General features: G+C 67.0%; 111 protein-coding genes and 1 pseudogene (1 of these 112 only partly in view). 36 read left to right on the top strand and 76 right to left on the bottom strand.

The features are described from left to right. From NTY77_20675 to NTY77_20660, 4 genes are all read left to right on the top strand, one after another. Window positions 1-862, top strand: partial view of an alpha-amylase family glycosyl hydrolase gene (locus NTY77_20675; GenBank protein MCX5797913.1) — the final stretch only. It extends 1,301 nt beyond the left edge of the window; only the last 862 of its 2,163 coding nucleotides appear in the window; the start codon falls outside the window, past its left edge; its stop codon occupies window positions 860-862. Between the two features lie 123 nt (window positions 863-985). After that, entirely contained in the window at window positions 986-3,418 is a 2,433-nt protein-coding gene (locus tag NTY77_20670; protein ID MCX5797912.1) for an alpha-amylase family glycosyl hydrolase, read from the top strand. A gap of 18 nt (window positions 3,419-3,436) precedes the next feature. Continuing rightward, a complete protein-coding gene (locus tag NTY77_20665) occupies window positions 3,437-4,669 on the top strand; it encodes a hypothetical protein (GenBank protein MCX5797911.1) in 1,233 nt (410 codons plus the stop codon). A 172-nt stretch (window positions 4,670-4,841) separates the two neighbouring features. Beyond that, window positions 4,842-6,689, top strand: coding sequence for a hypothetical protein (locus tag NTY77_20660; GenBank protein ID MCX5797910.1), 1,848 nt, complete (start codon window positions 4,842-4,844; stop codon window positions 6,687-6,689). On the opposite strand, the gene dinB is transcribed toward NTY77_20660, so the two are convergent. Further along, the gene (gene dinB, locus NTY77_20655) at window positions 6,686-7,765 is read right to left on the bottom strand and encodes a DNA polymerase IV (protein MCX5797909.1); all 1,080 of its coding nucleotides are present in this window, start codon (window positions 7,763-7,765) and stop codon (window positions 6,686-6,688) included. The two genes, NTY77_20660 and dinB, sit on opposite strands and share 4 nt — an antisense overlap. Before the next feature lie 8 nt (window positions 7,766-7,773). Continuing rightward, entirely contained in the window at window positions 7,774-8,250 is a 477-nt protein-coding gene (locus tag NTY77_20650) for a hypothetical protein (protein ID MCX5797908.1), read from the bottom strand. Window positions 8,251-8,345: 95 nt separating this feature from the next. Here NTY77_20650 and NTY77_20645 point away from each other — a divergent pair, with 95 nt between their 5' ends. Beyond that, window positions 8,346-8,675 carry a pyrimidine dimer DNA glycosylase/endonuclease V gene (locus tag NTY77_20645; protein ID MCX5797907.1) on the top strand — a complete coding sequence of 110 codons (330 nt, stop codon included), beginning with the start codon at window positions 8,346-8,348 and terminating at the stop codon, window positions 8,673-8,675. Between the two features lies 1 nt (window position 8,676). Here NTY77_20645 and NTY77_20640 read toward each other — a convergent pair whose 3' ends face one another. Beyond that, a complete protein-coding gene (locus tag NTY77_20640) occupies window positions 8,677-9,606 on the bottom strand; it encodes a phosphate acyltransferase (GenBank protein ID MCX5797906.1) in 930 nt (309 codons plus the stop codon). A 98-nt stretch (window positions 9,607-9,704) separates the two neighbouring features. Between NTY77_20640 and NTY77_20635 the strand changes: the two genes are divergently transcribed. Beyond that, a complete protein-coding gene (locus NTY77_20635; protein ID MCX5797905.1) occupies window positions 9,705-11,144 on the top strand; it encodes a phosphotransferase in 1,440 nt (479 codons plus the stop codon). A gap of 5 nt (window positions 11,145-11,149) precedes the next feature. Next, window positions 11,150-11,881 (top strand): sugar phosphate nucleotidyltransferase, encoded by a 732-nt coding sequence (locus tag NTY77_20630; protein MCX5797904.1) that lies wholly within the window; start codon window positions 11,150-11,152, stop codon window positions 11,879-11,881. On the opposite strand, the gene metE is transcribed toward NTY77_20630, so the two are convergent. Continuing rightward, a complete protein-coding gene (gene metE / locus NTY77_20625; protein MCX5797903.1) occupies window positions 11,878-14,157 on the bottom strand; it encodes a 5-methyltetrahydropteroyltriglutamate--homocysteine S-methyltransferase in 2,280 nt (759 codons plus the stop codon). The two genes, NTY77_20630 and metE, sit on opposite strands and share 4 nt — an antisense overlap. A 289-nt stretch (window positions 14,158-14,446) precedes the next feature. Here metE and amrB point away from each other — a divergent pair, with 289 nt between their 5' ends. Together amrB and amrS are read left to right on the top strand one after the other, a co-directional pair. Further along, complete coding sequence (gene amrB, locus NTY77_20620; protein ID MCX5797902.1) at window positions 14,447-15,865, top strand: AmmeMemoRadiSam system protein B; 1,419 nt, start codon at window positions 14,447-14,449, stop codon at window positions 15,863-15,865. After that, the gene (gene amrS, locus NTY77_20615; GenBank protein ID MCX5797901.1) at window positions 15,862-16,917 is read left to right on the top strand and encodes an AmmeMemoRadiSam system radical SAM enzyme; all 1,056 of its coding nucleotides are present in this window, start codon (window positions 15,862-15,864) and stop codon (window positions 16,915-16,917) included. Before amrB ends, amrS begins: the two co-directional genes overlap by 4 nt. Here amrS and NTY77_20610 read toward each other — a convergent pair. Further along, the gene (locus tag NTY77_20610) at window positions 16,895-17,779 is read right to left on the bottom strand and encodes an alpha/beta hydrolase (GenBank protein MCX5797900.1); all 885 of its coding nucleotides are present in this window, start codon (window positions 17,777-17,779) and stop codon (window positions 16,895-16,897) included. The genes amrS and NTY77_20610 overlap by 23 nt on opposite strands. Window positions 17,780-17,882: 103 nt before the next feature. Here NTY77_20610 and NTY77_20605 point away from each other — a divergent pair, with 103 nt between their 5' ends. Then, on the top strand, window positions 17,883-18,695 hold the full coding sequence (locus tag NTY77_20605) for a hypothetical protein (GenBank protein ID MCX5797899.1): 813 nt from the start codon (window positions 17,883-17,885) through the stop codon (window positions 18,693-18,695). A gap of 64 nt (window positions 18,696-18,759) precedes the next feature. After that, window positions 18,760-19,218 carry a hypothetical protein gene (locus tag NTY77_20600; protein ID MCX5797898.1) on the top strand — a complete coding sequence of 153 codons (459 nt, stop codon included), beginning with the start codon at window positions 18,760-18,762 and terminating at the stop codon, window positions 19,216-19,218. Here the strand turns inward: NTY77_20600 and NTY77_20595 are convergent. From NTY77_20595 to ftcD, 3 genes are read right to left on the bottom strand one after another with little or no spacing between them, the layout of a single operon-like run. Beyond that, window positions 19,210-20,916: an O-antigen ligase family protein gene (locus tag NTY77_20595; GenBank protein ID MCX5797897.1), complete on the bottom strand. Its 1,707-nt coding sequence runs from the start codon at window positions 20,914-20,916 to the stop codon at window positions 19,210-19,212. The two genes, NTY77_20600 and NTY77_20595, sit on opposite strands and share 9 nt — an antisense overlap. Window positions 20,917-20,939: 23 nt before the next feature. Further along, a complete protein-coding gene (locus NTY77_20590) occupies window positions 20,940-22,061 on the bottom strand; it encodes an Ldh family oxidoreductase (GenBank protein ID MCX5797896.1) in 1,122 nt (373 codons plus the stop codon). 8 nt (window positions 22,062-22,069) lie between these two features. Next, window positions 22,070-23,752 (bottom strand): glutamate formimidoyltransferase, encoded by a 1,683-nt coding sequence (ftcD, locus tag NTY77_20585; protein MCX5797895.1) that lies wholly within the window; start codon window positions 23,750-23,752, stop codon window positions 22,070-22,072. A 95-nt stretch (window positions 23,753-23,847) separates the two neighbouring features. Between ftcD and NTY77_20580 the strand changes: the two genes are divergently transcribed. Together NTY77_20580 and NTY77_20575 are read left to right on the top strand one after the other, a co-directional pair. Then, window positions 23,848-24,252: a hypothetical protein gene (locus NTY77_20580; GenBank protein ID MCX5797894.1), complete on the top strand. Its 405-nt coding sequence runs from the start codon at window positions 23,848-23,850 to the stop codon at window positions 24,250-24,252. A gap of 45 nt (window positions 24,253-24,297) precedes the next feature. Further along, window positions 24,298-24,711: a hypothetical protein gene (locus tag NTY77_20575; protein ID MCX5797893.1), complete on the top strand. Its 414-nt coding sequence runs from the start codon at window positions 24,298-24,300 to the stop codon at window positions 24,709-24,711. 18 nt (window positions 24,712-24,729) lie between these two features. Here NTY77_20575 and proS read toward each other — a convergent pair whose 3' ends face one another. From proS to hutI, 7 genes are all read right to left on the bottom strand, one after another. Continuing rightward, window positions 24,730-26,292 carry a proline--tRNA ligase gene (proS, locus tag NTY77_20570; GenBank protein MCX5797892.1) on the bottom strand — a complete coding sequence of 521 codons (1,563 nt, stop codon included), beginning with the start codon at window positions 26,290-26,292 and terminating at the stop codon, window positions 24,730-24,732. A gap of 70 nt (window positions 26,293-26,362) precedes the next feature. After that, window positions 26,363-26,869: a hypothetical protein gene (locus NTY77_20565; GenBank protein MCX5797891.1), complete on the bottom strand. Its 507-nt coding sequence runs from the start codon at window positions 26,867-26,869 to the stop codon at window positions 26,363-26,365. Between the two features lie 10 nt (window positions 26,870-26,879). Further along, on the bottom strand, window positions 26,880-28,220 hold the full coding sequence (locus NTY77_20560; protein MCX5797890.1) for an aldehyde dehydrogenase family protein: 1,341 nt from the start codon (window positions 28,218-28,220) through the stop codon (window positions 26,880-26,882). After that, on the bottom strand, window positions 28,154-28,894 hold the full coding sequence (locus tag NTY77_20555; GenBank protein ID MCX5797889.1) for a haloacid dehalogenase-like hydrolase: 741 nt from the start codon (window positions 28,892-28,894) through the stop codon (window positions 28,154-28,156). The genes NTY77_20560 and NTY77_20555 overlap by 67 nt, the downstream gene beginning before the upstream one ends. Window positions 28,895-28,903: 9 nt before the next feature. Continuing rightward, window positions 28,904-29,491 (bottom strand): hypothetical protein, encoded by a 588-nt coding sequence (locus tag NTY77_20550; protein ID MCX5797888.1) that lies wholly within the window; start codon window positions 29,489-29,491, stop codon window positions 28,904-28,906. Continuing rightward, complete coding sequence (locus NTY77_20545; protein MCX5797887.1) at window positions 29,475-29,852, bottom strand: response regulator; 378 nt, start codon at window positions 29,850-29,852, stop codon at window positions 29,475-29,477. The genes NTY77_20550 and NTY77_20545 overlap by 17 nt, the downstream gene beginning before the upstream one ends. A gap of 11 nt (window positions 29,853-29,863) precedes the next feature. Continuing rightward, on the bottom strand, window positions 29,864-31,126 hold the full coding sequence (gene hutI / locus NTY77_20540; GenBank protein ID MCX5797886.1) for an imidazolonepropionase: 1,263 nt from the start codon (window positions 31,124-31,126) through the stop codon (window positions 29,864-29,866). A gap of 78 nt (window positions 31,127-31,204) precedes the next feature. On the opposite strand from hutI, the gene NTY77_20535 reads away from it, so the two are divergent. Next, a complete protein-coding gene (locus NTY77_20535; GenBank protein ID MCX5797885.1) occupies window positions 31,205-31,657 on the top strand; it encodes a hypothetical protein in 453 nt (150 codons plus the stop codon). 78 nt (window positions 31,658-31,735) lie between these two features. Here the strand turns inward: NTY77_20535 and NTY77_20530 are convergent, their stop codons facing one another. The 16 genes from NTY77_20530 to NTY77_20455 form a co-directional block, all read right to left on the bottom strand. Next, complete coding sequence (locus NTY77_20530; protein ID MCX5797884.1) at window positions 31,736-32,233, bottom strand: YajQ family cyclic di-GMP-binding protein; 498 nt, start codon at window positions 32,231-32,233, stop codon at window positions 31,736-31,738. 28 nt (window positions 32,234-32,261) lie between these two features. Beyond that, window positions 32,262-32,594 (bottom strand): DUF86 domain-containing protein, encoded by a 333-nt coding sequence (locus NTY77_20525; protein ID MCX5797883.1) that lies wholly within the window; start codon window positions 32,592-32,594, stop codon window positions 32,262-32,264. Continuing rightward, window positions 32,578-32,871: a nucleotidyltransferase family protein gene (locus tag NTY77_20520; protein ID MCX5797882.1), complete on the bottom strand. Its 294-nt coding sequence runs from the start codon at window positions 32,869-32,871 to the stop codon at window positions 32,578-32,580. The genes NTY77_20525 and NTY77_20520 overlap by 17 nt, the downstream gene beginning before the upstream one ends. Window positions 32,872-32,951: 80 nt before the next feature. Further along, complete coding sequence (hutU, locus tag NTY77_20515) at window positions 32,952-34,625, bottom strand: urocanate hydratase (protein MCX5797881.1); 1,674 nt, start codon at window positions 34,623-34,625, stop codon at window positions 32,952-32,954. A 27-nt stretch (window positions 34,626-34,652) separates the two neighbouring features. Then, a complete protein-coding gene (locus tag NTY77_20510; protein MCX5797880.1) occupies window positions 34,653-35,360 on the bottom strand; it encodes a DUF3307 domain-containing protein in 708 nt (235 codons plus the stop codon). A gap of 7 nt (window positions 35,361-35,367) precedes the next feature. Beyond that, window positions 35,368-37,500 carry a CHASE2 domain-containing protein gene (locus NTY77_20505; GenBank protein ID MCX5797879.1) on the bottom strand — a complete coding sequence of 711 codons (2,133 nt, stop codon included), beginning with the start codon at window positions 37,498-37,500 and terminating at the stop codon, window positions 35,368-35,370. Next, window positions 37,497-38,222 carry a HEAT repeat domain-containing protein gene (locus NTY77_20500; protein MCX5797878.1) on the bottom strand — a complete coding sequence of 242 codons (726 nt, stop codon included), beginning with the start codon at window positions 38,220-38,222 and terminating at the stop codon, window positions 37,497-37,499. The genes NTY77_20505 and NTY77_20500 overlap by 4 nt, the downstream gene beginning before the upstream one ends. Window positions 38,223-38,467: 245 nt before the next feature. Then, window positions 38,468-39,751, bottom strand: coding sequence for an adenylosuccinate synthase (locus tag NTY77_20495; GenBank protein ID MCX5797877.1), 1,284 nt, complete (start codon window positions 39,749-39,751; stop codon window positions 38,468-38,470). A gap of 78 nt (window positions 39,752-39,829) precedes the next feature. Then, the gene (locus tag NTY77_20490) at window positions 39,830-40,852 is read right to left on the bottom strand and encodes a hypothetical protein (protein MCX5797876.1); all 1,023 of its coding nucleotides are present in this window, start codon (window positions 40,850-40,852) and stop codon (window positions 39,830-39,832) included. Next, the gene (locus NTY77_20485; protein ID MCX5797875.1) at window positions 40,849-41,775 is read right to left on the bottom strand and encodes a tyrosine recombinase; all 927 of its coding nucleotides are present in this window, start codon (window positions 41,773-41,775) and stop codon (window positions 40,849-40,851) included. The genes NTY77_20490 and NTY77_20485 overlap by 4 nt, the downstream gene beginning before the upstream one ends. A 64-nt stretch (window positions 41,776-41,839) precedes the next feature. Continuing rightward, complete coding sequence (topA, locus tag NTY77_20480; protein MCX5797874.1) at window positions 41,840-44,194, bottom strand: type I DNA topoisomerase; 2,355 nt, start codon at window positions 44,192-44,194, stop codon at window positions 41,840-41,842. Beyond that, complete coding sequence (gene dprA / locus NTY77_20475) at window positions 44,175-45,146, bottom strand: DNA-processing protein DprA (protein MCX5797873.1); 972 nt, start codon at window positions 45,144-45,146, stop codon at window positions 44,175-44,177. The genes topA and dprA overlap by 20 nt, the downstream gene beginning before the upstream one ends. Then, window positions 45,143-45,598 carry a helix-turn-helix domain-containing protein gene (locus NTY77_20470; GenBank protein ID MCX5797872.1) on the bottom strand — a complete coding sequence of 152 codons (456 nt, stop codon included), beginning with the start codon at window positions 45,596-45,598 and terminating at the stop codon, window positions 45,143-45,145. The genes dprA and NTY77_20470 overlap by 4 nt, the downstream gene beginning before the upstream one ends. Beyond that, entirely contained in the window at window positions 45,588-45,980 is a 393-nt protein-coding gene (locus tag NTY77_20465) for a tetratricopeptide repeat protein (GenBank protein ID MCX5797871.1), read from the bottom strand. The genes NTY77_20470 and NTY77_20465 overlap by 11 nt, the downstream gene beginning before the upstream one ends. Further along, window positions 45,977-46,588 (bottom strand): hypothetical protein, encoded by a 612-nt coding sequence (locus NTY77_20460; GenBank protein MCX5797870.1) that lies wholly within the window; start codon window positions 46,586-46,588, stop codon window positions 45,977-45,979. Before NTY77_20460 ends, NTY77_20465 begins: the two co-directional genes overlap by 4 nt. Window positions 46,589-46,649: 61 nt before the next feature. Continuing rightward, window positions 46,650-48,182 (bottom strand): YifB family Mg chelatase-like AAA ATPase, encoded by a 1,533-nt coding sequence (locus tag NTY77_20455; protein ID MCX5797869.1) that lies wholly within the window; start codon window positions 48,180-48,182, stop codon window positions 46,650-46,652. 422 nt (window positions 48,183-48,604) lie between these two features. On the opposite strand from NTY77_20455, the gene NTY77_20450 reads away from it, so the two are divergent. Further along, window positions 48,605-48,961 (top strand): hypothetical protein, encoded by a 357-nt coding sequence (locus tag NTY77_20450; GenBank protein ID MCX5797868.1) that lies wholly within the window; start codon window positions 48,605-48,607, stop codon window positions 48,959-48,961. Between the two features lie 212 nt (window positions 48,962-49,173). Here the strand turns inward: NTY77_20450 and NTY77_20445 are convergent, their stop codons facing one another. Together NTY77_20445 and NTY77_20440 are read right to left on the bottom strand one after the other, a co-directional pair. After that, window positions 49,174-50,262, bottom strand: coding sequence for a glycosyltransferase family 2 protein (locus tag NTY77_20445; GenBank protein ID MCX5797867.1), 1,089 nt, complete (start codon window positions 50,260-50,262; stop codon window positions 49,174-49,176). Further along, window positions 50,259-51,410, bottom strand: a complete 1,152-nt coding sequence (locus NTY77_20440; protein MCX5797866.1) for a glycosyltransferase — start codon at window positions 51,408-51,410, stop codon at window positions 50,259-50,261. Before NTY77_20440 ends, NTY77_20445 begins: the two co-directional genes overlap by 4 nt. A 43-nt stretch (window positions 51,411-51,453) precedes the next feature. Here NTY77_20440 and NTY77_20435 point away from each other — a divergent pair, with 43 nt between their 5' ends. From NTY77_20435 to NTY77_20420, 4 genes are read left to right on the top strand one after another with little or no spacing between them, the layout of a single operon-like run. Continuing rightward, window positions 51,454-52,734, top strand: a complete 1,281-nt coding sequence (locus NTY77_20435; GenBank protein MCX5797865.1) for an oligosaccharide flippase family protein — start codon at window positions 51,454-51,456, stop codon at window positions 52,732-52,734. Continuing rightward, on the top strand, window positions 52,718-54,469 hold the full coding sequence (locus NTY77_20430; protein MCX5797864.1) for a tetratricopeptide repeat protein: 1,752 nt from the start codon (window positions 52,718-52,720) through the stop codon (window positions 54,467-54,469). The genes NTY77_20435 and NTY77_20430 overlap by 17 nt, the downstream gene beginning before the upstream one ends. Then, on the top strand, window positions 54,466-55,419 hold the full coding sequence (locus tag NTY77_20425; protein MCX5797863.1) for a glycosyltransferase family 2 protein: 954 nt from the start codon (window positions 54,466-54,468) through the stop codon (window positions 55,417-55,419). The genes NTY77_20430 and NTY77_20425 overlap by 4 nt, the downstream gene beginning before the upstream one ends. Further along, window positions 55,394-56,197 (top strand): class I SAM-dependent methyltransferase, encoded by an 804-nt coding sequence (locus NTY77_20420; protein ID MCX5797862.1) that lies wholly within the window; start codon window positions 55,394-55,396, stop codon window positions 56,195-56,197. Before NTY77_20425 ends, NTY77_20420 begins: the two co-directional genes overlap by 26 nt. Before the next feature lie 266 nt (window positions 56,198-56,463). Here the strand turns inward: NTY77_20420 and NTY77_20415 are convergent, their stop codons facing one another. After that, window positions 56,464-59,592: a hypothetical protein gene (locus NTY77_20415; protein ID MCX5797861.1), complete on the bottom strand. Its 3,129-nt coding sequence runs from the start codon at window positions 59,590-59,592 to the stop codon at window positions 56,464-56,466. 39 nt (window positions 59,593-59,631) lie between these two features. On the opposite strand from NTY77_20415, the gene NTY77_20410 reads away from it, so the two are divergent. From NTY77_20410 to NTY77_20390, 5 genes are all read left to right on the top strand, one after another. Beyond that, the gene (locus NTY77_20410) at window positions 59,632-60,036 is read left to right on the top strand and encodes a type II toxin-antitoxin system VapC family toxin (protein ID MCX5797860.1); all 405 of its coding nucleotides are present in this window, start codon (window positions 59,632-59,634) and stop codon (window positions 60,034-60,036) included. Between the two features lie 171 nt (window positions 60,037-60,207). After that, window positions 60,208-60,474: a ribbon-helix-helix domain-containing protein gene (locus tag NTY77_20405; protein ID MCX5797859.1), complete on the top strand. Its 267-nt coding sequence runs from the start codon at window positions 60,208-60,210 to the stop codon at window positions 60,472-60,474. Further along, window positions 60,467-60,862, top strand: a complete 396-nt coding sequence (locus NTY77_20400) for a PIN domain-containing protein (protein ID MCX5797858.1) — start codon at window positions 60,467-60,469, stop codon at window positions 60,860-60,862. The genes NTY77_20405 and NTY77_20400 overlap by 8 nt, the downstream gene beginning before the upstream one ends. 105 nt (window positions 60,863-60,967) lie before the next feature. Next, window positions 60,968-61,237, top strand: a complete 270-nt coding sequence (locus NTY77_20395; GenBank protein ID MCX5797857.1) for a hypothetical protein — start codon at window positions 60,968-60,970, stop codon at window positions 61,235-61,237. 3 nt (window positions 61,238-61,240) lie between these two features. Then, entirely contained in the window at window positions 61,241-61,660 is a 420-nt protein-coding gene (locus NTY77_20390) for a PIN domain-containing protein (protein MCX5797856.1), read from the top strand. Window positions 61,661-61,671: 11 nt separating this feature from the next. Here NTY77_20390 and NTY77_20385 read toward each other — a convergent pair whose 3' ends face one another. The 21 genes from NTY77_20385 to NTY77_20285 all read right to left on the bottom strand — a co-directional run bounded on the left by NTY77_20385 (window position 61,672) and on the right by NTY77_20285 (window position 78,352). Further along, complete coding sequence (locus tag NTY77_20385; GenBank protein MCX5797855.1) at window positions 61,672-62,475, bottom strand: hypothetical protein; 804 nt, start codon at window positions 62,473-62,475, stop codon at window positions 61,672-61,674. A gap of 18 nt (window positions 62,476-62,493) precedes the next feature. Further along, window positions 62,494-62,700, bottom strand: a complete 207-nt coding sequence (locus NTY77_20380; protein MCX5797854.1) for a hypothetical protein — start codon at window positions 62,698-62,700, stop codon at window positions 62,494-62,496. 283 nt (window positions 62,701-62,983) lie between these two features. After that, window positions 62,984-65,002, bottom strand: coding sequence for a GAF domain-containing sensor histidine kinase (locus NTY77_20375; GenBank protein ID MCX5797853.1), 2,019 nt, complete (start codon window positions 65,000-65,002; stop codon window positions 62,984-62,986). Beyond that, the gene (locus tag NTY77_20370; GenBank protein MCX5797852.1) at window positions 64,999-66,801 is read right to left on the bottom strand and encodes a DnaA/Hda family protein; all 1,803 of its coding nucleotides are present in this window, start codon (window positions 66,799-66,801) and stop codon (window positions 64,999-65,001) included. Before NTY77_20370 ends, NTY77_20375 begins: the two co-directional genes overlap by 4 nt. Beyond that, window positions 66,798-67,961: a hypothetical protein gene (locus tag NTY77_20365; protein ID MCX5797851.1), complete on the bottom strand. Its 1,164-nt coding sequence runs from the start codon at window positions 67,959-67,961 to the stop codon at window positions 66,798-66,800. Before NTY77_20365 ends, NTY77_20370 begins: the two co-directional genes overlap by 4 nt. 16 nt (window positions 67,962-67,977) lie before the next feature. Further along, window positions 67,978-69,066 carry a PilT/PilU family type 4a pilus ATPase gene (locus NTY77_20360; GenBank protein MCX5797850.1) on the bottom strand — a complete coding sequence of 363 codons (1,089 nt, stop codon included), beginning with the start codon at window positions 69,064-69,066 and terminating at the stop codon, window positions 67,978-67,980. Window positions 69,067-69,077: 11 nt separating this feature from the next. Then, a complete protein-coding gene (locus NTY77_20355; protein ID MCX5797849.1) occupies window positions 69,078-69,353 on the bottom strand; it encodes a hypothetical protein in 276 nt (91 codons plus the stop codon). A 32-nt stretch (window positions 69,354-69,385) separates the two neighbouring features. Next, a complete protein-coding gene (locus tag NTY77_20350) occupies window positions 69,386-69,676 on the bottom strand; it encodes a BMC domain-containing protein (protein MCX5797848.1) in 291 nt (96 codons plus the stop codon). 93 nt (window positions 69,677-69,769) lie between these two features. Next, window positions 69,770-70,057: a hypothetical protein gene (locus tag NTY77_20345; protein MCX5797847.1), complete on the bottom strand. Its 288-nt coding sequence runs from the start codon at window positions 70,055-70,057 to the stop codon at window positions 69,770-69,772. 2 nt (window positions 70,058-70,059) lie between these two features. Next, window positions 70,060-70,710, bottom strand: a complete 651-nt coding sequence (deoC, locus tag NTY77_20340) for a deoxyribose-phosphate aldolase (protein MCX5797846.1) — start codon at window positions 70,708-70,710, stop codon at window positions 70,060-70,062. Between the two features lie 361 nt (window positions 70,711-71,071). Continuing rightward, window positions 71,072-71,368, bottom strand: coding sequence for a EutN/CcmL family microcompartment protein (locus tag NTY77_20335; protein MCX5797845.1), 297 nt, complete (start codon window positions 71,366-71,368; stop codon window positions 71,072-71,074). A 24-nt stretch (window positions 71,369-71,392) separates the two neighbouring features. After that, a complete protein-coding gene (locus tag NTY77_20330) occupies window positions 71,393-71,683 on the bottom strand; it encodes an ethanolamine utilization protein EutN (GenBank protein ID MCX5797844.1) in 291 nt (96 codons plus the stop codon). After that, entirely contained in the window at window positions 71,680-72,129 is a 450-nt protein-coding gene (locus tag NTY77_20325) for an RpiB/LacA/LacB family sugar-phosphate isomerase (protein ID MCX5797843.1), read from the bottom strand. Before NTY77_20325 ends, NTY77_20330 begins: the two co-directional genes overlap by 4 nt. Before the next feature lies 1 nt (window position 72,130). Continuing rightward, on the bottom strand, window positions 72,131-72,682 hold the full coding sequence (locus tag NTY77_20320) for a BMC domain-containing protein (protein MCX5797842.1): 552 nt from the start codon (window positions 72,680-72,682) through the stop codon (window positions 72,131-72,133). Between the two features lie 7 nt (window positions 72,683-72,689). Then, window positions 72,690-74,126, bottom strand: a complete 1,437-nt coding sequence (locus NTY77_20315) for an aldehyde dehydrogenase EutE (protein ID MCX5797841.1) — start codon at window positions 74,124-74,126, stop codon at window positions 72,690-72,692. Beyond that, window positions 74,116-74,424, bottom strand: coding sequence for a EutN/CcmL family microcompartment protein (locus NTY77_20310; protein MCX5797840.1), 309 nt, complete (start codon window positions 74,422-74,424; stop codon window positions 74,116-74,118). Before NTY77_20310 ends, NTY77_20315 begins: the two co-directional genes overlap by 11 nt. 14 nt (window positions 74,425-74,438) lie before the next feature. Continuing rightward, a complete protein-coding gene (locus tag NTY77_20305; protein ID MCX5797839.1) occupies window positions 74,439-74,735 on the bottom strand; it encodes a BMC domain-containing protein in 297 nt (98 codons plus the stop codon). Window positions 74,736-74,746: 11 nt separating this feature from the next. After that, window positions 74,747-75,382 carry a phosphate propanoyltransferase gene (locus tag NTY77_20300; protein ID MCX5797838.1) on the bottom strand — a complete coding sequence of 212 codons (636 nt, stop codon included), beginning with the start codon at window positions 75,380-75,382 and terminating at the stop codon, window positions 74,747-74,749. Window positions 75,383-75,388: 6 nt separating this feature from the next. Then, complete coding sequence (tpiA, locus tag NTY77_20295; protein ID MCX5797837.1) at window positions 75,389-76,165, bottom strand: triose-phosphate isomerase; 777 nt, start codon at window positions 76,163-76,165, stop codon at window positions 75,389-75,391. 77 nt (window positions 76,166-76,242) lie between these two features. After that, window positions 76,243-76,839: a hypothetical protein gene (locus NTY77_20290; GenBank protein ID MCX5797836.1), complete on the bottom strand. Its 597-nt coding sequence runs from the start codon at window positions 76,837-76,839 to the stop codon at window positions 76,243-76,245. Window position 76,840: 1 nt separating this feature from the next. Beyond that, window positions 76,841-78,352: a bifunctional UDP-sugar hydrolase/5'-nucleotidase gene (locus NTY77_20285; protein MCX5797835.1), complete on the bottom strand. Its 1,512-nt coding sequence runs from the start codon at window positions 78,350-78,352 to the stop codon at window positions 76,841-76,843. 981 nt (window positions 78,353-79,333) lie between these two features. On the opposite strand from NTY77_20285, the gene NTY77_20280 reads away from it, so the two are divergent. The 5 genes from NTY77_20280 to NTY77_20260 all read left to right on the top strand — a co-directional run bounded on the left by NTY77_20280 (window position 79,334) and on the right by NTY77_20260 (window position 84,581). Continuing rightward, window positions 79,334-80,740, top strand: a complete 1,407-nt coding sequence (locus NTY77_20280; GenBank protein ID MCX5797834.1) for a TldD/PmbA family protein — start codon at window positions 79,334-79,336, stop codon at window positions 80,738-80,740. Next, window positions 80,737-81,165, top strand: a complete 429-nt coding sequence (locus tag NTY77_20275; protein MCX5797833.1) for a protease complex subunit PrcB family protein — start codon at window positions 80,737-80,739, stop codon at window positions 81,163-81,165. Before NTY77_20280 ends, NTY77_20275 begins: the two co-directional genes overlap by 4 nt. A gap of 32 nt (window positions 81,166-81,197) precedes the next feature. Further along, the gene (locus NTY77_20270; GenBank protein MCX5797832.1) at window positions 81,198-81,932 is read left to right on the top strand and encodes a hypothetical protein; all 735 of its coding nucleotides are present in this window, start codon (window positions 81,198-81,200) and stop codon (window positions 81,930-81,932) included. Then, a complete protein-coding gene (locus tag NTY77_20265) occupies window positions 81,929-83,524 on the top strand; it encodes a hypothetical protein (GenBank protein MCX5797831.1) in 1,596 nt (531 codons plus the stop codon). The genes NTY77_20270 and NTY77_20265 overlap by 4 nt, the downstream gene beginning before the upstream one ends. Window positions 83,525-83,618: 94 nt before the next feature. Beyond that, window positions 83,619-84,581, top strand: coding sequence for an FkbM family methyltransferase (locus tag NTY77_20260; protein MCX5797830.1), 963 nt, complete (start codon window positions 83,619-83,621; stop codon window positions 84,579-84,581). A gap of 13 nt (window positions 84,582-84,594) precedes the next feature. Here NTY77_20260 and dapA read toward each other — a convergent pair whose 3' ends face one another. The 14 genes and pseudogenes from dapA to NTY77_20190 form a co-directional block, all read right to left on the bottom strand. After that, window positions 84,595-85,476: a 4-hydroxy-tetrahydrodipicolinate synthase gene (gene dapA, locus NTY77_20255; protein MCX5797829.1), complete on the bottom strand. Its 882-nt coding sequence runs from the start codon at window positions 85,474-85,476 to the stop codon at window positions 84,595-84,597. Then, window positions 85,473-86,255: a diaminopimelate epimerase gene (gene dapF / locus NTY77_20250; GenBank protein MCX5797828.1), complete on the bottom strand. Its 783-nt coding sequence runs from the start codon at window positions 86,253-86,255 to the stop codon at window positions 85,473-85,475. Before dapF ends, dapA begins: the two co-directional genes overlap by 4 nt. Further along, window positions 86,252-87,202 carry a tetratricopeptide repeat protein gene (locus tag NTY77_20245; GenBank protein MCX5797827.1) on the bottom strand — a complete coding sequence of 317 codons (951 nt, stop codon included), beginning with the start codon at window positions 87,200-87,202 and terminating at the stop codon, window positions 86,252-86,254. Before NTY77_20245 ends, dapF begins: the two co-directional genes overlap by 4 nt. Next, window positions 87,199-88,044 (bottom strand): annotated as a pseudogene (locus NTY77_20240) (patatin-like phospholipase family protein). The gene NTY77_20245 and the pseudogene NTY77_20240 overlap by 4 nt, the downstream one beginning before the upstream one ends. A gap of 134 nt (window positions 88,045-88,178) precedes the next feature. Continuing rightward, window positions 88,179-89,531 (bottom strand): TolC family protein, encoded by a 1,353-nt coding sequence (locus NTY77_20235; GenBank protein MCX5797826.1) that lies wholly within the window; start codon window positions 89,529-89,531, stop codon window positions 88,179-88,181. Next, on the bottom strand, window positions 89,531-90,091 hold the full coding sequence (locus NTY77_20230; protein MCX5797825.1) for a methyl-accepting chemotaxis protein: 561 nt from the start codon (window positions 90,089-90,091) through the stop codon (window positions 89,531-89,533). The genes NTY77_20235 and NTY77_20230 overlap by 1 nt, the downstream gene beginning before the upstream one ends. A 3-nt stretch (window positions 90,092-90,094) precedes the next feature. Further along, a complete protein-coding gene (locus NTY77_20225; protein MCX5797824.1) occupies window positions 90,095-91,165 on the bottom strand; it encodes an ATP-dependent 6-phosphofructokinase in 1,071 nt (356 codons plus the stop codon). Window positions 91,166-91,182: 17 nt separating this feature from the next. Then, the gene (locus NTY77_20220) at window positions 91,183-92,007 is read right to left on the bottom strand and encodes a hypothetical protein (GenBank protein MCX5797823.1); all 825 of its coding nucleotides are present in this window, start codon (window positions 92,005-92,007) and stop codon (window positions 91,183-91,185) included. 13 nt (window positions 92,008-92,020) lie between these two features. Further along, on the bottom strand, window positions 92,021-92,401 hold the full coding sequence (locus NTY77_20215) for a response regulator (protein ID MCX5797822.1): 381 nt from the start codon (window positions 92,399-92,401) through the stop codon (window positions 92,021-92,023). 64 nt (window positions 92,402-92,465) lie between these two features. After that, window positions 92,466-93,851, bottom strand: a complete 1,386-nt coding sequence (locus NTY77_20210; protein MCX5797821.1) for a GspE/PulE family protein — start codon at window positions 93,849-93,851, stop codon at window positions 92,466-92,468. Then, window positions 93,841-96,369 (bottom strand): ATPase, T2SS/T4P/T4SS family, encoded by a 2,529-nt coding sequence (locus tag NTY77_20205; protein ID MCX5797820.1) that lies wholly within the window; start codon window positions 96,367-96,369, stop codon window positions 93,841-93,843. Before NTY77_20205 ends, NTY77_20210 begins: the two co-directional genes overlap by 11 nt. An 11-nt stretch (window positions 96,370-96,380) precedes the next feature. Then, window positions 96,381-96,767, bottom strand: coding sequence for a response regulator (locus NTY77_20200; GenBank protein MCX5797819.1), 387 nt, complete (start codon window positions 96,765-96,767; stop codon window positions 96,381-96,383). Then, entirely contained in the window at window positions 96,743-100,258 is a 3,516-nt protein-coding gene (gene dnaE, locus NTY77_20195; GenBank protein ID MCX5797818.1) for a DNA polymerase III subunit alpha, read from the bottom strand. The genes NTY77_20200 and dnaE overlap by 25 nt, the downstream gene beginning before the upstream one ends. Before the next feature lie 65 nt (window positions 100,259-100,323). Then, window positions 100,324-100,887: a hypothetical protein gene (locus NTY77_20190; protein ID MCX5797817.1), complete on the bottom strand. Its 564-nt coding sequence runs from the start codon at window positions 100,885-100,887 to the stop codon at window positions 100,324-100,326. A 147-nt stretch (window positions 100,888-101,034) separates the two neighbouring features. Between NTY77_20190 and NTY77_20185 the strand changes: the two genes are divergently transcribed. Beyond that, window positions 101,035-101,376, top strand: coding sequence for a putative addiction module antidote protein (locus NTY77_20185; protein ID MCX5797816.1), 342 nt, complete (start codon window positions 101,035-101,037; stop codon window positions 101,374-101,376). On the opposite strand, the gene NTY77_20180 is transcribed toward NTY77_20185, so the two are convergent. The 4 genes from NTY77_20180 to NTY77_20165 all read right to left on the bottom strand — a co-directional run bounded on the left by NTY77_20180 (window position 101,365) and on the right by NTY77_20165 (window position 103,227). Then, window positions 101,365-101,772 carry a class IV adenylate cyclase gene (locus NTY77_20180; GenBank protein ID MCX5797815.1) on the bottom strand — a complete coding sequence of 136 codons (408 nt, stop codon included), beginning with the start codon at window positions 101,770-101,772 and terminating at the stop codon, window positions 101,365-101,367. The two genes, NTY77_20185 and NTY77_20180, sit on opposite strands and share 12 nt — an antisense overlap. Window positions 101,773-101,849: 77 nt before the next feature. Continuing rightward, window positions 101,850-102,140 (bottom strand): putative addiction module antidote protein, encoded by a 291-nt coding sequence (locus NTY77_20175; protein MCX5797814.1) that lies wholly within the window; start codon window positions 102,138-102,140, stop codon window positions 101,850-101,852. Window positions 102,141-102,142: 2 nt separating this feature from the next. Then, complete coding sequence (locus NTY77_20170) at window positions 102,143-102,481, bottom strand: type II toxin-antitoxin system RelE/ParE family toxin (GenBank protein ID MCX5797813.1); 339 nt, start codon at window positions 102,479-102,481, stop codon at window positions 102,143-102,145. A gap of 161 nt (window positions 102,482-102,642) precedes the next feature. Beyond that, window positions 102,643-103,227, bottom strand: coding sequence for a hypothetical protein (locus NTY77_20165; GenBank protein MCX5797812.1), 585 nt, complete (start codon window positions 103,225-103,227; stop codon window positions 102,643-102,645). A gap of 129 nt (window positions 103,228-103,356) precedes the next feature. On the opposite strand from NTY77_20165, the gene NTY77_20160 reads away from it, so the two are divergent. From NTY77_20160 to NTY77_20135, 6 genes are read left to right on the top strand one after another with little or no spacing between them, the layout of a single operon-like run. Then, on the top strand, window positions 103,357-103,926 hold the full coding sequence (locus tag NTY77_20160) for an NUDIX hydrolase (GenBank protein ID MCX5797811.1): 570 nt from the start codon (window positions 103,357-103,359) through the stop codon (window positions 103,924-103,926). A 15-nt stretch (window positions 103,927-103,941) separates the two neighbouring features. Further along, a complete protein-coding gene (locus NTY77_20155; protein ID MCX5797810.1) occupies window positions 103,942-105,996 on the top strand; it encodes a patatin-like phospholipase family protein in 2,055 nt (684 codons plus the stop codon). 23 nt (window positions 105,997-106,019) lie between these two features. Further along, a complete protein-coding gene (gene fumC, locus NTY77_20150) occupies window positions 106,020-107,402 on the top strand; it encodes a class II fumarate hydratase (GenBank protein ID MCX5797809.1) in 1,383 nt (460 codons plus the stop codon). Window positions 107,403-107,405: 3 nt separating this feature from the next. Next, window positions 107,406-108,074 carry a HAMP domain-containing sensor histidine kinase gene (locus tag NTY77_20145; protein ID MCX5797808.1) on the top strand — a complete coding sequence of 223 codons (669 nt, stop codon included), beginning with the start codon at window positions 107,406-107,408 and terminating at the stop codon, window positions 108,072-108,074. Further along, on the top strand, window positions 108,071-109,084 hold the full coding sequence (gene trpD, locus NTY77_20140) for an anthranilate phosphoribosyltransferase (GenBank protein ID MCX5797807.1): 1,014 nt from the start codon (window positions 108,071-108,073) through the stop codon (window positions 109,082-109,084). The genes NTY77_20145 and trpD overlap by 4 nt, the downstream gene beginning before the upstream one ends. After that, window positions 109,084-109,677: a phosphoribosylanthranilate isomerase gene (locus NTY77_20135; GenBank protein MCX5797806.1), complete on the top strand. Its 594-nt coding sequence runs from the start codon at window positions 109,084-109,086 to the stop codon at window positions 109,675-109,677. The genes trpD and NTY77_20135 overlap by 1 nt, the downstream gene beginning before the upstream one ends. Here NTY77_20135 and NTY77_20130 read toward each other — a convergent pair. From NTY77_20130 to NTY77_20120, 3 genes are all read right to left on the bottom strand, one after another. Continuing rightward, a complete protein-coding gene (locus tag NTY77_20130; protein MCX5797805.1) occupies window positions 109,664-111,325 on the bottom strand; it encodes a glycosyltransferase family 39 protein in 1,662 nt (553 codons plus the stop codon). The genes NTY77_20135 and NTY77_20130 overlap by 14 nt on opposite strands. A gap of 9 nt (window positions 111,326-111,334) precedes the next feature. After that, a complete protein-coding gene (locus NTY77_20125) occupies window positions 111,335-111,859 on the bottom strand; it encodes a hypothetical protein (GenBank protein MCX5797804.1) in 525 nt (174 codons plus the stop codon). After that, a partial coding sequence (locus tag NTY77_20120) for a class A beta-lactamase-related serine hydrolase (protein MCX5797803.1) occupies window positions 111,856-112,491 on the bottom strand: 636 nt, incomplete at its 5' end. The genes NTY77_20120 and NTY77_20125, both read right to left, overlap by 4 nt.

The following is a 112,491-nucleotide window of genomic DNA, read 5'->3' as shown; positions in this document are numbered from 1 at the left end:
GGAGGTCCGCGAGTACGCGGCCAAGCTCGGCAAGAAGAACCTCTTCATCCTGGGCGAGAACTCCACGGGCGTGGACGGGGACGTGGCCCGGGACCTCAACGAGGCGGGAATCGACAGCGCCTACGCCTATCCCGAGTACCGCCGCCTCAACTGGGCCTTGCACGGCAAGGCCCCGGCGCGGGCCATCGAAGACAGCCTCAAGCAGGCGATGTCGGTGCTGGGCTCCTCGGTGAGCCGCCTGCTGCGCTTCATCGACCTGCACGACACCTACCGCTTCCTAAGAAACGGCGAGCCGGTGAGCGTCCTCAAGATGGCCATGGCTTTCCTGCTCTTCAGCACGGGCATCCCGCTGATCTACTACGGCACGGAGCAGGCGTTCCGGCAGACCACGGACCGGCTCGACCCCGAGGGCCCGTGGCTCCCCGCGGACCCGGAGAACCGGCCGGACATGTTCGCCGATGGGCAGTACAAGTTCCCCAGCTCCGCGGGCGACAAGTTCGACACCCACGCTCCCACCTATCTCTGGCTCAAGCAGCTGGCCGACCTGCGCAAGGCGCACCCGGCCCTGTCGCGCGGCGAGCAGTACGTGCGCTGGTCGGACCAGAACGGCGCGGGCATCTACGCTTTCAGCCGCATCTACAAGGGCGAAGAAGTCTTAGTCGTGCTCAACACCGCCACCGAGGCCCGGTCCGCGGACATGTACGTGGACGGCAGCCTGACCCCGGCGGGCACGGTGCTCGAAGACGCCGTGGACCCGGCCAACAAGGCCAAGGCCTACGCCCCGCAGGAAGGCGGCGCCAAGGTCTGGGTGCAGGTCCCGCCCCACGGCGTGAGAGTCTTTGTCAAATCCAAGGCCAAATAGGGCCGTTGCCGTTCTTGTAGCCCGGGCCCCTACGAGGGGCCCGGGCCATTCTTCGGTTCGTTTGTTCCTTTAGAGGTGGCCGGTGGCCATGCCGTTAAAATTTGTACATTCTGACCACACCCCATGAGCCTCAAAGCCTGGCAGGACAAGGTCATCTACTTCATCCTCATCGACCGCTTCTGCAACGGCGACGCCACCATCGACGATTTCGGCAAAGGCGAGTTCGACCCGGACAACGACGACTGCTTCCAGGGCGGCGACCTCAAAGGCGTCATCTCCAGGCTCCCGCACATAAAGGCCCTGGGCTTCGACGCGGTCTGGCTCACCCCTCCCGTGCACAACCAGTGGATCAACCCCTACATCAAGACCCGCGGCTTCCACGGCTACTGGGCCTACGACTTCACCAAGATCGACCCCCACTTCGGCACGCTGGAGGACTACCAGCAGCTCGTATCCGAAGCCCACAAGCTCGGCCTCAAGGTCATCCAGGACATCGTGGTCAACCACACCGGCAACTACTTCACCGTGGACGCCAAGGACTACGACCCCGCCCATCCGGAGAAGAACTGGCGCAGCCTGGACGGCTCCTACCCCCCCGACCTGCCGCCCAAGGCCCCCAACGACCCCGTCTTCCGCCTCAACAACCCGAACATCCCGGGACAGAAGGCCGCGGCCGTCTACAATTTCACGCCCAATATCACGGACTTCAACAGCCGCGAGCAGACCTTGACCTACGCCATGGGCGACCTCGACGACATCAATCTCAACAACCCCGAGGTCGTCAGGCGCTTCAAGGAGATCTACCGCTACTGGATCGAGGCCGTCGGCGTGGACGGCTTCCGCGTGGACACCGTCTACTACACCCCCGAATCCTTCTACGAGCGCTTCCTGCATGACGAGGCGCCTGGCGAGCTCGGCGTCAAGCGCTTCGCGGAGCAGCAGGGCAAGGACGACTTCCTCGTCTTCGGCGAAGTCTGGTCCTATGACTACAAGGCCATCAACCGCTACGTCAAGGAGGGGCGGACCTGCCGCCTCGACTCGGCCATAGACCTGCCTCTCAACGAAGCCCTCACCCAGGTCTTCTTCCGCAAGCTCCCCACCGAGCGCCTGGGCAAGGCCTTGCGCGCCAAGCGCCACAACCGCCACCTCTGGGTCAATTTCCTGGACAACCACGACGTGGAGCGCATCTGCAGCCGGGGCTCGGCCGCGGCGGTGCAGCAGTCTTTGCTGGCCCTCTTCACCCTGCCCGGCATCCCGTGCCTCACCTACGGCACCGAGGCCGGCTTCACGCTCTCGCGGCAGAAGATGTTCGACGACAAGTTCTACGACCGGGCCTCTCCTCAGGCCGCGTTCCTGGGCAAACTCATCGAGCTGCGCAAAGCCAATCCCGTTTTCTCGCGGGGCGACCTCGTAGTCGAGCGGACCTCGCCGGGCTGCGGGCTCTTCGCCTATTCCATGAGCCTCCGGGAGGAGACCTGTGTGGCGGTCTTCAACACGGCGGCGGACTCCATGTTCTACGAATTGCCCGGCGGCTTCGAGGCGCATGAGGTCCTGCTCTCTTCCGAGGGCCGCACCGCCGCTACGGGTTCTTTGGCCTTGGCGCCGGAGTCGTTCCTCCTCATCAAGGGGGCGCGGAAAGCCGAGCCGGACCGGACAGCGCCGGAGATGGAGCTCAAGGGCTGTCCGACCGGCGCGGTCAAAGGGACCTTGGACCTGGGCCTGTGCCTGAAAAAGCCGCAGGAGATCTCCGAGATCTTCCTTCTGGCCGACGACAACTACGGCCGCCGCATCCCGCTGCCGGCCGGTTCCGGGACCGTCTCTCTCGACACCGCGGCCTTGGACAACGGCCCGCACACGGTCGCCTTGCTGGCCGCGACCAAGGCCGGCGGGCACATCCTGTCCCCTGCCGTGCCCCTGAAGGTCCGCAATCCCTACGAGATCCTGGCCAAAGCCAAGGTTCCCAGGGACCAGAAGGGAGGGTTGCACCGCAAGGTCCACGCCCCGGCGGATCCGAGCTACGACGGCCAATTGTCTTTGGAGAGCGTCGGCGCCTACACCAGCGGCCGGGACCTCCAGCTGCGCCTGCGCATGGAGCGGGTCACCAACGCGTGGAACCCGCCGCACGGCTACGACCACGTCTATTTCAACGTGTTCTTCGATTTCCCGGGCCAGCCGGGCCGCAAGTTCCTCCCCAAGCTGGGCCATGCGCGCGACGACTTCGAGTTCAACCAGGGCTTCCTGCTCTACGGCTGGGGCATCCGCTCCTTCGGCGCCGAGGACTCCACGCCCGACTCCTTCGGCGCGCCTCTTCTGGGAGACGTGACGGACAAGGTGGAGCTCAAGAAGCGCCTCGTCACCTTCACCTTCTCCAACCGGTTCTTCGACTCGATCGAGACCTTCTCCGGGATGAAGGTCTTCATCTCCACCTGGGACGGCTACCTGGGCGAGCCCCGTCTCGTCGCGGACGCCAAGGAAGACTGGAACTTCTTCGCGCTCGACGGCCAGGCGGCCGCGGGCGTGCCCAAGATATTCGACCACGTTCTCTTCGAACTATAGCTATAATGTAGAGGCCCCATGCATAAGCCCAGCGGCCCGCAGATCGACCCGAGGAGCGCCGTGATCCTGGCCGTGGACACCGCGGTCAAAGGTGAGACCGCGACTCATTTCGAGCGGGCCTACTACCTCTGCCAAGGCGCGGACCTCGACCATCAGGGCAACGGGAACCTGCGCAGGGTCTGCCACTCAGACCTCTTCTTGGAAGACAACCACAAAGTCCTTGCCGGCGCGGACCGGGTCTTCATGGTGGTCTATCCCACGCGCACCTATTCCGAGGGCATGGGCAGCAACCTGCTCACCGAGATATCCCCCGAGGACCGCAACTTCATCCGCACGCTGCGCAGCCGCTTCCACGACGCGGTCTGCTGCAAGGTGTCCTTGCATGAGACCGCCTTCTTCGAGGACCTGAAGGGCTATTTCCTCGACGACCACGAGAAGAAGCAGTATCGGAAAGAGAAGCTTGCCAAGGCCGAGGCGCACGACAAGCCGGTGCCGAAGAAGAAGGGCCTCGTCGAGTTCGACATGGACTTCTTCCGCAACATGAAGGCCATCTTCAGGTCTTGCATGACCAAGCCGAACCAGCAGGACTTCCGCTATCTTTACTACAAGACCTTCGGCTTGAACCTGGTGGTGCGCCTGGGCTTCATGATCACGAGCGTGCAGAAAGGCGAGCTGCCCGTGATGCGGGCGATCCTCTCCACGTCCTGGTACCAGTTCCAGGACGCGATCTTCACGGTGTTCGGCCAGACCTACATGAAGTTCCTGGGCAGGATGACCGGCCTCCTGCGCATATACAAAGCCTACTTCGGGGACCTCTTCTTCGTGTACTTCCAGCTCTGCGGCTTCGAGTTCCTCAACCGTCTGGTTCTGGGGCCTCTGGGCGAGAACCCCTTGGTTTACACCTGGTCCGGCATCGGCCTCATATTCCTGAACATACTCCAAGGCATGCTCTCGGGCGGGCCGCTGATCCCGGCCATCAACAAGATGCGCAAGGTGGGATTCATCGGTCACAACACCATGATGCACCTCTACCAGCTTTCGAGCCTGACCATGCAGTTCGGCCTGTTCGCGAGCTTCGGCTATCAGAGGTTCTACACCATCCTGACCACGTCGGTGCTGGTGGTGGCCTGGGGCTCCTACGCGGTGTTCACGACCTTCTTCCGCGACCCCGAGTTCGTGCGCTTCGGCGACAAGGGCGCCATGGCGCGGCTGGATAGCTTGGCCGCGCGGTGTTTCTCCCGCGCCGCCTAGACGCACCCCAGAAAAAAACCTTGCCAATCCCGGCTTTTGGGGCTAAGCTAGCATTGGAGAGTCCGGCAAAGGTCCCAAGCTGCACAGGGCCCTAAAATCAAGGCCCCCTGCCCCTTGGGCCCAGCCATTCTTTCTCTCGCGGACCCATACTATCGCGAGGATGGGCAATAAGATGGACAAGACCCGAAGACTCATCAAGGCCTCGACGAGCGTGGCGCTCAGCTTCGCGCTCGTTTTCATCTCCCCCGGCCTCGAGTGCTACGCCGGCGCCAACGCCAGCGTCAACACCCCCGTCTCCGACACCGGTTCCCCCGCCACCGGCAAGACCGGCAGCTCCGGCGTCTCCCTCATCCAGGTCAACCCAGGCAGCATCCAGCTCTCCCCGGCCAGCCTCTCCGGCTCCATCAAGGTCATGCCCGCCGCCCCCTCGGTGGTCGAGGCCGGCAAGACCGCCCCAGTCGTCATCCCCCAAAACGCTCCCACCCAAGCCATCCAGCTCACGCAGGCCGCAGTCCCGGTCTCAGTCTCCGCCCCCCTCCGCCTGGCCGCCCCGCAGACCTCGAAGACCGAGACCCCTGCCGAGATCGTCTCCGCGCAGCTCGTCCTGCAGGCCGGCGTAGAGCGGATCTCCCAAGCCAACGACTCGGCGGGCAAGGCCCAGGTCCTCGACACCGTTTTCACCGGCTCCAAAGCCAAGGCCGACTCCGCGGAGATCTCGGCCGCGGTCACGCCGGACCAAGCCTTCGCCTCCGGCCTCAAGCCTGCCGCTCCCGAGCAGACCCAGTCCATCGCCGTCCCCCAGGCCGAGACCTCCGCGGCCCTGGCCAAGACCAAGATCTACATCACCCGCGCCAACCTGGCCCCGGTGGTCACCACCTTGGCCGAGCTCCCCCAGACCTTGGCCGCGAACCCCGAGCTCAAGGACAGCCTCAACAAGCTCGGCCGCGTGCGCCTCATCCTGGCCAAGAACGCGCCCGCAGGCAGCATCACGGACGCGGACGCCAAGCAGGTCAATGAGTCCTTGCGCGGCATGGGCGTCACCGCCAAGTTCGAAGTCGAGAAGATATCCGTCGACTGGAAGCCCGCTCCCAAGCCGGCTGAGACCGGTCCGGCCGCCACGGCGCAGCAGCAGAAGACGGCGGTCGTCAACAGCCGCCTGTGGCGCTACGTCATCGAGCCCGTCACCTGGCCCTTCCGCCAGCTCGCCTATCTCGGCAAGACCATCTACAACGCCTACACCGCCCCCACCACATCCGAGCTCGTAGGCGGCGTGGTCTCCAAGGCCGTGCCCACGGTCATGACCATCGGGGTCTGGGGGAGCATGTACACCGGCCACCCCCTGGCCCTGATCGCGGCTTTGGTCGTGTCCATCGGCCTCAACGTGTTCCACGGCCTCTGGATCAACACCTGGTCCAACTTCCAGAACAAGCTCGGCAAGGAGAAAGGCCTCAACTACCAGTCCATATTCAACCTCATCTACGGCCAGTTCTGGGGCGCCCTCTTCCGCTTCATCGCCTGGACCGCTTTGCCCAAGACCGTGCCGCCGTGGTCCCTGGATTACTGGAAGGCCATGGGCCTCTCCACGGTGGTCGGCTCGTTCTTCGGCTCTTTGGGCTACCAGGGCCTCAACGCCCTCTACGACAACGGCCGCATCTCGCGCTGGCAGCGCTCCGCCATCCAGCAGATCCGCGACCTTTTCTTCTGCCTGACCGGCGTGTTCTTCGGATCCGGCGGCATGCCCATGTTCTGGGCCACCTTCGCCATCCAGCAGACCCTCGATCTCATGATCTACCTCGTCAGCCTCAAGGCCAATCGCCGGCCTATCATGTACATGGCCGACGATGCCGTGGCCGCGACCCCCGAATTCCAAGGCGGCTATCCCGTGAGCCCGACTCCCGTGGTGGCGCAGTCCCCGCTCAAGCAGGCCCTGAACAACCTGCTGGACTGCCCCTTCGTCAAGCCCTTCGCCTGGGCGGCCAAGAAGATCCACGGCCTGATCAAGAACCGGAAGAAGGCTTAGGTCAGAGGCAGCAGGTCCTCGGGCGGGACCAGGTTCGAGACGGAGAAACCGATGAGGCGGAAGCGCTTGCCCTGCCTTTGGAAGGGTTCGAGCAAGGCCAAAGCCCCGCTGTCCAGCTGAGCCAGGCTTCCCGTGGAAAGCTTCAAGGTCGTCTGCCGGGAATGAGTCTCATAGCCCTCGAAGCGCACCTTGACGCACAAGGTCAGGCACCAGTGGCCGTCCGCGATCATCTCCTGGTGAACCTCGCGCACGCAGTCACGCAGGCGCGCGTGGACCCGCTCGAGGTCCGCGGTGTCGGTCTCGAAGGTGTGCTCCCGCCCGATTGATTTCTGCACCCAGTCCGGGTCTACGGGACGGTCGTCGAGGCCCCGGGCCTCGCGCCACAAGAAGCCGCCGAACTTGCCGAACTCCTGGATGAGCCTCGACTCAGGGGCGCCCAGGAGCTGGGCGATGGTCCGCAAGCCCAGGCCTTCGAGATGCTCCTTGGTCTTGGGGCCCACGCCCCGCAGAGCGCCTACGCCCTTGGGCCCCAGGAACTCGGCCACGCGCCGCGGGATGACCACGGTCAAGCCCCCCGGCTTGCGGTGGTCGCTGGCGATCTTGGCGATGAGCTTGTTGGGGCCCGCGCCGACCGAGGCGGAGAGCCCGGCTTCGGCGCGTATCCGCTCCTGGATCTCCCGTCCCAGCTCCCCGGCGGCCTTGAAGCTGCCCCGACTGGAGACGTCGAGGTAGGCCTCGTCTATGCCAGCGGGCTCCAGCACGTCGGCGCTGCGGCGGAGGATGTCCATCACCTTTCGGCTGGCCTCGCTGTAGAGGGAGAAGCGCGGCCGCAGGTAGACCCCGTTGGGGCATCTGCGATAAGCTGTGGAGATAGGCATGGCGCTGTGCAGGCCGTAGCGCCGGGCTTCGTAGTTGCAGGTGGCCACGATCCCCCGGCCCTGCCCGCCCTTGGGATCGGCGCCCACGATCACCGGCTTGCCCTTGAGGCTGGGGTCGGCGCGCTCCTCCACCGCGGCGAAGAAGCAGTCCATGTCCACGTGCATGACGAGCCGTTCGGTGGACTGGGAGTCGGGCACGGCGGCCGCTATTTCTTCGCGAGTCCGAAGTAGTAGCGCAGGCCCACGCCGCCGTCGAGGTTGCTGCCCAGGCTGGGGGCCATGCGCAGGACCGGGGCGATCTCGGCGAAGACCTCCAAGGGAGTCTTCTCGATGATGTAGGCGACGCCGCCCAGGAAGCGCATGCCGATGAGAGTCTCATCCTCGTCTTTGATCTTAAGACCCAAGCCCAGATAGGGGGCCAGCTTGCCCTTCGGAGGCTGCTTGGGAAGATCCCGGAAATGGGTCAGCACATCGAAGTGGAAATCCAGGCTGCCGCCCTGCTCGCCGAGAGCCAAGTCCACGGCGTTGCGCTTGTCGATGAGATACTTCGCGGAGAAACCGAAGGGGGTGCCAATGTAGGCGCCGACTCCGATCTGATTCGCTTCTTCCTGAGCCCGGCAGACGGCAGGCGCCAGCAGGGCCGCTCCCAGAACGGCGGCGATGGACCAAGTCCTTCTAGTCATTGGTTTCTCCTTTGGGATCATCAAGCGTGACTAAAACAATTTTACCCCACGGCTGTCAAAAGAACCTCAAAACATCCGATATGATATGCTGAGCCATGCGCATCTGGGACATCCCGCCGCGGCTCCTGTGCCGGGGCCACCTCCTGGGCGAGCATCGGGAACTGCATGCGATCTGGAGCGTCATCACCCGGAACAAGAAAGGCTACTCCCGCCACCCCGAGACATTGCGCTGGCAGGGCCGGCTCAAGGCCCTGTTTGCGCGGCACACAATGGAGGTCGCGGAAATGTTGCGCCGGGGCTATAGACATCATAGCCCCCTGCCCCGGCACCTAGCCAAAGGGCTAGGCCGCCAGGGCCGCTTCGTGGACTCCCCGCGCACGCAGAGAGAACTCCTGCGGCGGAAGGGCTGCGACTGCCGGGTATGACCTAGGCCGCGACCTTCTTCTGGTCCTTCATGAAGGAAGCCAGCGCGATCGAGAGCGCCTTAGTGAGCGGCGGGTCCGTGCGCGAGGGCAAGATCACCGGCACCGTAGCCCCGACGACCAGCGCGGCCGATTTCATGCCTTCGGCAAAATAGGTAATGCACTTGTAGACCGGGTTGGCCGCGTCGAGGTCCGGCAGGAGCATGACGTCCACTTGGCCCGGAACCTCGCCGCCCTTGACGCCCTTCTCGTCGGCCAGCTTGCGGTCAACCGAGATGTAGATGTCGTAGGGCCCCTCCACTACGCAGTTCTGGATGCGCCCGTCGCGGCTCATCTTGGAGAGCTCGTCTGCGTCCACGGTGCTGGGCACCTTAGGATTGACCTTCTCGACCGGACACACCACGGAGACCTTGGGCCGGTCCACGCCCAAGACGCGCATGAGGCCGACCGCGTTCTCGATGATCTTCTTCTTCTGCTCCAAGGTCGGGGAGATGAGCAGAGCCGCATCGGTAACGAGGAAGAGCTTGTGATAGTGGGAGGTCTGGAAGAGCACGACGTGGCTCAAAGTCCCACCCTCGGGCACCAGCTTGGCCTCTTTGTCCAAGATGGCCTTGGCGTAGAGCGCGGTGTCCACGCCGCCCTTGACCAGGAAATCGCCCTTGCCCTGCTTGATGAAGGCCACGGCCAGCTTGCACATCTCGGCCTTGTCCTGGCAGTCCACCAGCTCGAACTTCTTGAGATCCAGCTTGGCCCCGGCGGCCAAAGACTCGATCTGGGCCTTGTCGCCGATGAGCACGCCGCCGGAGATGAGGCCGTAGCCGTCCGCGATCTTGATGGCCTCGATGACCTCCGCGTTGTTGGCGCCGGGGGAGACGATGCGGTTGGATTTGCCTTTCACCATCCTGACGAGCTCGTCGAAATCCTTGAATTTCATATTAGTTCTCCTTATAGAATGTGGCGGTTCACCTATGATACATTTTCAGGCCTCCGGCTTTCAGGGTCCGACCCGCGGTATGGTACAATGGCCTCAGAATGGAAGAGGCACTCAAGCAGCTGTTCGAGAAGAAGTACGGCCGGCCGCCCGAGTCCTCCGCCCCGCTCAAGGGCGACGGCTCCAGCCGCAGGCTCTACCGAATCCAAGGCGGAGACCGCGGCGTCATCGGCGCGGTCAACTCCGACCGCCTGGAGAACCAGGCCTTCCTCGCCTTCTCCCGGCACTTCCGCTCAGCCGGCCTGCCGGTCCCGGAGATATACGCCGAGGAACTCGAGAAGGGCATCTACCTCGAAGAGGACCTGGGCGACACCAACCTCTTCCAATACCTGAGCGCCAACCGAGTCCAGGCCGTCCTCGCCCCTGGCGTGCTCGCGGTCTATCGCAAGGTCGTCAAGGCTCTGCCCAGCATCCAGATCTCGGCCGGAAAGACCCTCGACTACAAGGACTGCTACCCGCGCAAGAGCTTCGACAAGCAGTCCATGATGTGGGACCTCAACCACTTCAAGTACTACTTCCTCCAACTGGCCGACGTCCCCTTCCACGAGCAGGCCCTGGAGAACGATTTCAAGCGCTTCACCGAGCTCCTGCTCGAAGCGGACCGGGACTACTTCCTCTACCGCGACTTCCAGTCGCGCAACATCATGGTGAGGGAGAGTTCTCCCTGGTTCATCGACTACCAGGGCGGCCGCAAGGGCGCCCTGCAGTACGACATCGCGTCCTTGCTCTTCGACGCCAAGGCCGACCTTCCCTTCGCCCTGCGCGAGGAGCTCCTGGAGCTCTACCTGGACAGCGCCTGCGAGCTGGCGCCCATCGACCGGGCCAAATTCCTCAAGCTTTATCCCGCCTTCGTCTACATCCGCATCATGCAGGCCATGGGCGCCTACGGCCTGCGCGGCTTCTACGAGCGCAAGACTCATTTCCTGCAGAGCATCCCCTACGCCATCCGCAACCTGGAGTACCTCCTGCGCTCCACGGAGCTTCCGGTCAAGCTGCCCGCGCTCATGGGCGTCTTCCGCAGCATGGTGGGTTCCTCCACCCTGCGCCAGTACGGCAGCGCATCCCTGCGCCTCATCGTGCGCATCCAGAGCTTCTCCTACCGCGGGGGCGTGCCTACCGACGAAAAAGGCCACGGCGGAGGCTTCGTATTCGACTGCCGGGCCCTGCCCAACCCCGGCAAGCACAGCCAGTACGCCAAGCTCAACGGCAGGGACGCCGAGGTCATCGCTTTCCTGGAGAAGGAGACCGAGGTGGGGCGCTTCCTGGAGCACGCCTGCGCCCTCATCGGGCAGTCCGTGGAGAACTACCGCAGCCGCAATTTCACGGACCTCATGGTCGCATTCGGCTGCACCGGCGGCCAGCACCGTTCGGTCTACTGTGCCGAGGCTTTGGCCCGCCATCTGCGCGAGAAGTACGACGCCCAGGTCGAACTGCGGCACCGGGAGCTGGAGAAGGAAGAGACCTCGGTCCCGGTCACGTGAAGGCCATGGTGCTGGCGGCCGGCGAGGGCCGCCGGCTGCGTCCCCTGACGGACAACATCCCTAAGGTCCTGGTGGAAGTCGCCGGGGCCCCCATGCTCGAACTCGTCATCCGGCGACTGGTCCAGGCCGGGGCGGACGGGGTCATCGTCAACACCTTCCATCTGGCCGAGCAGGTCGAAGTCTTCCTCAAGAGCCGCGACCTGGGAGTGCCGGTCGAGGTCTCGCACGAGACCGAACTGCTCGACACCGGGGGAGGCCTTAAGAAGGCCTCCGCTTTCTTCTCAGACGGCCAGCCGTTCTTCTTGCACAACGGCGACGTGTACAGCGAGATCGACCTGGCCGAGATGTATCGCAGCCATCAAGCCAGCGGCGCCCTGGCCACTGTGGCCGTCTCGGACCGGGCGACCCAGCGCTACCTGCTCTTCGACGAGTCCGGCCGGCTCTGCGGCCGGGAGAACCTGAAGGACGGCAGCCGGCAGTGGGCCGCCGCCGAGGCGCCCGCGGCCCGCCGCATGGCTTTCAACGGCATCCACGTGATCTCCCCCGAGTTGCTCTCCCGCATCAGCGAGAGCGGGGTATTCCCCATCACCCGCACCTACCTGCGCCTGGCCGGCGAGGGCGCCGCCATCATGGCCTGGCGCAGCGATGGAGCCTACTACAACGACATCGGCGACGCGGCCAAGCTCGCCGAGGTCCGGCGGCGGGCGGCGTCGCTCAAAGAGGACACTCTCCGCTAGGCGGCCCTCTTTTCCCGCTCGCGCATCACCTGGGCGGCCCGCACCATGTTCGGCAGGGCGGCCTTGACCTCCGGCCAGGCTCGCGTCTTGAGCCCGCAATCGGGATTGACCCAGATCTGCTCGGGCGAGAGCACCCGGCGCGCCTTTTCCAGCAAAGCCACCATCTCCTCGATGGGAGGCACCCGCGGGGAGTGGATGTCGTAGACGCCCGGGCCGATCTCATTGGGATACCGGAAGGCCGAGAAGGCGTCGAGCAGCTCCATCTGCGAGCGCGAGGTCTCGATGGAGATCACGTCCGCGTCCAGCGCCGCCACCGCCGCGATGATGTCGTTGAACTCCGCGTAGCACATGTGGGTGTGTATCTGGGTGCGGTCAGCCACCGCGCTGGAAGCCAGGCGGAAGGCCTGCACCGCCCAGTCCAGATACTCCTTCCACTCGGATCGGCGCAGGGGCAGGCCTTCGCGCACCGCGGGCTCGTCGATCTGGATGATGCGGATGCCGGCGCGCTCCAGGTCCGCCGCCTCGTCGCGCATGGCGAGCGCGAGCTGCCGGCAGGTCTGCGCGCGCGGCTGGTCATCGCGCACGAACGACCATTGCAGCATGGTCACCGGCCCGGTCAGCATGCCCTTCACGATCTTGGGCGTGAGCGACTGGGCGAAGCTCGCCCAGGCCACGGTCATGGGCTTGGGGCGGGAGACGTCGCCGAAGATGATGGGCGGCTTGACGCAGCGCGAGCCGTAGCTCTGCACCCAGCCGTTCTTGGAAAAGGCATAGCCCTTCAGCTGCTCGCCGAAATATTCCACCATGTCGTTGCGCTCGGCCTCGCCGTGCACCAGCACGTCCATGCCGATGCTTTCCTGATAGCGCACCACGGACTCGATCTCAGCTTTCATGGCCGCCTCATAGGCGGCGTCGGAGAGCGTGCCGCGCTTATGGGCCGCGCGCGCCTCGCGGATCCCGCCGGTCTGCGGAAAAGAGCCGATGGAGGTCGTGGGATACAAGGGCAAGCGGAATCCGGCGCGCTGCACCTGGGCGCGCTCGGAGAAAGGCGAGCGGCGCCGGCACATGTCCTGGCTCAGCGACGCGAGGAGCTGCTGGACCACGGGGTCATGGATGCGGGCCGACGTGCGGCGAGACTCTTGGGCCGCGTCGGAAGCTCGCAAGGCGTCGGTGCTGGAAGCCCGGCCTTTGGCCAAGGCCGCGATCTCGACCAGCTTCTGCTTGGCGAAGGCCAGCCAGCCCTTGAGCTCGGCGTCGAGCGTATCTTCCAGGTCCAGGTCGATCGGCACGTGCAGCAGGGAACAGCTCGGCCCCACGGCGACCCGATCCGGCCCAAGCTTGGCCGCCGCGCGCTCCAGGACCGCCAGCGAGGCGCTCAGGTCGTTGCGCCACACGTTGCGCCCGTCCACCAGGCCCAAGGACAGCGACTTGCCCGTGGCCGCTGCCGACTCCAGGGCGGGCCCCAACTGCTGCGGCGCGCGGCGCAGGTCGACATGGATGCCCGCGACCGGCAGGCAGAAGGCCAGCTCGCAGTTGTCGCCGAGATCGCCGAAGTAGGTGTTGAGCCAAAGCCTCAGGCCGGGCGAAGCCTTCGCCAGCTCGGCATAAGCGCTCTTATAGACAGCGCGCGCCTGGGCGCTCAGATCCGTGACCAGGCAGGGCTCGTCGAGCCGGACCTCATCGGCGCCCTGCTCGCGCAGCTTCCTCAATGTCTCGACGTAGACCGGCGCCAGCCTGGCCACGGTGTCCGGCAGCGAGAAGCCCTGATACTTTGGCTTGCCCAGCAAGGCAAAGGTGACAGGGCCGACCAGGACCGGAAAGGTCGCGAACCCCTGCGCGCGGCTTTCCTTGAATTCGTCGAAGACCTTGGTCCCGCCAATCTTGAAGGTTTGGCCCGCCTCGAACTCAGGGACGATGTAGTGGTAGTTGGTGTCGAACCACTTGGTCATCTCCATGGCCGCGGCGTCCTTGCTGCCGCGCGCCATCGAGAAATAGACCTCCAGGCTGCCGGGGGCGCCGACCTCCGCATGCCGCTGGGGCACGCAGCCCAGCAGCACGGCCATGTCGAGCATGTGGTCGTAGAGCGAGGAGTCGTTGCAGGGGCTGACGTGGATGCCCGCGTCCTTCTGCACCTGCCAGTGGCGCCGGCGCAGGCCTGCGGCGGTCTGCAAGAGCGCTTCGTAAGAGCTCTTGCCCTGCCAGGCGCTCTCCAGCGCCTTTTTCAGCTCGCGGCCGGCGCCGATGCGAGGGAAACCCAGATTGACCGCCGTGACCATGACCTCTCCTTTCCTGATTGTAGTCGGGATAAGCAGGTCTTCGGGTAACATATCCCGGAATTGTCGAGAACAATCATCCCTCACAGCCCCCCATGGGGGGCTGGCGAACGCTATAATAGCAAACCGCCGCCGGAGTGAACGCCAGGATCGGAAAGGGAACTTCAGGCGGGCGGCGGCCAGGCAGAGCCGTGGCTAGGCGGAGCGGATATCATCAGCCATGGATGTACCCCGGCTAGTCACAAAGCGCCGGGCGCTGGAGAAAGGCCTCCCCGTTTAATAGAATCGGGCCATGTCTTCCCGCGTGCGCCCCCCGGCCGCGGCCGGCCGCTTCTATCCCGCGGACCCCGGCGTCCTGCGCGAAACGGTCGACCGGCTGCTGGCCCAAGCGCCCAAGACCGCGGTCGAAGGCCGCGTCGTAGGCGCCCTGTGCCCCCATGCCGGCTACGACTACTCCGGACCTCCGACGGCCCAGGTCTTCCGGGCCCTGGCCGGGCTGGCGCCCGAGGTCGTGGCCGTGGTGGGCACCGCGCACTTCGCCGACCGGCCGGGCTTCTTCCTTCCCGAACACGCGGCCCTGCGCACCCCTCTGGGCGAAGTGCCGGTGGCCCAAGAGGAGGCGGCGCAACTGCTCAAGTCCGGCGACGGGGTCACGGTCTCGGCCATTGCGCACGCTTCGGAGCACTCCGTGGAAGTGGTGCTGCCCTTCCTGCAGAGGACTTTCCAGGACTTCAAGCTCCTGCCGGTGGTGAGCAACAGCCAGAGCCTCACCGAAACGGTGCGCTTCGGCCGCGCCTTGGCCGGGGCGCTCAAAGGCAAGAAGGCCTTGGTCATCGCGGCCAGCGACCTCTCCCATTATCCGGCCTGGGAAGTCGCGCGGCAGGTCGACCCGGCCTCCCTGGAGAGCTTCCTGACTTTGGAGCCGGATTATCTCTGGCGCACCGAAGCGGCGCTGATGACCCTCGGCGGGGCCGAGCTGCACTGCACCTGGTGCGGCAAGGCGGCCGCGGCCGCGGTCCAGGCCGCGGCCGGGAGCCTGGGCGCGGATTGGGGCGAGGCTTTGGCCTGCACCAACTCCGCCGACCGCGGCGGAGACGAAGGCCGCACGGTGGGCTACGGCGCGGCCCTGCTGCTCTGCCGCGGCCAGCGCCGCTCCTGGCCCATGGAGCAGGTCACCGCTGAGGAAAAGACCGAGCTCCTGGGCCTGGCGCGCGCCAGCGTCCGAGGCAGCCTCGGGGGCCAGCGGCACAGGCCCCGGCTCTTCGACCGGCCGCGCTTCAACCTGCCCGCCGCGGTCTTCGTCACCTGGACCAAAAGAGACGGGAACCTGCGCGGCTGCATCGGCACCACCGCGGCCCGCGATACCTTGGGCAACGCGGTGGCCCGCTACGCGGTGTGCAGCGCGGCCGACGACCCGCGCTTCCCGGCCGTTAGCGTCGAGGAGCTCTCCGGCCTGCGCGCCGAGATCTCCATCCTCTCCGCGCCTCGTCCCGCGCGGCCCGAGGACATCCGGCCCGGCCTGGGAGTCGTCGTGGGCCGCGGCGCCAGGCAGGGGCTGTTCCTGCCCCAGGTCTGGGAGAAGCTGCCGGACCGAGACGAGTTCATGGCCTATCTCTGCGAGCACAAGGCCGGCCTGCCCGTAGACGCCTGGAAGCAGCCCGGCGCGGAGCTCGCGACCTTCACGGTCACCGCCTTCTCAGAGCCGCGATGAGCCCCGCCGAGAACCTGGACGCCGCTTTGCGGCGCTTGACCCGCGAGGGAGAGCTCTACGAGAAGCGCGGCGACGGCTCCGTGCGCTGCTCCGCCTGCGGCCACGAGTGCCTCATCGCCGAGGGCAGGGCCGGCGTGTGCCGCATGCGCTTCAACCGCGGCGGCAGGCTCATGGTCCCCTACGGCTACGTCTCCGGCCTGCGCGTGGACCCCATCGAGAAGAAACCCTTCTTCCACGTCCTGCCCGGCGCGGCCACATTGTCCTTCGGCATGCTAGGCTGCAACTTCTCCTGCAAGTTCTGCCAGAACTGGCTCTCCAGCCAGGTCCTGCGCGACCCGCAGGCCGAGTCCGCGGTGCGGCGCTGCACCCCTCGTTCCGTGGCGGCCCAGGCCAAGGCCAGCGGGGCCAAAGTGGTGGTCTCGACTTACAACGAGCCGCTCATCACCTCGGAATGGGCCGCGGCGGTCTTCGACGAAGCCCTGGGCCAGGGGCTGCGCTGCGCCTACGTGTCCAACGGTCACGCCACGCGCCGAGTCCTCGAGTACCTCAAGCCCCGCATGAGCCTCTACAAGGTGGACCTCAAGTGCTTCGACCAGGCCAAGTACCGCGACATGACCGGCGGGGACATGCGCGCCGTCCTGCGCAGCATCACGGACCTCAAGGTCCTGGGCTTCTGGGTCGAGGTGGTGACCCTGGTCATCCCGGGCTGGAACGATTCGGATCCCGAGTTGCGCGCGCTCGCCGCCTTCGTGGCCGGCGTGTCCAAGGACATCCCCTGGCACGTCACCGCCTACCACCAGGACTACCAGCTCGCGGAGCGCGACACCCCGTCCGAGTCCTTGCTGCGCGCCTGCGAGATCGGCCGCGCCGAAGGCCTGCGCTTCGTCTATGCGGGCAACATCCCCGGCCGGCTGGAGGGGCTGGAGGACACCCTCTGTCCCTCCTGCGCCACCCGCGTCATCGAGCGGCGCGGCTTCATGGTCCTGGCTGACCGGCTCGTCGAGGGCAAGTGCCCCGAATGCTCCGCCGTCATCCCGGGCGTCTGGACCTAGCGGAGCGGGGCTTGCCGTCTCGACGGCAGACGCGTTCCAGGAATGCCGTCATCTCCTTCCGCACAGGCGCCTGCCCCTGATCCTGCAGGTGCAGGAGATGGCCGACTCCCGCGATCTCGACGCAGGCCGCATTGGCGGCATTCCTTTTGAGCCAATGGAGCTCCTCATCGGTCATCACCGCGCCGAGCTTGGTCTCGCCGCGAAGGAAGAGGATAGGACAGCGGATCCGACCGATGACCCTCTTGTAGTCGTAGCTTCTAATGAACCCGGCGAAGTCATGAAGCAGAGGGTCGAAGAAGGTCGGATCGAGCTGCCAGAGGCAGCCGGAGAAGAACAGGATCCAGGAACTCGTCACCCCCGGACAATCCCGATATTCGCGGGCCAGGGCCAAGGACAGCTCCGCTCTCGACCGCGCCGATCCCTTCAGCCTCAGCCAGTTCTCGAACATCCCGCGAGACGATTCGATGAGGTCCCTGTAATTGCCCGCGGTCAACGGGGCATCCTCGATGATGAGCGCTCTGACCCGATCAGGACAGCGCGCGGCGACCATGAGGGCGACCACTCCTCCGATCGAATGCCCCACCAGCACGGCCGGCCCCGGAAATCGGCTCAGAAAAGCCGCCCCGTCATCGCGAAAATCCTCGAGGCGGTATCGTCCGGGAGTCCACCCCGAACCCCCGTTGCCCCTCAGATCGAGAGCGTAGACACGCCAGCGCTTGGCAAGGGCCGGGATCAGAGAGAGGTATTCCTGCCAGCGCCAGGCGCCGCCATGGAACATGACCACTGGCGCGCCGGTCGGCGAACCGGTCTCCAGATAGTTGATCCTGACCCCGCCGGCAGCAAAGGCCTTCTCTGATCTCATATTCGGCTCCAGCGAGCGTCTCCTCAGCATTCTATGAAAAACGCCCCTGGTCCAGCCGGCGCATATTGACAGTCCGGGCCGGCCATGCTACCTTAGGTCCATCATGATCGCCTTGCTTGCCGCCCTCCTCGCGTCGCCCGTTTCGATAGCATCCGCCGCGCTTGCCCACTCGGTCTCCGTCGAGTTGACCGACGGCCGCAAGACCTTCCAGAGGACCATCCGCCTCTACGAAGACGCGGACCGTTCCGGTCTAGGGAGCTTCGCTCAGGCGCCTGATCCTAAGCAGGAGCTGGAACTCGACGCCGTGGTCTGGCCGGCCGGCGGCCGCGCCCTGGGTCTGAGATATCGGATCGGTCTCTTCGTCCCCAGGCGCGGCATGCAGGAGCCGATCAAGATGGACGATTCCGGAACGGTCGAGCTTCCTCTGGCCTCGCGCGTCACCGTCGCCGAATGCGGATCCTGGAAAGTGACCCTGTCGCTGGACGGCGGCGCGGCCGAGGCCGCCTGGGACGCGCCGGGGACGCGCAACTACCGGCTGACCGCGGAAGCCTCGGGCCACAAATGGCGGCAGACCTGCCGGCACGTGGGGACGCCCGACGACGGGATCCACCTCACCGAGGGCCACTACGTGAACGGACGGCAGGACGTCTTCGGCATGATCGTAAACCCTTTGGAGAGGCGGGCCGGAGGCTTCCAGGTGGGCTATGTCGTCACGGACGACACTCCCTTGCGCCCTCCACTCGACGCCCGCAAATCCGCGACCCTTGCGCCGGGCCGGAAGACCAGCGTGGATGCGAACGGCTACGCCGTCGGCTTGCTGCTCGAGACCTCGGCCGGGGTCGCCGCGCCCGCGCCTGCCGCCGTCGCGCCCCAGCCGGCTCCGCAGGAGTCCAAGGCCGTTCCTCTGCTGCGCTGAACCCGCCGGACCGCGGCGGAAGCCGTTTCCCGGCGTTTTCGATAACTGCTATACTAAGTTCAACATGGCAAGATATTTCAAGAAAAGACGCAAGAACGCCGGACCCAACAAGAACGAGGAGAAGGTCCAGCGCGCCGCCGACGCCCACAACCGCGAGTCCTCCGGGGGAGTCCTGGGAGTCCGTTATCCCTTCGTCAAGCACCTCAAGGTCACTTTGCAGTTCCTCTCCGCCCAGCAGCAGCTCCTGGAAGAGAAGGTGATGGACCTCAAGCCCAACGACCAGTACCGGTTCGACGCTCCTTGCCCGGGCCGCTGCGGTTCGGGCCACTTCGACTTCTCGGAAGCCATCGCCAACGCCGTGGCCAAGCACCGGACCCTCAGCGAGAGCGGCGGCGTCTGCCCGGAGCCGATCTTCGCCGGCTCCACCCAGACCTGCGGCTGCCAAGCCAAATGCCGCATCGAGTTGGATTACCTGCCCGAGCCCGCGCAGTCCACGGAACCGGGCCCGGCCGCCTCAGTCTGAGCCGGCCTGCAGGATCAGTCTTTCGTAGGCAGCCCGGTCGAATCCCCGGATGAAGGCGACATAGCCCGGCTCTTTGTTGGGCTGAGCCCCCAGGGCCAAGCTCCTCCGGCCGATCTCGGACAACTCGCCGCGGGCCTCTGAACTGCGCCCCAGACGGATCAGCGCTTCGGTGCGCGACAACCGCGCCGCCAGATAATCCGGCTCCAGCGCAACGGCCCGGTCCGCGGCAGCGAGGACCTGCGGCCAGGCCCCCCTGCTCCCGAGGAGCTGGGCGCTCTCCTCGGGGTAGACCGCGTTGAAAGGACTCAGCGCCTCGGCCTGGGCCAGCTGGACCAAAGCCTCATCGACCTGCGGAGGGCGCTGCGAGAGCCAAGCCTGGTAAAGGCCCTCCCGCAGGTATGGGTCCGCCGGAGCCAGCCGCACGGCCCGCATGAGCGCCCCGGGCCGGCCCGAGGCCTGCCAGCGCTCGACGAGCCGGCCGGGTATCCAGAAGACAGAGGCCATGAGCAGACACGCCCAGGCCAGACTTTTCCAGGAGGACCTCCCCACAGGCTCCGGCTGCGCCCGCGGTAAGGAAGTCCGTCCCGCCGGTGCCTGCGGAACTTCCGATACCGCAGACGCCACGGCGAGGGCCGAGACATAGAGCAGGCCCAGAGCGGGCAGTTGGAGTATGTTGTCGAAGAGGCACTGGACTGACATGCTGGCGAAAGCGGCCAAACCCGCTTCCCGGGTCCAGGTCGACCTCTCCGGAGGCGGGGGCTTGAGAGAAGCCCAGAGCGCGGCCAATAGGAGCAATAGTCCGGGGACGCCGAACTCAGCCAGGGACTCCAGGACCTCGCTATGCGCGTGGTCGGCGCGAGCGCGGAAGTTGCCCACCCCGTAGCCGACGGGGAAGTTGTGCCGGAGGAAGGCGTCGGCGAACCGCCCCGGGCCGGCCCCCAGGATGGGATGGTCCCAGGCGCACTGGAGGGCCGCCTTCCAGATCTGCGGCCTCTTGAAGGCCCTGGCCACCTGGATCTTGGCCACGGTCGTCAGAGCGAGCAAGGCTGCCAGGGCCACGGCCAAAGGCAGCAGCCGGCGCCGAGGCGCGTGCCTCCAGACGAACACGCCCGTGCCCGCGGCTGCGGCCACCAAAGCTCCGCGCGAATGCGCCAAACATATCTCCAAGAGGGCCGCAGCCGCGATCGCGACGAGGGCCCAGCGCGGGGCTCCCTGCGGCCCATCCCGCCGCAGCAGCGCGGCGAAGGCGGCGCAGAGCAGAGCCGCTTGCACGAAGCAGGTGTAGTTGTAGTAGGGCGGAAGGACGCCGACATACGGATAGCTTGGGATTTGGATCACGACGGCGCAGACGGCCAGGACCGCGGCGCAGACGGCCAAGGCCCAGAACCATCGGCGCCGCTCCGCCTCCCCCCAAAAGGAGGCGGCCAAGCAGAAATAGAGCGCCGTAGTGCCCCAACGGGAGACGGCGGCCAAGCCGGTGAAGGGCTGTGGGCTGGCGCAGATGGAGAGGGCCAGCCAGCCCAGGAAATAGAGCCACGGCCTGAGGATCGCACCGACCGGCGTGGGGCCCAGGAGCGCGGTCAGCGCGACGCAGGCCAGGACCGGAGCTGCGACCAGGGGGGCGCGCAAGCCGCCCGCCAGGAACCCGCAGAACAGCACGCAGAGCAGGAGGAGATTCGAACTCTGGGCGGAGAGCACCGGCGCGTCGTTGGATATGTTGTTCAGAACGGGAACTTGTACTGCGTGAGGCCCAGCTCCGCCTGCACGGCCTTGACCTCTTTCTGCAGCTCCGCGTTGACCGGCACGCCCTTGTCCTTGCGCTCCAGCCAGGCCAGGTGCTCCTTCTCCCCGGCCGTGTAGATGCGCTCGGCTCCGGGCATCTTCTTGGAGGCGCGCAGCTGACGGCAGATCTCGCCCGCGGTCTTCTTGAACTCGGCGAGCGGGCAGAAGGCCTCGATGTCCACGGCCATGAAGAAGTGCCCCAGATGATAAGGCACCTTCTTGCCCTTCTCGAAGCCCAAGAGAGCCTTCATGAAGCTCCCGCCCTGCAGGGCCGCTGAGAGTATCTCCACCACGGCGCAGTAGCTGTAGCCCTTGTAGCCCGCGGTCTCCTCTCCGATGCCGCCCAGCGGCACCAAGGCGGCCGTGCCCTTGATGAGCTCCTGCAGGACCGCCCGGCTGTCCGTCTTGGTCCCCCCCTGGGAATCGATGACCCAACTCTCGGGCATGGGCTTGCCGGCGCGGGCATAGACCTCGATCTTTCCGCGCTGGGTGATGGAGGTCGCGCAGTCGATGACGAACGGGAAATCCTCGTCCGTGGGCAGGCCGATGGTCAACGGGTTGGTCCCCAGCATGTTCTCCACTCCGAAGGTCGGGGCCACCGAGGGCCGCGCGTTGGTGCCCGTGATGCCGATCATGCCGGCCGAGCAGGCCATCAAGGGATAGTACCCGGCTATGCCGTAGTGCGTCGAGTTGCGCACGGCCACCATGCCCATGCCGTACTTCTTGGCCTTGTCTATGCACATCCGCATGGCCTTCTGGCCGATGACGTGGCCCATGCCGTCATGGCCGTCCACCACGGCGGTCGTGGGGCCTTCCCGCACGATATCGAACTTGGTGACCGGCTCCTGGATCCTGTCCTTGATGCGGTCGTAATAGATGGTCTTGAAGCGCGCCACGCCGTGCGAGTCGATGCCCCGCTTGTCGGAGGTGATGAGCACCTCGGCGCAGACCTTGGCGTCAGCCTCCGGCACGCCCAGGCCCTGGAAAGCGTCAGCCATGAAGCGCTCCATGATGTGGAAAGGCACCCAGACCACATCCTCGCCGATCACCTTGTCTCCCATATCCCCTCTTACTTCAGCGGCAGGAGCAGCTTCTTGCGCATGGACTTTTCGAGCGCCTTGGCCCTCTTTTCGACCTGCGCCAGCGCGGCGTCGGCGCGCTGCAAGGTCTTGGTCCGCCATGCCTTCTCCTTGATGCCGGCCAGATTGATGAGCACGTTGTAGTAGGCGCCCAAAGCCGCGGCCCGCGCCATCAAGCCCGCCACACCCGCGTCGGAGGCCGCGTTGGGGTTGCCGTGCGTTTCCGCGAGCTTGGCGCAGTCCAGGACCGCCACCTGTTTCTCCAAGACGCCCAGAGGCTCCCGGGTGGCTTGCTTGGTCGCGGCCGTGATCGCGGCCTTGCGCGCCGTAGCCTGAGCCTCGTCGGCCTTGGGCAGCCCCAGCGCGGCCATGAGCTTGTTGAAGGCCTCGGTGTCCTCGTCCACGGCTTGGATCATGGACTTAAGCAGGCCCTGGGCTTTGACGGCCATGGCCTCCATCTCGTCCCGGGACGCTTCGTAGCCCTTCTTCTCGTGCGTGAGCGCCGAGACCATGGAGCACAAGGCCGCGGCCAAGGCGCCGGAAAGGGCGGCCACGGAGCCGCCGCCCGGAGCCGGGGCGCGGGAGGCGAGCTCCGTCAAGAATCTCCTCAGAGAAGCGTCGGCCAGGGGCGTGGCCTTGCGGAAGCGCTCCTCGATGATCTTGGCGGCCGGGTCGAAGGGCGCGACATCGGAAAGCCCCAAGGACTGGACCGCGGTCTCCACGAGCTCAGCATCGGACACGCCCGCGCTCTGCCCCTGCTTCTTGAGGAAGTACCGCCCGGCTTCGAGCAGGACCCGGCGCGGCACCAGGCCGACCACCTCGCTGCCCGTCACGCGCAGGCCCTTCTGCGCGGCCAGCTCGCCGCAGGCATCGTAGACCTTGTGCACCGGAGCGGAGTCCAGGTCCAGTATGTTGATGGTGACCTGGGCGCGGCGGTACTCGGGGATGAACCAGCCCGTGGCCTGCACGCCCTTGAACAGCCCCGGCTCGCGCAGGTCCTTGCCATCCGGGCCCTGGACCTTGTTGCCCGCCGCGTCGCGCTTGAGGCGGCCGGACTCGCGGATGGCGAAGGCGATGTCCTTGGCCAAGGCCACGCTCGCGGTGTTGAGGTTGACGTTGTAGGCGATCAGGAAGTTCCGCGCGCCCACGGCGGTCGCCCCGGCCTTGGCGTTGAACTTGGCCGGGCCGAAATCGGGCTTCCACTCGGGCTTCTTGAGCTTCTCCTCCAGGGCCTCGTACTCACCGGTGCGGATGTCGGGCAGGCGCTTGCGCTCGGGCCGGGCCGCGGCCTCGGCGTAGAGATAGACCGGGACTTCGAGCTCCCTGCCCACGCGCTCGGCGAGCCTGCGGGAAAGCTCCACGCAATCCTTCATGCCGACGCCGTCGATGGGGATGAAGGGGCAGACGTCGCAGGCGCCCTGGCGCGCGTGCTCGCCCTTCTGCCGGCGCATGTCGATGAGTTCGACGCCCTTGCGGATGGCCTGGAACGCGGCCTCCAGCACGTCATCGGGGGCTCCGGCGAAGGTGTAGACCGTGCGGTTGGTAGCCGCGCCGGGGTCCACGTCCAAGAGGGCCACGCCGGGCACGGCTCTGACCGCGTCGGCGATGGCGTCTATGACCTTGCGGTCGCGGCCTTCGCTGAAATTGGGGACGCACTCCACCAAAGCGCTCATAAAGCCTCCTTGCCGGTCCTTCGCATCGGTATGATACCAAACTGGGTTTGACTCCTCTTTGACTTTCTGGAGCTATAATGAAGAGAGAGGCGGTCATGGTACCCATCCTGCTTATCCTGGCCTTGGTGCCCTTTCTGAGCTTGGTGCCCATCCACTGGTTCGTATCCACCGGGGAGCGCAACTGCCTGCGCAAGGCCTTCTGGTTCGCCTTCTCGGGGAGCGTGTTCTGGGCCCTGCTGGGCGCCTATCTGAGCACTCTGCTGCCGGCCTGGACCTGGTTCTCCTATCTCCTCCTGCTGGGAGGCTCCAGCCTGTCCGCGGCCTGCATGTTCCTGGTCACCCGTGACCATTTCCGCAAGCTCAAGGCGGAGTTGGCCCTGCTGACCTTCGCCGCGGTCTTCCTGCTCACCCAATGGCTGGTGCCGGGTTCGACTTGGAGCGACATCAACGGGAAGGCCGTCGGGTCCCGTGGATTCTCCTTGCTCCGCAGCCTGCACTGATTTTTTCCCCAGGCGCTCCCCAGCCGTTGTATAATTGAGCGAGCCATGATCATATTGCTGTTTCTGGTGCCGCTGGCCTGCGTGCCCTTGCTGGGCATAGAATGCGTACGCTGGCATCATCGCCACGGCAATCACGGCGTCCTGCGCAAGGCCTTCTGGCTGGCCTTCAGCTCGAGCTTGCTCTGGTCTCTGCTCGGCGACTATGTCTCGGTGACCTATGCCGGCTGGTCCCGGCTCTCCTATCTCCTGTTGCCCGCAGGCGCCGTTTACACCGGCGTCTGCGCCTGGAAGCTCTACCGGAAGAACCAGCACAAGCGCCGCACGGCCCTGGCGGTGCTCGCCTACGTCCTCATCTTCAACCTGACCGGCCGGCTCATCCAGGCTTCGACCTGGGTCGAGTTCAGGGAGCAAGTGCAGTCCATGGGGTCGCTCTCGCGGCTGCGCGGGCCGCTGCACTGAAAGGCTAACAACGGAACTTCAGTAGGCCTTCGCCATCACGACGCGCTGGGCCGAGGGCTGCCCCGTGAGGATGCACTGGCCCGAGCCCCGGGCCGCGGCCGGGATGTCCTCGGCCAGCGGGATGCAGCGGATCGAGGTCTCGAAGCGCTTGGCCATCTCATCCTCGTGCACGGCCTCTCCGGCCCAGTGCACCCAAGCGAAGCCCCCGCCCTCGTCCTTGAAGAACTTCTCGAACTCCGCGAGGGTGTCGATGACGCGGGTGCGGCTGTCCCGGAAGGAGCGGGCGCGCTCCAGGAGTTCCTTTTGCATGCCGTCCAGGGTGGGCTTGACCGAAGCGATGGCCTCGGCGCGGGGCAGGAAGCTCTTGGCGCGCTTGCGCCGGGCCCCGTCGGCCTCGCCGGGCAGGTCCTTGATGAAGCGCCGCACCAGGCACAAGGTCCCTTTCTCCAGGTCCTTGGGTCCGATCTCGATGCGCAGGGGAACGCCCTTGCGCTCCCACTCGTAGAACTTGTCCCCGGGAGAGAAGCCCTCGCGCTCGTCGAGCCTGACCGAAAGTCCCTGGGTCTTGAGCTCGGCCAGGGTCTGGCGCGCTTCGGCCATGACCTTGACCTTCTCCTCGTCGCTTTTGAAGATGGGAACGATGACCACGTGGATGGGGGCCAGCTTGGGCGGCAGGACCAGTCCCGTGTCGTCGCTGTGCGCCATGATCAGCGCCCCGATGAGGCGCGTGGACACGCCCCAGGAGGAGGCGTAGACGTACTCGAGCTTGCCGGCCGCGTTTAAAAACTGCACATCCGCGGACTTGGCGAAGTTCTGGCCCAGGTAGTGGCTGGTGCCCATCTGCAGGGCCCGGCCGTCCTGCATCATACCCTCGATGCAATAGGTGTCGAGAGCCCCGGCGAAGCGCTCCCCCGCGGTCTTGCGGCCGCGGATGACCGGCACGGCCAGGACGTTCTCGGCCACGTCGGCGTAGACGCCGAGCATGCGCTCGGTCTCCTCGATGGCCTCCGCCGCGGTGGCGTGGGCGGTGTGGCCCTCCTGCCAGAGGAACTCCGCGGTGCGCAAAAACAGCCGCGTGCGCATCTCCCAGCGCACGATGTTGCACCACTGGTTGATGAGCAAGGGCAGGTCGCGGTAGCTCTGGATCCAGCCCTTGAAGGTCTCCCAGATGATGGTCTCGCTGGTGGGCCGGACGATCAAGGGTTCGTCGAGTTGGGACTCGGGGTCCGGAACTACCTTCCCATTGACGGATTTTAGGCGGTAGTGGGTGACCACCGCGCATTCCTTGGCGAAGCCCGCCGCATGCGCCTCCTCCTTGGCCATCAAGGAAAGGGGGATGAACATGGGAAAGTAGGCGTTCTGGTGGCCCGTGAACTTGAAGCGGTCGTCGAGCTCGCGCTGGAGCTTCTCCCAGATGGCGTAGCCATGGGGCCGGATGACCATGCAGCCGCGCACGGCCGAGTGCTCGGCGAGTTGGGCGCGCTTGATGACGTCGAGGTACCACTGCCCGTAGTCCTGGGCGCGGGTGGTGATGCCAGCCTCCGCCGCGGCCGGCTTCTGCTTCTCGGTCTGTTGTGCCATTGGGGCCTCCGTCAGAACTCTATGAGAGGAGATAGGATATCGAATTCAAAGATAGGGTGCCAGGGGAAGCCTAGCGCCGGCCGCCCGGCCCCATGCGCCGGCCCTGCTGACCACCAGGGCCGCCCTGCTGTCCGCCGCCTTGGCCGGACATGCCGCCCATCCCCTGTCCGCCCTGCATCCCGCCCCCCTGCCCGCCCTGGCCGCCCCCTTGTCCCTGCATCTGCTGCTGCAGGGGCCGGAAATTCCCGCGTCCGCCCATGGAAGCCGGGGCCACTTCCGTGTCGGACTTGACCTCGTCGAACTGCACCTGCCGCTCCTGGTCAAGGAGCGCGCGGATCTTGTCGTCTCCGCCTTTGACCGCGGCCCGCACCGTCGCGTCCACCCGCCTCAAGACGCGCAGGGCCGCAGCCCTCTGCGCCAGGCTCATGTGGAGGACTCCATCGAGCCTAGCCAGCCTCTCCTCCGGGGTCCGCAGATAGAGCATTCCCCCGCCCGGCCCCTCCTGCGCCCATCCAGCGGCCAGCCAGCCCAGGAGGACCAACGCCCCGCCGAGCAGCCCGATCGATGCTTTCTTCATGATATCCCCCTTAAGGCCTCAGCACCAAGGTCCGCAGCTCGGAGAACTCCTCGATGGAGAAGCGCAGTCCCTCGCGGCCGATGCCGGAGTCCTTGGTCCCTCCGTAGGGCATGGCGTCGGAGCGGAAAGTCGGGACATCGTTGACGATGATGCCGCCCACGGGCAGCCGCTCCCAGAAGCGCATGATCGTGCCCAGGTCCTTGGTGAAAAGCCCGGCTTGCAGGCCGTAGCGGGTCTCGGCCATGCGCCGTAGTCCCTCGTCCGCCGAGGGCACCGCGGCCACGCTGGTCACGGGGCCGAAGACCTCCTCGCAGCTCACCCGGCAGTGCTCAGGCACGCCTTCCAGGACGGTCGGCTCGAACCAGTCGGCATTCCTCTTGCCGCCGCAGAGCACCGCGGCCCCGGCCGAGACCGCTTCCTTGACCCAGGACTCCACGCGCTTGGCCTCGGCCTCCGTGATGAGCGGCCCCACGTCGGTCTTCTCGTCCGCCGGAGCTCCCAGCTTGAGCTCCGAGACTTTATCGAGCAAGCGCGCCTTGAACTCGGCGTAGACCTTGTCCAGCACGAAGATGCGCTGGACCTTGATGCAGACTTGGCCCGCGTAGACGTTGCCGCCCCAGGCGCAGCGCGCCGCGGCCAGCTCCAGGTCCGCGTCCCCGCCCACGAACACGCCCGCGTTGCCGCCCAGCTCCAGCAGGACCGCCTTCCTTCCGGCCAAGGACTTGAGCCTCCAGCCCACGGCTCCGCTGCCCGTGAAGGACAGCACGCCGAAACGATCGTCCTTGACCAAAGCCTCGGCCGCCTCGCCGCCGACCTTGACCACGGCCATGGCCTCGGCCGGCCAGCCGGATGCGACGACCAGGCGGCCCAGCGCTTCGGCCACGCGCCGGGCGCAGGAGGCCGGCTTGTGCACGTAGGGCGCCCCCAACGCTATGGCGGGCGCCACCTTGTGCGCCACCAGGTTCAAGGGGAAGTTGAAAGGCGATATGAGCAGCGCCGGCCCGCGCGCGAAACGGCGGGTCAAGGCCAGGCGGCCCTCCGAGCCGGGCTCCAGGTCCAGGGGCATGACCTCCCCGCCCAGGCGCAGCGCTTCCTGCCCGGCCCAGCGGAAGGTGAAGACCGCGCGCGCCACCTCTCGCCGCGAGTCCTTGATGGGCTTCTTGACCTCTTCGGTGATGAGCCGGGCGAATTCCTCGGCGCGTTCGGCCAGACCCTCGGAGATGCGCGTGAGGATTCTCGCGCGCTCATGCGCGGGCAGGGCCGCGGTCTTGGCCGAGGCCGCGGCTATGCGGCCCGCGAGTTCCGCCGCCTGGCCTGCCGTGAGCTGCTCATCCCGAACCATTTCAGCCATTTGTCCACCCCCCGGAAATCGCGCGCCAGATGGTCCGGCCGCGAGCGCTTGAGCTCCGCCCAGGACGAGAATCCCGTGCCCACGGCCACGGTCTTGTAGCCGGCCTTGCGGCCGGCGGCCACGTCGAAAGGGGTGTCCCCGATCACGAACACGTCCTGACGCTGGACGCGTCCCCCCGCGTGACAAGCCGCCCGGCGCACGGCCTTCTTCAAGATGAGGTCGCGATGGAAGGAGTCCGAGCCGAAGCCGCCGAAACGGAAGTAGCCGTTGAAGCCGGAAGGGCCGAGCTTGATGCGCGCTCCCTGTTCGAGATTCCCGGTGCCCAGGCCCAGAAGCACGCCCGGCTCTCGCCGAAGGCGTTTGAGGAGGGTCTTGATGCCGGGGGGCAGTATGTAGGTCTTCTCCCGCGTCGCCCGGCGCACGTAGCGGGGCAGGAGGCGCAGGTACTCGCGGTAGAGCCGGGCCACGGCGGCCTTGGTGGGCCGGCGGCCGGTGGCTAGGCGATAGGCGGTGGCGAAGTTCCAGAGGTCCGTGCGTCCAGCCAAGGAGAACTCGCTGCACACACGCTCCTTGCCGTAGAGCGTGGAGGTCGCCTCGTTGAGGGCCTTGCGGCCCGCGCCCCCGGCCCGGACCAGGGTGCCGTCGATGTCGAAGAGCAGGATCTTGGGAGCCATCCGCCCCTCTTACCTGCCCAGGGCGTTCAGGATGAAGTTGACGATGAGGTCGTCGAGCATCATCATCAAGGTGCAGTCGGCCGCGATGTCCTGGGAGGTGAGGCTGATGGTGACGCTGAAGATCTTGCCCACGGGCTGCAACGCTCCGAAAGCGGCCTTGATGATCTCCGCGCGCGTGCCGCGCACGCTCGTGGGCGCGGAGAGGATGAAGGCCATGCCGCAGCGGTCGGCCAAGGCGGCGGCGATGGCGTTGATGACGATGTTGGAGACTTCGGCGACCGCGACATCCTGCATCTGGGGGGTCGCCTCCACGCCGCGGCGGCGGCTGGCCAGAAAAGCCTGGGTCATCAGGCCGGAGGAGAGCGAGGTGAAATAGGACAGGAACACGCGGCCGGGCGAGGAGCAGTAGGCGCCGTAGTAGTGCTGGCTGGGCTGGCCCAATTCCGCGAAGTCCTCGGCCGTGGCGTAGGCCTTGAGCGCGGTGGCCTTGATGGCCCACTGGGTCCGGGATATGGCGGCAAGCTTGGACGTGCTGGCCCCGATGCCGCTTTCCAGAAGCCCGAGGATGGCCTTCTGATCTTCAGGCGTTATCTGCATTGGGGGCCACCTGGCCCAGGACCTTGCGCAAGGAATCGAGCTCGATGGGCTTGGGGAGGAGGTCCACGGCGCCGGCCTTGATCACTTCCTCCCTGATGCGGGCTTGGCTGTTGCCTGAGACGATGATGGCGCGCACCTTGGGATCGGCCTTGCGCAGGGCCTTCAAGATGGTGAGGCCGTCTTCCTTGGGCAAGGAGAGGTCGATGGTGAGGCCGTCGGGCTTATGCTGTCGATAGGCCGCCAAGGTGCCGGCCAAGTCGTCGGTCTCGGCCACGACCTGGTGGCCGAGGAGATCGAGCATGTCCTTGATCATCTCGCGCGTGAGGAGGTTGTCCTCGACGATTATGAAGCGCAGGGCCATAAGCGCTCCTATTATAGCCTATACTCGCGCCGGGAATGGACCATGACGCCGCGCTTCATGGTCCAGGCGACCTGAGGGGCGCCGAAATAATAAGGCAGCTCCCTGTAGTCCTCGGCTTCGCAGCAGACGAGGTCCGCGACCTTTCCGGGCTCGACGCTGCCGTGGCTCTTCTCCAGGCCGAGGGCCGCGGCGCCGTTGATGGTGGCGGCGACCAAGGACTCTTCCGGGGTCATCCTCATCTGTGTGCAGGCGATGGACATGATCATGCGCATGTCCCAGCAGGGGCAGGAGCCGGGGTTGAAGTCGGTGGCCAGGGCCACGGCCGCGCCCGCGTCTATGAGGCGGCGGGCCGGGGGATAGGGCTTGTTGAGGAAGTAGTTGGAGCCCGGGACGAGGGCAGCCACGGTGCCGGCTTTGCAGAGCAGGGGGAGGTCCGAGTCGTCGATGCAGTCCAGGTGGTCGGCGGAGACCGCCCCGGCTTTGAGCGCCATGGGGAGGCTGGCGCTGCGGCTGAGCTGCTCAGAGTGGATCTTGGGTTTGAGACCCGCCTTGGCCGCCGCTGCGAATATGCGCCGGGTCTCCTCGACGCTGAAGTAGCCTTGCTCACAGAAGGCGTCCACGAAGGTCGCCAGCTTCTCCTGGGCGACAGCGGGCAGCATCTCCTCGCACACGCGCCTGATGTAGCCTTCGCGGTCGTGCTTCATCTCGCCGGGGATGGCGTGGGCGCCGAGGAAGGTGGCGACGAGCTCAAGGGGGCCGGCTGAGTGGACCGCCTTGATGGCCCGGAGCATCTTGAGTTCGTTGGCGAGGTCGAGGCCGTAGCCGGATTTGGCCTCTATGGTGGTGGTCCCGCACTCCAGGAAGTGCGCGGCCCGGCGGCGGAGGCCCTCTATGAGGGAGTTCAAGCTGGCGCCGCGCACGCCATTGACCGTGGACAGGATGCCGCCGCCGTCCGCCGCGATGTCCGCGTAGGTCTTGCCTTTGAGGCGCGATTCGAAGTCTTTCAGACGAGGTCCGGCGAAGACGGGGTGGGTGTGGCTGTCCACGAAGCCGGGGAGGACGACTTTGCCGCCGGCGTCGAGGAGGCGGGCCGTGGAAGCGAGCTCATGGGCCTGGACGAGGTCGCGCAGGCCGGCGGCGAGTATCTTGCCGTCTTCGATGAGGACGGCGCCTTCCCGCACGAGGCCGACGGATCGCATCTCCTGGCCGTGGCGCGCGCGGTCCGGGCCGGCCATGGTGAGGAGCTGTGAGGAGTTGACTATGAGGTAGCGCATGGGTTGGCAACGGGGATTATAGTCAATTTCCCGCCGCGGTGCCCCGCTTTGACTTTTTACGAGGTATAATTGGAACCGATGCAAAAAACCGCGGCCCTCTGCCTCGCTTTATTCCCATTCCTGCTGACCGGCTGCATGACCATGCGCAGCAGCAAAGCGTTGACCATTACCCCCGAGCCCGGAGCCGCCAAAGTCACCGTCGCCGCCGATGCCGTGGCCAAGTGCTATAACCTCATATTGGTGGAGTGGTGCTCGCTGGACCTCCGCATGCGACAGGTCGGCGGAAGATCGGCGAACAGCCCGCAGGCGAAGCAGGTCCGGGCTTTCATCTCAGTGAACTACGACAACATCATCAGCGACCTATCTTCCGGGAGCGGGCCGAGTCTTGCGATGCTGTTGGACCTTCTGCAGATACCCGCGAATCTCAGGGTGGAAGCCATCCTCCAGATGAAGGCCTTGAACCTCCAGGCGGGGCAAAACGCCCCGTACTTCACCACTTTGGTGATCGATAACCTGCTGAAGTTCCAGTAGAGCCGCAGAGCCGCGGCGCGCCGGCCGTAAGGAATTCCGTCCCGCCGGCACCGGCGGAACCTCCGATACCGCAGGCGCCTATCGGAAGTTCTTGAACTGCAGCTCCACCCCGAAGGTCCCTTGGCGCAGCAGAGCCATCACCGCCTGCAGCTCGTCTTTCGACTTGCTGGTCACCCGGAGCTGCTCCGCCTGGATGGTCGCGTTCACCTTGCGCTTGGCCGCCTTGATGGCCGCCACCATCTCTTTCGCTTTCTCCGTCGGGATGCCGGACTGGATGCCCACTTCCAGGCGCGCGGTCTGTCCCAAAGCCGTTTCGATCTTGCCCTTGGTGAAGTTCTTCAGCGGGATGCCCCGCTTGGCCATGCGCGTGTAGATGATGTCCAAGGCGTTTTCGATCTTCATCTCGTCCGAGGCGCGCACGATCAGCATCTTGGCCTTGGCGTCGAGCTCGATCGAGGCGTTGGCGTTCTTGAAGTCGAACCGGTTGACGATCTCCTTCATCGCCACCTGGATGGACTCTGCCACCAGGTTCAAGTCCACTTCACTGACAGCGTCGAACGAGAAGTCCTGTGCCATAGAGCCTCCTAGCGGCGCCGGGCGGCGATCATCGCAACATCTGCCGCACCTCTTTGCCGAGCTGCGGCAGTTTGTTGCGCACCACGTCCCACACGATCGCCACATCGACCCCGAAGTACTGGTGGATCAATATATCGCGCAGCCCGGCCATCTTCTTCCATTCCACCTCGGGATGCTTCTGCCGCACGCCGGAAGGAATGTTCTTGGCCGCCTCGCCGATCACTTCCAGATTGCGGACCACCGCATCCAAGGTCTTCCGGTCCCGGGACAGACGCTGCAGCGAGTAGCCCTTGGTGTAGCGCCGGATGCTGCCGACGGCTTCCAGGATATCCGCCAGATAGACCTTATAGTCCCTGGGCATAGACGACCTCGCGCAGGATGGCGGGGCGCAGCCTGGGCTTGATGGCGTCCCTGAGGACCAAGTCCACTCGGCGATGGAAAAGCTTCTCCAGATAATCCTTCAGGTCCATGTATGCGTCGAAGGACTTCTCCTCGAACTCGACCAAGAAATCCATATCGCTCGACCGGGAGGCTTGGCCGCGGGCATAAGAGCCGAACAAGCCCAGCCGCCGGACACCCAGAAGACGCAAGTGCCCGCCATGCGCCTGGATGGTCTTCAGTATTTCTTCGCGGCCCATGCTGTCTCCCTTGCCGGACTCACTGCGACTTTCGCTGGGATCTCCCGTCTCAGAACAGTATAGAAAATACCCGAGCCCACCTACCTCGGGATGTTGAGCTTGTGCTTCTGCGCGGCCTTGACCGCCTCGGGGTACCCGGCGTCCAAGTGCCGCGCCACGCCGATGCCCGGATCGTTGGTCAGGACCCGCTCCAGGCGCCCCTCCATCATCTTGGTGCCGTCAGCCACCGTCACCTGGCCCGCGTGCAAGGAATACCCGATCCCCACGCCGCCGCCGTGGTGGAAACTCACCCAGGAAGCGCCCGAGGCCGTGTTGAGCAGAGCGTTGAGGATGGGCCAATCCGCGATCGCGTCCGAGCCGTCCTTCATGGCCTCGGTCTCCCGATAGGGGCTGGCCACCGAGCCGCAGTCCAAGTGGTCGCGGCCGATGACAATCGGAGCCTTGAGCTTGCCCTTGGCCACCATATGATTGATGCGCAGGCCCATCTCGGCGCGCTCGCCCAAGCCCAGCCAGCAGATGCGCGCCGGCAAGCCCTGGAAAGCCACCCGCTCCTGCGCCATCTTGATCCAGCGCGCCAGGGCCTTATCCTTGGGGAAAAGGTCCAGCACCGCCTGGTCCGTGGCATGGATGTCCGACGCCTCGCCCGAGAGCGCGGCCCAGCGGAACGGACCCTTGCCCTCGCAGAAGAGCGGCCGGATGAAGGCCGGCACGAAGCCCGGGAAATCGTAGGCGTCCTTGACCCCGGCTTGGAAAGCCATGGTGCGGATGTTGTTTCCATAATCGAAGGTCACCGCGCCCTGGGCCTTCAAGTCCAGCATGGCGCGCACATGCACGGCCATGGACTCCATAGCCCGCCGGATGTGCTCCTGCGGGTTGGATACGCGCAGTTTGGCCGCCTCTTCCAGGGAAAGCCCCTGCGGGATATAGCCGGTCAGCGGGTCATGCGCCGAAGTCTGGTCCGTTAGCACATCCACTGCGATGCGTCGGCGCGCCAACTCCGGGATGATGTCGGCCGCGTTGCCCAAGAGCCCGACCGACAGAGCCTCGCCCTTCTCCTTGGCCTGGAGGACCTTCTCCAAGGCCGCGTCGAGGTCCGTCTCCATCACGTCGAGGTAGCGGGTCTTGAGGCGCATGGCGATGCGCTTCGGGTCCACCTCCACCGCCAGGAAAGCCGCCCCGTTCATGGTCGCGGCCAAGGGCTGGGCCCCGCCCATGCCCCCCAGGCCCGCGGTCACCACCAGCCGGCCCTTGAGGCTGCCCTGAAAATGCTGGCGCGCCGCCTCGGCGAAGGTCTCGTAGGTGCCTTGGAGTATGCCCTGCGTGCCGATGTATATCCAAGAGCCGGCCGTCATCTGACCGTACATCATCAAGCCCTTCTGCTCCAGCTCATTGAACACCTCCCAGGTGGCCCAGCGGCCCACCAGGTTGGAGTTGGCGATGAGCACTCGCGGCGCATAATCGTGCGTGCGGAACACCGCCACCGGCTTGCCCGACTGGACCAAGAGCGTCTCATCGTTCTCCAGGCCCCTCAGGGCCCGCACGATGGCGTGAAAGCAGGCCCAGTTGCGCGCCGCCTTGCCCCGGCCGCCGTAGACCACCAGGTCGGCCGGCCGCTCCGCCACCTCCGGGTCGAGGTTGTTCATGAGCATGCGCAAAGCCGCCTCCTGCTGCCAACCCTTGCAGGAAAGCAAGGGGCCGCGCGGAGCGCGCACAATGGCGGGGACGTCGGACGAATGCTTGACCGCAGTTTTCATGGGAAAGACCCCCCCACAGACCGGGACTCAGGAATAGTAGACGGCGCGGGCGCAGACCCCGCAGACGATGCTCATCACCGCCCCGAAGCCGAAGCTGAACCACGACATATCCAGCAACCGGCGTGAACGCAGCACGCCCATGCCCGCCAGCCAGGCCGGCGCTACCAGGAGCCAGCCGTGATGCGGCAGGAGGAAACTCAGGCCCAGCACCAACCGCTCCGCTATGCCCAGGCATTTCTCGTCGAAGCCGGGGTATTCGTTGCCGTAGAGGTCCTTCTCCAGGAAGTAGGTCGCCACCGTGGTCGTGTGCGTCAGGAGCACGGCCAGACAGCCGAGCACGGGCCACTTCTCCGGGATCCCGAACTCGCCGCTGCCCAGGTTCAGCGGCGAGACCGCGAAGATGAGCGCCGCATGGATGACCTGGTCCCAAAAGAAGTACAGGGTATTGTCCGGGGTCTTGAACCTGGAGATGGTCGTGACCCGCCACTCGTCCTCCAGGTAATGGGCCGCGAAGAGGATCAGGAGGCAGACCCAGCCCTTGAGCGGCAGGGGTCCTACAGCCACCCAGTCCTGCCCCAGGGAGTGGAAGGTCAGCGCGGCGTAGCAGAGCGGATGGAGCGAGCAATGGGCCAGCATGCCCCAGGCGCTGTGGCGTTTCCAGCGGTTGATGAAGTTGGTCTGGAGCGTGAAGTCGGCCAGCAGATGCCCGAAGAGCAGTCTCCAGAAGATATCCATGGCTTCTCTATTTGGCGGTCAGCTTGATGACCCCGTCCCAACCCGGGTCCGGCGGGATGGCGACGTAGTCTCGGGCCGTGCTGATGTAGTGCGCCGTCGGCCCATCCTTCGGGAAGACCTTGACGACCTCCTCGAATGACACCAACGCCTGGTCGTACTCCCTCTTGTAGTAATGCGCGAGACCGGCATTGTAGAAAGGGAGGGCCTTCTGCCATTGCTCAGACAACTGCCCCTTCTTGGCCAGCAGTTCATAGACCCGGATCGGGATGGCCTTGCCTACGACGAGAACGCGCCCCAACTCCCTGGCCTCGACCGCATCCTTGGCGCCTGAATAGACGGCCTCGCTGGCCATGATGCGCGAGCCGAAGAACTTGTTGGCGCCCTCCAGGCGCGAGGCCAGGTTGACCTCGTCGCCGATGACCGTGTAGGCCAGCTTCCTCTCCGACCCGGTCAGGCCCACGTTCATGTCCCCGGCGTTGAGGCCGATGCGGGCCGCGGGGATCTCGGGCAGGCCGGGGTCGAGGTCCTTGTTGAGCTCCGCCATGGTCTCCTGGCACTTCACCGCGGCCAGGCAGGCATTGATGCGGTGGTCGGGGTCGTCCAGGGGCGCGTTCCAGAAGGCCATGATGCAGTCCCCGATGTACTTGTCCACGGTGCCCTTGTGGTCCTGGATGACCTGGCTCAGGGCCGAGAGGTACCTGTTGAGGAATTGGATCAGGGCTTCGGCCGTCATCTTCTCCGAGATGGTGGTGAAATGCGCGATGTCCAGGAAGAACACGGTCATCTCGCGCTTCTCCCCGCCCAGCTTGACCAAGCCGGGGTCGGCCACCAGCTTCTCCACCACCTCGGGCGCGACGAACTGGCCGAAGGTGTGCTGGATGAACTTCTTCTGCGCGCTCTCGGTCAGGACCCGGCGCACGGTCTGCACCAGGAAGGAGAGCACCAACCCCACGACCGGAGCCACGAAATCGGTGCGCACGCCGCGGCAGAGCTGCCAGTAAGTGAATCCCATCCAGGCCAGGAACACGCCGGCCACGACGGAGTTCCCCATCGCGGGCGTAAAGCGCAGCAGCACCAGCGGCAGCCAGATCATGACCAGCAGGATCACCAGGACGGTGCTGCGCGGCGTGACGCGCAGGTAATCCCCGTGCAGCGCGTTGTCGATGCTGTTGGCGTGGAACTCCATGCCCGCGGCCCGAGGGCTGAAGGGGCTGGGATACTGGTCGTAGTAGCCCACGGCGGTGGAGCCGATGATCACCAAGGAGCCCTTGAGCACCTCCCTCTGCGCGGGCGTGAGTTCTCCGTCGAGCAGGTCCAGCACCGAGATGCCGCGGTAGGCGCAGTAGACCGTCTGCAGGTTGGTGGTCTTGCCCTCCCGCTGCACGGCCTCGTCCCTCTTCTCATGGCGCAGCCATTCCACCGGCCGGCGGAAATTCAAGAACAAAGTGCGCGGCTGCGGCTCGGCGAACCGGGCGCGCACCTCGGAGACCGGCATATCCAGCAGGCTGGCCATGCTCACCGCGTCCATATTGGGGGCCATCTCGTTCATGTCGCGCAGGTCCTGGGTGCGCTGGTCGAAGAGCCGGGCCTTGCGCAGGTGGCCGTCCGGGTCGAGCACGTTCTGGACGCTGGAGTAGCCCACGTACTGCGCCGCATTCTTGAGCCCCGGGATCGGCTCGCTGACCGTAAGGACCTGCATGCGCTCCCGACCGGGGACCTCCACATCCTTCTCCGAGAAAGCGAAGAGGTGGATCACGTGCCCGAAGCGCCGGGTGGAAGCCTCGAGTTGGGCGTCTCCGGGCCGCGGCTCGAAGAACATCACGTCGAAGGCCGCGGTCTTGACCCCGTAGGTCTTGAGCTTGTCCAGCAGGCGCGCGTGCACCTCGCGCGGCAGAGGGAAGCCGTACTTCTGGCCCGTCTCTTCGTCGATGGCCGCCAGGATGATGCGCGGGTCTCCCGTCGGGAGCTTGTCCGCGCGCCAGCGGAACATGATGTCGGTCCAGACATCCTCGGAGTGGGCGAAGACTCCCCGTATCGACATGCCCAAGATCCCCGGCCAGTACAGGGCTAGGAAGATCAGCGTGAAGGCGATGCAGAAATTGCGCGGGAACCGGTCCTTCTTCTTGGCCGCGATCTTCATTTCGGCTGCGCCGGCTGGGCCGCGGCCCGCGGAGCCGCGGCCGGCTTCTTCTTAGCCCCGGCCCTCTGCTTGCGGGTCACCTTGCCGCTCTTGCCCGCGGCTGCCGGGGCCGGAGCGGGGCTCGCGGCCTGCGCCGCAGGCGCAGGTGCGGGCGCCGCCTTTAGGCCCAGCCGAGCCCGCAGCTGGCCGCGCGCGAAATCGATGATCTTCTTGGTGTTGGGGTCGGTCTCCAATGTGAAGGCCTTGTCCAAGGCCGGTAGGCCGGTCAAGGCGTCTGCGACCATGCCCACGGCCTCGGCGGCGAGCCCGCGGGCGTTGGTGTCATTGGACTCCAGGGCGGCATAGGCCGCCGGCAGCCCGGAGACGTCGCCGAACTTGGCCAAAGTCTGGACGGCGCTCATGCGGGCGCCGAGGTCCGTGTCCTGGAGGGTCTCGCGCAGGGCGGGCACGCAGGCCGGGTCGCCCAGACTGCCCAGGGCCCGGGCCGCAGCCGAGCGCACGGAAGCATCCTGGTCCTTGAGGATCCCGACCAGGGCGGGGGCGGCCTCGGCACGCCGCAGCCGGCCCAGTTCGCTGACGCCTTGGCGGCGCGTCCCGGGCGACTGATCCTTGAGTTTGGCCGAAGCGGCCTGGAAGGGGTCGGTCTCCGGCGTCTGCGGCGCCTGCGCCTGGGTGGATGCGCCGGAGAGGAAAATCGTCATGAGGACAGAAGACGCATTCATGGTGGGATTCTAGCAAAAGCGGGCGGGGATACGACACGACCGGATTCCGCCACCAAAAAAGAGGCCCGGCCTTACCAACTATCTTACCCCTCTATCCCGAAGATAGCTAGTTAAGGCCGGGCGGAATCATAGGCGCGACTGACGCCTAAATCCAGTATAACAGACCCCGCGATTTTGTCAAGACCCAAGCCCTTGACACGGCGTGCGTCGTCGAGGAATCGCGTTGGGCCCAGGCCTGATACGGCTCAGCCCCAGAGGCTTCCCTCCGAGTGGAGGAAGGTCTGCTCGTGGCTCGCGCCGACCGAGACGATGGCCGCTGGGCAGCGCAGCTCCCGCTCCAGCCAGCGCACGTAGCGCCGCGCCGCGGCGGGCAGATCCGCGAGCCTGCGGCAGGAGCTCAGGTCCCCCGAGAAACCCGGCATGGCGCGATAGACCGGCCTGGCCCCCTTTTGGGCCAGGCGCGAAGCCGGGAACTCATCGAGGAGCCTTCCCTTCCAGCGGTAGGCGGTGCAGACCTTGATGGGGTCGGTGCCGCTCAAGGTGTCGAGCTTGGTCAAGGCCAAGCGGCCGATGCCGCTGATGCGGATTGCCGAGCGCAATTGAGGCAGGTCGAGCCAGCCGATGCGCCGCGGCCGGCCCGTGGTGGCCCCGTACTCGCGCCCCTTCTCCCGGATGCGGCCTGCCAGAGGCTCGGGCATCTCCGTCGGGAAAGGCCCCAGGCCGACCCGCGTGGTGTAGGCCTTGGCCACTCCCAGCACCGCGTCAATCGCGGTCGGAGGCAGGCCCGCGCCTACGCAGGCCCCGCCGGAGACGGGGTTGGACGAGGTCACGAAAGGGTAGGTCCCATGGTCCAGGTCGAGCATGGCCCCTTGCGCGCTCTCCATGAGCACCCGGCGCTTGGCAGAAAGCGCCTTGGCGATGATCCGGCCCGTATCCTCGCAGAAGGGCTCCAGGAAGCGCCGCAGTCCCGGATAAGCGGCCGAGGTCTCGCGCTTGAGGCGCTCGGTTTCCTTTCGGCCGAGTTCCCCCCGATGCGCGTCAAGCGCCGCGCCCAGAAGCTCACGGAAGGTCTCAGGCTCCAGATAGTCCGCCACGCGCACGCCCCGGCGCGCGACCTTGTCCTCGTAGCAGGGGCCGATGCCCTTTAAGGTCGTGCCGATGGCGCCGCTGCCGCCCTCGCGCACGCGGTCCAAGGCGATATGGTAGGGCAGGATGACGTGGGCCTGGAGGCTCACGAAGAGCCGGCCGCTCACGCGGATGCCCCGCCCCTCGAGCGTGCGGACCTCTTTCTGCAGTGCCGCGGGATTGACCACCACCCCGTTTCCGATGGCGTTGCGCGGACGGGAGAACAGGATGCCTGAGGGCACCAGGTGAAGAGCGAAGCTCTGGCCGCCGATGACCACGGTATGGCCCGCGTTGTCGCCGCCCTGATAGCGCACCACCCAGTCCGCGCCCTGGCTGAGATAGTGGACGATCTTGCCCTTGCCTTCGTCCCCCCACTGCGCGCCGATGACAGTCAGAACTGGCATGTAGCCTCCCTAGCGCGCGGTAGCGCGCTGGCACTGACCGTCCTCAGGGAATGCGTTGACGGTCATGTGCTGGTCGTGTTATCCCTTGTTCGTCCCGAAAAAGCGCTGCCACCAAGAGACTTTCTCCGGCATCCCGGGCGCCTTGCGCACAGCGCGCAGCCGGACCTGGGAAGCGACCTCCGCATCCCCGCAGACCCCGGCCGAAAAGCGCACCCGCACCAGCAGCGCCTGCGGATCGCCCGCGGCAGGAGCCGGCGCGGCTTCGATGGCTTCGACTGGCGCGGGGATGGGCACCGGCCCCTGGTCTGAATGCCCGCCGAAGAATTTGGCCAGGTATTTGGCGATGTCGCGGTTATCCGCGATGGTGGCCGCCACCAGGTCCCCGGCGCGCAGCTCAGCCGCGGGCATCCCGGCCGGATCGGACTCCAACGTGACCTTCAAGACCAGCAGTTCGTCCGGCTGGGGACCGCCGGCAGCGCGCCAGGGGGCGGCGGCGGCGCGCCTGGGCGCGCCGCCCCCGGAGGGCTGCCGTTCTCCTCTACCGGATGGGGCCGGTCTCAAAGACTGGTATTGACCCAAGTCCAGGACATCCTTCTTGAGCCGGAGTTCGAGCCTTCCCGAGCGCAGCAGCTGCTTGAGCACGCCGGCGACCTCGGCTTGGACCTTATCCGCGCCGGTGGGCTGGGCATCGAAGAGCCCGGCCTCCGCGCCGGAGCGCAGGCGGCCGGCCACGGCCTGCTCGATCTCCAGGCTCTCCGTGGGGAGGCTGCCTTCCCAAAGCCGGCAGCCATAGAGATACTTCTCGAACTCGAACCAGTCCTTCTCCAGGCTCACCGCGCAGACCGCCGGGTTGTAGGAGACCACCGCCCGGGTGCGCAGGACCGCGCGGGACTTCACGTCGAGGATGACCAGCAGAAGGCCGAAGAGATTCTGCTCCGGCTGCACGATCTTGCCTTTGAAGACCACGATATTCTTGTGCAGCCGCGGGATAGCCTTGACCGCTTCCTCGACCACGTAGCCGCACATCTCCAGGGCCAGCTCCGCCTCGCCCTGGTCGCAGCCGGTCTCCTCCATGAGGAGGGCGATCTTGTCGGGGATCAAGGCCGTTGTCCTTTTTCTGAGTTCGGCGCCTGCGGCGCCGAACTCCGAGGGTGAGAGCGGCTGTAGACCTCTTTGAGCTTCTCCAAAGAGACATGGGTGTATATCTGCGTGGTGGCCAGACTCTTGTGGCCCAGCATCTCCTGCACCGAGCGCAGGTCGCAGCCGGAGTTGAGCAGGTGCGTGGCGAAGCTGTGGCGCAGAGCGTGCGGGGTGACGGTCTTGAGCCAGCCCGCGCGGCGCAGCCAGCCCTTGAGCAGAAACGCCACCCCGGCGTCGCTCAGACGCAGCCCGCGGGAGTTCAGGAAGAGGGGGCTCTCGCCCTTAGCGGAGCTCGGACCGCGCTGGCGCAGGTACTCACGCAGGCAGGACAGGGCCGCGTGCCCCACCGGCACGAGCCTTTCCCGGGAGCCCTTGCCCATGACCCGCACGAAACCCGACACGAAATCCACGTCCCCCACGTTGAGGGATGCCAGTTCCGAGCGACGCAGGCCGCTGGAGTAGAGCAGTTCCAGGATGGCGCGGTCCCTCTCCCGGCAAGACGGCTGCTGCGGCCCGGTCTGAGCCAGCAGTTCGGAGATCTCGCTCTCCGTCAGGAACTTGGGCAGCCGCGACGCCTTGCGGGGCAGGGGCAGGGCGCAGAAGGGGTCCTGGTCCATGACCCCTTCCCGGCGCAGGAAACGGAAGAAAGCCCGCAGGGCCGAGACCTTGCGCAGCACGGTGTTGCGGCCGAGGTTGCCCCGAGCCTGCAACTGGGCCAGATACGCCCGGACCTCGTTGCGGTCTATGGCGGCGGGCTCCGGGTCGCCCAGGCTCCGGCGGAACTGCTCCAGGTCGGCCCCGTAGGCGCGCAATGTGTGGGGCGAATAATTGCGGAAGCCCCGCAGGTGCATGAGGAACCTCTGCACCCAGTTGCGCAGCGGCATGTGCTAGAGCGCGGCAGCGCTCTGGTACTGACCGTCCTCAGGGAATGCGTTGATGGTCATGTGCTCAGGCCTGAGGAGTCCGCTGGGCCCGCAGGGCCTCGGCCTCGAGGCGCAGAGTCTCCCCGTCCTCCTTGGACACGGGCTTGATGTTGCGGCACTTCGGGAAGCCCGAACAGGCCAGGAAATGGCCCCGCTTGCCCAAGCGCAGCCACATGAAGTTGCCGCACTTCTGGCACTTCCGGCTGGTCGCCAGAGGGCGGGAGCCCTCGATCTTCTTGCCGTCGGCGTCGAGGGAGAAGGTGTTCTTGCAGGCCGGGTAGCCCGAACAGGCCAAGAAGCGGCCTTTGCGCCCCGTGCGGATGACCATGGGTTTGCCGCAGACGTCGCAGACTTCCTCGGTCTTCTCGGGCACGATCTTCTGCCCGTCCGGCCCGAGTTGGATCTTGCCCTTGCACTTGGGAAAGGCGGAACAGGAGAGATACTTGCCGAAGCGGCTTTCGCGGATGAGCATGGGCTGGGTGCAGACGGGGCACTTCTCGTCCGACTGCTTGGGCGCCACCTTGGACACCGTCATCTCGACGGAGGCGGCCTGCACGGCACGGTTGAAAGGCTGGTAGAAGTCGCCGACCACCCGGGTCCAGGTCTCGTGGCCCTCGGCGATCTGGTCCAGGCGCTCCTCGACCTCGGCCGTGTAGCTCAGGCTGACCACGTCCGGGAAATGCTGTTTGAGCTTCTCCGTCACCAGCAAGCCCAGGTCCGTGGGCAGGAGCCTACGGTCCTTCAAGCCGCGCCGGACGTAGCCGCGGTCGACGATGGTCTTGATGGTGGGGGCGTAGGTGGAGGGCCGGCCGATGCCGTGCTTCTCCATGGCCTTGATCAGGCTCGCCTCGTTGTAGCAAGGGGGCGGGCTGCTCTTATGCTCCTCCGGCTTGAGCTCGCGCAGCTGAAGAAGGTCGCCCTCCGCGAGTTGGGGCAGGCGGGAGCCTTCCTCCTCACCTTCTTCGGCTTCGTCGGCGGCATCCGCCTCCGCGGGAGTGGGCACCTGGTGGACCTTGAGGAAGCCCTCGAATTTGAGGGTGCGGCCGCTGGACCGAAACAGCGCCGGGCCGCTCTCGATGTCCGCAGCCACCGTGTCGTAGAGTGCCTCGGTCATCTGGCTGGACAGGAAGCGCTTCCAGATGAGCTCATAGAGCCGGGCCTGGTCCGAATTGAGGTGCGCTTTGAGGTCCTCGGGCCGGCGGGCCACGCCGGTCGGCCGGATGGCCTCGTGCGCCTCCTGGGCGCCGCGCGCCTTGGTCTGGTAGGTCGGCGGCTGAGCCGGGACGAACTCCGGCCCATAATGCTCCCGCGCGAAAGCGGCGGCTTCCGCCGCCGCCACCTTGGAGATGAAGAACGAATCCGTGCGCATGTAGGTGATAAGGCCCACGGATTCACCGCCGCCGAGGTCGACGCCCTCGTAGAGGGTCTGGGCCACGCGCATGGTGCGCTCGGCCGCGAAGCCCAGCTTCTGGGAGGCGGCCTGCTGCAGAGTGCTCGTGGAGAAAGGCGCCGGCGGCCGGCGCCGCAGCTCCCGGCGCTCCACCTTGACCACCTTGAAGGGGGCGCCCCGGAGGGCCGCCTCGAGGTCCCGGACCTGCTCGGGGGTCTTGAGCGTGGTGGTCTTGACCCGATACTGCTCGGCGAACAGGTCCGTGGTCTTCACGGTCTCCACCTTTTCGCCCTGCCAAGTAGATAGCCGGGCCTCGAACGGGGGCGGGCTGCCGGGCAGCTCCAGAGCAGCCCCGAGCGTCCAGAAGGTCTCGGAGGCGAAGGCATTGATCTCGCGGTCGCGCTCCGCGATGAGCCGGACCGCCACGGACTGCACCCGGCCGGCCGAGAGCCCGCTCTGGACCTTGGCCCACAGCAGCGGCGAGAGCAGGTAGCCTACCAGCCGGTCGATGACGCGCCGAGCCTGCTGGGCGTTGACCAGGTGATTGTCGATGGACCGCGGAGCGGCCAGGGCCTCGGTGATGGCGGAAGGGGTGATCTCGTGGAAAGTGATGCGCCGGACCTTGTCGGCTTCCAGGCCCAGGAGCTCGACTAGGTGCCAGGCGATGGACTCGCCCTCGCGGTCATGGTCGGTGGCCAGATAGACGGCGGGGGATCTCTCGGCCAGCTCCCGGAGCTCGGGGAGCAGCTTCTTGGCCCGGGGCAGGACGACATACTGCGGGGCGAAGTCCTTCTCCGGATCGACTCCCAGTTTCTTGACCGGGAGGTCCCGCACGTGGCCGAAGGAGCTGCGCACGACGTAGGAGCCCTTGAGCAGACGCGCGATGGTCCGCTCCTTGGCCGGCGACTCCACGATCACCAGGCAGGGCTGCGTGGTCCCTTTCTTGGCCGTCTTCTCCGTCTTAGGTGTCTTAGCTGCTTTTTTTGGCATAGCGCTGTCCAGGCACGGCTTCGACCAAGTCTTGGAGCTCCAGTTCAAAAAGCGTCTGGGTCAGGCTGGAGATGTCCAGGCCGGATTCCGCACCGAGCTCCGCGACGGAGCGCGTTTCGGAGCCCAGCAATTGTAGGATTTTTTCATGCGCCGGGGCCACAAGCGGCCGGACGGGAGCCTCCTGGCACGACGGGGGAAGCTCCGGCCAGATGTCCGCCATGCACCTGACCATGTTGGCGCCCTGGCTGATGAGCCGCAGCGGCGCCTCGCTGAGCGGCGAGTCGGCCGGCCCGGGCACGGCGAAGACCTCCCGGCCCTGCTGCGCCGCCAGGCGCGCGGTGATCAGCGAACCGGACTTGTCGCGCCCCTCGACGACCACGGTCCCCCAGCACAAGCCCGCCACGATGCGGTTGCGGCGCGGGAAATGCCCCGGCAGCGGCTCGGCGTCCATGGGGAACTCGCTGAGCACGCAGCCGCGGCCGGCGACGATCTCCCGGGCCAAGGCCTCGTTCTCCGGCGGATAGATGCGCCCCAGCCCGCTGCCCAGCACCGCCCAAGTCGTCCCTTGGGACTCGAGCGCGGCCCGATGGGCTTCCGTGTCGATGCCGCGCGCCAGACCGCTGGTGATGACGAAGCGCGCGGACGCGTCGCGGACCAGTTGTCGCGTCATGCGGCGGCCGTAAGGCGTGGGCTGGCGCGAGCCCACGAAAGCCAGGGCGTCGCGCCCGGCGTCGAGCCGGCCCCAGACGTACAGGACCAGCGGGGCGTCCGTTATCGAACGCAGCAGCTCCGGGTAGCCGGGCTCGTCCCGGAACAGAAGGCTCACCCCCATCTCCTGGGCGCGCCGCCATTCGCCGAGGGCGTCGAAGCCGCGCGAGCGGTCCGCCCCCATGGTCGCGGCGGCGTTGAGCCGCAGCAGATGCTCCTGCGCCGCGGTGAGCCCCTGGTTCACAAGAGCTCCTCCGAGAGACCCTCCCGCGGCGGAAGCTCCGGCAGCGGCTCCGCGTCGGATTCCGGCGGCCGGGTCCTGCCGCCGATGGGGCCCATCGCCTGCGGGCGGCTGCGCCGTCCTCGGCGATCCGACCCATCGGCGTCACCCGGCCGCTGGCCCCCCCCCGCAGCGCGAGCGTGGACCTCCCGGAAGAGTTCAGCATCCTCCCAGAGGGCGCCCCACTCGGCCGGGATGCGGCCGGCGGCCACGATGAGCTCCACGGCGTCGAGGCCCAGGGCCTGGGCGATGCGCCGCAGCAGCGCCTCGTCGGAGGGCGGGCTGCGCTTGCCGGCGAGGACCTTGGAGAAGAAGGAGGCGTCCAGTCCGGCCTCGCGGCACAGGCCGCGGAGGGTCAGGCCCCGGGCGCGCAGGCCGGCCGCCACGCGCGCGGCGAAAGGGCCTTTAGAGGCCATGATGATAGTGCAGCATCTCCCGCCGTTCGCGCATGAGCTTGATCTCGGCGCCGTCGGGATGCTCCTCGATGTAGCGGTCCAAAGCCGCCTTGGCCGCGTCCCAATCTTTGACTGACTCCGCCGAGTCCTCAAGGTAGACCAGAGCCGGGGCGGCGAACTGGCCGGTCGGGTAATCCGTCAGCAGTTGCGTGAAGGCCGCCTCGGCCTTGCCGTACTCCTCGCGCTGGTGATAGATCCACCCGATGGTGTAGTTGGCGCGCGGGGCCCAGGAGGCGCCCTTGTGCTGCGTGACGTACTGCAGGCTGGCCTCCAGGCTGGCGTGCCGGCTGAGGTAGTAGTATCCGCCGGCCAAGGCCAGGACGCATAGGACGTACTTCATCATAGCGGCGTCCGGGACAGGAGGTCGGCCGGCGACACTTCGGTCGCGGACTTGAGCACGCGCAGGCTCACCCGCCCCTTGGGCAGGACGGACTCCACCCGCACCACGCCGATGCGCTCCAGATAGAGGGCGTCGGGATCCGCGTCGGCCTCGGTCGGGACATCGCGCCGCAGCACATAGAGCAGGTCTCCGACCCGTACCGGCGCCGCCTTCTTCATCTGGCCATAGGCCAGGTCGCCCGGTCCAGGCACGATTTTCGAGGCATGGGCCTCCGCGACCTGCCCGTCTTCCTTCCAGCCCTTGGGCGCCCGTCGGCGCGGCGCGGACGTTTCGAATAGGCTGGCCTCCCGCGGCATGCTGCGCGAAATAGCGTCCCGGCCGCTTCCCCGGAAAGCGTCGGTCGAGATGATATCCTCGGGCATCGAGTCGGGGATTCGGGCTTCCTCTGGCGCCGAAGTCGTCTCCGGCCACTCGGCCGCGTCGCTATCGAAGGGCGCCGGCGCAGCCGACGCGGGCGCCGCGAGGGCAGTCCGGCCGCCCAAGGCGCAGAGCATGACCGCAGGCAGGCACAGCCTCGCCGCGCTCGCCATCCGCTCCAGGATACTCTTCATGGAACCTCCTTATAAAGCTGCAACATTATCACAAAAAATCCGTCTCCGGAGCGAATCATCCTCATGGCCGCAGCCGTTCCAGACTCCGGTATTGCATGGCCTCGCCCAGATGCCGGATGGAGACGCCCGGGCTGTCATCCAGATCCGCGATAGTCCGGGCCACCCTCAGGACGCGGTCCAAGCTGCGGGCGGAAAGACCGAGCTTGCGGGCCGCTTCCTCAAGGAGACCGAGCCCGGCCGCGTCCAGGGCGCAGTGACGGCGCAAGTCCCGGGGCGGGATGTGGGCGTTGACCCTGAGACCCGAAGACGCGAGGCGTTCGACCTGGACCTGCCGTGCCCTCCGGACTCGGTCCAGGATGCGGCGGGAAGTCTCCTCCGGGCTGATCTGGCCGCTGGCTGCCCACTGCTCGAAAGCCACGGGCGAGACCTCGATCTGCATATCGATGCGGTCCAGGAGCGGGCCGGAAAGCCTGGACAGATACCGGGCCATGGCCAAGGGCGTGCATGCGCACGGCCGCACCGGGTGCCCCCGCCAGCCGCAAGGGCACAGGTTGCACGCGGCGACCAAGGAGAACCTAGCGGGGTACTCCACCGTCTCCCGAGCCCGGGCCACCACCACCTTCCCATCTTCCAAGGGCTGACGCAGGGATTCCAGAGCCAGCCGGCTGAACTCCGCCAATTCGTCCAGGAAAAGGACTCCGCCATGGGCCAAGGAAACCTCGCCAGGCCGAGCCAGATGTCCGCCGCCGATCAAGGCCACGTGCGAAGCGCCGTGATGAGGCGCGCGGAAAGGGCGCCGGCTGATGAGGCCGGCTTTGTGCCGGTCCTGGCAGACGCCATGGATGCGCGTGACTTCCAGGGCTTCTTCAGGAGTCAGTTCCGGCAGGATCGTCGGCAGCCGTCGGGCCAGCATGGACTTGCCTGCGCCCGGCGGCCCGACCAGGAGGATGTGATGCCCGCCGGCGGCCGCGATCTCCAACGCCCGTTTGGCCAAGGGCTGGCCCCGCACGTCGCTGAAATCCAAGTCCGTCTCTGCGGCTTCCTCAGCTGCGGCCCTTGAGGACGCGCTCAGAGAAGCCTGCGGCGCCCCGGCCAGGAAATCAGCCACTTCGCGCAAGGTCACGGCGCCGTATGCGGTCAGGCCCGTGGCCGCGGCTTCGGTAGCATTGTCCCGAGGCGCGATGATGCCGCTGAAGCCCTGGCTCTTGGCTTTGGCCGCCATGGCCAGGACCCCGCGCACGGGTCGCAGGCCGCCGTCGAGGGCCAGCTCGCCCACGAAGCAGAAGCTCCGCATCCAGTCCCCGGCGGGGAGTTGGCCGGAGGCGGCCAGCACGGCCAAGGCGATGGGCAGGTCGAAATGGGAACCTTGCTTGCGGGACTGGGCCGGAGCCAGGTTGACCGTGATCCGGCGTTGCGGGAATTGGTAGCCTGAGTTGCGCACCGCCGCGCACACCCGGTCGCGCGATTCGCGCACCGCGGCGTCGGGCAGGCCCACCGTGGTGAAGCCCGGCAGGCCGTTGGCCAGATCCAACTCCACCATCACCGGATAACCCTCCACCCCGCGCAGACCGAACGACGATATCCTGGATAACATGGCCCTCCCTATATATACGAGCGAGGACGCGATTTGTTCCCTGGCCGCCGCGGGCATTCAATTCCCGGCCAAAATTGAATACGGGGCAAACTGGAGGCCCACGAAGGCCGCATCCAGCGGCTGGAGTCCTCCAAGCCCCCCGTCTGAGCACGAGGAATCGCCGTTCCCGAACCCCGCAGCCAGGTCCAAGCCGAACGTCAGGACTGGCACCTCTGGTTCTCCATTGGGCCGCCTTCTGCAATGACGGCGACTTGGAGAACAAATCGTGCTTGCAGTAGCGGCTCTTTTCACGCTCTTACCGCGCGCCGCGAGGTAGAACATTAAAAAGAGGTTATGGGAATTACATTTTCAAGCTCAAGAGTCGCCGCCCTCAGAGGAGGCGGACTTCCACTCGGACTTTCGAAATGTTGTAACATTGCGCCATGAAAAAAATCAGCGCTGCCCCCACATTCAAGATCGGAGTGCGCGAGCTTACCGTCGCCGTCTCGGACCTCCACCGCAGGATCGACGATATGAACCAGAAGTTGGACTACAAACTGCATCAGGCCGTCGAGCGTCTGGACCGCAGGATCGACGCGGCCGTCGCGCGCCTCGACGAGGAGATCGAGGCCATGGACCCCAAATGGGCGGCGATCGACAGGCGCTTCGTGACCGACCTCGTCAGGCGCAACGCGGATTTCAACAAGATCGCCGAGGCGACCGAGGACCGGGCCTTGAACCGGTTCAGCGTCCGCAACAACCGGCGCTTGTCCAGGGGGTTGTTTGAACGCAAGAAATAGACGCCCCGCTTCGACGGAGATAACCGATAGCAGCGCGGCTGGTCTGCAAAGCATGAAAATGGCTATTCCGGTATAACAAACACCAATACGGAAGGTTAGCCCCGGCTGCTATGTTTGTCAATGACATTTTTGTCACATTCGCGAGTATTTTATAGATAGGACTATAAATAGTTTCGCGAGCGTTGACGCTCGCGACAGTGACGGGTAGGGAGCTAACGGCAGGCGGCCAAAACCAGCAGCTTGTACACGCCGCCGTAGAGGCGCAGGAAGCCTGAGACCAACAGGGTCCCGGCCTTGGCCCAGAGCGGATAACCCGGGTCGGCAAGGATGCGGCGCGCGCCCACGCCGGAGCCGTGGGCGAGGTAGAAATCCCGTCGGAACGCGGAGACTCGCAGAAGCTCCCGGCCCGCCCGGCGCAGGGCCATGATCCGGTCCCAGTCCAAGGCCGTCTCTTTCCAGCCGCGCGATTTTCCGGCCAGATTCCCGCACAGCCCGAACCAGGCCAGCATGGCCGCTTCCTGAACGAGCAAAGCGGGCAAGAGCGCCAGCAAAAGCGGCCAGCTGAAGTAGCTCAGCAGGTAGCGGTAGCGGTTGCGCTCCATCAGATACTGCGCGAAAAAATTCTTCCGGAACCGCTCGGGAAGCTGGTCGTGGAAGGCCCGCGCAGACGGCACGCACCACGACCTCACCCCGTGCAGTCTGGCGCGCAGAGAATATTCCACGTCCTCATGGTAGGCGAAATACGAGTCCTCCAAAAATCCGACTTTGTCCAGCGCCCTGCGGCTGATGAGCAGGACCACCGCGTGAACGGCCGCGATCTCCACGGGCGCGCTGCCGCCGCTTTGCACCGGCTCCAAAGTCGGGGCCGCGGCCCCGGTGTAGGCCAGCTCCAGGCCGGCCGAGACCGGCCGGCCCGAGAGGTCGAGCACCAAGGGCTGGATCAAGGCCTCATCGCCCAGTTTCCGCGCCGCTTCAACGAGGCGGGCCAGGCAGTCCTCGCCCTCAAGGCGCGCGTCCTGGTTGACGAGCAGGAAATAGTCATAGCGTTGGGCGTTCTCTTTGAGCACCGCGTTGTGCCCGGGAGCAAAGCCCATGTTGGCCGGGCTCGACTTCACGATGAGCCGGGGCCAGCGCTTCTGCAGCTTGCGCAGAAACGCCCCGGAGCCGTCCTCTGAGCCGTTGTCCAGCGCCACGATCTCGACGCTGCCGCCCGGAAGCTTCTGCCGGAGGAGGCTCTCCAGGCACGGCTCCACCACGTCGCGCCCGTTGCGGACCAGCACGCTGGCGCAGACCCGGCTCACGGGGCCATGACCTCGGAAAAGACGCGCTCGTAGCCGGCCATGTGCGCGGACATGCTGAAATCCTCGGCCCGGCGCATCCCCCCCTCGGATAGTCGTTGGCGCAGGTCCGGCTCGCGCAGCACGCGCAGGATGGCGTCGGCCATGGCCCGCTCGTCGCGCACCGGCACCAGCAGCCCGCTGCTGCCGTCTTCGATGATCTCATCCGGCCCCGACGGGCAGCGCGTGGCCACCACCGGGACCCCGGCGGCCATGGCCTCGAGCAGGACGATGCCGAAGCCCTCGTAGATCGAGGGCAAGGCGAAGACCGAGGCCTCGGCCAGAAAGGGCAGAGGGTTCTTCTGGTAGCCGGTGAAGCGCACCACGCCGCCCAGGCCCATGCGCGCGGCCTGCGCCTCGAGCTCCGCGCGCAAGGGGCCGTCTCCGACCAAGGTGAGCCGGGCGTCGACCTCGCGGCGCACCAAAGCCAAAGCCGCGATGAGGTGGCGGAACCCCTTCTGCTTGAACATCCGGCCCAGGCCCAGTATCGTCGGGGCGCGGCCCGGCGCGAGGTCGGGCCGGGCGTGGCGCCGCACCTCCTCGGTGTCCACGGGATTGTAGACCACGCTGACCCGTGCCGGGTCCAGGCCGAAGCTCTCGACCAGGTCCGACTTGACGCCCTGGGACACGGCCACCACGCGGCGCGCCGAGGGATAGAGCCGCCGGATCAGCGCCCTCAGCAAAGGATGGGCCCACGGGAAGAAATCCCGGATGTTGGTGCTCAGATGCGTGTGCTCGCAGATCACGACCGGGGTGGAAGGCCGGAAAAGCCGGGCGGCCAGCAAAGCCATGATGTTGGCGTGCGCGATGAGGCTGACCACCAGGTCGGGCTTGAGGCGGTGGTAGATGCGGGACAGGGACCAAGCCGCGGCCAGGATGTCCGCGGGCAGGGCGGACTCCGGGTTCTGGCCCAGCTCATAAGTCGGTATGGCCGGGTCCAGGTCCTCCACATAGGGGCCCGCCTTGCCGATGGAGAAGACCACCACGGGCTCCATGCCCTTCCGGAGCGGATGGGCCTTCCAATGGTCCAGCCAGCGGATCAAGATCTGCTCGGCCCCCCCGCCGCCCAAGGTCGGGATCACGAAGAGGATCCGTCTGCACGCTCTCTGCACTATTCTCCCGTCTATATAGAACTTGGTAACATCAATAACATATTTGAATAACATATTTGTTGATTCCATAGAACAGCCTCCTTCGCGGCATGGGCTGCTCCTCGGCGGCCTGGCCTGGACCGCGGCCGGCTTCTCCGCGGCGCGCCTGGCCAGCCTGGCCCTGCATGTGGCGGCGGGCCGCGGGCTGGGCCCCGCCCAGTACGGCAATGTGCACCTGGCCATAGCGGTCTCGGACATCCTGGCCCTCATCGCCACATTGGGCATCCCCGCCACTTTGGTCAAGCGCCTGGCCGACTCCCCGGAGCCGGAGAAGCAAGGCGAGGCCGTGTCCGCCGCGTTCACCCTCTTCGGCTTGCTCTCGGCCGCGCTCTGGCTGCTGGTCTGCCTGCTGGGCCATTTCGCGGCCGCCGGCCTGCGCATGCCTGCCGGCCTCGTCTTCTGGGCCATGCTCCGCAGCTCGACTCTGGGGCTCTTCATCCTGTGCGGCAGCGTGCTCGTGGGGCACTCGGACTTCAAGAACCGGGGCTTGGCCGAAGCCCTCTACCAGGTCGCGGCTTTGGCTTTGGCCCTGGCCTTTCTGGCGGCCCGGCCGAGCTACGGCTCGGTCATGCTGGCTCTGAGCCTGGCCTTCATCCTGGGCGCCCTGTTCTGCATCCGGGCTTGGCCGCGCCTCGCGCTGGCGCCGCCCTCCGCCGCCTCCTGTCGGCCTCTGCTCGAGTACGGCCAGTTGGCCACATTGTGGACGGTCTCCTCGGTCCTCATACTCGCGACCGGAAGACTGCTCCTCAACTACTTCCACACCGGCGATGAGGTAGGCCTCTTCGGCGCCTATTACACCGGCACGGTCATGGTGGCCATGGCCCTCTGCGGGATACTGTCCACGGTGCTGTTCCCGGCGGCCTGCGGAGACGAGGCGCAGGCTTGGGCCTGGGCCATGCTGCGCCGCGCCGCGCCGTGGGCCTTGGCGCTCTGCCTGCCCGCTTTCCTGGCCTCGGGCGCGCTGTTCCTCGCGCTCTTCGGGCCCGCCTATCCCGTGCGCTGGGACTGGCTGGCGCTGTTTTCGGCCGGCGCCGCGCTGTTCGCGGCCAAGGAGCTCCTCGGGCAGGTCCTGGCCGCCCGGGATTCGGACGGAGTCCGGATCGCGATGCAAGGCGGCTTCCTGACCGCCGCGGTCCAGCTCGTCGTTGGGCTGCTGGCCATCCCGCGCTGGGGGCTGGCCGGAGCGGGCGCGGCCTTGGGCGCCGGCCTGCTCTGCGGCGTCCTCTATTACGGCCGCGGCATAGCCCGCCTCGGCCTCTGGAGCGGGCATGCGCCGCTGGCTTGAGCCCGCCTTGCTCGCGGCCGCGGTGGCGGCGGGCTTCGCCAACTCCTTGCCCAACGGCTTCTCCTTCGACGACCGCCGCGTGATTGTGGAGAACCCCAAGGTGACCGCCCAGCAGTGGGCCGCCATCTGGACCGGCCCGTGCTGGTTCCCGGACAAGGACGACCGCGGCTGGCGGCCGCTGACCGCGGCCAGCTTCGCCTTGGATTGGCGCTGGCACGGCCCCCGCGCCGCGCCCTTCCGGGTCAACGACCTGCTTCTGCACGCGGCAAACTCCGCCTTGGTCGTGCGCGTCGCGGCCGCGGCGGGTTGGACCGCAGGCGCGCCTCTGGCCGCGGGACTGCTCTTCGCCTTGCACCCCATACACACCGAGGTCCTCAACCCCATCGTGGGCCGCGCGGACCTGCTGGCCGCGCTCTTCATGCTGCTGTGCTGCTGGGCCTACGGCGCGGGCGCTCTGCCCTGGGCGCTGGCCTGCTTCGGCCTGGGCCTGCTGGCCAAGGAGAGCGCGGTCTCCTTCCTGTTCTTGCTCCCGGTCTATGCTCTGCGCCAGGGCTGGCGGAAGATCGACTGGCGGCGCCTGGTGCGCGACGCCTTGCTATTCGCCGCGGTCCTGGCCGGCTACATGCTCCTGCGCGACCAGCTCATCGGCAAATGGCTGCCCGGCGCCGGGGGCGTCAATCCCCTGGACAACCCCTTGGGCAACTCCCCCTTGTTCACGCGCGTGTCCAACGCCCTCTACGTGACGTGGCGCTACGTCCTTCTGCTCGTCGTGCCCTGGCCGCTCTCCGCGGACTACGCCTTCGACAGCATCCCGGTGCTCGGGCCCCTGGCCCCGCGCAACCTGGCCGCCATCCTGCTCCTGGCCGCGGCCGGCTGGGGGCTGTGGCGCTGGTCCCGGCGCCAGCCGCAGGCGGGCTTCGCGGCCGGCTTCTTCCTGGCCGCATTCCTGCTGGTCTCCAACATCCCCATCCCCATCGGCGCGATCATGGCCGAGCGCTTCGCCTACCTGCCCTCGGTCGGCTTCTGCCTGCTGGCCGCCCTCGCGCTCCAGAACCTCGGCCGCCGCGCCGGAACGGTCCTGCTCGTCCTCCTGTTGGCCGTATGGGCGGGCCTCTGCATCCGCCGCAACCGGGCTTGGCGGAGCGACGAGACCTTGTTCGTGAGCATCCTGGAGACCTCCCCGCGCTCGGTGCGCGGCATGGTCAACGCGGGCCAGGTCAGGCTGGAGCAGGGGCGCTTCGCTGAGGCGCGAGACCTCAACCTCGCGGCCTTGAGCCTCAAGCCCCTCCTCGGCGGCGAGAACCCCGCGGTCCGGGCGCCCCTGCCTTACAGCAACCTGGGCATAGCCTACATGCGCCTGGGCGACCTGCCCGCGGCCGAGGCGGCGCTGCAGGAGGCGCTCAAGCGCGACCCGCAGAGCCTCGACGCCTGGGTCAACCTCGGCATCGTGTTCGCCAAGCAGAGGCGCCTCGACGGCGCCATAAACGCCTTCGAGAAGGCTCTGGCCCTCGCGCCGGAGCCGGCGGCGGAGCCCCACCTCTACAAGCTCTATTACAACCTGGCCTTGGCCATGAAGCAGAAAGGCGAGTTCATCTACGCGGAAGGCGACCGGGCCGGGGCGCTGGCCTTGTTCCGCCAGTCTTCGGCCAACTACGAGAAGGCCCTGGAGCTCAAGGGCGACTACGCGGAAGCCCGGGCCGGCCTCCAGGCTCTGCGCCTGCGGCTGCAGAGATGAACCCGGCACTCTCCGTCCTCATCGCCACCCGCGACCGCAAGGAGCTCCTGGCGCGCTGCCTGTCGGCCTTGGCCGAGCAGAGGGTCCCGGCCGCCTCCGGCGCCTTCGGCGGCTGCGAGGTCCTGGTCAGCGACGACGGCTCCAGCGACGGGACCGCGGAGCTCATCGCGGGCCTGCGGCCCGGCTACCCCTGGCCGCTGAGGTACCACGCCCAGCCCAACCGCGGCCCGGCCGCGGCGCGGAACTGGGGGCTGGGCGAGGCAACGGGCCGGATCATACTCATGCTGGGAGACGACATCATCCCCGCTTCCCGGGACTTCCTGCAGGAGCATCTGCGCTGGCACGACGAGCGCTTCCCCGAGCCGGAAACCGCGGTGCTGGGCCGCACCGCCTGGTCTACGGAGTTGGAGATCACGCCTTTCATGCGCTGGCTGGAGGACAGCGGCATCCAATTCGATTATCGCGGCTTACGGCAGGGGGATATGGCCGGCCACAAGCGCTTCTACACCAGCAACATCTCCGTCAAGAAGGCGTTCCTCCGCGACGACAGGTTCGACGAGCGCTTCCCCTATCCGGTCCTGGAGGACCTCGAGTTCGGCTATCGCCTCGAGCGGCGCGGCCTGCGCATCGCCTTCAACCCGCGGGCCCGGGCGCTGCACCTTCACCCGGTGACGCTGGACGGCTACTGCCGGCGCGCCGAGCTGACCGGCGCCTCGGCCGCGACCTACTACCGCCTGCACCCGGAACTGGAGGACAGGTCCTGGCTGCGCCGGCTGCAGGGCCTGGCGCTTCGCGTCCTTTTCAACGACGCCGCCATGCCGTTCTGGCTGCGGGCCGCCAAGTTCTTCGAGAAGCGGCTGGCTTTCCACTATCTCTTCCTTGCGGTCTACGCCCGCTACTTCTGCAAAGGCTTGGCCGCCGCCCGTGAGAGCGCTCAGAGAAGCCCTTAAGCGGCTCCTCCCCAAGAGGGCCGTCTTCGTCCTGGGCCTGGCCTGGACCAAGCTGACCTGGCCGCTCTATCGCGGCGCCGGCCGCGAGTGCCTGCTGTGCGGCAGGCAGGCGCGCCGTTTCCGGCCGGCGCGCCGCGACTTGCCGGTCTTGCGCGAGCTGCACGTGGTCGGCGGCATGCGTCGCGACGAGGCCGGCTGCCCTTATTGCGCCTGCGAGGACCGCGAGCGGCTCGTGTTCTGGTTCCTGCGCGAGAAGACCGGCGCCTTCTCGCAGCGCCTGCGCCTGCTGCACCTGGCCCCGGAGAGGATGCTCCGCAAGATATTGCGGGCCCGGCCCAACCTCGATTATGTGGGCGCGGACCTGGACCCGGCCCCAGGCGACCTGGCCGCAGACGTGGCGCGCCTGCCTTTCCCCGACGCGGATTTCGACGCGCTCATCTGCGACCACGTCCTGGAGCACGTGCCCGACGACCGCAAGGCCATGGCCGAACTCCTGCGCGTGCTCAAGCCCGGCGGCTGGGCCATCCTCCAGGTCCCCGTCTCCAAGGTCTTGAAGGAGACTCGGGAAGACCCCGCGATCTCCTCCCCGCGGGAGCGGGAAAGGCTCTTCGGTCAGGACGACCACGCGCGCATCTACGCCTCGGACTACGCGCAGCGCCTGGGGGCGGCGGGCTTCTCGGTCTCGGCCCGTACCGCGCTGGAGCTCTGCGGGCCGCAGGCGTGCTCCCGCTACGGTCTCAACGAGGAGGAGACGCTCTTCTTCTGCCGCCGGCCGTGACCGCTCGGGGGGAAGACCGCGGCCTGCGCTGCGCTCCGGCCGGTGGCGCCCGGCTGACGACCGCTAGGCGCTCGTTCATATCCCGACAGTTTTCCGCGAAGGGTGGGATAAGAGGAATCGAGCGGTCAATAATGAGTCGGTCTCCCTCCGTTTTTGAAAAAATTATCCTGTATCTATAAGCGCTATTCGCATCGCGCGCGCGATGTTGATAACGCTTATTTTTTCAGCGTTATTTTTTCAAAAACGCAGGATTTTGCCGAGCGGCGCTACTCCACGGAGCAGGCCCCGAGCATGGGGTTGCCGTGGATGGATTGCAGCCAGGACTTGAGCCCTGGGTCGTAGACGACGCAGCGCAGCTTGGGGATGCCGTTGAGATAGTCGGGGATGGTCTTCTTGGAGATGCGCAGGGTCTCGAAGCGGTACTTGTCCCCGGCGACCTCGAGGAGCTTGACGAAGGTGATCTCGCCCACGTCCATGGGCTCGGGCTTCATCGCGCCTGGAGCGAGGCCCTTGAGGTTGTCCGTGATGAACTGCGCCTCGAAAGGCGACCAGCGCGAGCCGGGCGGCCCCCCGGGAGACCCGGAGGACGAGGCCTCCTTGGGCTCGGTCAGGCTGTAGGTCCGGGTCGCGTACTCGACCTGGAATTCCTTGGCCAGGTCCGCGAACGCCGCGCCCTGCCGGGCTCGCGCGAGGATGGCGTCGCGCTTGCGGTAGGCCTCGCCCTGCACCTTGCGGTCGAAGGTCACGAACTTATGGAAGGGCGGGGGCACCAGGCTCTTGCGCAGGAATATCCGCTCGTAGCGCCGGCGGCCCGCGTCCCCCGGCCAGCCGGAGCCCGGATCCCAACCGAAGTGCTTCTTGATGCAGGCGAGGATGTCCGGCGCGCGGGTGCCTTCGTCAACGCGCTGGACCTCCCGGGAATAGTCCTCGGCCGAGAGCTCGACGCGCGCCTCCCGCCGCAGCACATCCTCCATGATGTCGGACTCGAGGCTGCGCATGAGGCCCGCCTTGCGGCTGCTCAAGGCGTCCGGGCCGTAGCAGTTCTCCGTCGCGGTGAAGTCCGTCAGGTCCTGCTCGGTGATGAGGCCCTTCTCGCCGATCCGGGCGATGACGCCGGCTTCCGTCGGCGGGGCAGGCGGTGGAGCAGGGGGGGCTGGCTTTGCTGCCGCGACAGGAGCAGCGGGCTTGGCCGGTTCCTTGGCCGGCGGAGCGAACGCGGGCTTCGCGGCTGCGACGGGCGGAGGCGACGGCGCGCTGGGAAGCGCCGTCCCCGAAGGCGCAGGCCGTTCTCCTCTCGCCGGAGGGGGAGCGGGGTGCGCGGGCTTCGCTGCGGGAAGGGACGCGGGCTTCGAAGCCGCGGGCAGCGGGACCGAGGGCTCGGCCGCCGCAGCCGCCTTGCCTAGCGGGGCGGACCTTGCGTCCGTGAACTCGAACCAGACGCTCTGGCCTTCCGGGGACCGGTAGACCGGCGTGAACCTCCAGTCCGGCTTGCCTTTCAGCCCCGGCCCAGGCAGGCCGGCCAAGCGCCGCATCTGGAAGAGCTCCTCCATGCGGCCCTGCCTGAGGGGATGATCCGGGGGCAGCCCGAGATAGTCGGAGTAGACCTGCCGGATGCCCTCTCCGCTCACGTCCTGGCCCAGCACGTAGCGTACGCGGTTCTTGCGCAGGACGGCCAGAGCCTCGTCCGCGGTCCGGGCCGAGTAGAACGCCGCCTCTTGCTCCACGCCGTGGCCGAAGGGGTCGGCCACGACCGGCCGGCGGGCGAGATAGACCAAGGCATGGCCCAGGCTCCAGGGCGCCAGCACCCCGTACTCGGGCTTCTGGCCCGCCTCCAGGTAGCCGGAGGTGGGCGGGGTCTCGCGGCCCAGGGCCTCCATCGCGGTGTACTCATCGTCCGTCAACGAGAGGTAGCGGTACGGACTGGCTTGGGACAGAGACCACAGCCAGCGGCCGGACGGGATGAAGGCCAAGGCCAGGACCAAGAGCGCGGCGGCCCGGAACTTGGGGAACTCGGCCTTGGCCTTGAGCCAGGCCGCGGCCAGGACCAAGGCCATTGCATATGAGAAGACATAGATGTAGCGCAGCTGCACCATGGCCAATAGGTAGAGGACGGACGGCCAGACCCAGAGAAAGGCGTCCTTTTTGCGCCAGCAGACCCAGGCCCACAGCACGGGGAAGACGGCCAGCAGGTAGGTGCAACTCTGGAACGCGTACTTGGGACGGAAACCGCCCTCCAGCCCGGGGAAGAAGAGGGGCTGGTACTCGGAGATGTACTTGAGCCAGGGCTGGCCCTTGAACAGCACCCGCGCGGCTCCGGCGCAGACGGGCCAAGCCAGGAGCGCGGCCAGAGCCCCGGATACCAAGGCCAGAGCGCAGAGCTTGGCCGCGGACGGCAGTCCCATGGAGGCGCCTTCAGCGGCGCCGGCCCCGCCGGACTTGGCTGCGCGCATTTGCTCGGCGAGCTTCAGGGCCGCGGCGAAGAAAGCCATCAGGAGCGGCTGGAAGAAGGAGTACTGCTCGAACATGAGCCAGCGCGGGACCGCGGCCATGCGCTGGACCTCTCCCTCAGCCCCCAGGCTGGAGCCGGCGCTGGCCAGAAGCAGGACCGCGGGCAGAGCGAAGACCGGCCAGAGGGCGGCTCCGCCGAGGACGACATGGACCGCGCACACCAGCCAGAGGATGCCGGCATAGACGGGGGTCAGGCCGGGCGTGACCAAGGTCAGAAGCCACAGCGCGGCTCCGGCGGCGAGGAGCAGCGACGGGTGGCGGCCCGGAGGGCTTCCCGCCGGCGCCAGCAGCCCCGCGGAGCGGGGCGATGCCGCCGGCGGGATACCGGGCCGACAGGACCCGTCGCCGGCTCGCAGAAGGGCCAGCACGAGCAGGCTGGCCAGACCGAAGAGCAAGGACTCCAGCACGTGCTGGTCGAAATTGCCCAGCATCGTGTAGTTGACGTGCCCGGGCAGGACGGCCAGGATGGCCGCGCACCAGACCGCCCCCTCGGCGCCCAGCAGGGACCAGCCCAGGCCCAGGGCCGCCAGGACGCAGAGCGCGCCCAGCACCGCCGCCAGCCAGGCGCAGTACCGCTCCAAAGAGGCCCGGTCCCGGGCGTCCACGCCCAGGACCATCGCGGAGAGGGCCGCGCCCTTGGCCAACAGCGGCCCCCAGTGGCCGCGGCCGCCCTCCGGGAAAGCCAGATAGGGATCAGGCTCCGGCAGGGCCAAGCCGTTGCGCATGGCGAACTCGGTGCGCCGCAGCTCGCACCAGGAGTCGTTGGCGAAGAGGAAGACGCGCCCGTCGTGGAAGACCCGGGAATAAGGCAGGGCCCGGACCGCGAGGGCGGCCAAGAACAAGCCCGCGGCCAGTAGCCATCGCCCCCGGGCATCGCCGCCGGTCATGGGAGAATCTTACCTCTTTCCGAACGCCAGGCAGAAGGTATCCACGTCCTCGACGCATCCGTCGCGCTCAAGTGGTTCGTCGAGGAAAGCGGAACCGCGCAGGCTGTCGCCCTGAGCGACGAATTCCTGGCCGGCAAGATCGTGCTGGCGGCCCCGGACCTGCTGCTCTATGAAGTGGCCAATGCCCTGAGATTCAAGAGGGAATTCGGGGAGGCCGCCGTCCAAGAAGCCGTCCGTTCCTTGCTGGACACGGGAGTGGAGATTTTCACGCCGACCGAGGAGTCGCTCCACAGAACCATCCAGCTCACCTTCCGCACCGGTCTCTCGTTCTACGATTGCCTTTATGTCGCCCTGGCCGAGCAACTGGGCGCCTACCTTATCACGGCCGATCGCGCGATTCATAAGAAGACGGAGTCTTTGCTGCGCGTCTCCATGGTCGAGTAAAAGATCTCCGAACCCGTTCATCGCCCCGCCCCCGCCCCCCGCCTCGATCCTCTAGGGAACTTTTTCCGGCCCGGCTCGTATAGATTGCATGGACTGGTCATGGCTCGGGCTCCGATTCCGCCGCCGCAGTCGCCCTTGCCAAAACCAAGGAGGCGATGTATGCTATACATCATGATGAAGCGCTCCCAGATCTATCTCCCCATGGAGCAGTGGCGCCTGCTGGGCGCCTTGAGCCGCCAGGAGCGCCTGTCCGTCTCCGAGCTGATCCGCCGGGCCATCGCCCGGATCTACAAAGGCCAAGAGGCGGATTTCGAGAAGGCTCTGCGCCAAGCCGCCGGCCTCTGGAAGGACCGCGAGGACCTCCCCCCCGCGCAAGCCTATGTCCGCGGCTTGCGCCGCGGCGGCCGGATTTCCAGGCTCTACCGCGGACATGCCTGAGCTCCTGCTCGACTCCGACGTCATCATCGAGGTCCTGCGCGGCAATGCCGTCCTGGTCGAGCAGCTCCGCGCCCAGCGCGGGGCGGGCCGGCTGCTGGCCTACACCCCCGTGGCCAAGGCCGAGATCTATCACGGCCTGAGGCCCGGCGAGGAGAAGGCGGCGGAGGGCTTCTTCGCCGCGTGCCTCGGCCTTCCCATCAACGACGAGGTCGCGGAACAGGCCGGCCGCTATCTGGCGGCGTATCACCGCAGCCACGGCATCGAGCTCGGCGACGCGCTGGTGGCGGCGGCGGCGCGCGTACATCGCGCGGTCCTTTTTACGCTGAACCGCCGACACTATCCGATGCAGGACATCCGATTCCATGACATGCCCGGCCGCGTCCATTAGCCGCGGCGCGCCGGCCACGCAACGCCGGTCCAGAGCGAGGGCCCGCCATGGCTGGCAAGACCCGCCCTTGAGGAGACGATGAACATCTTGTACAATATGTACAGAATGAACGAATCCACCCCGCCCCACTCCCGCCTGAGCCTCACCCAGGCCCGGCGCCTCCTGCCCGGACTCATCCACGAGCTGGAGCTCCACCCCGACCGCGTGTTCCACATCTTCCGGCGCGACCGCCCCGTCGCGGAGCTCCAGGCCCCGCCCCAGGTGGCCCGCAAAGGCCTGGCCGCGCAGCGCCTGCTCAAGCTCGCCCAGGCCGCCCCCCGCAGAGGCCCGGCCTCCGGCCGCGTCTCCGAGGACACCGACCGGCACGTCTACTGAAGCATGAACTCGTGGCCCCGCCGCGTCTTCTGCGACACCTCCTTCTTCTTCGCCTGCCTCGAAGCCCGTGACGCCCACCACGCGCAGGCCGTGGCGTGGCTGGAGCAATCCGAGCGCCGGCAGACCGCTTTCTGGACCACCTGGGAGGTCATTGGCGAGACCGTCACCTTGCTGCGCCGGAGATCGGGCTACGACCGGGCCCAGGAATTCATCCGGCAGGTGGTGCCGGCCCTGCACACGGCGGAGCTTGACGGCTCCGCCCGGCAGGAGTCCCTCGAGGTCTTCCTGCGTTTCGCCCAGGACAAGGAGCTCTCGCTGTGCGACTGCATCTCCTTCGTCGTGCTGACCACCCGGTTGGCCCATACCTCCACGGCGACCTTCGACAAGCATTTCCAGATGCTCGGCCTGCCCATCCTGCGGTAGAGCCCCGCCGCTCATCGCGCCGCCCCCTGCGCCGCCTTGGTTCCCCCGAACGCCAGGCAGAAGGAGATCCGGTGCGCCTCCCCCAGCTCGCCGTAGGGCACCAAGGCGTAGTCCAGGTTGCCGAAGCGCGAGCGCACCCCCAGACCAATGAAGAACCCGTAGAGCTCGCTCAAGCCCGACGACGTGCTCCCCAGATCCTTGCCCATCACCGCCTGCCTCTGCTCATGCGTCGTCGTGCGCAAACCCGCGCGCAGGGCGAACGGCCCGAAGCCCAGGTACTCCCCCCCCAGGCGCAGCACCGGCTCCGAGTCCCGGGCGAAGGCGAGCTGCAGGCTCACCGCGTGCGGGAAGCGCTTCGTCATGCCCAAGGCCGCGCCCAGCCTGAAGATCAGAGGCAGCGGGTAGGACTCGCTCAAGTAGCGCAGCTTCGTGCCCGCGTTGGCCAGGCTCGCGCCCACGGACACCGGGTAGGCCTCGAAGCGCTTGAGCGCCCCCAGGTCCGCGGCGAAAGCCATAGCCGAGGTGCCGCCGATCTCGGAGCGGATCAAGCGCCCCGTCGCCCCCAGAGCCACCCCGCCGACCACCCGGCCGTAGCTCGCGGCCAAGGCCAGGTCCGAGGCGCTATAGGTTCCCTCCGGGTTGTCGGTCTCGGAGGTGCGCCGCTCCATGCCGCCCACGTTGAGGCTGGTCACGCTCAAGCCGAAGGGCCGCCTGACGAAGCCGACCTGGCTCAAGGACACGCCCTGGACCTGCATGGCCTGGGAGAAGAGCAGCTCGTTCTTGCCGCCGGTGGACAAGGCGGCCGAGGCGGGCAAGGCCAGGCCCGCCGGGTTTTAGTGCAGGGCGGCCACGTCGTCGGCCACGGCCGCGAAGGCCTCGCCCAGGCCGAAGGGCCTGGCCCCGTAGCCCAGCTCCAGGAAGGTCGCCGCGCTGGTGCCCGCGCCCGCGGCTGCGGCAGAGCAGGGCAGCAGCGTTAGGAAGACGACAATAAGTATCGAGTGTAACTCTCGAAAAAAATTTCTCGGCGTATGGCTGGGCATTGCTCAGGCCGTCCAGTTACGGCCAAGGCAGGTCCCCTTACCGGAATCCCTGAGCTTCGGAATTCCGGTTCCTTCTTCCCGAATTTCGAGACTCTCCTATCTGACCAATTAGGAGTCCATAAGACTAATATAGGGGTTAGGGTAACCCCCTTTATCAAATCTGTCAATGTGATTTTTGTTACACTCGGCGGCTGCTCAAGACCAATGCAGTCGGCGCGGCGGAGGGGAGAAAGTGAGGTTCCGGGCAGGCTCTCAGCGGGACGGCGGGCGCCTCAGGGGCGCCTCAATCCCCGGCCCCTGCGGCCGCCGGCTGCAGCGGCAAGGCGAAGCAGAAGCGCGTCCCCTTGCCCGGCTCCGACTGGAACCAGATGCGCCCGCCGTGCCGGGAGACCACCTCCTTGGCGATGGTCAGCCCCAGCCCCGTGCCGGGAGTCGATATCTCGGAGCGGTTGCGGGCCCGGAAGAACTTCTCGAAGATCCGGCTTTGGTCGTCCGGGTGGATGCCGATGCCGTCGTCGGCCACGCAGACCTCCACGGTCTCGCCCTGGCGCGAGAGGCTCACGGCCACGCGCCCCCCCGGCCGGGTGAATTTGACCGCGTTGGAGATCAGGTTGTCCACGGCCAGGCCCAGCCATTTGGCGTCGCCCACGACCTCGGGGACCGGCGCGGAGGCCTCCACCGTGATGGTCTTGCCCGCTTCCCCCGCCCGGAGGCTGTGGTTGGCGACGCTGGCGCGGACCACGGCCTCCAAGGCCACCGCGGCCTTCGCCATCTCCATGTTGGCTTCCAGGCGCGAGCAGTCCAGCAGGTCCGAGACGAGGCTGGCCAGGCGCTTGACCTGCGCCTCGGAGATCCTCAGGAACTCCTGCTGCTGCGCGCTCAGGGGCCCGGCCTCCCCGCTGAGCAGCACGTCCAGGAAGCCCGACAGCGAGGTCAGCGGCGTCTTGAACTCATGGCTGACCGTGGAGACGAAATCGCTCTTCATGCGGTTGAGATTGGCCAATTGCTCCGCCACCTGGGAGAGCTTGCGGTTCAGGATGGCCGTTTCCACGATGACCGCGGCCTCTTCGGCGATGATGGTCATCATCTCGACCTGCTCGCCGCTGAAATAGTCCTTCTGGAAGCTGCCCACGCGCATGACCCCGATGCAGCGCTCCTCCACCAGCAGGGGGATGACCATCAGGGAATGCACCTTCCAGAGCTTGGCGTAGTGGGCGATGACGTTGGGGTCGCTCTGCGCGTCGCCGGTCAGGAAGGGCCGGCGGGTCCGGTAGACCCGCACCGAGGAGGCGTCGTCGCGGGACAGCGGCATGCGGTAGAACTGCTCTTCCCCCTCCAGGCCGTAGGCCCCCGCCTGGGTGACCAGCTCCTGGGTCTCCTCGTCGAAGAGCAGGAAGGCCACCAGGTCCGCCTGCAGGTACTTGGCCACGATGGAGACGATGGCGCCGAGGGACTCCGTCTTGGCCCCCCGCGAGATCAAAGCCTCGGCCACGTCATGGAGGGTGCGCACCTCGCGGGCCTTCTCGATGAGCCTGGTGTGGGTATGAGTGAGCTCCTCGATGGCCGAGGTCAGTCCGCCCTGGAGGCGCTCGCTGGCCTGGGAGAGCCGCACCAGGCCGTCGACGATCTCGGCCAAGGACGTGGCCAGGCGCCGCACGATGTCGAGGAACGGCTCGGCCGCCTGCAGCCCCGCGCCCCGGGGGTCGCGGTCCGCGGCGACCAGCAGGCCTTCGGAGCTCCCCGACCGCCCCCAGGGGATCAGGCGCAGGACGCAGAAGCCGTGGTCCGCCAGCAGGCGCAGCAGGGGGTCGGTCTCGGAGCCCCGGGCGCCTGCGGTATCGGAGGTTCCGCAGGTGCCGGCGGGACGGAATTCCTTACCGCCGGCGCCGGCGCCGGTGATGGGCTTGGTCAGCCCCCCCTCCTCCGAAGCTTGGCGCAAGAGGGCGGAGCCGAAGTCCCAAGCGTCCTGGCCCAGTTCGGACCAGACCCGGCCCCGCGCCGCGACCATGATCCCTTCGTCGGTGCCGCCGGCGCGGCGGACCCAGCACAAGGCGAGCTCCGGCAGGCGCTGATGCAGGCAGACCACGCAGCGCTGCCCCATCTCGTTGAGCGCATGCGGCGCGGTACCGGTGGAAAGATGCAGCTCCAGCACCTCCAGGGCGAAGCGCCGCAGGTCCCCGGCCCGCTCCCGGACCGCGCGCAGTTCCCGGTCCAGAGGCAGCAGCCGCCGGAACACGAAGAACCAGTACGTCGCGAAGCCGGCCACCAACGCGGCGAGGGCCAGCGTCAGGCCGGGGTTCATCTCTTGAGGAACACCTTGAAGTCCAGATGCGCGGCCAGGAAGGGCCTGGTGGTGGTGGTCTCGGTGAACGGGATCCAGCCCGCGGCCAGGCCGAAACTGTCGAGGATATGCCGCACGGCGTGCGCGAACTCGCCCTCCCGCGCGGCCAGCCGGGCTTCGCGCGGCGGACCGAGGACCAAGGCGGCCTGGGCGTTGGACCTCTGGCAGGACTCGCCAATCTGGAAAGGCACCCCCAAAGGCTGCTCCGCGTCGTAGGATTCGCAGAGCACATGATTATAGGTCTGCGTCGCGCCGAACTCCGCGCCGATCTTGTAGAAGCGGGCCACCAGCCAGGTCACCATGGCGTCCTGGCCACGGGGGCAGAACAGGGCCAGGTTGACCGCGTCCGCCGCGGGAGCCGGCGGCGCGAAGTGCCGGCTGGCCTCCAGCTCGGTCGAGTTGGGCAAGTCCGCCTGGCTGCCCCTGGCGCCCGCGCTGAAGAGGTCTCCCAGCATGTCGTCGTTGGCGGGCGTGGAGCCCTTGCCGCGGTAAAGCTCGCCGAGCGCCTTCCAGCGCATCACATAACGCGGGAACTCGCTGTAGGTGGAGCCCAGCCGCTCATGGAGCTTCTTGATCTCGGCGCCCGCCAGCTGGGCACCCGTGCGGTCCACGAAGGCGGTGATCATGTCCTCTTGGACGGTCAGACTGGCCGGTTTCATATCCACGGCCCAGCCCTTGGCCAAGGAGATCTTGAGCGCCTCCTCCACCGCCCCCAAGGTCCGGGGCGGGTAGACGGAAGTGAGGACCACCTGGAGGTTGCGCGAGAAGAACTCCCCGAACAGCCGGGCCAGCGTCGCCTGGTTCTTGTCCGTGATGGCCAGAAGATGCACGTCGTCGACCAGCAGGGCCTTGGCCCCCTCGACGAGCTTGGCGATCTCGGGGAGGCGGTTCTCGGCCAGAGCGCAGCTCACCGCGTTGGCCAGGGCCGCGCCCGTGGTGACGAGGACCGACTGCTCGTCCCAGTTCTTCTTGAGGGCCGAGGCGATGGCATGCAGCATATGCGTCTTGCCCACTCCGGGCGCGCCGTAGACGAACAAGGGATTGTACATGGTCCCGGGCGAGCCGACCACGGAAGTGGCGGCCGCGTGCGCGAAGCGGTTGTAGGCGCCGACCAGCAGGCTGTCGAAAGTGAGCTTGGGCTGAGGGCTGGACTTCAGGCCCCACAGCGGCCTGGCTGCGCCAGCGGCCGCGGTGCCGGGGGACAGGACCGACGGTACCGGTGCCGGCTCCGGTGCCGGTGTCGGTTCGGGTGCCGGTGTCGGTTCCGGTGCAGGTGTCGGCTGGGGAGGCGTCACCGCCGTCTCCGCCGCAGAAGGGCCCGTCGCTGGCGACGGCTCCGGGAGGATCGGAGCGGACAGCGTAGGCGGGGTGAGCACGGGCCCGGCGTCCGTGGGTCCGGCGGCGGACGCCGCCTGCGCCCCGCTGAGGTCCGCCACGCCCGGGACACCAGGGGCCTCCCGCACCAGGGGCGGGATATCCGGCAGCGCTGGGGCCGGAGAGGATGCCTCCATGTGACCTAGCGCGTTGGGAGCGATCTCCTTGAGATATTGGGCGACCTTGTCCAACCCGTCCTTGGTGATCGCATGCAGATAGATGGTGAAATTGAAACCCTCGTCATGCTCGATACTCATCGGCCGGCCGCACATCGCCCCGAACCTCTTGACGAGCTGGCTGACGTGCGTCATATTGCCCTGGATCAGCAGGACATAGCGGGCCGCGTCATGGGGGCTGGGATCGGGACGCAGGGACCACTTAGTCATGAACCCTCGCAGGGCAGCAGCATGACGTCCACCACGATGTCGATGGCCACCGACCTTTTCCCGACGTCGCTCGGCGCCACCGGCCGGAACATGACGCCCCCGCCCGCGATAGCCTCGCTCCATTCGCGCAGCTTCGCCTCGGAGATCCCTTGGACGATGCCCAAAGCGGCAACGGCCTTGGCCTGGCGGAGCCGCGTCAGGATGCTCTTGCCGTCGCAGCCTTCCATGATCGGCTGATAGAGGGCCCGCCGCAAGAAAAGCGGCTTCTTGGGCACGGTCTGGGCGGTCTGGTCGAGCAACTTGGCCAAAGATTCGCGCTCGGCTTCGAACTGGCTCAGGTAGAGGAACGCCACGCGCCGTGTCTGGTCCTTGCCGATATTCCCCGGAGCCGGGATATCGGGCAGCGCATCCGCCGGCGGCAAGCCGCGCAGGGGCGGGAACGCCGGCGCCGCCGTCTGCGCAGGTTTGGCCGCAGGCGCCGGGACGGCCGCTGGCGCAGGGGGGATCACCGGCGCGGGCTTGGCCGCGGGCGCCGGGATGGCCACCGGGGCAGGGGGAATCGCCGGTGCCGGCTTGGCCGCAGGCGCCGGGACGGCCACCGGGGCAGGGGGAATCACCAATGCAGGCTTGGCCGCAGGCGGCGGGACGGCCGCTGGCGCAGGGGGACTCACCGGCGCAGGCTTGGCCGCAGGCGCCGGGACGGCCGAAGGCGTGGAAGCACGGGACGCAGGCTGAGCGGCGCCTGTCTGCGCTCCGCCTCCAAGACCGAACTCCAAAGGCGGCTTGTCGGAGAAGGCGGGCGGGGCCGCAGGTTTGGGCGGCGACATCGGCGCCTTCGCCGGCGGGAGCGACCGTGCTCCCAGCTCGACCGGCTGGTCCCGAAGCGCGGGGGGCGGCGGCGGCGCAGGCGGTTTGGGCGCGGCCTGGGCCGGAGGCGCCTCGACGACGGGCTTGGGCGCCGGCGCAGGAGGCTTGGGGGGAGGAGGCGTCCCTTCCGGGACCCGACGCACATCAGGAAGTGCTTTGGGCGTCAGGGACGGCGGCTCTGCGGGAGCGGAGGGCGGCGGCGCACCGCCCAGATCGGAGAGGATGGCCTCGAGATCGCTGAGGATGTTCTTGACCTCTTGGTCGGGCGGGCCCTCCCGTTTCTCGTCAGCCATAAGCCTGGTCCTGTGCTCAGCCCTCCGCGCCGCCGGACAGGCCTTGGAGCCGGATCGTCACGTCTTGAGGGCTGGTCGAATTATCAACGACCGACTTCTGGTCGATCTTGCCTTCTTGGTAGAGGCGGACGAGGTCCTGGTCGAAGGAGTGCATGCCGTAGTAGGCGCCGCCCTCCATGACCTTGTAGATCTCGGAAGACTTGCCCTCCGTGATCTGGCCGCGGACCATATTGCTCCCGATGAGGATCTCCGTGGCCGGGAAGCGGGCCTTGCCATCCTTGGATGGGACCAGGCGCTGGGCCACGATTCCCCTGAGGGTGTTGGCCAGCTGCTGGCGGACCTGGTTGTGCTGGTGCGCGGGGTAGGTGTCGACGATGCGGTCCATGGTCTGGACCGCGTCCATGGTGTGGACCGTGGAGAGCACGAGGTGCCCGGTCTCCGCCGCGTTGAGGGCGGCCTGCATGGTCTCCAGGTCGCGCATCTCCCCCACGACGACCACGTCCGGGTCCTGGCGCAGGACGTGCCTCAGGGCGCTGGCGAAGGACTTGGTGTCGCGCCCGACCTCGCGCTGGACGACGGAGCTCTTGATGTCCGGATGGTAGAACTCGATGGGGTCCTCGATGGTGATGACGCGGTAGGGGCAGGTCTCGTTGATGTAGTTGAGGAAGCAGTTCATGGTCGTGGTCTTCCCCGCGCCCGTGATGCCGGCGAAGAGGATGAGCCCGCGGCCCTGTTCAGCCAGCTTCTTCATGGTCTCGGCCGGGAGGTTGAGATCCTCGAAGGAGCGCAGCTTCATGGGGATGACGCGCAGGGTCAGGCAGACGGAGCCGCGCTGCATGCAGACGTTGACCCGGAAGCGCGAGACCCCCTCGAGGCTGTAGGCGAGGTCGAGCTCCTGCTCGGCCTTGAAGACCTTCCTCTGCTCCTCGTTCATGAGCTGGTCCGCCATGGTCTGGATGTCCTGGGGAGCGGTCTTCTGGAGGTTGGCCGCCATGACCATGGCGCCGTGCAGCCGGAAGGCCGGGAAGGAATCCGCCTTGAAATGGATGTCGGAGATGTCCTTCTGGACCATCAATTTCAAAAGTCCCTTGATCTCGATCGCCATTATCGGTCAGTTCACTCCCGGATGATCTTGATGCGCCCCAGCGCAAGCCAATCGACAGCCAGGGGGCTGAGGATCGAATCCCTAGGTATTCTAAGCTCTTGCGAGTTTCCAGTCAATTGTTTCTTTATTTCGTATTCGGAAAGGAACTTTCGTCCCCGCATCTCATCATCCAGTCTGCTCCGAGCCGGCGGACAGACAGGAGCCGCCGCGACCTTGGGCGCCCGGGGTCCGACGTCCGTCCCCAGCCGCTCCAGGATGATATCGATGAGGTCGTCTCGCGTCAGCATGGACTCACAAGGCCCGCCAAGCGGCCGCGCCGCTATTTGTGGATCTTGATCGAGATCTGCTCGAGATACTTCTCGATGTCGTCATGCGGCCGCGGGATGACGTGGATGGCGACCATCTCGCCCACTTTCTGAGCCGCCGCCGCGCCGGCGTCCACGGCCGCGCGCACCGCCCCGACCTCGCCGCGGCACAGGGTCGTGACCAGGCCCGAGCCGATCTTCTCGTAGCCGAGCATGTGCACCTTGGCCGCCTTGGCCATGGCGTCGGAGGCCTCGATCATGCCCACGAAACCCTTCGTCTCCACCATCCCAAGAGCTTCCTTCATCTCCGCCATTGCTCCTCCTTTGGGGTCAGGTCTTGACATTTGACAAATCCAGGGATTAGACCTGAATGTCAAATGTCAAGACCTGACCCTCTATCATTGGACGTCGCCCGGCATCTCCGGCGGCTGCTCCAGCATCGCGTTGCATCGGCTGCAGCGCTTGGCCGGCCCGTAGGTGCGCACGCACTCGTCTTTCTCCGGCCACCACTCCTCGAAGAACATATCAGCCTTCTTCCGGCAGTGCAGGCAGTAGCGCTCCATGCCCGCCCCGCAGCAGGGACAGAACTTAGGAAAGAGATCTCCCTGCAGGTGCGAAAGCGTCCCGCAGGAGCCGCATTGCACGTCGATCTTGAGCTGATACTTGACCGGCTTGTTCTTGGCCATCCTCAGTACCCCTTGCCCTCGGAGGCCTGCCCCGACACGATGGCGACCGAAGCCGAGGTGCCCAAGCGCGTAGCGCCGGCCTGGATCATGGCCTCGGCAATCTTGGCGTCGCGGATGCCGCCCGAGGCCTTGACGCCCATCAGCGGCCCCACGGTCTGGCGCATGAGCTTGACGTCCTCCACCGTGGCCCCGCCGCCGCCGAAGCCCGTGGAGGTCTTGACGAAATCCGCGCCCGCCTTCTTGGACATGATGCAGGCGCGCACCTTCTCCTCGTCGGAGAGGAGCGAGGTCTCGAAGATGACCTTCAGGCACTTGCCGCGGGTCGCCTCGCGCACGGCCTTGATGTCCTCGTAGACCAGGGCATCGTTGCCGGACTTGAGGGCCCCGATGTTGATGACCATGTCGATCTCATCGGCGCCGTTGGCGATGGCATCGCGGGCCTCGATGGCCTTGACCGTGGAGGTCGTCGAGCCCAGGGGGAAGCCGATCACGGTGCAGACCTTCACGCCCGAGCCCTGCAGGAGCTGCGCGCTGTAAGCCACGTAGGAAGGATTGACGCAGACCGAGGCGAAGCAGAACTTGCGGGCTTCCTCGCAGAGCTTGGCGATCTCGGCCTGGGTGGCGTTGGGCTTGAGCAAGGTATGGTCGACCATGCGCGCCACGGACGAGGCGTGGGCCGTGGGCTGGCAGACCGCGATGCGGTCGGCGCCCAAGGCCTTCAAGGTGCTGGCGGTCGCGCCGGCGAAGGAGGCGCAGCGGCCGCAGGCGTTGCCCTCGCATTCCGCGCAAGCCTCGCCCATCTTGGGCGCGCCGCCCGGCCGCTGGGGCGTCCATTCCGAAGACGAGAAGACCTTCCCGGCCGAGCCGACCGTGGTGAGGGCGGGGCTCTCGGGCCTCTTGGGAGCGGGCTCGCAGGCGGAAGAGCCGCCGGCCTTGAGGTAGCCCTTGGCCGCCAGAGTCCTGACGACCTCCTCGACGATCTTGCGCAGGTCCTGTTCGTTCATGATAGTGTCCTCAGGTGTACTTCTTGGCCTTGCCGCCGGACGAGACGCTGTCCACGACCGCGCACACCACCGTGCGCACGGGAGCGGCCTCGTCCTTTATGATGCTGCGCGCGGACCCGCCCTCGTCGACCACCAGCACGATGTTTCCGGGGCCCGACTGCACGCCGCCGTCTACGGCCATGACCGCGTCTCCGATGCGCTCGCCCGTCATGGGGTCGATGGGCCTGACCAGCAGCAGACGGCGGTCCTTGAGGGACGGATGCTTCCTCGTCCCCCAGACATTGCCCACGACTTCTCCAATAAACATGATGGGGTCAGACCCTCACAAAGTTCACGAACCTTCCTTTTGTCTGAAATCCTTGACCTGGTGGCCGTCCACGATGGCCACGACCGCGGCGTCCACGGGTGGCACGTCCTTGAACGCGACCGCGGCCTCGCGGGAGGCGACCCAGTATACCTTCTCGGAGGCGCCGGCGCCGACCGCGTCGGCCGCCACCAGCGGGTCGCCGACCGGAGACTCGTCCTCCCAGCGCAGGGGCTGGATGAGCAGGAGCGTCTTGTTGTCGATGCCCGGGTCCTGCCGCGCGCAGAAGACCCGCCCGACCACTCGTGCCAGCTTCACTTGGAGTATTTCTTCTCTATGCCCGCGATCTTGGCCAGGCGTCCCTCGTGCCGGCCGCCCTCGAACTTGGTGGTGAAAAAAACGTTGAGGATCTCCGCCAGGACGAGCTCGCCGTGCGTCTTGCCGCCCAGGCAGAGCACGTTGGCGTCGTCGTGCGCCGCGGCGAAACGGGCCGAGACCGTGTCGTAGGCCGCGACCGCGCGCACTCCCGGGACCTTGTTGGCGGCCAAGGCCACGGCCCCGCCGAAGCCGTCGATGAGCACGCCCTTCTGGAAGTCCCCGCGCGTCACCGCCTCGGCCACGAGCTGGGCCACGTCCGGGTAGTCCACGCTCTCGGGCGAGTGGCAGCCGAAGTCGGACACCTCGTGGCCGAGCTTCTGGATGGTCTTCTTGACGAACTCCTTGGCGGCAAATCCCCCGTGATCCGACCCGATGACGATCTTCATCTTATTTCCCCACCGATTCCAAGAGCTGCCCATCGGCCTGGGCGATGACCACGTGCGAGACGACGCCCGCCTCGGGCACCACGCCGATGCCGGCCGCCACGGCGGAGCGGACGGCCCCGACCTCGCCGACCATGGTCACGTAGCCCTTGCCGCCCCCGACCGAGGTCTTGGTCTCGATGAGGGTCACGGACGCCGCCTTGGCCGCCGCGTCGGCCGCGCGCACGGTGGCGATGGCGTCCTTGGTCTCGATGATGCCCAGGGCGCCCAATTCCTTGACCGGGACGCGCTTGTCCAAGGTCGCCAGGACCTGGGAGTGGATGTTGCGGATGAGGACCTCGTCGATGAGCGACGGGCCCAGCATCTGGCGGCCGGCGCGCAGGGAACTCTCCACCTCTCCCACCGGGCCGGTGATGATGATCATGTACTTGCCCCGGGCGATGACCCCGGCGCGCGCGAGCTTCACCGAGGCCATCTTGCACATGGCATCCGACGCCTCGATGCCCTTGGCGATGGAGGACGACTCCAGGAGTCCTACGGCGATGTTGGCCAGCATGGTCACCTCACGCGATCCTAAAATAACCCACGACACAGCAGTGCAGCGGCCTGACGAAATGCGACGGTTTGGTGATCCCGTCCCCGGTGGGCGTGCCGATGGACATGGAGGCGTAGCCCTCGCCCAGGCCCAGGCCGTAGAGGGTCGGGGCGTTCTTGACGTAGATGGAGCACTGCATGCGCCGAGCCATGCGGGTCAGGTTCCCGATGTGGGTCGAGTACATGGCCGCGGAATGGTGATTTCTTCCTTCGGCCTGATACGCCAACTCGATGGCCGAGTCCACATCCGGCGCCGAGGTCACGGGCAGGACCGGCATGAGCTGCTCGGTCCAAACGAAAGGATGGTCGTTGGGCACGTCCGCCCACAAGAGGCGCGTGGCCGGCGGCACGTCCAGCCCGATGCCCTTGGCGATGACCGCCGCGTCGCGGCCCACATAGTCGCGGTTCAGGACCGGGTCCTTGCAGCCCCTGCCCCCTTCTTTGATGACGAGCTTGGTGACGGCGTCCATCTGGGAGGAATCGAGCTCGAAGGCCCGCGGGTCGCGCCGCATGCACTCCAGGAACCTGGCCTTGGCCGCCTCGACCACGATGACTTCCTTCTCCGCGATGCACAGCACGTTGTTGTCGAAACTCGCGCCGAAGATGATGTCCTCGGCGCACTTCGGGAACAGCGCCGTCTCATCGACCACCACCGGCGGGTTGCCCGGGCCGGCCGCGATGGTCTTGCAGGTCTTGCCCGTGGTCATGGCCACCTTCACGATGGCCGGCCCCCCGGTGACCATGTTGAGATGGACTCCGGGATGGGCCAGGAGGGCCTTGGTGGTCTCTTGCGAGGCGGGCGCGACCGTGCTGATGAGCCCCCGCGGCGCGCCGACCGAGACCGCCGCGGCGGCCAGGGCCCGCATGGCTTCGGCGCAGACCTTGGCCGAGGCCGGATGCGGGGCGAACACCACGGAATTGCCCGCCGCGATTATGCCGATGGCGTTGGAGATGACGGTCGCGGCCGGATTGGTCGAGGGCGTGATGGCGGCCACGACGCCGAAAGGGGCGTACTCCACCAGGGTCAGGCCTTTGTCGCCGGTGTAAGCCCGGGACTGCAGGTCCTCCACCCCGGGAGTCCGAGTCGCGCATAGGAGGTTCTTCTGCGTCTTGTCCTCGGCGCGGCCCATCTTCGTCTCTTCCTGGGCCATCCGGCCCCAGCGCTCGGCGTTGGCGATGGAGGTCTTGCGCATGGCCTTGATGACGGCCCGGCGCACTTCGAGCCCCTGCTCCTGGAACGTCTTCTGGGCCCGGGACGCCGCGGACACAGCCGCGTCCACCGTCGCAAAGACGACCTCATCGCCCCCCGCTGGCCCGGGCGCGGGGCTCGACAGGTCGAGCCCTTCCTGAGACTCCAGGCGCTTCAAGACCTCGCCGACTATCTTGGCTATCTCTTCAGCCTGCATTCCCATCCTCGGACTTCTTGAACACCGCCTTGCCGCCCTGCTCCACCGTGTCCACGATCGCGAAGATGACCGCGTCCACGGGATTGCCCTGGGTGCGCGAGGTCTGGCGGGCGCTGGAGCCCTGCACCAGCAGGACCAGCTCGCCCTCGCCGGACCCCACCGAGTCCACGGCCACGATGGGGTTGCCCTTGGGGGCGCCGGCGAGGTCCACGGGCTGCACCAGCAGGAGCTTGCACCCGACGAGCTTCTCGTCTTTCTGGGTGCAGACGACGTTTCCCGTCACGCGCGCGAAGATCAAGCTGGGATCCTCGCTTACTTGCGGCGGGCGAGGTTCTCAGGCAAAGAGATCGGCATCTTGCCCTCGAGGTCCGGATGCGGCTGCGGGATGACGTGGCAGGCCAGGAGCTCCCCGACCTTCTGGGCCGCAGCGGCGCCCGAGTCGCAGGCCGCCTTGCAGGCCGCGACCTCGCCCCGGAACAGGACGGTGACCAGGCCGGTCCCGACCTTCTCGTAGCCGACGAGCCTGACGTCAGCGGCCTTGACCGCGGCGTCCGCGGCCTCGATGCAGGCGACCAGCCCCCGAGTCTCGATCATTCCCAGTGCGTTCATTGTGTATCCCCCTATACGATATAGGCCAGATCCCCGTTCTTGACGCCGGCGGCGTTGGCCTCGTCCGTGTCCAGATGCAGCTCCAGGCTGAACTTGTCCGACACCCGCACGACCGTACCTTCAAAAACCGTCTCCCGCTGACCGCCCCGCCCCGCCCGGACCCGCACGGTCTCGCCGTTGGCCAGGCCGATGGCGGCCGCGTCAGCCGGGGTGCAGTGCAGGTGCCGGCGGGCCAAGATGAGCCCTTCCCGGACTTCGACCGACCCCTGCGGCCCGACCAACTTCAAGGGCGCCGAGCCCCCCAGGTCCCCGGACTCGCGCACCGGCGGCTTGACGCCCAAAGTGATGGCCTCGGTCCAGGACACCTCGATCTGGGTCTTGGGCCGGAAAGGACCGAGCAGGCGCACGCCCTTGATGCTCCCCTTGGCTCCCACGATGTCCATCTTCTCGTTGGACGCGAACTGGCCGGGCTGGGAGAGGTCGCGGAACTTGGTCAGGCCAGCGCCGTTCCCGAAAAGGGCCGCGAAATGCGACTGCGTGATGTGGGCGTGCCGGTTGGAAACGCCGATGGGAACGGGGGTCTGCGAGCGCCGCAGACGCTTCTCGATCTCCGCGGCCAGCCCCCGCACCAGCTCGGCGTTCTCCATCAGGATCTAGGCTTTGGCCGCGACCTGGAACCGGGCGATGCGCGCGAAGGCGGGCGCCTTGAGGCTGGCTCCGCCCACCAAGGCGCCGTCCAGGTCCGGCTGGGCCATGAGGTTGTCCACGGTCTCGGGAGTGACCGAGCCGCCGTAGAGGATGCGCAGGCCCGCGGCGAAGCCTTCTCCATAGAGCTTGGCCGCCTGCGCGCGCAGGAAATTGTGCGCCTCCTGGGCCTGGGCCGGGGTCGCGGTGACTCCGGTGCCGATGGCCCACACCGGCTCGTAGGCGACCACGACCGAGGAAACGTCCGCGGGGGCGAATCCCTTCAGGCCGCCGGTCATCTGGGTCTCCAGCACCCGGAAAGTCCGGTTGGACTGGCGCTCGTCGAGGGTCTCGCCCACGCAGACGATGGGGACCAGCTTGGCGGCCAGAGCCGCCTTGAGCTTCTTGTTGACCGCCTCGTCCGTGTCGCCGAAGAGCCGGCGCCGCTCGGAATGGCCGATGATGACGCAGGAGGCGCCCGCGTCGGCCAGCTGCGCCGCGGAGACCTCTCCGGTGAAGGCGCCCTGCGCCTCCCAGTAGAGATCCTGCCCGCCCAGCCGGACATGGCTGCCCTTGAGGACCTCGGCCACGACCGTCAGAGCGGTGAACGGGACGCAGACCGCCACCTCGGCCGGCGACTCCTTGGTGGCGTCGCGCACCGCCTTGGCCAGCTCCACGGATTGGGCCAAGGTCAGATGCATCTTCCAGTTGCCAGCGATGAAAGGCCGTCTGATGGGAGAGGTCATAAGAAGAATCCCCTTTGTGTGGCCATTTTGGCCACACACCACGACTTAGTTGATTCTATTAGAATCAATCTCGTAAGTCAATACTGGGAGAGCGGAAGGACCAACTCCCCCAGCGTGCCCGGGTGATAGTCCTCCTTCTGGTAGGACTTGGGGCTTCTCCGGATGCGGACGGCATAAACGCCCGCTTTCCGCGCATCCATTATGCCGGAGTCGCTGTCCGCCAAGAAAAGGATGAAGTTGCTCTTCTCCAGGAAACCCTTCTTGTCCCCGCGGTCCGCGGCGAAGAAGAACAGCGTCTTGGGCGTGAGCCGCCGCCACTCCTTACGCAAGGCCTCCCCATCCGTGGAGGGCCGGTCGGCGATGATGGCGACCTTGAAGCCGAACAACCGGAACGCCCAGGCCAGACCCTGGGGTATGAGCTTGGGCTGCTCGATGTCGTAGCTGAGGTTGACCACGGACCAGAATTGGGGCGTGAAGGGCTGCTGGACGTTCGCAAAGGCCTTCTGGTAGGCGGGCGTCGAGAAGACCAAGCCGTCGTCGTATTCGAAGGCCACGGCGAGCTTGGTGATGGTCGCCAGGCTGAAGACCAGGCCCCAGCAGCTCATCAGGGCCAGGATCTTCTTGGTGGTGGTCCAGGCGGCTTCGGTTTTGGCGCGGACGGTTTTCAGGACCATGTCAGTCTCCCAGAGGGACCAGGCGGTCGGCGGGCGGAGGCAGTATGCGGGGCTTCTGCAACGCGCAGGCCTGCATCACGTCCCGCAACGTCGTCTTGGTGAAGTCTGTGGCCTCGGCGGCGGCGAAGGCGGAGTAGTCGTCGCCGCCCTTGACCAGGAAATCGATGGTCGCGACCGTGTAGGTGGACTCGTCCACCAGCTCCCGGCCCCCGACTTTGACCTCGGCCAGGCGCCGGCCTTCGGGAGCCCGGCGATGGAAAGAGACCGTAGCCCCGGATATCTGGGCGATGCGGGGCAGGCCGACGCCGTGATCGAGCATGCTCTTGACGTCCTTGCCCTTCATGACCAGCTTGACCACCCGGTTGTCGAAGGGCATGACCTCGAAGAGGCGGCGCAAAGTCACGGGGCCGGCCGGGATGTCCGCGCGGATGCCGCCGCCGTTCTGCAGGGACAGGTCGGCCCCGGCCCAGTCGCGCTCGCAGTCCGTCATCCAGTCGCCCAAGGCCGATTCCCCGCTCTTATTGCGCAGCAGGGGCGCGCCGGCCGTGGCCACGACCACGTCGTATATGGCGGAGACCTCGCGGCCGAGCTTGCCCACGAGCTTGGCCACGGCCGGGTCGGTCCCGGTCTCATCGGGCCAGAGCTCCACGAGCCGGGCGGAGGACTGGACGACCTTGCCGGTGCGGGAATCGACATCCAGGCCGACCTCGCCCACCCGGATGAGCTCCGAGCCCGCCTGCACGATGAGGGTCCCGTGGACGGGATCGCGCTCGCCTTCGCTGAGCACCGCATGGGTGTGCCCGCCTACGATGAGGTCGATGCCCTCGACCTGCCGGGCCAGGAACCGGTCGGCTTCGAAGGTGGTGACGCCGGGCGGCTCCAGGCCCTGGTGCGAGAGCGCGATGATGACCGTGGCGCCCTTCTTGCGCAGGGCCGCGACCGCGTCCTTGGCCTCGTCCACGCCGCGGCGGAAGGACAGGCCCGCGATGCTCTCCGGGAAGGCGAGGTCCTTCATGTTGGTGGTCAGCAGGGCGAAGATCCCGACCCTGACCCCGCCGACCTCCTTGACCAGCCAGGGCTTGCACTGAGGGACGTGCCCGCCGTCGGAACGGTAGATGTTGGCGCAGAGCACCGGAGCCTGGACGGCCTTGATGATGCCTTCCAGATTGCGCCAGCCATTGTCGAAGTCGTGGTTGCCCACGGTGAGGGCGTCGTAGCCCACGGCGTTGAAGACTTCGGCCATGGACTTGCCGCCGCGGAGCGTCCCTTCGGGGGTGCCTTGGAACCAGTCGCCGGCGTCGAGCAGGAGCTTGGGGCCCTTGACTGTCTTGGCGTAGGCGGCAAGAGCCGCCGCGCCGCCGAGGGGGCGTTGGGGGTCGGTCCCGTAGGACTCGGCCGGCCTGGGCATGATCCAGCCGTGGATGTCGTTGGTGTGCAGGACGGTGATGTGGACGTTGCCGGCTCGGGCCGGCAGCGCCGCCGCCAGCAAGATGAGACACGCCGTTGCCTTCATTCCGGTCCTCAACCCACGACCGATGTTCCGTCGCCTTGGCATCGGGTGGGATTGTACCTAAAATCGACGGAATGTGGGAAACTCGAGTCTCGTCCGACACAAGACGAGCCAGAAAACACTGGCCGGCCCGATCCGAGATGAGCCCCGATGAGGCTATGGCCGGTGAATGTACGCGCCAGCATAATCAGGGCGGCATGCCCATCGCCAGGGAGGGCTCGGGTCTCACGGATGCTGCGGGGATAGAGCGCTTGCCCATCGGACAAGGCTTCTCTTCTTGATTGTTCCCGATGATGCGCCGGCCATGGGGCCTTTCGATTTACTCGACGGCCGTCCGTCTTTTTCTGCACCGTCCGCGCTCTGCGGCGGACTTCCGTTTTCCTCCGTTTTGGAAAAAATTGTCCTTATTTTCGCAGTGCTATTCACATCGCGCGCGCGATATGAATAGCATCGATATTTCCAGCGTAATTTTTTCAAAAACGTAGGGAGATCCGGCCAGGAATGAAGCTCGATGAAACCTCTTGCCGTGATCTGCCGAAAAGAAATGGCCATGGATCGGCTTGCCCGTCGTCGTTCTACGGGTTCGGCGCCCGGAAGGCGCCGCTCCCGGCCCGCTATCTCTTCCGGGCGCAGCGCCTTCGGCTCTGCGCGATTCCGTCCCGACCGATAAAGCTGGTCGGGACGGAATTCGAGGGAACAGCAGCGGCGTCCTACACTGCCTACACCTGCCCATAAGATTCCACAGAGAAGAAAAATCCGAAACCGAAAAGAGGGCCGAACGGCAACGGCCCATTCCTCTGCTCGACGGGACGGACTCGCGCTATTCGAGGCGCTTGGATCATATATGCCGCGCGCCGCGGCCCTCCCGCTAGGGCGCCGGCGGTATCGGAAGTTCCGCCGGTGCCGGCCGGACGGATGTCCTCACGGCCAGCGCTCTGGCCGGCGCCCTTCCTCCCGAAGAGCAGAAATGATACCTTTGACCTGATGCTCGGCGACGGCCTGGACACGGTCTCCTTGGACGAACTGGCGCGCTGCGTGCGCGGCGCCGACTACGGAGAAGTCTTCCTGGAGCAATCCGAGAGCGCGTCCGTGAGATTCGAGGACTCCCGCGTCGAGGACCTCGCCGCCGGCACCGAGCGCGGCGCGGGCTTGCGCTTCCTGCGCCGGCATGACCCCTCCTCCAAGACGCCCCAGGTCGAGACCTTGCAGGGCAGCGCCAACTCCTTGGCCCGCGGAGAGGCCCTGCGCCTGCGCGCGGCCCTGCTCGGCCCCGGCCCCGCCCCAGCGCCGGTCCCCCTGGGCCCGGCGCTGTCCTGGCGCGTCCCCGTGCGCACCGATCCGCGCACCGTCCCCCTCGACGACAAGATCGCCCTGCTCAAGAGCGTGGACCAAGCCGTGCGCTCGGGCTTCCCCCACATCCGCCAGGTGACCCTCGCCTACGGGGAAGGCCGTAAAGAGGTGCTCCTGGTCAACAGCGAAGGCGCCCATTGCCGCGCCTCGCGCGCAGCGGTCCTGCTCTCCGTCAACGTCGTGGCCGAGAAGGATGGCAACCTGCAGACCGGGCAGGCCGTGGTGGGCGGACTCAAAGGCTACGAGCTGCTCGCGGATTTCCGGCCGCTGGCCGCGGCCAAGGCCGCCGCGGAGCGGGCCCTGGCCAAGCTCGCCGCCCCCAAGGCCAAGGCCGGCGAGATGCCGGTCGTCATCTCCGCCCGGGCCGGCGGCACCCTCATCCACGAGGCCGTCGGCCATTCCCTCGAGGCGGACCTGGTCCAGGAAGGCACCTCTCCCGCCTACCAGGGCAAGATCGGCTCGCGCGTGGCGCCCGCGAACATCACGATCATCGATGACCCGACCATCCCCTGCTGCCGGGGCAGCTTCGGCTTCGACGACGAGGGCGTGCCGGCCCGGCCCACCGTCCTGGTCCGCGACGGCGTCCTGGTCGACTACCTTTACGACCGCGTCAGCGCCTTGAAGGAGGGGCGCCCCTCCAACGGCCACGGCCGGCGCGAGTCCTTCCAATGCCGTCCCATCCCCCGCATGTCCAACCTCTACATCGCCCCGGGTCAAGACGACCCCAAGGATATCCTGCGCAGCCTCAAGGCCGGCATCTTCGTGACCCGCATGGGCGGCGGCCAGGTCAACACGGCCACGGGCGAGTTCGTCTTCGAGGTGGACGAAGGCTACTGGGTGGAAGACGGGGTCATACGCCACCTCGTGCGCGACGCCAACCTCATGGGCGTGGGCTCCGAGGCCCTGGCCGCCATCGACCGCGTGGGCTGGGACATCGGCTGGGGCATCGGCACCTGCGGCAAGGACGGACAGGGAGTTCCGGTCTCGGATGGGATGCCCACCATCCGCATCCCGACCATGCTCATCGGAGGCCAGAATTGAGGACGAGCGCGGCGCTGGCTTTGGCCCTGGCTCTGGGCGCCTGCCGCGGGGCCCCGCAGGCCCAGGTGAAGGAGGCGGCCATGACAGAGTGGAAAGGGCAGTTCTCCGGCGCGGTCCAAGGCGCCCGGCGTGCCCTGCAGTCCGAGACGCAGTGGCGGGAGGCCTGGGCCGAGATCGGCCAGACGGCTCCGCCCGCCCCGGACTTCAAGACCCACTTCGCGGTCGCCGTACTCTTGGGGCAGCGCAGCACCGGCGGCTACCGCGTGCAGTGGCTGGAGCCCGACTCCTCGGGCGCCGCCACCGTGGTACGATATAGGGAGATGAAGCCAGACGGCATGGCGCTGCAGGCCCTGACCCAGCCCTACGCGGTCAAGGTCTTCCTGCGGGAGAAGGCCGACATCCGGGTGGAGGCGGCTGCGGATTGAACGCGGCGGCCTGGGGCGGTGTCCTATTATTGATGACCGCGGCCTGCGGGCCGGCCCGCGCCGCCGAGTCGCTGGGCGCCGGGACGGCGGGTCCCAAGCCGGGGTGGCAGCGCATGTCCAAGTCCCTCCTCTATTACGACGCCGAAGGCAACCTCTCCAATGAGATCGGTCTCGGCCGCTGGGAGGACGCTTCCTTGGCCCGGGTCAAGGTCAAGGTCATCGACGGCGGGACGTCGTCGGACGGAAGCTTCGCCTGGACGCTCGACAAGCGCACGACCTGGAACAGCCTCAAGACCAAGGTCCTGGAATCCCAGCACAGCCTGCGCTTCTTCGATCCCGGCGGCAAGGAGCTCTGGAGCGAGGAGGGGGCCGACTCCCTTCCGGGCAGCGCCCCCCTGGTCTTCTCGGACGACGGCAAGACCTGCCTGCTCGCGCTGCGGCGTGGCGCGGGCTGGTACGCGCTGGTGAAGACCTACCTGGGCAACACCCTGTGGGAGCTCGGCCCCTTCCCCAAGCTCGAGGCCCTGCAGATCTCCCCCAACGGCCGCTACGGCATGGTCAGTTGGAACGACCCGGACAAGACCGCCTCGCGCAGCTTCCTCGACCTGCAGGGGAAGGTCCGCCAGGACGTGGCCTCGGACCTCTTCCTGCTCGGCAAGACCGCTGTGGACGACCAGGGCCGGGCCTTTTCCGGGTCCAGGCAGGTATTCTCCTTCTCCGCTGCGTCCACAGCCCCCGTCGCCGGCCAGGGGAGGTCATCGCCATGACCGTCCTGCCTTGGCTCCTCGTCGCCGTCCTGGGCCTGGCCCGGGCCGATGACGAGGTCGCGGGAACCGCGTCGGACTCCGCGACGCAATCCGACGTCTCCCGCGCCATGCAGGAGACCCTGCGCCGGGACCCGGCCGTGGCGGCCTCTTTGGCCGCGCGCATCCTGCGCTCCAGCATCGCCGACCGCATCTCGACCTCGGCCGACCCCGCGCAGCGCCTCGGGGAGATCCGCAAATGGGTCGACGCCAATCCCGACGCGGCCGCCCATCTGGCCGTCGGCCTGGCCCAGGACGACCAGGAAGGCGCCCACCGCTTCGAGCAGACCGTCCTGCGCAACACCGACCGCAGCTTCCAGATCGACGCCGCGCGCGTGCGCGACAGCACCTACGGCCAGCTCAAGAAGAGCAGCCTCGATTCCAAGCTCATGCGCGCCGACGGCGCGATGAGCGAGGAGGAGAAGCGCGAGATCCTCAAGACCATGTTCGAAGGCCAGGGCGGCATGTCGAACCAGATCATCACCGAGGCCAAGGACGACAAGCGCCCCGGCGGCGCGGCCGGAGCCCCCGGCGCCGCGGGCCTGGCGGCCGGCTACTACGACCGCTTGAGCCGCCTCAACCTGCGGGGCTACTCGCCCCAGCTCATGGCCATCCAGAGCGCCCTGAACCAGCGGCGCGCTCCCGGCGCGCCCAAGCTATTGGAGACCGGGAAACTCGACTACGAGACCCTGAGCTACCCCGCCTACGGCATGCGCTATGACCTGCGCAACCTCGAGACCCGCCTGCGCCTCCAAGAGAACCTCGAGCTGGCCCGGCTGGCCGGCCTGGAGGGCCGGTACCGGCCGGAGCAGCTCCTCGACCCCCAGGTGGAGGCCCTGCTCAAACAGAAGACCTCGGCCCTCAAGACCTCCCCCCGCTTCGCCGCCCGCCGGATCGCCCTGGAACGCGCGGCCGCGGCGCTGCGCGACTTCGAGGCCGCGGCCCTGCGCGCCCGGGACCCCAACGGCATCACCCGCGGCCTGCTCGCGGACCTCGGCTCCAAGCAGAAGGAAGCGGCGCGCTGGATCACGGTGGCGTCTTTGGAGGAGGAGCTCCAGCGCATCGAGAGCGAGGCGGGCTTCCTCTCGCCCGAGCTCAAGGCGCTAATCGCCGGCTGTCCGGTCGCGGAGGCGAGCCGCGGCGCCTACCAGCGCCGGGGCGAGGGATTCGAGCAGGCCCTGCTCAAGATGAAGGCCAATGCCGAGGACTCCATCCGCAGGCTCGAGGCCGATGACTGGCAGGCGACGGTCGCCGCGGTCGAAGCCGCCCTGGCGGAGAACGCGGTCCTGCGCAAGGACCTCAGCCGCAACATCCGGGACTTCGTCAAGACCCCATTCCAACTGCGCTCCCTCTATGCGCCGCAGCCCCGCTGGCGGGGGCTCCTCGAAGGCGCCCTGGAGCGCTACCTGCCCGGCACCAGCTGGGGCCGGCGCCTGCGCGAGCGGTCCCGCCAGCGCGCGACCCTCGCGGACGTCTTCGCCAAGATCGCGACCGGCGACCTGGAGGCCGCCCACACCATACTCGCCTCCACCGAACCCGGGCCCGTCCGGAAGTGATGCTCCGGGAGAACCTGGGCCGGGGCAGCATCCTGGCGGGGACATCCCGCCCCGCGTTGTTGCGGGCCCTGCGGCGCAGGGCCCAGGAGAGAGCATGACCGACAACGCCGAACAGCTGCCTCCCGGACGGTCAGACCTGCTTGATGGTCTCGACCGGCTGCTGAAAGTCCGAAGGCTGTCCAAACTGGGCCGGCTGCGGAACTTTCCGCTCGCGACTGCGCGCAACTCTTTGAAGATGCGTTTGGTCTCCCTCTATGCCTCGTGGTTCGGGGGACACATGACCCCGACGGTGGACACGTTCTTCGGTGAGCGTATGACCCTCGTCGTTCCGCCGCTTGGCGACATCTGGCTATACGGAGCCGACATCGACATCGACGCGGAAGCTCGCTTGACCAAGTTCCTGATCCGAGACTTGAGGGAAGGAGAGGTCTTCTTCGACCTGGGGGCGAATCTAGGCTACTATAGTCTCCTGGCCGCGAAGCTGGTGGGGGCCACGGGCTGCGTCCATGCGTTCGAGCCCTCGCCGTTCCTACTGCCCCTGCTGCGCGCCAATCTGAAACGCAAACCGAATGCGCAGGCCGTCGACAAAGCCCTCAGCGACAAGACGGAAGTCACCCGCTTCTTCATCGCCCCTCTCCCTTTTATCGGAACCTCTTCCCTGAGGCCGGATTGGCAGCGACGGACCACGCCCACCGAGGTCGAGACCATATCCCTGGACGAGTATTGCCGTTCCCGGGATGTCTCTCCTTCGTTCCTGAAGATCGACGTGGAGGGGCTGGAGGACAAGGTCATCAGCGGAGGAGCCGAGCTCCTGAAGCGAAGCTCGCCTCGGATAGCCCTGGAGGTCCTCTTCAATCCCATTCAGGATGTCTACAGGAATTCATTCCGGCTCCTGCGGGATCTCGGCTATAGGCCTTCCGCGATCAATGCGGAAGGACGTCTCGACGCCCTAGGTTTTGAGGATCTGGATGACTATTTCCAGGAGCTTGGGCGGCGGTATCAAGTCGTGCACGACGTGCCTAACGACTTCGACAATCTGATCTTCAAAAAGCCTTAGCGCGGCCGGAGAGCTAGATCAGGCCGCAGGCGGCCAGTTCCCGCCGCAGCAGGACCCGGTTCGCCGCGGTAAGAGCGGTCAAGGGCAGGCGGGGAGTCCCGCCGCAGAGCCCCATCATCTCCAAGGCCGCCTTGACCGGGATGGGGTTGGTCTCCACGAAAAGGGCCTTGATCAAGCCGAAGAGCTTGAGGTGCAGGCCGCGCGCCTTCCTGAAGTCCCCGGCCAGAGCGGCCGCGCACAACGCCGCGGTCTGCTTGGGCGCCACGTTGGCCACGACCGAGATGACTCCGGCCGCGCCCACGGCCATCATGGGCACGGTCAGGCTGTCATCGCCGGAAAGGACCGCGAAGCCCTTGGCCGCTCCGGCCACGATCTCGCTGGCCTGGTCGATGTTCCCGGAGGCCTCCTTGACCGCGGACACGTTCGGGCAGTCCGCCGCGATGCGCAGCAGGGTCTTGGGGCTGATGTTGACCGCGGTGCGCCCCGGGATGTTGTAGACGACGACGGGCAGCCGCGTGTTGCGGGCCACGGCGCGGAAGTGCTGGTAGAGCCCCTCTTGGGTGGGCTTGTTGTAGTAGGGCGACAGGACCAGAAGGGCGTCGGCTCCCAGGCTCTCGGCCTCGCGCGCCAGCTCCACCGCTCTGGCCGTGGCGTTGGTGCCCACCCCGGCGATGACCGGCAGCAGCCCACGGGATTCCTCCAACGTCAGCGTCAGGACGCGGCGGTACTCCTCATGGGTCAAGGTCGCGGCCTCGCCGGTCGAGCCGCAGGGCACCAGGCCCGCGGTCCCGGCGCGAAGGTGGCCGCGCACCAAGCGCCGCAACGCGGCCTCGTCGAGTCCGCCCCCCTTCGTGAACGGCGTGGCCAGCGCCACATAAGAACCCGCGAACCTCATGGTCTTACCTCCCCCTCGAAAACGATCCGGACCGGGCCCGAGAGCCGGACATCCCGGACCGCGCCGTCCTGGGTACGGAAAGACACGGCCAAGGCCTGCCCGCCGCGCACGAGCACCTTGACTGGCGGGCGCACCCAGCCCAGCCGCCAAGCGACCACGGCCGCGGCCGCGGCGCCCGTGCCGCAGGCCCAGGTCTCACCCTCTACGCCGCGCTCATAGGTGCGCATGCGCAGGGCCGGGCCGCGGCGCGAGATGAAATCCACGTTGGCGCCGCCGCGCCCGAAGGCCGGGTGCCGGCGGATGGCCCGGCCGAAGTCGACGACCGGGAATCCCTCCAGGCCCCGCACCGGCACCACCGCGTGCGGCACCCCCATGTTCACGGCGTGGGCCCGGAGACTGCGGCCCTTGACCCGGAGCGTCAGGCCCAAGCGCAGCCCCTTGGGCCCGGGCATGGACAAGGCGACCAGCCCGCGGCCGGTCACTCGCGCCGCGACCGCGCCCGCGCGGGTGCGCAGGCGCATGCGCCGGCCGGCCCAGCCCCGGGAGAAGGCCCACCAGGCCGCGCAGCGGGTCCCGTTGCCGCAGAAAGCGGCGGAGCCGTCCGCGTTGAAATAGCGCAGGTCCACGCCGCCGGCGGCGCGGCGGACCAAGAGCAGTCCGTCGGCGCCCACGCCGCCGCGGCGGTCGCAGAGCCGGCGCGCCAGGGCGCCCGGGGCGCGGACCGCCGAGGCCACCAGCACGAAATCGTTGCCCGCCGCGGTCAGCTTCCAGAATCTCAACGCGGCCCTCCGATCAAGGCCGCCAGGGCCGCGCAGACCTTCGCGGTGAAGGGGCCGGAGGCGCCCTGAGTCGCGGCTTCCCTCAGCAAAGCCTGGGCTTGGACGCGGCGGCCGACCTTGAGCTCGAGCCGGGCGCGGACATAGAGCCCTAAGGGGTCGCCCGGGCGGACGCGCAAGAGGGCCTGCGCTGCGGCCGCGGCATCCGCCGCGCGCCCCGCCTCCATGAGCCACAGAGCGCGCGCCCGCAAGGCTTCGGGCTTGCCGGCTCGGGAGGGCCCCTCCAGCTCGGCCAGGGCCTCGTCGATGCGGCCCACGGCGCGCAGGATGAGGGCCAAGTCCAGCCCGGCCTCCGCGTCGCCGGGGTCCAGGGCCAAGGCCCGACGCATGGCCGGCTCCGCGGTACGGTAATCCCGCGCCTCGTAGAGCTCCTCGCCGTATTCCCGCCAGAGGTCCCCTCTCTGCGGAAAGCCCTGCAAAGCCTTCTCGAAGTGGTCCGCGCTGCTGTCTAGGAAGCCCAAGGCGTGGTCGATCTGGGCCAGACCCAGATGGCCTTGGGCGTTGGCCGGATCGAGGCGCACGAGCTTCTCGTAGATAGGCTGGGCCTGCTCCTCCAGGCCGGAGCGGTGCAAGAGCATAGCCAGCCGCTCCATGAGGTCCCGGTCGCGCGGGAAGAGCTGCACGGCCACCTGGTAGGCGCTCAGGCTCTTGTCCAAGCGCCCGGTGACTTCGTAACTCGCGGCCAGCAGGGCGTAGCCGCGCCGCAGGTCGTCGCCGCGCAACTTCAGAAGCCCGTCCGGGTAGAGGGCGGCGATGACCGCTTCGTGGCGGCCCGCGCCGAACTGCTTTTGCAGGGCCTTGATGGTCTCGCTGCGGGAGCCCCACAGACCCCAGGCTGGGACGGCCGCGGTCAGGAGACCGGCCAGAACCGCCGCTCGCGCTCCTTTCATCGGATCTCCGGCGCCGGGGCTTCGGGACCCCAGTCCCGCGCCATGGGCTCCAGCGAAAAGAGCAGCAGGTTCTCCATGGCCGGCCGGAGCGCCTTGTAGGCCGTGATGACTCCCTTGGACATGGCCTCCGGTGCCCGCGAGGTCTCTGTGACGCCGATGTTCCCGACGGGGGGAGCGATGACGAACTGCGCCAGCGCGCGCTGCCCCCGGGCCAGGAGCGCCCCGCGGATGTCGATGACCTGCTCGAACATCTCCAGCACGGTCTGGGGCCGCGCGCTGCGGTAGTCGCTCTCCGTGATGCTGGCCAGCACCCACCGCGCTCCCAGCGCGCGCGCCGCGTCTATGGGGATGTAGTCGACCACCCCGCCGTCGACCAGGAAGCGCTGGCGGTAGGCCACGGGCGTGAACACGCCGGGCAGGTTCATACTGGCGCGCACGGCCGTGGCCACGTCGCCCTCGCGGAAGAGCACTCTCTCACCGGTGTAGATGTCCATGGCCACGCAGGCGAAGGGGATAGGCAGTTGGTCGAAGCGCAGACCGCCGATCTCGCCGCGGATGAGCTTCTCCGTGTTCTCCGAGGAGAGCAGCTTGTCCACGAGCATCAGCTGCACCAGATGGAAGCTGTTGAAGTTGCTGGCCATGCTCAGATTGAGCCCGGACATGATCTCCCAGATCCTCTTCACCGGACGGCCCGCTGCGTACAGGGATCCGATGACCGCGCCCATGGAGGTGCCGGCCACGGCATCGATGGGAAAGCCGGCTTGGTCGAGGACCTGCAGGACCCCCACGTGAGCGGTGCCGCGCGTAGACCCCGCGGAGAGCACCAACCCCACCTTGGGGCGCCGGGACGGAGGCCGGGAGGTCAGGTCCCGCCAGAGATGGGCGCGCAGCAGGCCGTCGGGCGAGTAGTCCGGGGCCGCCCACGCGGCCGGAACGGGGAGCCACAAGGCCAGGGCCAGGGCCAGCCCGGCGAGCCTCACGGCGCCAGTTCCCGGCCCACGGCGCGCTCCAGGCGCGCCCGGGCCAGGGTCGACTCGGTCGCCGATTCCAGGTAGGAAAGCCTCATCTCGATGACGGTCATCAGAGCCCGCAGCTTGCCCAAGGAGGCCGGGGCCGCCGGGGCCGCCTTGTCGTAGATGCCGGAGACGGCTCGGAACTGCTGGCTGCGCAACCCCGCTTCCAGACTCCAATAGGCCAGCTGCTCGCAAGCCTGCCGGACCTCGAGGCGGACCTGGTCCTGGAGCGCGGCGCGCTTGAGCTGACCCTGGCGCTGCTCGGCCCGCTTCTGGCGCAGCTTGGTGAGCACGTCGTAAGTGAACGGGAGCTTGATGCCGATGCCGACGTCCCAGTTGTTGTTGAGCAGGGGGAAATGCTGGTCCGTGAAATCGTAGTCGCCGGCCAAGAACAGCGTCGGGTAGCGCCGGCTGATGGCCAGGTTCACGGCCAGGGCGTCCATCTCCGCCTTGAAGGTCTCGGCCTGCAGCTCCGGGCGCAGTTCCAAGGCCCAGAGGGCCGCCTTCTGGGGGTCCACCGCCACGGACTGCGGCTCGATGCGCCCCGCGATGCGGAACGCCGCATCGAGCTCCAGGTTCAAGGCCTTGAGAAAATCCAGCCGCCGCAGGGAGGATTGCCGCATGGCCTCTGCGGCCCACTGCCGGGACTTCTCGCCGATGCCCTCGGCCTCGATGCGCTCCCAGGGGCTCAAGCTCAGGGCCGCGGCCATGCGCTGGGCCTCGCTGACCGTCTCGGTGGTCGCGGCCAGCCGTTCCTGCGCCATGAGCAGACGGTAGAAGGCCTCCTTGACCGCCAGGACGACCTCCATCTTGACGGTCTCATAGTTGCTCTGGGCCTGCTTGAGCGCGGCCTGGGCCATGCGCAGGGTGTTGACGCTGCGGCCGCCCTCATAGAGGGGAAAATTCATGTAGCCCCGGCCCGAGTAGATGTTCTCGGAGCCGGTGGGGTTGAAGATGGAACCCCGGGGGAAGCCCAGGACGCTGCCCAACGCGGGCGAGAAGGCGATGGGATAACGGGCGTCGAATTTGGCCGCCGAGGCCTGCAGGCCGAACTCGGGCAGGAACTCGAGCTTGGCCTCGCTGAGCCTCTGCTGGGCGATGATGCGGTCCTGCTCGGCGGAGAGCAGGCGCGAGTCGTTCTTGAGCGCGATGGCCAAGGCCCCGTCGAGATCGAAGGCGAGCTCCTGAAGGCCCGGTTCGGCGGGGGCGGAGATGATCGAGAACGCCGGGGCCGCGGGCACGACCACGGCCCCTTGGGCCGGCGAAGACCAGAGGCCCGAGACGATCAACGCAGCCGTCAGAAGAAGCGAAGTCACTAGACCTTGAAGGATTGCGTCAGGTGCTGCAGCTCCAGCTTGAGTGAGACCAGTTCCTCGCGCGCGGCCGTGGCCCCTTCGGGGAGCTTCTTGGCGATCTCCTCCACGCGCGCGGCCAGATGCCCGGCCAGGTTGCGGTCCTTCTGGACCAGCACCTGCAGGCCGGCGATCATGGCGTTGAACTCGTCCTGCAATTCCATGAGCTCGTCGCCGGTGCGCAGCGAGACCCGGTGGGTCAAGTCGCCCTTGGCCACGCTCTGGGCCGATTTCTCGAACCGGAAGATGGGCCCGGCGAAACGATGGGAGACGAAGACCGAGATGAGCAGCATCAGGGCCAGATAGAGGACGAGCTTGACCAGGATGATGGCGTTGAACTGCGACGCGGCCGTGGCCAGCGACGGGGCCTCGGTCACGATGAGGCGGTACATGTTGTAATAGATGTCGCCGCCGATGATGAGCGAGGCGCACAGCACGCTCAAGAACACCATCCCCACGTACTTGAACTGGAGCTGGCGCTTGACCAGGACGGTGCGGCGCTGGAACTTCTGGGGTTCGGCCATAGCTTATCGGGAAGCGAGGGCCTTGGCCTTGCCCGCGCAGCCGGTGCACACGAGGTCGGCCAGCGCGAGCCACTCGGCCGGAACGGTCTTCAAGGTCCCGGTGGCCTTCTCCAGGGGCACCCCGGAGACCTCGTTGCCGCGCAGGGCCACCATCTGGCCGAACTTGCCCTCGGCCGCCAGTTGGGCGGCCTTGACTCCCACGCGGGTGCCCAGGATGCGGTCGAAGAGGGTCGGCGCGCCGCCGCGCTGCATGTGGCCGATGACCGCGCTGCGCGTCTCGATGCCGGTCTTCTTCTCGATGATCTCCGCGAGGCGTTCGGCGACGCCGCGCTTCTTGAGGATCATGTGCCCGAACTCGTCGAGCTCCTCCATGCCCGTCTCGCCCATCTCCAAGGCCTCGGAGGCGACCACCAGAGCGACCTTCTTGCGCGCGTGCGCCTCTTTGAGCCTGCGGGTCATATCCTCCACGTCCACCTTGCGCTCGGGCAGGCAGACGTAGTCCGCGCCCGCGCCCATCGCGGTATAAAGAGCGACCCAGCCGGCGTGGCGGCCCATGACCTCCAGGACCATGATGCGGCGGTGGCTGCGGCCGGTGTCGACGAGGCGCTCGCCGGCCTCCATGGCCAGCGTGGCCGCGGTGTCGAAGCCGAAAGTGAAGTCCGTGGCGGAGAGGTCGTTGTCCATGGTCTTGGGCACGCCGACCACGCTGCACTTGTGCTCCTTGTAGAGCTTGGAGGCGACTCCCAAGGTGTCCTCGCCGCCCATGGCGATGAGGGCGTCGAGGCCCAGCTTCTTGAAGGTCTCCAGGACCGCGGGCACGCCGTTCTCCTTCTTGTAGGGGTTGGTGCGGGAGGTGCCCAGGATGGTGCCCCCCTTGCCCACGATCTCCGCGACGTCCGCGGGGGTCAGGACCTGGTGCTCGCCGGTGAGCATGCCCTTCCAGCCCTCCTGCAGGCCCAGGCACTCGTAGCCCAGGGCCGAGGCCTGGATGACCGCGCCGCGGATGGCGGGGTTGAGGCCCGGGCAGTCGCCGCCGCCGGTGAGTATGCCGACGCGCTTGCCTTTCTTGGTCACGGGACAAGTCCTCCTTGCTAGAAGCTGCCGCTGTATTTGAGCTGCACGATGCGCTCCGGGCCGCGCGAGCTGTTGTCCGCGAAGAAGCCGCCCTGCCCGATGCGCCGCACCGCGAAATCCACCCGCAGCTTGGGCGTGAGGTACACGCGCAGGCCGGAGTTGATGCGGCTATCGCCGAAATTGCTTATATTATCCCACTCGAAGAGCACCAGCACCTTGTCCTGTATGTTGTAGCTCAGGGGGATGGAGCCGAAGATGGAGTTGGAGTCGAAGTCCGAGATGTTGAACGAAGGATGAGCCTGCAGGCCGGGAACGCCGAGCTCCTGGGTTCCCACCACGTAGAAGCCGCGCTGGCGGTCGTGGAACTTCTTCTCGGTCGGGCTGTAGTCATAGCCCTGCCCGTCGAAGCCGACCCCCAAAGCCGGGAGGTAGCGGTCGCCGTCGTAGAAGCGGTACTTGACCTGGACCGTGGGCGGGCGCACGCGGACCGTGGTGTCGTTGCCGATGATGCCGTTGATGGCGAGCGAGGCTCCCAGGTTGAGCCGAGGGTAGACCCCGAAGGAGACGTACTCCAGCACGCCCCCGTGGGAATAGAAGCGGGTCTGGGAGGAATAGCCGCCGTAGTCCAGGATCGCAGCGGTGGGCGCGTCGACGATGTTGGACTCGGGCGCGTTGAGCCCGGCGCTCTCGCGCCCCTCGGAGCTCTCCTTGTGGAGCGCCGGCAGCTTGGGCCGGATCTTGACGGGCCTGACCTCCGCCGGAGCCTCCGGGACCTCAGCCGCCCGGCTGAGCGCCCAAGGCCAGACCAACAGGAACGCCGCCAGCACGCTCGCTCGTGTCACGAGAGGGTCTCCTTCACGGCTTGGGACCCAAGGCCGCAGCCAGGCGCTCGTGGAGCTTGGCCATCTCGAAAGGCTTCTGGATGACTTCATGGGCCCCGCTCATAAGGGCGATGCCTTTCTCCCGCGTGGTGTCGCGGCTGGTCATGATCATGATGTAGGGAGCCTTGGCCCCCAGCTTGTTGGTGATCTCGTAGGCGACATGGTAGCCGTCGATGTAGGGCATCATCACGTCGAGGAGGATGAGATCGACCTTCTCGGCCAGGGCGATCTGGATGGTCTCCTTGCCGTTGGCCGCCGTCAGGGTGTCGTAGCCATGATGGGAGAGGTCCCTCTGCAGGAGATCGAGCAGGTCAGGATCGTCGTCCGCCACTAAGATTCGCTTTTTGTCCGCCATGACTGGTCTCCTAGGGTTTTGTGGATAGATTCTAACAGATTTTTGTCCCCGCGATGCCAGCTAATCACTTCTTGGCCTCGTCCTCGCCGCCGCCGAGCACCTCCCGCACCGTCGTGATGCCCGTCTTGGCCTTTTCCAGGCCGTCCTGGACCAGCAGGCGCATCCCCTCCTCCACGGCCACCTCGCGGAGGCCTTCCGAGGAGACGCTCTTGACGCAGGTCGCGCGCAGCCGGTCGGTCATCACCATCAGCTCATGCTGGCCCATGCGGCCCTTGAATCCGTTGCCCTTGCATCTTGGGCAGCCCGCTCCCTTGTCGCACAACTTCGCGTCCTTCGGCAGAGCCACGCCATACGTCTTGAACACCTCGATCTCCTCGGCTGTGGGCTCATGGGTGGTCTTGCAGTCGGGGCACAGGCGGCGGCTGAGCCTCTGGCCCAGGATCGCCTTGATCGTGCTGGCGACCAGGTAGGAGGGTATCCCCATCTCCACCAAACGGCTGATGGCCGAAGGGGCGTCGTTGGTGTGGATCGTGGAAAAGACCAGGTGCCCCGTCATGGCCGCCTCCATGGCGGTCTCGGCCGTCTCCTGGTCGCGGATCTCGCCGACCATGATCACGTCGGGATCCAGGCGCACGAAAGACCTCAGGGCCATCGCGAAACTGAACGTCTTGTCTTCTCCGAGCTTGATATCGGGGTTGATCGGCACCTGGATGATCCCGTCGAGGTTGTACTCGACGGGGTTCTCGGCCGTGAGGATCTTGATCTCCGGCTTGTTGATGTAGTTGAGCGCGGCGTAAAGCGTGGTGGATTTGCCGGAGCCGGTGGGGCCGCAGCAGAGGATGAGGCCGGAGTTCCGCTTGCCTCCGATCCCCTGCAGGAGCTCCAGGAACTTCTGCTGGGTGTCCGGCAAGAACCCCATCTTCTGGATGTCCACCTGTACCGACGCCCGGTCCAGGATGCGCATCACGCAGGCCTCCCCGAATGCCGAGGGGATGACCTCGACCCGGAACTCGATGGGGTTGCCGCGGACCAGGACCTGGATGCGGCCCGATTGCGGGATGCGCCTTTCGGAGATGTTCATGGAAGCCGTCATGATCTTGATCTTGGAGATGATGGCGTTGCGGTAGGACCACGGGATCCTCATCTTGCCCTCCCGCAGCGCCCCGTCCACGCGGTAGCGCACCAGCACCTTGGCGTGCTTGCCGCTCGGATCGTCGAAAGGCTCGATATGGATGTCCGAGGCCTTCATGCCGATCGCTTCGAAGATCATCGCGTGGGCGAATTTCTCCACCTCCGGAGCGGAGCTGTCGACATCGGTGATCTCCGCCTTCTTGACGCTATCCTTGTCCCTGCCGATCTTGAGCTCGGCCTCGGGCGGGGCCTTGGCGGCGTCCGCCGGCTTGGCCTGCGCCTTGGGATCGTCCTGGGGCTCTTCTTTCTTAGTCGCCACCGATCTCCCCCGTTCTCCCCAGGACCTCGCGCACGCTGGTCAGGCCCAGCTTGGCCTTCTCGAGGGAGTCCTGCAGCAAGAGACGCATGCCGTCCCGGATCGCCGCTCGACTCACATTGGCGGCGGAGACATCCTTGATGCATGCCGTCCGGACGTTGTCGCCCACCACCATCAGCTCATACATGCCCACGCGTCCCCGATAGCCGCTCTGCATGCAGCGCGCGCAGCCTTTGGCCCGGTAAAGCTTCGTGCCCGCGGGAAGCTCGACGCCGTTGGCTTTGAAGACCGCCGCCTCCTCGGGCGGCGGGGCATACGCCTCCTTGCACTCCGGGCAGAGGCGGCAGCTGAGCCTCTGGGCGAGGACCGCCTTGAGGGTATCGGCGATCAAGTACCCCGGCAGCCCCATCCCGATCAAGCGGCTGATCGCGGAGGGGGCGTCGGTGGTGTGGAGCGTGGCGAAGACCAAGTGCCCCGTCATGGCCGCCTCCATGGCGATCTCGGCCGTCTCCTCGTCGCGGATCTCGCCGACCATGATGACGTCCGGATCCAGCCGCAGGAAGGAGCGCAAAGACGACGCGAAATTGAAGCGCTTGCCCTCCCCCAGCTTGATGTCCGGGTTGACCGAGACCTGGACGATCCCGCTGATGTTGTACTCCACGGGGTTTTCGGCCGTCCAGATCTTGATATCCGGCCGCTTGATGTGGTTCAAGGCGGCGTAAAGAGTGGTGGACTTGCCGGAGCCCGACGGCCCGCAGACCAGGATGAGGCCGAAGTTCTTCTTCCCGCCGATCCCTTTCAAAAGCCCCAGGAACCTCTCGTGCATGTCCGGCAGGAACCCGATCTTGTTGACGTCCACCAGCATCTCCCGGCGGTCCATCACGCGCATCACGCAGGTCTCGCCGTAAACGGTCGGGATCATCTCCACCCGGAACTCCACGGGGTGGTTCTTGGCCATGATATGGATGTGGCCGGTCTGCGGGATCCGGCGCTCCGTGATGTTCATCGTTTCCGTCAGGATCTTGATCTTGGTAATGACCGCGCCGCGATACATCCAGGGGATGACGGACAATTTGCCGCGCCTGAGCACCCCGTCGACCCGATAGCGCACCCGGACCCGGGAGTGCCTCCCGGCCGGGTCCTCGAAGGGCTCGATATGGATATCCGAAGCCTTCATGCTCAGCGCGTTCATGATGACGGCATTGATGATCTTCTGCACCTCCGGCGTGCCGGGGTCGACATCCGCGACGTCGACCTCGCTCGACTGCAGCTCCACGTCCCCCGCGCCCACCGCCGAGGCCATTTCCCGGGCCTGCTCCACCATCCGGCCCAGCCTGTCCTCGCCCTCATCGTAATCGACGGCCCTATCCTGTTCCGGGGCATCCGAAGAGGTCTCCGAATCGTCCGCCCAAGAAGCCTCCGCCGGGGGCTCCCAGTCCTCCGCGGCAGCGTCCGGCGCGTCCTCCTCGGACTCTTCCTCCGGCTCCTCCTCGGACTCCTCCGCGGGCTCCTCCGCGGAGGCCTCCGGCCAAGCCTCCTCGACTTTCCTCTGATAGTGCGCGTCTATGGCGGCCCGGATCTCGGCTGCCGGGGCCAAGACCGCCTTCACATCGCAGCCCGTCGTGAGCTTGAGTTCGTCCATGACCAAGACATTGAGGGGGTCGGAGATCGCGACCATCAAGAACTGCTCGGTCTTGTTGAATGGGATGAGCGTGTGCTGGCGCGCGATCTTCTTGGGGACCAGCGCGATCACTTCCTTCGGGATTTCCGTGACGCTGGCCAAGTTGATGCAGCCGATCCCGCATTCCTGGGCCACGAATTCGAGCAGTTTGCCCGGCTCCATGTAGCCCTTGGCGACGAGGATCGAGCCCAGCTTGCGCTGGGATTGCTTCCGGATCTCCAGCGCCTCATCGAGTTGGGCCTGGGTGATGGTCCCCCGCTCGACCAGGGTATCCGCCATGCGGCGCGGAAGGTCCAGAGAGATCACATCGCCCGGCTCCGCGGGCGGCTCCTGGGCCTTGGCGCGGGCGGCCTTGGCGCCCTTCTTGAGCTGGCGGTAGAACTTCTCCTGGGCCGCCAGGATGTCGCGCTCGGATGCCAGCGCCGCCTTCACCTCGCAGCCCGTCATGATCTGGAGGTCGTCGAGGATCATGACGTTCAGGGGGTCCGCGATCGCTACGCTCAAGCGGTCCGCCGTCTTGTCGAACGGGATCAGCATGTGCTTGCGCGCCAGGGACTTGGGCACCGTCAAAAGAGCCTCGTCCGGGATGGCGGCAAGGTCGGCCAGGTTGATGCGGCTGAGACCGCATTGCCGGGCTATGAACTCGAGGATAGCGTCTTCCTTGACGAACCCCTCCGAGATCAGGGCCGTGCCCAGCTTGCCGCCAGGGGTCTTTTTCTGGGCCACCAGCGCCTGGTCGAGCTGCTCCTGGGTGAGGAGCTTCTCCTGGACCATGAGACGGGCCAGACGGATCGACAACGCCAAGGAGATCGCGTCTCCGGCAGCCCGTTGATCAGCCATGCGCGATCCGGTCAGCTTTTCGGCTTGGGATCCAAGGCCGCAGCCACCCGCTCGTGGAGCTTGGTCATCTCGAAGGGCTTCTGGATGGACTCATGCGCCCCGCTCATCAGGGCGATGCCTTTCTCCTTGGCGGTGTCGCGGCTGGTCATGATGATGATGCGAGGCGCCGCGGAGCCCAGCTTCTCGGTGATCTCGTAGGCGACGTGATAGCCGTCCATGTAGGGCATCATCACGTCGAGAAGGATGAGGTCGAGCTTCTCGGCCAAGGCGATATGGAGGGTATCCCTGCCGTTGGCGGCCGTCAGGATGTCGTAGCCCTGATGGGAGAGGTCCCACTGCAAGAGATCGAGCAGGTCGGGGTCGTCGTCCGCGACTAAGATGCGCTTTCTATCCGCCATGACTTGGCTCCCAGGATTTTGTGGACAGATTCTAACAGATTCTTGTCTACCGTGACGCGCGCATCCAATTCCAGCACCGCCGTGCCTTCCGGGGTCTCATGCTCCAGGATGACCGGGCAGGGGCCCGGGCTGCGCTCCAGCGCCTCGCGCAGTGCCTCGAGAACGGCGTCGCTCAGGGCCTCGGGATCGCAGGTCAGGCGCAGCCTCCGGGCGTTGCGGCTGGCCGCGGTCTCCAGTTGCAGGATGTCCTGGACGATGAGCTCCGGCGCGCCCGCCGCCGCCGCGTCGCCGACGTCGCCCCGGAAGGAGAGCTTGCCCTCCACGGCCACGATGGCGCCCACCTTGAGCTGGTTGCCCAAGCCCTCGGCATAGCGCTGGGGGAAGATCAGAAGGGTGATCTCGCCCGAAAGGTCCTCGAAGACGCACTTGGCGTACTGTTTGCCGTCCTTCTTGGTGACCATGCGCTTGACCTGGCTGATCATGCCGGCCAAGCGCACCGGCGTGGTGAGCTCGGCGGTGAGCTGGGAGATCTCGTGGGAGGCGGCCGCGCGGAGCAGCGACTGGACCCCGAGCAGAGGATGCCCTGAGAAATAGAAGCCGAGCACCTCCTTCTCGAAAGAGAGCACGTCGTGCTCGGGCAGGGCCGGGGCTGAGGCCGCGGCCGCGGCGGGCGGGGCCGGCATCTCCCCGAGCCCGAAGAGCAGTCCCTGGCCGCGGGAGAGATCGGCCTGCACCCTCTGCTGGCGTTCCACGGAGTCCGAGACGGCGGCCAGGAGCTTGCCCCGCGCCGCGCCCACCGGCGCGCCTGGCTCCAGGGAGTCCAGCGCCCCGGCCTTGATGAGCGACTCGATGACCTTTTTGTTGACCCCGCGCAGGTCCACGCGGGCGCAGAAATCGTCGATGCTCTTGAAGGGGGCGTCGGCGCGGGCCTGCAGGATGGAGTCCACCGCGCCCTCGCCCACGTTCTTGACCGCGGTCAGGCCGAAGCGGATGGAGTTGGGGTCCTCGATGGTGAAGACCGCGCCCGAGGTCTGGATGGAGGGCGGCAGGATGGTGATGCCCATGTTCCTGGCGTCGTCGAGGTAGGTGACGAGCTTGTTCTCCTTGCCCTCGGCGCCGATGGCGGAATGCCCGATCTCGGAGGTGGCCAGGGCTGACATGAACTCCAAGAGGTGGTTGGCCTTGAGATAGGCGGTCTGGTAGGCCACTAGGCCGTAGGCCGCGGAATGGGACTTGTTGAAGCCGTAGCCGGCGAACTTCTCCATCTGGTCGTAGATCTTATTGGCGACCTTGGAGTTGATCTCGTTGGCCGCGCTGCCCTTGACGAACTTGTCGCGCATCTTGGCCAGGGTCTCAGGCACTTTCTTGCTCATGGCCTTGCGCAGCCCGTCGGCCTCGCCCGGGGTGAAGTTGGCCAGCCTCTTGGAGAGCTCCATGATCTGCTCTTGGTAGAGCATGCAGCCGTAGGTGTCCTTGAGCACCGGCTCCATGAGCTTGCTGTCGTACTTGACCTTCTCCCGGCCGTGCTTGCGGTTGACGAACATGTCGAGCATGCCGGCGCCCATGGGGCCGGGCCGGTAGAGGGCGATGAGGGCCACGATGTCGGAGAATTCGGTGGGCTTGACGCGCACCATGAGGTCGCGGATGCCCTGGGAGTCGAGCTGGAAGATGCCCAGGGCCTTGCCCGAGCGCAGGAGCTCGAAGCTCTTGGCGTCGTCCATGGGGAGCTTGTCGATGTCGAAGTCGGGCTTGCCGCGGCCGCGGATGGCCTTGACCGCGTTGTCGATGATGGTCAGGGTGCGCAGGCCGAGGAAGTCGACCTTGAGCAGGCCGAGGCTGGGGAGGATGGTGCCGTCGTACTGGGTGGTGATGGTCTCGCGCGAGCCGCGGGCCAGGGGCGTGTAGCGGACCACGGGCTCCTTGGTGATGATGGTGCCGGCGGCGTGGACCCCGGTGTGGCGCTTGAGGCCTTCGAGCTTGAGCGAGAGGTCGAGGAGCCTCTTGTACTGGGGGTTCCGGCTGGCCTCGGCGAGCTCGGGGGTGTCCTGGATGGACTTGTAGAGCGTGACGTTGGGCCCGCCGGGGATGAGCTTGGCGAGCTTGTCGACCTCGGGCAGGGGCACGCCGAGCACGCGGCCGACGTCGCGCACCACGAGCTTGGCGCCCAAGGAGCCGAAGGTGATGATCTGGGCCACGTTCTTCTCGCCGTACTTCTGGCGCACGTACTCGATGACGCGCTCGCGGCCGGTGTCCGCGAAGTCGATGTCCAGGTCCGGCATGGACTTGCGGTCTGGGTTGAGGAAGCGCTCGAAAAGGAGCCGGTGCTCGATGGGATCGAGGTTGGTGATGCGCAGGGCGTAGGCGACCAGGGCCCCGGCGCCGGAGCCGCGGCCGGGGCCGACGGGGACGCCGATGGAGCGGGCGTGCTTGATGAAGTCCCACACGATCAGGAAGTAGCCGGAGAAGCCCATGCGCTTGATGACGCCGAGCTCGTATTTGAGGCGCTCGACGTGGGTGCCGGGGATCTCGCCCTTGAAGCGCTCCTTGAGGCCCAAGAGGCAGAGCTCTTCCAGGTAGGAGTCTTGGTCGGTGCCCTGCGGGACCTGGAACTCGGGCAGGAGCATCTGGTCCCGGGGGAGCTCGAGGCTGCACATCCCGGCGATCTTGAGGGTGTTGGCGCAGGCCTCGGGGACATAGGAGAACAGGGCGCACATCTCCTCGGGGGACTTGTAGTAGTACTCGCGGCTCTCGTGGTGCAGGCGCGTGTCGTCGTCCATGCGCCGGCCGGTGGCGATGCAGATGCGCGCGTCCTGGGCCTCGGAGTCGGACTTCTTGACGAAGTGGCAGTCGTTGGTGGCGAGCAGGGGTATGCCGGTCTTCCGGGAGACCTCCAGGAAGGCCTTGATGACCTGCTTCTGCTCGGGCAGGCCGTGGTCCATGATCTCCAGGAAGAAGCAGCCGGGCTCGAGCAGGTCGCGCAGGCCGACAGCCAGCTCGCAGGTCTTCTGGATGTCGTCGCCGCGCACCACGCTCTGGGCGAGCTCGCCTTTGAGGCAGCCGGAGCCGGCCGCCAGGCCTTTGCTGAACTTGCCGAGGAGCTCGCGGTCTATGCGGGGGTCGTAGTAGTAGCCCTCCAGGAAGGCCAGGCTGGAGAGCTCCATGAGGTTCTGGTAGCCTTCGTAGTTGCGGGCCCAGAGGGTGAGGTGGCAGTTCTCCTTCTGGGAGTGGCCGCGATCGGTGCGGCTGCCTTTGGAGAAGTAGGACTCCATGCCGACGATGCCTTTGAGGCCGACCTCGCGGCACTGGTTGTAGAACTCGACGGCGCCGTACATGTTGCCGTGGTCGGTCAGGGCCATGCCTTTGGCGCCTTCCTTGACCAGGTTCTTCAGGAGCTCGCCGGGCTTGCCGTCCTTGTCCGTGAAGCGGATGATGCCGTCGAGGAGGGAGTACTCGGAGTGGTTGTGCAGGTGGACGAACTCTGGCTTGCCCATATCAGGAAGGTTCCGCGATTCTGGAGACATTTTATGATATTGCGGCACCGAGGGACAGGCCGGACTTACTTGAAGCGGATGCCGGAGAAGAGCAGGACGATGAACAGGAGTGTGCCGAGGTAGACCACCAGGAGGTCGGCGTCGGGGTGGAGGAAGCTGAGCCAGGTGCGCCTGCGCTCGTCCTTGCGGAACTGCTCGCGACGGGCCTGGGCCTGGGGCGAGTCGAAGCTCTCCCATTGCTCGATGCTGCGGGAGAGTTCGCCGGCCCAGCTGCGGACGGTGCGGTCCTGGTCCTTGGAGGAGTAGGCGACGGCGAGGCGGAGCTTGGGGAGGATGACCCGCTCGAAGTCGGGGCGCCGGAAGTAGCCGCCGTTGTCGAGGGCGGCGAGGGTGGTCCAGCGGACGCCGGGGTCGGGGTGGCTGAGGCAGGGGAGCAGCTCGAAGGCGGCCCGCTCGGAGCCGAAGCGCTTGGCGCTCTGGCCGCGGGCCTCGCAGTGCGCGGCGCGCCACTTGAGGGTGAGGGGGTCGGCGCTGTCTTCGAGCTGGATGTCGGGGGCTTCGACCTGGACGGGGCCCTGGGCCGGCCGGCAGGGGGCGGCCAGGAGCAGGAGCAGAGCGAGGGTCCTCATGGTCGTTGCAGGGCTATCATACACAATGTGGCAAGGAGGGAACTTTCGACGGCCGGGCTCGTATATGTAGTGGCGATATGGGCCCGGGTGGGCCTTGATGATATGTAGCTTTTCAGCTACACTTCAGGAGGCTCTGGGAGGACGGCGATGAAGCAAAACGCTGTTGGACGAATCGCAAAGAGGGCTTCGGGGGTTTCTCTGAGCAAGAGCTATCGTGAATGGCTACTGAAGTCTTTGAGGGACCCGAGCGATGCGCTGATGTATCTTGATGCAGCGATGGAAGATGAGGACAAGAGGGTCTTCCTCTTGGCCTTGCGGGATGTGGCGCAGGCGCAGGGCGGGATGGTGTCGCTGTCGCGGCGCTCGTCGCTGAACCGGGAGAACCTCTATCGGGCGCTCTCTTTGGGCGGCAATCCGAGCTTCTTGGGGCTGGGCGCGATCCTCAATGCGCTGGGCTTCCGGCTGGCGGTGAAGCCCTTACGCGCCTGACCGGGCGGCGCGATTTAGAAGGTCGTTGTACGCGCCTTGGACGAGCTGCTCGGCCTCCACGCCGAGCTTGGCCATGAGGCCTTGGGCCACCTGGGTGCCAGCTTCCGCTGCCTCATCGTCCTTGAGCACGACCTCGAGCTCCAGGAAGTGGCCGAGGCCTTCGACGCGGTCGAGGTGGACGCGGGTCCTGCCGACGAGGTAGAGGGTGCGGCGCTTGAGGACGCGGCCGGCTTGGCCGTAGGCGAGGGACAGGGCTTCGCGCAGGGTCTCGGGGGAATTTGTGGGCGATAGGATATAGAAGGATTCCTTGGGGCCTTGGTCGGCGATGGCGGCGACCTTGGGTGCGAGGGCTTCGACGCTGGCGATGCGGGCTTTGATCTCTATGTTGCGCGCCATTTTGGTCAGCTTAATCGGCCGCGACCCATGTCCCCCGACACTTTTGTCACCCGATCTCCGCCATCTGCCTCACCTGGTCAGGCAGGCTTGAGGACCAGCTTGAACCCCAAGGCTTGAATGAGTGGCTTCAGGCTATGGAGTCTGGGGTTGCCACTCTTTGACAGCATTCTGAACAGATGCTCTCTGTTGAGCCCCGCTTTCTTGGCCAGTTGCCGGAGCCCACCATGGACGTGGGCGACATCGCGGACGGCGAGCAGGAATGCCCCTTCGTCATCTTCTTCGAGACACGCGTTCAGGTAGCCGACGGCATATTTTGGGTCCTTTAGCCGACGGAGCAGATCATCGTGATAACTGACAGCCGGTTTCATAGTTAGGTCCTCCTCTGGTAATCCGCCCAATATCCCCTGGCGGTATCAATGTCGCTCGTCTGCCCCTTTTTGCGCCCGGCATGAAGCAGAATAACGATGGCCTTCCCAACCCGACCGTAATAAATCCGGTAGCCTGGTCCCACATCGAACTTCAGTTCCCATAGGCCGCCGCCGAGGTCGCGAGCCTGGCCCAGAAGGCCTCGTCGGACTCGTGTCAGCCGGGCATCTATGATCTGTTGAATCTGCTGGTCTAGCGATTCGAGCCATTCCTTGAATGGGCACCGCCCGGAGCTTGTTTGGTAGTAGTAGACGGCTATTGGGCCGATGTCCATGAAGCTCATCTCCAATAGTAGCTCATAAGCTACTGTTTGTCAAGGGCTAGATGCGCCATGCCGCGCGAGGCTAACGCCGGGGCCTACGGCGCGCGCTATTTGTGCGCGGCGTTGGCCCACCTGACCGGGCTCCGCGCATGCGCGCGGCCGTAGAGCCCGAAGTTATGCGATTATTTTGAGTCCGTTCCATTGCGAACAAACACGCCCGACAGCAACATCGCAGCTCCGGCAAGCACTGCGGCACTAGTCATGGCAACCCAGCCCCAAGGACTTGGGAAGAACCACTCTAGAGGACCGTATGAAAAAAGGAAAGTCAAAGCAAAAGCCCATAATCGTACGTGCATTCGTTTCTCAATTACACGCTTGTCGATTGCCGGCATAGGAAGATGACGTTCTCTTGGGAATTCTCCATGATTTTTGAACCAGTTTAAGCCGAAACCACCTATTAACATTGCGGCGACTGAGAGAGCGAAAAGTGCCGGATGGCGGCGAATTGTGAACCAGGGCAAATATCCTCCGTGATTCCAAACTCCCGCTTCCCATTGAATCGGCACTGGCGGCTGACCCTGCCTGACCGCTTCCGCTGGCGTTATTGCATTTAGAAAACCTGAAACCGCAATGAAGCCGCAGGGGAGTAGAACCGCTGCGCAAATCTCAGCAAGGAGAAATAGAATTCGCATAACTCTGATTCTGCCGAAACGGCCTATCCCTACCGTCACGCATTGCAGCATCCCGAATTCCACTTCATCCCCCAATACTTATCAACGAAATCCACACGCAAAAAAATGCCGCCCCGCATGTGGGCCCGCCCCTCCCACCCCTGCCCGCGACTCAAGCAGAAAACCAGCGCCAGCCACAACGTATCTTGGTATAATCCCCATCTCATGCCCCCCTCCAAAAAGCCCGACTACTTCTTCCCCGACCCCGGCCTCGTGGAAAAACGCATCAGCCTCAACCCCGTGTACAAAGGCCGCGCCGTCGCCTTCCACGTCGACACGGTGCGCCTGCCCGACGGCAAGACCGCCACCCGCGAGTACCTCCACCACCACGGCGCGGTCGGCGTCCTGCCATTTTTGGACAAAGACACCGTCGTCCTCGTCCGCCAGTACCGCTATCCCGTCGGCCTGGTCACCTTGGAGATGCCCGCCGGCAAGCTCGATCCCGGCGAGAGCCAGCTCACCTGCATCAAACGCGAGCTGCGCGAGGAGACCGGCTACACGGCCAAGCGCATCCGCCACCTCATCGACTACTGGCCCACCTGCGCTTTTTCCGATGAGCTCCTGCGCCTCTACATCGCCGACGGCCTCAAGCCCGGCAAAGGCTCCCCCGACCACGACGAGTTCATCGAGGCCGTCGCCATCCCCTACAAAGAAGCCCTCAAGCTCGTCTGGGACGGCCGCATCAAGGACTCCAAGACCGTCATCGCCCTCATCGCCGCGCGCCGCTTCTTCTAGACTGCAAAGGATGCCATGACCCCCGAAGAGCTCGCCGCCTGGGAGCCCTTCCTCAAGGCCATCCCCCTCTTCGCCGGCCTCTCCAGCGCGGACGTCGCCCGCGTGGCGCGCCGCATGCAGGCCCTCTCTTTGCCCAAAGGCGCCACCCTCTACTCCGAAGGCTCCACTTCCGACGCCTTCTACATCATCACCTCCGGCCAAGTCCGCACCGTGCGCACGGTCGGCGGACGCGAGGTCGTCGACGCCTTCCTCGGCCGCGGCGAGACCCTCGGCGAAGGCGGCCTGCTCACCGGCGAGCCCCACCTCCACGCCGCCAAGCTCGACACCACCACCGAGTTCCTCAAGCTCCTGCGCAAGGACTTCGAGAGCCTCCTGCGCAAGAACCCCTCCATCCTCCTGCACCTCTCCCGCCTGCTCGCCCGGCGCCTGGTGCGCGCCCATAACCCCGCCCCCGGCGCGCCGGCCCAGCTCATCGCCCTGAGCGCCTCTTTGCCCGGCCCCGACCGCAGGCTCCTGGCCGTGCACCTGGGCCTCCAGCTCGTGTCCCAGACCCGGCGGCGGGTCTTCCTCGCCGACCTCTCTTCCGACGCCGGAGGCGTGGCCCAGACCTTGGGCCTCAAGCCCCGGCCCGCGGAGAGGCTCGCGGCCGACCCCGGGCACGTGCATGAGCACGCCTGGGTCGAGGGCCTCATCCAGACGCATCCCTCGGGCCTGGAGGTCCTGAGCTTCCCCGCCTCGGTCCTGGCCGGCCGGCTCTACGGCGGGCTCTACCACTTCCTGAACTTCCTGCGCGAAGGCCGCGACATCGTGCTGGTCTGCTGCGACGAGCCCTCCAGCGACGTGGAGCGCTCCATCCTCGCCGAGGCCGACCGCGTGCTCTGGGCCGGCGGTCGCGGCGCGCCCGGCCTGCTCGCCGGCGCCCAGGCGGCCATGCGCGCGGCCGTGCCCGAGACCGCCAAGGTCCTCGGACTCTGGCTGGGCGACCCGCCGGGCGCCGACGAAGGCTTCGGCCCCGGCATCGAGCGCGTCGTCCTGCCCTGGCCCGATGACCTGGGCGCGCGCCTGGAGCGCACCGGCTCCCCCTACGAGGCCATGGACGGCCGTCCCCGCACGCTGCGCGCCGTGGAGCGCCTGGCCCGCCGCCTGGGCGGGGTGCGCCTGGGACTGGCCCTGGGAGCGGGCGCGGCTCTGGGCCACTCCTATATCGGCATGCTCAAGGTCTTCGCCCGCGAGCATATCCCCATCGACGTCGTGGCTGGGACCTCGGCCGGGGCCCTCATCGGAGGCTGGCTCGCCGCGGGCCTGGAGCCCGAGCAGATGGTGCACGCCGCCCTGCGCATGGACAAGGCCTGGCTCTACGAGAACCTCTTCTGGGATATCACTCTGCCGCGCTCCGGATTCTTCGCCGGGCAGACTTTGCTGCGCTTCCTGCGCACCTTCTTCGGCGAGAAGGAGTTCGCCGAGTTGGAGCTCCCCTTCGCCTGCGTGGCCACGGACATCGAGACCGGCGAGGCGGTGGTCCTGCGCGAGGGCCGGGTGGCCGAGGCCGTCCGGGCCTCCTGCGGCCTGCCCATCATCTACGCGCCCATGCACCTGGGCGGCCGCTACCTCGTCGACGGCGGCCTGGTGGACCCCGTGCCCGTGCGGGTCGCCGCCGAGCTGGGCGCCGACCTCCTGGTGGCCGTCAACCTCACCTTGCCCGCCGCCGCGCGCAACCCGCGCCGCCGCCAGCAAGGCTTGCTGGAGGCGTCTCTGGAGCTGGATTTCGCGCGCCTGCGCGAGCTCACCTTGCCCGCGGCCCTGCAGGCCCCCAACATGCTGCAGGTCTTCAACCAGACCCTGCACACCATGGAGTACGAGATCGCGCGCACGCGCATGGAGTTCGCGCACGTGGCCATCCAGCCCGACCTCAGCGCCTTCCTCTGGACCGAGACCCACCGCAGCCGGGAGATCATCCGCGCCGGGGAGCGCGTCGCCGAGCAGTACGTCCCCCAGATCAAGGCCCTGCTGCCCTTCTTCACCCAGCTGGGCAAGGTCCCCCGCCGGCCCTCGAGCCCTTTGCAGCCCTGAATTGATATGATGGGACTCCGCGCATGAGCAAGACCCGCGTCGAGAAAGACAGCTTCGGCGAGATCGCGGTCCCGGCGGACCGCTACTGGGGCGCCCAGACCCAGCGCGCCCTGGCGCATTTCCAGGCCGGGGCCGGCGCGGACCTCATGCCCGGCGAGATGGTCCGCTCCATGGCCCTGGTCAAGAAGGCCGCGGCCCAGGCCAACGCGGAGCTGGGCCTGCTCCCCGCGGGCCTGGCCAAGCTCATCGTGGAGGCCTGCGACGAGGTCATCGCGGGGAAGTTCGACGGTCATTTCCCCCTCTCCGTCTGGCAGTCCGGCTCCGGCACCCAGTCCAACATGAACCTCAACGAAGTCGTGGCCCGACGGGCCGGAGAGTTGGCGGGCGCGGCCGTGCACCCCAACGACCACGTCAACATGTCCCAGAGCACCAACGACGTGTTCCCCACGGCCATGCACGTGGCCGCCGTCGCGGCGCTCCAGGACGGCCTGCTGCCCGCCCTGCGCGGCCTGCTGGAGACCCTGCGCGGCAAGGCCGAGCAGTTCCGCGGCGTGGTCAAGATCGGCCGCACCCACCTCATGGACGCCGTGCCCCTCACCCTCGGCCAGGAGATCTCCGGCTGGTGCGCGATGCTCGACAACGGCATCCAGCGCGTGGAGCTGGCCCTTCCCGGCCTTCATGAGCTGGCGCTCGGCGGCACCGCCGTGGGCACCGGCCTCAACACCCGGCCCGGCTTCGCGGACCTCGCCGCTTTCCGCGTGGCCCAGCTCACCGGCCGGCCCTTCGTCAGCGCCCCCAACAAGTTCGAAGCCCTCGCCGGCGCCGACGCTCTGGTCTTCGCGCACGCGGCGCTCAAGTCCGCCGCCGTCTCGCTCATCAAGATCGCCAACGACGTGCGCTGGCTGGCCTCCGGGCCGCGCGCGGGCTTGGCGGAGCTGCGCCTGCCCGCCAACGAGCCCGGCTCCTCCATCATGCCCGGCAAGGTCAACCCGACCCAGTGCGAAGCTCTGCTCATGGTCTGCTGGCAGGTGCTGGGCCATGACGCCGCGGTCACCGCCGCCGGCGCCTCCGGTAGCCTCGAGCTCAACACGGCCAAGCCCCTCATCATCCGCGACTTCCTGGAGTCGGCGCGCCTGCTGGCCGCGGCCCTGCGCGGCTTCGACGAGCATTGCTGCCGGGGGCTGGAGCCCGACCGCGAGCGCATCGCGGAGCTCACCGCCGCCAGCCTCATGCTGGTCACGGCGCTGAGCCCCCGCATCGGCTACGACGCCGCGGCCCGGATCGCGCGGCTGGCCCATGCCGAGCGTCTCACTCTGAAGGAAGCCGCCCTGAAGCTCAAACTCCTGACCGCCGAGCAGTTCGACGCCTGGGTCAGGCCCGAGGAGATGATCGGACCGACACCCTGACCTATGGAACAGTCACAATACGAGCTCATCCGCCGCATCGCCTCGGTCGTGGGGCACGAACTGCGCAACCCCCTGGCCGTCATCAACAACTCCGCCTACTTCGTCAAGACCAAGCTGGGCGCCGTGGGGCAGAAGGACCCCAAGGTGGAGAAGCACCTGGGCATCATCGCCTCGGAGATCGCCCGGGCCGACCGCCTCATCTCGGATATCCTGCGCTTCTCCCGCGCCCTGGAGGTCAAGCTCGCGCCGACCGGCCTGACCGCGGTCGTGGAGGCCGCGCTCAAGGACTGCGTCGTCCCGGACGGGGTCAAGGTCAAGCGCGAGAAGCCCAAGTCCGAGGCGACGGTCCAGGCCGACGCCGCGGCGCTGGCCGAGGCCGTGCGCCGCATCCTGGACAACGCTCTTGAGGCCGCGGGCCCGGCCGGGACCGTGACCGTCTCCTGGGGGGCGCGCGGCGGCGACGCCTTCGTAGAGGTCCGCGACACCGGCCCCGGGATCAAGCCCGAGGATCTGGCCAAGGTGCTGCATCCCTTCTTCACCACCAAGCCGCGCGGCCTGGGCCTGGGCCTGGCCATGGCGGAGAAGATCGCGGCCGCGCACGGCGGCCGCGTCGAGGCCAAGAACAGCCCCGGCGGCGGAGCGGCCCTGACCGTGACCTTGCCCAAGGCATGAGCGGCGCCCTCTCGGACGCCCTGGAGGCCGTGCTCGGCGGCGGGACCTTGCCGCTGCAGCGCGCCCGCCGCGCCATGGGCGCCGTGCTCGGCGGCGGCGCCACGCCGTCACAGACCGGCGCCTTCATCGGCGCCTTGGCGCTGCGCGGCCCGACCTGCGACGAGATCGTAGGCTTCAGCCAGGCCGTGCGCGAACTGGGCCTGAAGGCTCCGGTCTCGCGAGAGCCGCTCCTGGAGACCTGCGGCACCGGGGCCGCCGGAGCCTTCAACATCTCCACCACCGTGGCGTTCATAGCGGCCGGCGCGGGCGCGGCCGTGGCCAAGCAGGTCAGCCGTTCCGCCGGGAAGCGCTGCGGTTCGGCCGACGTCCTGGAGGCTCTGGGCGTGCGCGCGGATATGCCGGCGCCGCTGGCCGCGCGCTGCGTCGAGGAAGCCGGCGTGGGCTTCTTCCTCTCCAGCCTGTTCCACCCGGCGCTCGACTCGGTCCGGCTCCTGCGCCGGGAGCTGGCGGTGCACACGGTCTTCGACCTCCTGGAACCCCTGGCCAACCCGGCCGGAGCCACCCAGCAGCTCCTGGGCGTCTATTCCGCGACCTTGGTGCCCATGCTCGCCCGGGCGCTCCAGGCCTTGGGCAGCCAATCCGCCATGGTGGTGAGCTCCCGCGACGGCCTCGACGAGCTGTCTTTGGCCGCTCCCGCGGTGGTCGCGCGCCTGCGCGGCGGCCGCATCGAGGAATACGAGGTGGACGCCGCGACCTTGGGATTCAAGCCCGCCTGCAACGCCGACCTCGCCGGCGGCGACGCGGCCGCCAACGCGCGCATCCTGCTGGGCATACTCAGGGGAGAGCGCGGCCCGGCCTTCGACGTGGCCCTTCTCAACGCCGCCGCGGCCCTCATGGTGGCGGGCCGGGCCGCGGACTTCAAAGAGGGGCTGGCCCGGGCGGCGGAATCGGTGGACAGCTGCCGGGCGCTGCAAGCCCTGGAGGCCGTCCGGAAGCTGAGCGCCCCGTGATGCGCGTCAAGGTCTGCGGCCTCACCCGCGTCCAGGACGTGCGCCTGGCTTGCGGCCTGGGCGCCTGGGCCATAGGCGTCGTCTTCGGCCCCGGCCGCCGGCACGTGCAGTTGCGCCATGCCCGCCGGCTCTGCGCGGCGGCCGCCCCCGGCGTCCTCAAGGTGGGGGTCTTCCATGGGTGCCCCCGCCGGGACATCATCCTGACCATCCGGGACTGCGGTCTCGACGCGGTGGAGCTGCGCGGCGGCGAGACCCCCGAGGGATGCGCAGGCTATCCGGTGCCGGTCTTCAAGGCCGTCCGCCACAGCCGGGGCATGGAGCTCGCGGACCTCAAGAGCTACGTGGTCGAGCATCTGCGCCTCGCGCCGGCGGGAGGGGAGGGAGCCGGGCCTGAGTCCCTGCGGGAATGCTGGCAGTTCGCGGCTCGCGCCCGCGGCTTCTCGGTCATCCTGGCCGGCGGACTCACCCCGGGCAACGTCGCCGAGGCCGCGGCCGCGGCCAAGCCCTATGCGGTGGAGGTCTGCTCCGGTGCGGAGCGCGAGCCCGGCGTCAAGGACCCCCGTCTGCTGCGGGCCTTCTTCAACGCGGCCTGAGGGGCTGCGGCGGGGAAGCCGGCACCTCCCGGAACGGGTCTTCGCCAGCCTCGACGGACCGGACGAATTCCTCCGGCCCGGGAGCCTGGAGCAGCGCCATGGGATGACTCCTCCTGAAATCGTTGCAGGCGTCGGAGCCGTTCTGCAGGAGGACTTGGCACCAGCTGTTCCAGAAGAAATAGTAGTGATATCTCTCCCGAGGAGCTTCCCGGTAGACGGCCTCGCTATCCTTCAGGAAACGGAACAGGTCGACGCCTGCGCTATCGGTACCGGCGAACACGACGCTGGGATTGATCGTGACGATGAAGCTGTCCTTGGGAAGGACCTTGGAGAGATGGTTCGCGAAGTAGTATTCCACGATCAGCCCCGGCGTCGTCTGGCTGAAGGCCTTGACGTATCTTCCATAGACGCCGTGGACGTCCGCCAGGATCAGGATGCCCAGGCCCGCGGCCAGGGCGATCCTATACCGGCGCGACGCGGCGACGACGGCAGCGCTGCCCGCAGCGGCGCACAGGATGAGCGGCACATATGAGATGAGCGCGTAATGCTGGGATTCGCCGTTCTCGTAGGCCCCCCAATGGGGTCCGAAGAGAAGGAAGAGGCCGGAGAACGAGAAGAACCACGATGACAGCAGCAGCAGCGCGCCCCGGCCCGCTCCTGGCCTGGTCAAGAAGAGAGAGGCACCTCCGATCATGGCCAGCGCGGAGAGCACGACGGGATGGTAGCGGTCGTCAAGATAGAACGAGACGTTGGGTCCGATGTTGTCGACGAGATGGGCGATGGAGAAGCCCTTGATGCTCCTGGCCACGCCGAAAGAGCTGAACCTGGGGGTCACGCAGCACACATAATAGGCTTCCGGGACCAGCAGGAGACAGAACAGCAGAGCGAAAGCGATGTCCAGACGGGTCGGCTGGATCCGGTCCCGGAGCCTTTTGAATGTGAGCCAGTAGGCGAAGAGCGGCACCAGGAGCAGGAAAAGGACCGCCTCAGCCCGGCTCTGGACCAGCAAGAGCGTGGAGAAGGCGACCAGCAGGATGGTCCGACGGCTCCTCTCCTCTTTCCACAGCAGGAGCGAGAACAGCGCCAGCATGGCGTAGAAGACCTCTCCTATTTCGAGCATGCCCGCCGATGACAGCTTGATGTGGATGGGCAGCACGGCGAGGATGAAAGCGGACCACAGCGCGATGCTTTCCTTGCCGAAGAGCAGGAAGGCGCCCGGGAAGACCAGCAGGATGGAGAGCGAGCCCACGATGACGATGGCATTGAAGAAGTCCCCCTGGGTATCGCCCAAGACCATCATCAGCAGCGCATAGAGGAAATTGGAGGACGGCGGATGGGTGGGCAGCGATCTCTGAAGACAGACGCCGGCGACTCTCAGGTAGCAAGTGCCGAATTGCCTGTCCTGGACCATCGCCCGGGTCGAGACCGCGTATTCGTAGCCATCGAAATAGGTCTCGTACAGATGGGGCCCCGTGCTTCTCAATAAGGCGCCCGAAAGGAAGATCACCGATAAGAGTATCCAGGCCCTTCTGGAAACGACTTTGAAGATCTCGGCGATGAGGCCTCTACATAGGAAAACAATGGCCAGGAACGAGCACGACTCGAACAGCAGGATGTAGAAATAGGAATGGATCAGGAATCGGTCCACGCGCCGCCCTCAGTCGCTGCGGAGGAAGAGCGCCCGTTCGAGGATCTGGACGCTGGTGCGCAGTGCCACGGACCGCTGCGCGCCCGGCTGGGCCGGCAGTTCGGCGTCGAAGACGCGCAGGACGGTGCGGCCGTCGGTCCACCAGAACTTGTCGTTGCTGCGGTGAGGCTCCCCGTAGACCAGGGCTAGGTCCTGGGCCAGGCGCTCGGCGGGCCTGCGGCGGGAGAAGCGCGCGTCATAGATGAGCTGGATGTCGACCAGGCGGCCGCGCCGCAAGCCCAGCCAGAGGACCTGGGCGTCCTGCGGGAAGCTCTTGGCCGTCTCGCGCTCGACGCGCAGGCGCGTCACGCGGACCCGGCGCTCCTCCTGGGCGGGCCATTCCTGGGCCGGCGGGTAGATGAGCTGGACATCCTCTATGGTGTCGCCCAGATGCAGATCGGCCAAAGAGCGCTGGATAGCCGGAGTCTCGTCCTGGCAGACGGCCGGGGCCGCGGCCAGCAGCAGGGGCAAGGCCCACGACCGCGCCGTCATCATGACGCGGACCTTGAAGCGGGCTGGCGCAGGCGGTGGTTGCGGCGCGCCAGGCGCTCGGCGCCGATGTAGTAGCGGAAGGTGACGTGGCCCAATCGGCTGATGAAATCCTTGGCCGCCTGGTAGCTGCGGTTCTGTCCCGTGAGCACCGTCATCGCGTAGTCGCCCTGAGGGGTGAAGAAGATGGCCGAGTCGTGGCAGGCCATGCGCAGCAGTCCCGTCTTGTGCGCGATCTCCCAGCCCGCGGGCAGGCCCTTGGCCAGGCGGGACGGGACGGCCTTGGGCTTCTTGAGGATGTCCAGCATGACCGAGCTCGAGTATTTATCGACCGCCTCGCCGCGGTAGATCTTCTCCAGGAGCATGGTCATCTCGCGGGCGGTCGTGTAGTTCTCATGCGCCACCCGGCCGCCCTTGATGCTCATGCCCTCAGGATAGATGCCGGTGTAGAGCAATCCCATCCGGGGGAACTGCCGCTGGACATAGCCCAGCCCCAGGGCGTCGATGAGCATGGCGGTGGCCGTGTTGTCCGACTCGTTGATCATGTGGATGAGGAGCTCCTCCACGGTCAGGCGGGTGCCGTCGGGCCGCCACTTCAGGCTCCCGGAGCCGCCCACCCGTGTCGGCCGGCGCAGCAT

Source organism: Elusimicrobiota bacterium (assembly GCA_026388095.1).
Taxonomy (GTDB): domain Bacteria; phylum Elusimicrobiota; class Elusimicrobia; order UBA1565; family UBA9628; genus UBA9628.
The sequence above is the reverse complement of the archived record's forward strand: the minus strand, read 5'-3'. Positions and strand labels throughout refer to the sequence as shown.

Coding starts and splice junctions, on each gene's coding strand:
- NTY77_20630 (MCX5797904.1), top strand. CDS start 11,150: ATGGTGCTGGCGGCCGGCGAGGGCCGCCGGCTGCGTCCCCTGACGGAC.
- NTY77_20280 (MCX5797834.1), top strand. CDS start 79,334: ATGCTCGGCGACGGCCTGGACACGGTCTCCTTGGACGAACTGGCGCGC.
- NTY77_20270 (MCX5797832.1), top strand. CDS start 81,198: ATGACCGCGGCCTGCGGGCCGGCCCGCGCCGCCGAGTCGCTGGGCGCC.
- NTY77_20300 (MCX5797838.1), bottom strand. CDS start 75,382: ATGGAGAACGCCGAGCTGGTGCGGGGGCTGGCCGCGGAGATCGAGAAG.
- NTY77_20575 (MCX5797893.1), top strand. CDS start 24,298: ATGATCATATTGCTGTTTCTGGTGCCGCTGGCCTGCGTGCCCTTGCTG.
- NTY77_20650 (MCX5797908.1), bottom strand. CDS start 8,250: ATGACTAGAAGGACTTGGTCCATCGCCGCCGTTCTGGGAGCGGCCCTG.
- NTY77_20185 (MCX5797816.1), top strand. CDS start 101,035: ATGAAGCAAAACGCTGTTGGACGAATCGCAAAGAGGGCTTCGGGGGTT.
- NTY77_20215 (MCX5797822.1), bottom strand. CDS start 92,401: ATGGCGGACAAAAAGCGAATCTTAGTGGCGGACGACGATCCTGACCTG.
- proS (MCX5797892.1), bottom strand. CDS start 26,292: ATGGCACAACAGACCGAGAAGCAGAAGCCGGCCGCGGCGGAGGCTGGC.
- fumC (MCX5797809.1), top strand. CDS start 106,020: ATGAGCAAGACCCGCGTCGAGAAAGACAGCTTCGGCGAGATCGCGGTC.
- NTY77_20290 (MCX5797836.1), bottom strand. CDS start 76,839: ATGGTCCTGAAAACCGTCCGCGCCAAAACCGAAGCCGCCTGGACCACC.
- NTY77_20380 (MCX5797854.1), bottom strand. CDS start 62,700: ATGCCCAGCCATACGCCGAGAAATTTTTTTCGAGAGTTACACTCGATA.
- hutU (MCX5797881.1), bottom strand. CDS start 34,625: ATGAAAACTGCGGTCAAGCATTCGTCCGACGTCCCCGCCATTGTGCGC.
- hutI (MCX5797886.1), bottom strand. CDS start 31,126: ATGCGCTACCTCATAGTCAACTCCTCACAGCTCCTCACCATGGCCGGC.
- NTY77_20390 (MCX5797856.1), top strand. CDS start 61,241: ATGAACTCGTGGCCCCGCCGCGTCTTCTGCGACACCTCCTTCTTCTTC.
- NTY77_20640 (MCX5797906.1), bottom strand. CDS start 9,606: ATGAAATTCAAGGATTTCGACGAGCTCGTCAGGATGGTGAAAGGCAAA.
- NTY77_20365 (MCX5797851.1), bottom strand. CDS start 67,961: ATGGCTGACGAGAAACGGGAGGGCCCGCCCGACCAAGAGGTCAAGAAC.
- NTY77_20590 (MCX5797896.1), bottom strand. CDS start 22,061: ATGGGAGACAAGGTGATCGGCGAGGATGTGGTCTGGGTGCCTTTCCAC.
- NTY77_20335 (MCX5797845.1), bottom strand. CDS start 71,368: ATGTTTATTGGAGAAGTCGTGGGCAATGTCTGGGGGACGAGGAAGCAT.
- NTY77_20145 (MCX5797808.1), top strand. CDS start 107,406: ATGGAACAGTCACAATACGAGCTCATCCGCCGCATCGCCTCGGTCGTG.
- NTY77_20485 (MCX5797875.1), bottom strand. CDS start 41,775: ATGCCGCTGCGCAACTGGGTGCAGAGGTTCCTCATGCACCTGCGGGGC.
- NTY77_20525 (MCX5797883.1), bottom strand. CDS start 32,594: ATGCCCAGGGACTATAAGGTCTATCTGGCGGATATCCTGGAAGCCGTC.
- dnaE (MCX5797818.1), bottom strand. CDS start 100,258: ATGGGCAAGCCAGAGTTCGTCCACCTGCACAACCACTCCGAGTACTCC.
- NTY77_20635 (MCX5797905.1), top strand. CDS start 9,705: ATGGAAGAGGCACTCAAGCAGCTGTTCGAGAAGAAGTACGGCCGGCCG.
- NTY77_20555 (MCX5797889.1), bottom strand. CDS start 28,894: ATGGCTCCCAAGATCCTGCTCTTCGACATCGACGGCACCCTGGTCCGG.
- NTY77_20425 (MCX5797863.1), top strand. CDS start 54,466: ATGAACCCGGCACTCTCCGTCCTCATCGCCACCCGCGACCGCAAGGAG.
- NTY77_20510 (MCX5797880.1), bottom strand. CDS start 35,360: ATGGATATCTTCTGGAGACTGCTCTTCGGGCATCTGCTGGCCGACTTC.
- NTY77_20470 (MCX5797872.1), bottom strand. CDS start 45,598: ATGGCCTCTAAAGGCCCTTTCGCCGCGCGCGTGGCGGCCGGCCTGCGC.
- NTY77_20670 (MCX5797912.1), top strand. CDS start 986: ATGAGCCTCAAAGCCTGGCAGGACAAGGTCATCTACTTCATCCTCATC.
- NTY77_20200 (MCX5797819.1), bottom strand. CDS start 96,767: ATGGCGGATAGAAAGCGCATCTTAGTCGCGGACGACGACCCCGACCTG.
- NTY77_20565 (MCX5797891.1), bottom strand. CDS start 26,869: ATGAAGAAAGCATCGATCGGGCTGCTCGGCGGGGCGTTGGTCCTCCTG.
- NTY77_20320 (MCX5797842.1), bottom strand. CDS start 72,682: ATGCTGGCCAACATCGCCGTAGGACTCCTGGAGTCGTCCTCCATCGCC.
- NTY77_20135 (MCX5797806.1), top strand. CDS start 109,084: ATGCGCGTCAAGGTCTGCGGCCTCACCCGCGTCCAGGACGTGCGCCTG.
- NTY77_20395 (MCX5797857.1), top strand. CDS start 60,968: ATGAACGAATCCACCCCGCCCCACTCCCGCCTGAGCCTCACCCAGGCC.
- NTY77_20285 (MCX5797835.1), bottom strand. CDS start 78,352: ATGAAGGCAACGGCGTGTCTCATCTTGCTGGCGGCGGCGCTGCCGGCC.
- NTY77_20325 (MCX5797843.1), bottom strand. CDS start 72,129: ATGAAGATCGTCATCGGGTCGGATCACGGGGGATTTGCCGCCAAGGAG.
- NTY77_20375 (MCX5797853.1), bottom strand. CDS start 65,002: ATGAACCCCGGCCTGACGCTGGCCCTCGCCGCGTTGGTGGCCGGCTTC.
- NTY77_20175 (MCX5797814.1), bottom strand. CDS start 102,140: ATGAAACCGGCTGTCAGTTATCACGATGATCTGCTCCGTCGGCTAAAG.
- NTY77_20495 (MCX5797877.1), bottom strand. CDS start 39,751: ATGCCAGTTCTGACTGTCATCGGCGCGCAGTGGGGGGACGAAGGCAAG.
- NTY77_20535 (MCX5797885.1), top strand. CDS start 31,205: ATGCAAAAAACCGCGGCCCTCTGCCTCGCTTTATTCCCATTCCTGCTG.
- NTY77_20520 (MCX5797882.1), bottom strand. CDS start 32,871: ATGGGCCGCGAAGAAATACTGAAGACCATCCAGGCGCATGGCGGGCAC.
- NTY77_20230 (MCX5797825.1), bottom strand. CDS start 90,091: ATGGCCGAACCCCAGAAGTTCCAGCGCCGCACCGTCCTGGTCAAGCGC.
- topA (MCX5797874.1), bottom strand. CDS start 44,194: ATGCCAAAAAAAGCAGCTAAGACACCTAAGACGGAGAAGACGGCCAAG.
- NTY77_20505 (MCX5797879.1), bottom strand. CDS start 37,500: ATGAAGATCGCGGCCAAGAAGAAGGACCGGTTCCCGCGCAATTTCTGC.
- NTY77_20450 (MCX5797868.1), top strand. CDS start 48,605: ATGAAAAAAATCAGCGCTGCCCCCACATTCAAGATCGGAGTGCGCGAG.
- NTY77_20345 (MCX5797847.1), bottom strand. CDS start 70,057: ATGGCCAAGAACAAGCCGGTCAAGTATCAGCTCAAGATCGACGTGCAA.
- NTY77_20170 (MCX5797813.1), bottom strand. CDS start 102,481: ATGAGCTTCATGGACATCGGCCCAATAGCCGTCTACTACTACCAAACA.
- NTY77_20645 (MCX5797907.1), top strand. CDS start 8,346: ATGCGCATCTGGGACATCCCGCCGCGGCTCCTGTGCCGGGGCCACCTC.
- amrS (MCX5797901.1), top strand. CDS start 15,862: ATGAGCCCCGCCGAGAACCTGGACGCCGCTTTGCGGCGCTTGACCCGC.
- NTY77_20605 (MCX5797899.1), top strand. CDS start 17,883: ATGATCGCCTTGCTTGCCGCCCTCCTCGCGTCGCCCGTTTCGATAGCA.
- NTY77_20500 (MCX5797878.1), bottom strand. CDS start 38,222: ATGAATGCGTCTTCTGTCCTCATGACGATTTTCCTCTCCGGCGCATCC.
- NTY77_20400 (MCX5797858.1), top strand. CDS start 60,467: ATGCCTGAGCTCCTGCTCGACTCCGACGTCATCATCGAGGTCCTGCGC.
- tpiA (MCX5797837.1), bottom strand. CDS start 76,165: ATGACCTCTCCCATCAGACGGCCTTTCATCGCTGGCAACTGGAAGATG.
- NTY77_20305 (MCX5797839.1), bottom strand. CDS start 74,735: ATGAACGCACTGGGAATGATCGAGACTCGGGGGCTGGTCGCCTGCATC.
- NTY77_20360 (MCX5797850.1), bottom strand. CDS start 69,066: ATGGCGATCGAGATCAAGGGACTTTTGAAATTGATGGTCCAGAAGGAC.
- NTY77_20415 (MCX5797861.1), bottom strand. CDS start 59,592: ATGACCGGCGGCGATGCCCGGGGGCGATGGCTACTGGCCGCGGGCTTG.
- NTY77_20260 (MCX5797830.1), top strand. CDS start 83,619: ATGACCGACAACGCCGAACAGCTGCCTCCCGGACGGTCAGACCTGCTT.
- ftcD (MCX5797895.1), bottom strand. CDS start 23,752: ATGAGCGCTTTGGTGGAGTGCGTCCCCAATTTCAGCGAAGGCCGCGAC.
- NTY77_20355 (MCX5797849.1), bottom strand. CDS start 69,353: ATGCTGACGCGAGACGACCTCATCGATATCATCCTGGAGCGGCTGGGG.
- NTY77_20530 (MCX5797884.1), bottom strand. CDS start 32,233: ATGGCACAGGACTTCTCGTTCGACGCTGTCAGTGAAGTGGACTTGAAC.
- NTY77_20455 (MCX5797869.1), bottom strand. CDS start 48,182: ATGTTATCCAGGATATCGTCGTTCGGTCTGCGCGGGGTGGAGGGTTAT.
- deoC (MCX5797846.1), bottom strand. CDS start 70,710: ATGGTCGACCATACCTTGCTCAAGCCCAACGCCACCCAGGCCGAGATC.
- NTY77_20610 (MCX5797900.1), bottom strand. CDS start 17,779: ATGAGATCAGAGAAGGCCTTTGCTGCCGGCGGGGTCAGGATCAACTAT.
- NTY77_20155 (MCX5797810.1), top strand. CDS start 103,942: ATGACCCCCGAAGAGCTCGCCGCCTGGGAGCCCTTCCTCAAGGCCATC.
- NTY77_20370 (MCX5797852.1), bottom strand. CDS start 66,801: ATGACTAAGTGGTCCCTGCGTCCCGATCCCAGCCCCCATGACGCGGCC.
- NTY77_20190 (MCX5797817.1), bottom strand. CDS start 100,887: ATGAGGACCCTCGCTCTGCTCCTGCTCCTGGCCGCCCCCTGCCGGCCG.
- NTY77_20315 (MCX5797841.1), bottom strand. CDS start 74,126: ATGCAGGCTGAAGAGATAGCCAAGATAGTCGGCGAGGTCTTGAAGCGC.
- NTY77_20560 (MCX5797890.1), bottom strand. CDS start 28,220: ATGGCTGAAATGGTTCGGGATGAGCAGCTCACGGCAGGCCAGGCGGCG.
- NTY77_20125 (MCX5797804.1), bottom strand. CDS start 111,859: ATGATGACGGCGCGGTCGTGGGCCTTGCCCCTGCTGCTGGCCGCGGCC.
- NTY77_20160 (MCX5797811.1), top strand. CDS start 103,357: ATGCCCCCCTCCAAAAAGCCCGACTACTTCTTCCCCGACCCCGGCCTC.
- NTY77_20245 (MCX5797827.1), bottom strand. CDS start 87,202: ATGAAAGGAGCGCGAGCGGCGGTTCTGGCCGGTCTCCTGACCGCGGCC.
- NTY77_20580 (MCX5797894.1), top strand. CDS start 23,848: ATGGTACCCATCCTGCTTATCCTGGCCTTGGTGCCCTTTCTGAGCTTG.
- NTY77_20350 (MCX5797848.1), bottom strand. CDS start 69,676: ATGAAGGAAGCTCTTGGGATGGTGGAGACGAAGGGTTTCGTGGGCATG.
- NTY77_20465 (MCX5797871.1), bottom strand. CDS start 45,980: ATGATGAAGTACGTCCTATGCGTCCTGGCCTTGGCCGGCGGATACTAC.
- NTY77_20265 (MCX5797831.1), top strand. CDS start 81,929: ATGACCGTCCTGCCTTGGCTCCTCGTCGCCGTCCTGGGCCTGGCCCGG.
- NTY77_20665 (MCX5797911.1), top strand. CDS start 3,437: ATGCATAAGCCCAGCGGCCCGCAGATCGACCCGAGGAGCGCCGTGATC.
- NTY77_20545 (MCX5797887.1), bottom strand. CDS start 29,852: ATGGCCCTGCGCTTCATAATCGTCGAGGACAACCTCCTCACGCGCGAG.
- NTY77_20550 (MCX5797888.1), bottom strand. CDS start 29,491: ATGCAGATAACGCCTGAAGATCAGAAGGCCATCCTCGGGCTTCTGGAA.
- NTY77_20180 (MCX5797815.1), bottom strand. CDS start 101,772: ATGGCGCGCAACATAGAGATCAAAGCCCGCATCGCCAGCGTCGAAGCC.
- dapA (MCX5797829.1), bottom strand. CDS start 85,476: ATGAGGTTCGCGGGTTCTTATGTGGCGCTGGCCACGCCGTTCACGAAG.
- NTY77_20460 (MCX5797870.1), bottom strand. CDS start 46,588: ATGAAGAGTATCCTGGAGCGGATGGCGAGCGCGGCGAGGCTGTGCCTG.
- NTY77_20405 (MCX5797859.1), top strand. CDS start 60,208: ATGATGAAGCGCTCCCAGATCTATCTCCCCATGGAGCAGTGGCGCCTG.
- NTY77_20205 (MCX5797820.1), bottom strand. CDS start 96,369: ATGGCTGATCAACGGGCTGCCGGAGACGCGATCTCCTTGGCGTTGTCG.
- NTY77_20600 (MCX5797898.1), top strand. CDS start 18,760: ATGGCAAGATATTTCAAGAAAAGACGCAAGAACGCCGGACCCAACAAG.
- NTY77_20430 (MCX5797864.1), top strand. CDS start 52,718: ATGCGCCGCTGGCTTGAGCCCGCCTTGCTCGCGGCCGCGGTGGCGGCG.
- NTY77_20660 (MCX5797910.1), top strand. CDS start 4,842: ATGGACAAGACCCGAAGACTCATCAAGGCCTCGACGAGCGTGGCGCTC.
- amrB (MCX5797902.1), top strand. CDS start 14,447: ATGTCTTCCCGCGTGCGCCCCCCGGCCGCGGCCGGCCGCTTCTATCCC.
- metE (MCX5797903.1), bottom strand. CDS start 14,157: ATGGTCACGGCGGTCAATCTGGGTTTCCCTCGCATCGGCGCCGGCCGC.
- trpD (MCX5797807.1), top strand. CDS start 108,071: ATGAGCGGCGCCCTCTCGGACGCCCTGGAGGCCGTGCTCGGCGGCGGG.